This is a genomic window from Flavobacterium alvei (genome assembly GCF_002920895.1).
GTDB classification, from domain to species: Bacteria; Bacteroidota; Bacteroidia; order Flavobacteriales; family Flavobacteriaceae; genus Flavobacterium; species Flavobacterium alvei.
In genome coordinates, this window is record NZ_PQVG01000002.1 from 1 (window position 1) to 115,343 (window position 115,343).

The window sequence follows — 115,343 nt, forward strand, 5'->3', positions numbered from 1 at the left end:
TCTTGAACAATTTGTAATTTAAAAGACATTGTGTAGTCCTTTTGGGTGCGCTTTACATAGCGGCTTTCTTGGGCGTTTTCCATAACGATGAATTTTGTGTATCGTTATTTCAGGACAAGACATTCAAAAATCATAATCAAGCCTCGTTTTTAAACGAGGTTTGTTTTTGTTTCAAAGTGAATTCAATTCAAATTTTAGGACGAAATGACGTTCTCTAAACACAAAAAAAAACAAATTTGATTACAGAAAATATCCTTAGATGTTTCATTCTTAAAAATACGAATAATCCTGTTTTATAGTATTTTATTTGCTATATTTGTTTGAGTTTTTTTTACAGACATCAAGAACAACTCACTAATTCTAAATAAACTATGAAAAATTTAATTGCCGTTTTTACTTTACTCTTAATTTTTATAAGCTGCGAAAAAGTAGAGGACGATACCGATAATTTCTGCACCTCAAATTGCACCACTTTAAGAGGAAAGTTTGTTTCACTTAACAACCAACCCGTTCCAAACATTAAAGTCGCATTAAAATACAGAATCAGCGGTGGCGAGTTAGGCGGCGGTTATACCCGAAAAATTGTAAATACAAAATCGGATAAAAATGGAAATTTTAATAACTTCTTTTTCATAAAAGATAAAGAACTAGGACGTTATACTGGTGGGTATTTTGAAGTTGATATTGACGATTCTAGCCTTGATAATAATAAATATATTAGAACTAATAATTTAATTGGAAACACAACGTCTGACATTGGGTTTGCCATTTATTCAATAATTAATAGAGACACCATAATTGACGAAACCTATTATATACCCAAAAAAGCCTATATAAAAGTTAATCTTAATAATTATGCTGCTCAAAAAGAAGGGGATCATTTTGAAGTGCAAACATTCTATCCTTTTGGTCCAAAAATTGGACAGAATACCTATTTAAATTCTGAATACGCAACAGGTTTTAGTGGGTATGACAATTGGACGGCAAAAACATTGAATAACAGTTTTAAAGTCTTTGTTGCCGAAGGAGAAAAAAATATCATACACATAATTAAACTCAAAAACGGTGTCTTATTAAATCAAGATATTGAAGTTTTTGTTCCTGCTAATAATACGATTGAGTTAACCTATGATTATTAGGCGTTACTATATTTTGCAGTATTAAAAATAGTTTTTATATTAATTTATACTATTCACATACTAACATCTATCATTAAATACTATATTTTTATTGTTTATCGATAAATTTTTATTATTTTTACGGCATAATTTTAAATCTTAATAATTATGTCAAAAACAAACAACTTAGTATTTTGGGGGCTATATATTATAGCTTGGATTATTTTTGTCGGCTTGTGCATTGAAGCAGGAGGATTAATAGTCAATTTCATTTTCAGTCTCTACAGACCTGAATTTATACAAAATCTATATCAAAAGTTGGATTTAATTGAGATGTATAACGCCAGTAGATTATCTTTTTATGGAGTTTACAGTTTTATTCTAATCATTTCAATTTTAAAAGCCTGCCTGTTTTACTCCGTTATCCGACTCATGCACAAAATGGATTTATCAAAACCGTTCAACACTTTTGTTGCGAGACAAATTTCAGCAATGAGTTATTTTACCCTCTCCATTGGAGTATTAAGTCACATAGCCAGACAGTTTGTCAAAAATCTAATGCATCACGGCTTTGTTCCCGACAACTTAAACCAATTTTGGGCAGACAGTCAAGCCTTCATTTTGATGGGAGCGGTGATTTATATCATTGCAACTATTTTCAAAAAAGGAGTCGAATTGCAATCGGAAAACGAATTAACAATCTAAATTATGGCAATAATAGTAAACCTAGATGTGATGATGGCTAAACGAAAAATTTCGCTGAACGAGCTTTCAGCAAAGGTTGATTTGACATTATCTAATCTTTCCATTTTAAAAACAGGCAAAGCAAAAGCCATTCGATTTAGCACTTTAGAAGCCATTTGCAAAGCCTTGGATTGCCAACCCGGCGATATTTTAGAATATAATAATCTTGAAAAATAAAATATCTTTTCAACTTTTATCCATAATTTTAGCAAAAAAAAGATGGCAACATTTAGCAAACAACTTTCTTTTCGATGGTCGGATTTAGATCCTAATTTTCACTTACGCCACAGTGCATATTATGATTTTGGAGCGCAACACCGTATTGAAATACTGGAAGAATTAGGATTGACCTTGAGAGTAATGCAAAAAGAGCATATTGGTCCAGTATTGTTTCGAGAAGAATGTGTTTTTAGAAAAGAAATCAACCTTTCTGATGTGATTATAATGCAAACCAAAATGGCGAAAATGAATGCCGATGCTTCGCGCTGGTCCATCGTTCACGAATTTTATAGAGAAGAAGTTTTATGTGCCATTATCACTGTTGATGGGGCTTGGCTGGACACCAAACTTCGAAAATTAGCTTCTCCTACTCCACAAATCGTAAATGATGCATTGAGTGTTTTTCCAAAAACAACTACTTTTACCACTTTATAATTATTGAATTATGTTTACCATAGAACAAATAAAAGAAGCTCATTCCAAAGTAAAATCTGGTGCCGACTTTCCTGCTTACATTCAAGATTTAATTGATTTGGGCGTTTTAAGCTATGACACTTTTGTAAATGACGGCCACGTCGAATATTTGGGCAGCCATACTTTTAGAGTTGCACAAACTGATACTTACGATAGCATTGCCATTGCTCCTATAGCTAACAAAGAACGTTTTATAGAATTTCTGGTCATGCATCAAGATGGACAAACCGATTATCTCACATTTTGCCATCACGCAGCCCAATGTGGCATTGCAAAATGGAACGTCAATATTATCGAAATGACTTGCACTTATTTTGACTCAACCGATGCACCCATTTTAATTGAAAAAATTCCGAGTTAAAAAATTAGTATTTACTTTCTGTATTGCAAATCAATCGATTTATAATTATGCTGTTTACACAAAAATCTTACCTTTGGGTAACTTTTTTTGAGCTATGAAACGAGCAATAAAATACTATAGAATCATTTGGTTCAAACACGATTTACCAGCTGGACTTTCTGTATTTCTAGTGGCTTTACCACTGTGTTTAGGAATTGCTTTAGCATCGGGAGCGCCTCTATATTCTGGCATACTCTCTGGCATTATTGGTGGATTGGTGGTTTCAGTTGTTAGTGGTTCGCAACTAGCCGTTTCTGGCCCTGCAGCAGGATTGTCAACTATGGTTTCGGCTGCCATTCTTTCGCTTGGCGATTATCGACTCTTCTTGTTATCAGTAATAATTGCTGGTTTATTTCAAATTGTACTTGGTTTGCTAAAATTGGGCGCAATTGCTAATTATTTTCCTTCATCGGTTATCAAAGGAATGCTTGCTGCGATTGGAATAATTTTAGTTTCTAAACAAATTCCTTTGGCTTTAGGCTACGATAAACCCGATTTTTGGACCAGTGGTTTTATTCAATTGTTTTCGGCTAATAACTTTTTTGGAAATATAGAAAATTTCAATAATCATATTACCCGAGGAGCCATTCTGATTACCACTTTTTCTTTGGTTGTTTTACTTACTCTTCAGCAACCTTTTGCCAAAAAACTAAAGATTATTCCAGCCCCTTTATTAGTGGTAGTAATTGGAGTCATTACCAATATTGTTTTTACCCATTTGACTTCCGAATTTTCGCTAAAACCAACTCAATTGGTTTCCATACCTTCTAATTTTTTAGAAAGTATTGCATTTCCAAATTTTTCAAAGATATTTTCAACTATCGAAATTTGGAAAAACGGAATTCTTATCGGTTTGCTAGCTAGTTTAGAAACCCTACTTTGTATTGAAGCGGTAGATAAATTAGACAATCGCAACCGAATTACACCTGTGAATCGGGAACTTATTGCTCAAGGAATTGGCAATATGACTTGTGGACTTCTTGGAGCAATTCCGATAACTGCGGTTGTGGTAAGAGGTTCTGCCAATGTTGATGCTGGGGCTAGAACTAAATTATCGGCATTTACTCACGGATTATTTTTGTTATTTGCTGTTTTAATGATTCCTTTTTTAATCAATAAAATTCCTTATGCCTCATTGGCAGCCATACTTTTAGTCACAGGATTCAATTTGACAAAACCAAGTCTTTACAGCAATATGTGGCAGTTGGGACGCAAACAGTTTATTCCTTTTCTAATTACCATTGTGGTCATTTTATCTACAGATTTGCTGATTGGAGTAAGCATCGGACTTTTGATTTCTATCTATTATATCATTCAAAGTAATTTTAAAATAGAATACCATCTCAATCAAACTAAGTTTCAAGGAATCGAAACGCAATACATCAAACTCAATCATAATGTTACTTTTCTGAACAAAGTTAAATTGAGAAAAACATTAGACGAAGTTCCTGAATATTGCGTTCTAACCATTGATGGTAGTGAAAGTCGCCAAATAGATTATGATATTTTAGAAATCATAAGCGAATTTCAAAGAAAAGCACACGACCGACATATAGAATTACACTTGATTAATATTGAAAGTGTAAAAGTAATGGCAGTTCATTAGTCAAAGAAATTAATCTACTCTTTATTTGACTACTAGATTGAAACCAACATAAAACAACATTATAGCTATAGCATTTCTTAAATAAAAATCAGGTAATTTTCCACTCAATAAACTTCCTAAATATATTCCTGGCAATGAACCCATAAGTAAATGCCCTAATATATTAAAATCTAAATTTCCCATTGAAGCATGTCCCAATCCTGCAACTAGTGTTAGTGGTACTGCATGTGCAATCTCGGTTCCTACTAATTTTGGCGTTGGCAAAAGAGGATATAGAAAAAACAAAGTTACTGTTCCTAATGCTCCAGCTCCAATTGAAGTTAGAGTAACTGTTGCTCCTAACATTACTCCAATGGCAACAGTCAATAAATTTTGAGTTTTACTCTCAGAATGAAATTTATCTCCAGCGTGCTTTTGTGAAAAAACCAACAATTTCTTTTTAAAAACTATAGCTACTGATGTAAAAAGCAATGCCCATCCCAAACTATATTTTATAAGCTTATTCATAACTTCAAGATCTGCTTTCAAACTATGAAGTATCCACAAAGTCAACAAAGCTGCAGGAACACTACCCAAAGTCAACCAACCAGTTATAACCCAATTGATGTTTTTTTTCTTGTTATGAACATAAACACCACCCGACTTAGTGATAGCTGCATATAACAAATCAGTACCTACAGCAGTAGAAGGTGGTATTCCAAACCACAATAAAATTGGTGTCATCAATGATCCCCCACCAACGCCTGTCATCCCAACAATAAAACCAACAACTAATCCTGCAACTATTAATCCTACTAAATCCATAGATATTATATTATTTTTTGGCAAAAATAGTAAAAACACTATATAATCCAAATAGTTTGTAAATTCTTCATACTGTATATAATGATTTTAGACTCAAACAAAAAATAATTCATTTAATTTAAAATTGAATTTACCACTAATACTGCTTTAAAAATTGATAAAATCCGAAGAAAATTAATTTTTTTAGGTGTTTTAGTAGAAATTCATAAATAACCCTATAGAATATGTAGAATTAAAATAGTCCTTACTATTTGAAAAAAAATAACTTTAATTTTAAAAAGTAGCTTTTTTCACTCGAAAAAAAATTAAATTAATCTAATAAAAAGATAAAATTCAAGGAAATTCAAACACAATTGTTTCACAAATTATCAGTTTCCAACCAAGTCATAAAAAGTTTATAACCAATAGTAAGAATGATAGCTCCTAAGAACAAGCCTATAAATCCATTATAAAGAAATCCACCTATCGAACCTAGAAAAATCACTAGCATTGGAGCTGGAGCATTTCTCCCTAATAAAATAGGTTTTAAAATATTATCAATCAGTAGTGTAATTCCCAGCCAAATAGCTAAAATCACTGCTGTAGTAGTATCAGAAACAGAAAACATATAAATGATAACCGGAATAACAATTGGCCCCACTCCTATTTGCACAATTGCCAAAATAAGACACAAAATAGTCCACAAACCAGCAAAAGGAACTCCTGCAATGAAAAAACCAAGACTAGCCATAGTAGCTTGAATAAACGCAACTCCTAAAATACCTTTAACCACATTTCGAATGGTTACAACCGAAATTTCTGCAAAATGATCACTATTAGAACCCACTAATTTTCTAAAAATTTTTTGAGAAACATCTGCAGATGAATCGGAATAGACTAATAAGACTCCTGCAATAATTATTGAAATTATAAAAGATACAATTCCTTTGCTAACACTAGCAAAAGCTATCAAAATTATGGCACCATATTCTTTTATTTGATCAGAATATTTTACTACAACATCTTGCATATTATCTGAAGCCGCTTGCCAAACGTCTATAATAGGTTGAGCAATCTTAGGCCAATTTTCGGTAGTGCCGCCTGGTGGTGGAATTAAGGATTCACCCGCATTGAACAATTCACGAAAGTGGTTCACCCCTTCATAAAGCGAATAAACAACGAGTCCGCTTGGAACCATTATAACACTTAACATCAACAAAATCAAAACTAAAACTGCTAGAATTTTTTTTCCTCTAAAAATCTTTGACAAAAAACTATAAACAGGAAAAATGGCAATAGCAATAACTACAGCCCAAATCAGAATTAATACAAATGGTTTTAATATATCAAAACACCACATTAATAATACTGCTAATACTCCTAGACGTATGATTATATCAACAATTTTTTCGAAATTATAACTTGAAAAATTCGTTTTTATCGGTTCCATTTTATAAAATTTGATAAATTAATATTCTGTAAATATATAAAAGTACAGCAATAAAATAGAGCACAATCTTCTATATTTGTTCTACTAAATTTTCTCTTATGGAAGAATGCATTTCGGTTTTTGATATGCTCAAGATTGGTGTTGGACCATCTAGTTCTCACACACTTGGCCCTTGGCGAGCTGCCGAACGATTTTTGGGAGAACTTCGTGCCAACACAATTTTTGAAACTGTACATCACATCAAAGTAGATTTATTCGGCTCTCTTTCTTTAACTGGAAAAGGTCACGCAACTGATTTAGCCATTATGCTAGGACTTTCTGGTCAGGATCCTGAATATATTCCTGTTCAAAATATAGCCGAAATTATCACTGAAATTAAAGCTAAAAAAATACTCTATTTAGGAAATGAAAAAAACATCTCTTTTTCGTTAGAAGATGACATTATTTTCAATAAAAACTTCCTGCCTTTTCACGCCAATGGCATGAAATTTACAGCCTATTTAGTGGACAACACTGAATATTCATCGACTTATTATTCTATTGGAGGTGGATTTGTAGTTGTGGAAGAACGTGTCAATGCTAAAAAGAAACTAGAAATAAAATGCGCTTTTCCGTTTCCCATTCAAAATGCTGAAGAATTATTAAACTATACCGAAGTTCACAACAAAAGCATCTCAGACATTGTTTATGAAAACGAAAAATCAATGCGTCCCGAAGCTGAAATTCACTCTGAATTAATGCGAATTTGGAACACCATGCTCGAATGTATGTACATTGGTTGTCATTCCGAAGGCATTCTACCCGGAGGATTGCACGTGCGCCGAAGAGCTTTTGATATGCACCAACACCTCATTGGTTTAGCTCATTATAATTCACCTCAAACTTGGTTGGAAGAAATTCGCCTGACAGAAGTAAAATTCAGACAAATACTGAAATGGGTTTCGTGTTTTGCTTTGGCTGTAAACGAAGTCAACGCTGCTTTAGGTCGTGTTGTAACCGCTCCAACAAACGGAAGTGCTGGCGTAATTCCGGCAGTTTTAATGTATTATTTGGTTATCGAAAATCATAATGCTGGCGAAAAAGAAATCAAACAATTCTTGATGGTTGCTGGAGAAATTGGTAGCATTTTCAAAAAAGGTTCTACCATTTCGGCTGCTATGGGTGGCTGCCAGGCTGAAATTGGTGTTTCATCAGCAATGGCAGCAGCAGCTTTATGCGAATTGATGGGCGGAACTCCTGCACAAGTTTTAATGGCTGCCGAAATTGCCATGGAACATCATCTAGGATTGACTTGTGACCCTATTGGTGGTTTGGTCCAAATTCCTTGCATCGAAAGAAATACAATGGGCGCTTTAAAAGCCATTAATGCCGCCGAATTAGCTCTTGAAACCGACCCAAAAAACGCCAAAGTACCTTTGGATAAAGTAGTTGACACGATGTGGCAAACGGCCAAGGATATGAACAATAAATACAAAGAAACCTCAGAAGGCGGCTTAGCTGTTGCGGTAAATATGGCGGATTGCTAGAGCAATATTTGGCAAAAACAATTACAAATAGACTAATTTTTGTGAAATTCAATTTCATTTCTAAGCTATTTTTGCTGTCATTTGCACTCTTAAACCAAAATCAGAATGAAAAATGAAAATCAAACCAAAAAAAGCATCTTAGACAAAACCATCACCACGCGTGAGGTCATTTTTATGTTTTTTGTGGTTTTATGCTTATCTCCTTTAATTTCTCCACCAATCGCATTGCTAATGGGATTGATTATTGCTCAATTTATCGGGCATCCCTATTTGAATTTAAATCACAAAGCCACCCACATCTTATTACAAGTTTCAGTTGTTGGACTTGGTTTTGGAATGAATGTAAATAGTGCTTTAAAAGCAGGTAAAGAAGGAATTGTTTTGACAATCGCTTCAATTATTGGAACCATCTTAATTGGGATTTTCTTAGGTAAAATTCTAAAAATAGAAGAAAAAATATCCTACTTGATTGCCACAGGAACCGCCATTTGTGGCGGAAGCGCTATTGCTGCCATTTCGCCTGTAATCAAAGCCAATGAAAAACAAATTTCGGTAGCTTTGGGAACGATTTTCATACTTAATTCAATTGCGTTAGTCGCATTTCCGTATATCGGTCACTATTTGAATTTATCCGAAACCCAATTTGGAATGTGGTGCGCCATCGCCATTCACGACACGAGTTCGGTTGTAGGAGCTGCTGGAAAATATGGTTCTCAAGCACTTGAAGTAGCAACAACAGTCAAATTAGCTAGAGCATTGTGGATTATACCTATTGCCTTTTTATCAACTTTTGTATTCAAAAATAAAGATACCAAAATCAAAATTCCGTATTTCATTGGGTTATTTATTTTAGCAATGATGGCCAATACTTATCTTCCTTTTGTACAAAATTTTAGCCATTACATCACTGGATTTGCAAAAGCAACTTTAACCCTAACATTGTTCCTTATTGGCTGTGGTTTGTCGAGAAAAGTATTAGTTTCTGTGGGTTATAAACCTTTAATAGAAGGAATTGTTCTTTGGATTATTATTTCGTTTTCGACTTTATGGGCGGTTTTAACTTGGGTTTAAGATTTAAATTTCATCATGCTAAAAAACAATCAATTATACTATTTTACCTTAACTATAATTGTAATGATTATGGGTGTAATTTCAAGGAAAATTGATGGCGTTCCAACCTTTATTGGTGATGGTTTATATGCTTGCATGATTTACTTTGGGATGCGCATTCTTTTTGTCAATTCAAATACAAAAAAAGCTGCAATTCTTGCGTTATTATTTTGCTTTGTCATCGAGCTTCAACAACTTTATAGAGCCGATTGGATTTTAGCTATTCGAAATACAACCTTGGGACATTATGTTTTAGGGCAAGGTTTTCTTTGGAGCGATTTGTGCTTTTATACCTTTGGAATAGCAATTGCTTTTGCGATAGATTTAAGAAGCTTAAACAGAAATTAACAACAGTAAATTGCGATTAAACACTAATTGCAAAAGGGTATTATTTAGGATTTAATCATTTAAAAACTGTAATTCCAATAGATTTTAGATAAATTGACTAATTTTGCACCTCAAATCTATAATTCCTAAAAATAATGTCAACCGCTAAAAAAGATTACAAACGAATCACAACAAAGTCATTAATAGAAATGAAAGCCGATGGGCAAAAAATTTCTATGCTTACGGCTTATGATTTTACAATGGCAAAAATTGTTGATGCCGCAGGTGTTGACGTAATTTTGGTAGGAGATTCTGCGTCGAATGTAATGGCGGGGCACGAAACGACTTTACCCATCACTTTAGACCAAATGATTTATCACGCATCTAGTGTGGTTCGTGCTATTTATCGTGCCTTGGTAGTGGTTGATTTGCCTTTTGGAAGCTATCAATCCGATCCAAAAGAAGCTTTGCGCTCTTCCATCCGAATTATGAAAGAAAGTGGCGGACACGCGGTAAAACTAGAAGGTGGTAGCGAAATCAAAGAATCCATCAAAAGAATTTTAAACGCAGGAATTCCTGTTATGGGACATTTGGGTTTAACACCACAATCTATCTATAAATTTGGCACTTACACCGTTCGAGCTAAAGAAGAAGAAGAAGCAGAAAAATTAATTGAAGATGCAAAACTCTTAGAAAAACTTGGCTGTTTCGCTATAGTTATCGAAAAAGTACCTGCTGAATTAGCCCAGAAAGTGGCCAAAAGTATTTCGATTCCAGTTATAGGAATTGGTGCTGGTGGCGGTGTTGACGGACAAGTACTAGTCATTCACGATATGTTGGGAATGAACAATGAATTTAGTCCAAGATTTTTGCGTCGTTATATGAATTTATACGAAGGAATGACCTCGGCAATTGGACAATATGTAGCCGATGTGAAATCGCAAGATTTTCCAAATGAAAAAGAACAATACTAGATTAGAAAACAGAAAAGATTTGTAGAAAAAATATTTTTTATATGACAATTATACCCAATACAACCGTTGTTATTCCCTGTTATAATGAGGAAAAAGGAATTTCAAATGCCGAATATTCCAACTTTTTGAATAACAATCCAGAGGTATTAATTTGTTTTGTAAACGATGGGTCAAAAGACAATACTCTTGCTGTTTTGACTGTTTTGAAAGAAAAGCATCCTACTCAAATTCAAATCCTTTCACTCGAAAAAAACGCTGGAAAAGCCGAAGCTGTTCGAGCCGGAATTAATCATTGCAACCTTCATTTCCAACATCGCTATATTGGTTATCTCGATGCCGATTTAGCAACAACTCTCGAAGAATTTATTGAACTTAGAAATTATTTGCAAGGCGAAATTGTGTTTAGCTTTGGTTCTCGAATTCGAAAAATTGGCTCTATTATTGAACGCGAAAACAGTCGTTTTTTGATAGGAAGAGTTGTGGCAACATTTATCTCGAACATACTAGACATCAAGGTTTATGACACCCAATGTGGTTCGAAACTTTTTACAAGAGAAATTTCAGAAAAAGTATTCGAAAAAGAATTTATCTCGAGATGGCTGTTTGATGTAGAGATTTTTTACCGAATGATTCATCTATTCGGCAAAGAAAAAGCTATCAAAAAAATGATAGAAGTTCCTTTGAAATTATGGGTCGAAAAAGGCGATTCTAAAGTAAAATTCACTTACGGTTTCAAACTTTGGTTTGACTTATTTGAAATTCAAAGAAAATATAAAAAAATTGCAAAGAATTTATCCAATCCAAACGCATAGCAAATGATTTCAAAAAAATTAAAAGACACTAATTTTATACTTTGCTTCTCTGTTATAACCATTTTAATCTTCCGATTAATACTCACTTTTGCCATCCCACTTCTAGACAAAACCGAAGCGCGATATGCCGAAATAGCAAGGTTAATGTATGAAACCAAAGACTGGATTGTAGTTCAAATTGATTATGGTTTCCCGTTTTGGGCAAAACCACCTTTGTCAACTTGGCTTTCGGCAGGAAGTTTTGAAATTTTTGGTGCAAACGAATTTTCCGCAAGATTTCCATCGTATCTATTAAGTGTATTGCTTCTATTTATTGCTGGAAAATTAGCCAAAAAAGAAGGAAAATCTTTTTATCTTCCTGGTTTTATATTACTAACAATGCCAGAATTTTTAATTCACACTGGTGTTGTTTCTACCGATAGTGCCTTGTTTGTATGTATCACAATAATGATGCTTTCTTTCTGGAAAGTGGTAAACAATACCGAAAAAACCATTTGGAATTATCTATTTTTTATTGCTTTAGGCCTTGGTTTTTTAGCCAAAGGACCGCTGATAATGGTGCTTACCTTCCCTCCTCTTTTTGTTTGGTGCTTGCTAGATTTAAACCGTTTAAAAGCTGTTTTTTCTCGTTTGCCCATTATTTTAGGAATACTTATTGTTGTGGCAATTGCATTACCTTGGTATTATTTAATTGAGCAAAAATCACCTGGATTTACCAATTATTTCTTTGTTGGCGAACATTACAAACGCTTCTTAGTTCCAGGTTGGAATGGGGATTTATACGGCAATCCAAAATATGTTCCAATGGGAATTGTTTGGGTATATATGATAGCATTTGCTTTTCCTTGGTTTCCAATTGTTGTTTACAAATTATGGAAAAACAGAACTACTATTTTAAAAAATCCTTGGGTTTCATTTCTGGTTTTATGGCTTTTGTGGTTGCCTTTCTTTTTTACTTTTTCAAAAAATATTCTACACACCTACATTTTACCTACGACTTTCCCGATGATGCTATTGATGGTTCATTATTGGAATGAATTTGACAGTAAAAAAACACTCATTCGAATCGGATTGTTTTTCCCTACAGCAATTTTTGTTATTGCAAGCGTTGCCATACTATTGCCAAAAGATTTATTCACAAAACTGAGTGGATATCCCGATGTTTCTTATATCATGAATTCCGACAAATACCTCTTAGAAAAACTGAAAGTTAATACTGAAAACAAACAAATTCCTTTGTATTATTTCGTTAAAGTCGAAAACGATTCTGTTGTAAATAAACAAAAAAATTACTCAGGAGAATTTTATTCCAACGGAAAAGAACAAGTACTTATCAATCAAAAAGAAGTGGATTCGGTTTTGAGTTTGAACAAAAAATTATTTTTTGTAATCCCAACCCGAAAATTAGAACAAGTCTCAAAAGAAAGTCTTGAAAAAATGAACCTAATCGACCATAATAACAACACCTCTGTTTTCGAATCGAAATAAGGAATTCTTCCAAACCAATGAAAATACTTTCTGATAAAAACAACTTGCAAATTCTGCACGAAGACAATCATATTATTGTGGTTAACAAACGTGTAGGCGACATTGTGCAAGGAGATAAAACGGGCGATAAACCCTTATCCGAAGTCGTAAAAGAATACATCAAAGACAAATACAACAAACCCGGTGAAGTTTTTCTTGGAGTGGTTCATCGTTTGGACAGACCCACAACAGGAATCGTCGTTTTTGCGAGAACCAGCAAGGCTTTGTCTCGAATGAATGAATTGTTCAGCAATCGCGAAACCAAAAAAACCTATTGGGCTGTTGTAAAAAACAAACCTGAAAATACTCAAGACAAACTTGTTCATTATCTCAAAAGAAACGAAAAAAACAATACTTCAAAAGCACATTCTAGAGAAGTTCCCGATAGTAAATTGGCTAGTTTAGATTATACAATCATCAAGGAACTCAACAATTATTTTGCATTAGAAATCAATCTTCATACCGGAAGACATCATCAAATTCGAGCACAACTTTCGGCTATTGGATGTCCTATAAAAGGCGATTTGAAATACGGATTTGACCGTTCTAATCCCGATGGAGGAATTCATCTTCACGCTCGAAAATTGGTTTTTATTCATCCCGTTTCCAAAGAAAATTTAAGTATTGTTGCTCCTGTACCAAATGATGTGATTTGGAAAGCCATATAATTTGAAAAAAAATGTATCTTTAAAACTTCATTTAAGTTTTAAATTATGGAATCTAAAACCAACATTAATTTCAAAAAAGAAACTTTAACAAAGTTGCTCAATGCCATACTCATCCACGAAAATGAAATCATTGATGCCTTATACTTCGATTTTAAAAAACCTGCATTTGAAGCAGTTCTCACTGAAACAGGTTATGTAATCTCAGAACTAAAAGAGACTATAAAAAACATAAATAAATGGGCCAAACCCAGAAGAGTATTTCCTTCGCTTTTGAATTTCCCTTCCAAAGATTATATTTATAAAGAACCTTATGGCAAAGTTTTAATTATTTCGCCTTGGAATTATCCTTTTCAATTAGCGCTTTGTCCTTTAATTTCGGCCTTTGCAGCAGGAAATGAAGTCGTTCTAAAACCCTCAGAACTCACCCCCAAAACTTCTGAAATTATTACAAAAATAATCTCGAAAGTATTTGATAAGAAGGATGTTACTGTTATCCAAGGAGGAATTGAGGTGTCGCAACAATTACTTTCAGAACGATGGGATTACATCTTTTTTACAGGAAGTGTAGCCGTTGGGAAGATAGTTGCCAAAGCTGCAGCCGAAAATCTTACTCCTGTAACATTAGAATTGGGCGGAAAAAATCCTTGTATTATTGATGAAACTGCCAATTTGAAACTCGCTGCCAAAAGAATCGTTTGGGGAAAATTTATGAATGCTGGACAAACTTGCATAGCACCCGATTATATTTTGATTCAAAAAAACATGAAAAGCCATTTTGTTGACTATATGAAAGAGGAAATTATCAAAGCTTATGGCGATAATCCTAGTGATTCTCCTGATTTTGCAAGAATCATAAATACAAAAAACTGCCAACGATTAATTAATATGATAGACCAAAAAAAAGTGATTTTTGGAGGACAAAATGACATCAAAAACAACTATATCGCTCCTACACTAATTGACGAAAATTCAATTGACAGTGAACTAATGAAAGACGAAATATTTGGCCCCATTTTACCCATTATCACCTATGAAAAGGAAAAACAAATTGATGCCGTAATTTCAAAATATGAGAAACCTTTGGCTTTTTACCTTTTTTCTGAAAATAGAACTTTTACAAAACATTTGATACAAAAATATTCTTTTGGCGGCGGTTGTGTCAATGATACAATGGTTCACTTTTCGAATAAAAGATTACCATTTGGTGGTGTTGGCCACAGCGGAATTGGCGCTTATCACGGAATTTTAAGTTTTGACACATTTTCTCACAAAAAAAGTATTCTAATAAAATCTAATTTGTTAGATTTACCTTTTCGCTATGCTCCTTACAAAGGAAAATTAGCAACGATAAAAAAAATATTAGACTGGATTTAACCCAAAAAACAACTTTTTAAACCACAAAAAATGCAAAATACAAATACACAAAAAGATCAAATAGAAAATTTATGCGCTAATGGATACCAACTAGATTTTGGTATCGTTTTCGAAAGTGCTTTCGAGAATTATAAAAAAATTGCTTTGTATGCTGGATTAATGATTTTGATTTTTTGGATTTTAATTTCAATCGTTTTTGGGGTTAGTTTAGTTGCCTTTATTGGGGTTGAACATATGGAAGAATTTGGCAATAAAATGAAACAAATTTCAGAAAACAAGGTAATGCCTCTGGATATTGCTATCCCAATAAACATGGGCTTACTTTTATTTTCAGCACTCATAAATCCATTCATGGCAGGCTTTCTAAAAATGGCCGATTGCGGCGAAAAAGGCGAAGAATTTCATGTTTCGACCATGTTTTCTTATTACAAATACCCCTATTTTTATGCTATTTTCTTATCAACCCTTTTGGCTGGATTCATTAGTACTGGAGCAGCATTGCTTCTAGAATATGCAGGATTAAGTTTTGTTGGAACTGTAATTTCTTTGTTAGTATCGTTTCTTACCTTTTTGACAATTCCATTAATTGTTTTTGCAAAATTAAACGCAATCGATGCTATAAAATCAAGTATATTACTGATTTCTAAACAACCTTTAGTGCTTCTAGGATTAATAATTGTAGCAGGAATAGGAGTTGCGCTTGGAATTTTTGGTCTGTGCATCGGAATATTTTTCACTTGGCCATTTATATATTCGATGAATTATGCCATTTATAAAAACATCATAGGAATTGATGAAACCAGTGAAATTGATAAAATTACTGGAACCGAAAATTAAATAACAACTATTATTGTTGAACTAAAAACTCTTTATTTATGAAATGGATTGGAAGAAGACAAAGTGATAATGTTGACGACCGAAGAGGAATGTCAGGCGGTGGAAAAACTTTAATTGGCGGTGGAATTTTAGGAATTGTAATCTTGTTGTTAAATGCTTTTGGAGGCGAAAATGGTCAAATGATAGGCAATATTTTACAACAAACCCAAGGACAACAAGGCGCACCAACTGAGGAAAGAGCCTTAACTCCCGAAGAAGTCAAAGAAGGCGAATTTGTAAAAACGCTTTTGGCAGATAATGAAGATGTTTGGACAAAAATATTTGCAGAAAACAACCTGAAATTTGAAGCTCCTAAATTAGTTTTATTCAGCGGACAAGTGCAAACGGCTTGCGGTGGAGCTAGTTCAGCTTCTGGTCCGTTCTATTGTCCGGGAGATCGAATTATTTATATGGATATGACTTTCTTTGAAGAATTAAGAACAAAATTTGGAGCCGAAGGTGGCGATTTTGCTGTAGCCTATGTTTTGGCACACGAATACGGGCATCACATCCAGACCTTGTTGGGAACTTCTGCCAAAATGCGCCAAGCACAAGAAGGTAAAAGCGAAGCCGAAGCCAATAAATTATCAGTTGCTCTAGAATTGCAAGCCGATTTCTATGCCGGACTTTGGACACATTACAACGAAAAACAAAATGCCATGCTAGAACCTGGCGATATCGAAGAAGCGTTGAGTGCAGCAAATGCCGTTGGTGACGATGCCATCCAGAAAAAAATGCAAGGACAAGTAGTTCCCGATTCCTTTACTCACGGAACTTCTGAGCAAAGAATGTATTGGTTCAATAGAGGTTTTAAAACGGGTGATATTAGAAAAGGTGATACTTTTTCGGAGTTGGATTAGGAAAATTTAGATCTGCTTCAAAAATAATATTTAAAAAGTTATGCATTATCACTTTCGAAAAGCAGTTATCACAGATATTCCTGAAATTTGGGCTATTTTACAAGAAGCTATTATAAGAAGAAAAAATGACGGTAGCACGCAATGGCAAGACGGCTATCCCAATCTCGAAGTTATTAAAAATGATATTGGAAAAGGATTTGGCTATGTATTGACCGAAGGAGAAAACACCATTGGATATTGTGCCATCCTTATCAATGACGAACCAGAATACCAAAAAATTGAAGGGGAATGGTTAACAAATTCAGATTTTGTTGTTTTTCATCGTGTAGCCATTTCCGAAAACTATTTGGGTAAAAATCTATCAAAAAAAATCATTGAATTCATCGAAGATTTTGCTCGTAAAATGAATATTAAAAGTTTAAAAGCAGACACCAACCACGATAATTTTGCCATGATGAAAATCTTTGAGAAATCAGGTTTTACTTTTTGTGGTATAGTTTATTTTCGAGGAAGTCCAAGAAGAGCTTACGAAAAAGTGCTTGAATAACCACAACTTTTGAATCAAAATCAAGCAATCAAAAAAATTGCTGTACCTTTGCACCCAATTAAAGAAGCACTCAAAATAAATAGTGTTTGCTTACTAAACACCATTTATGTCATTCAACTCTTTAGGTTTATCTGATGCTTTATTAAAAGCCATCAGCAAAAAAGGATACACAACTCCATCTCCAATTCAACAAAAAGCAATTCCACCCATCTTGGAAGGCAAGGATGTTTTGGCATCTGCCCAAACAGGAACAGGAAAAACAGCAGGTTTCACTCTACCTATTTTGCAATTATTATCGCAAGGAAAACATCTAAGTCACCGACCTATTCGTGCCTTGATATTGACTCCAACACGAGAATTGGCAGCACAAATATTGGCCAACATAAAAGAATACAGTGAGTTTGTAAATTTACGCTCTGCCGTTATTTTTGGAGGCGTAAACCAAAACCCACAAGTAAGTCAATTGCGTCAAGGGATTGATATTTTAGTGGCAACACCTGGTCGATTAATCGATTTGCAAAATCAAGGTTTGATATCACTTTCCAAAGTGGAGATTTTGGTTTTGGATGAAGCCGATCGAATGCTGGATATGGGGTTTTTACGTGATATCGAACGCATCTTGAAAGTACTACCGCCAAAAAGACAAAACTTGCTGTTTTCGGCAACCTTTTCCAAAGACATCAAGAAATTGGCAATGGGCATTTTGCACCATCCCGTTCAGGTAGAAGCCACTCCCGAAAACACCACTGTTGACGCCATTATCCAAAAAATATATCCTTGTGCCAAAGAGAAAAAAACAGAATTAATCATAAAATTGATAACAGAAGGTAATTGGAAACAGATTTTGGTTTTTACCCGTACAAAACAAGGAGCCAATAAGTTAACTGAAAGTATGATTAGCTCTGGAATAAAAGCAGCAGCGATTCACGGAAACAAAGGTCAAGGTGCACGAACCAAAGCTTTGGCAGGTTTCAAAGACGGAAGCTTAACCGCTTTGGTCGCTACCGATATTGCAGCTCGAGGATTGGATATTCCGTTGTTACCGCACGTTGTTAATTTTGAATTGCCCAATATTCCCGAAGATTACGTTCACCGAATTGGTAGAACTGGTAGAGCTGGAGCCAGTGGAGAAGCCATCTCGCTTTTTAGCCCAGACGAAACCGTTTTTCTGCGCGATATTGAAAAATTGGTGGGTCTGAAATTACCTAAAGAAAACATCAAAGGTTTTGAGCCAGATCCAAACGCTTCAACGGAACCAATAAAACAAGGCCAAGGAAGACAACAACGCAACTCTACACCAAAAGCAAAATCGGCTAATTCAAGTTCAAGAAGCAGTAATAACAGTTTTGGCCCAAGACGTCCTAATCAGAATAATGATAGACGGTCTAATAGATAATTTTATGCTCCGCAAAGTCTCCGACTTTGTGGATATGATAAAAGGTCTCCGACCTTCGCTACCAATTATAAATAGTGCTAATAGATTGTGGTTTCAAAACATCTATTACCGGATTATCCACTTTTGTAATTGCCATAATTCCAGAATCTTCAACATAATTGGAAGCACTGGAATACACATAATGAGAAGCTTTTGCAACAATTCCTGCTCGAACAGGATTCAAATGAATATAATCCAATTTTGACCAAAAGAACTTTTCTGAAAAAATTTCTTCGGGATGATTTCCATATTGCCAAAACTGATATTTTTCATTTCGGCTATGACTTTTACAAGCAAATTCAAAACGTTTCAGCATCCAATCGGCTCTACTTTCAGGTTCTGTTTCAATTTTATTCAAAATAGTTGTTGCTGTAAATTTTTTAAAATCTCGAAGTAAATCCGATAGTTTACTGTTTTCTGACTGAATAATTAAATGAATGTGATTGGACATAATTACAAACCCATACAAAATCATTCCTTTGTTTTTTATACAAAAATCCAGACTTTCGATGACGCAATCTTTATAGGTTTTTCTAGAAAAAACATCAACCCAGTCCACAACCGTAGCGGTTATAAAATGCGCTTTGGATTGATCTCGAATTAGGAACCCTTCTTTCTCTTTCATTATGTTTTTTTTAAAGGTCAGTCAGAGACTGAAAATCACTACCTCAAAGCCGGAGACTTTGCGGAGCAATAAAAGATATTAATCATTTCATAAATTTTGATTTTAGCCAATAAAAAATTACAACACCAATAATTAATATAACCATAGCCCATACTTTAATATTGTCTTGTTCTTTTCGATACTCAGGTGTTCCATTTTCATAGTTTCTCAAAGCTTGTTCCCGAGCTTTTTTTCTGCCATATTTTGTATTTGGATTGTAGTTTCTATTCTCTAGAGCAGAAGTACTACTTAAATAAATTGGAATTTTATTTGTTTTAAACTCCTCTAATTCTGCTTCAATATCACTAGTATCAATTTCATCTTCTTCCAACGCATTAATAAAAATAACATATAGATTTATAAGATAATCGTAATAGAATTCATCTTTTCTTGTGTGTGTTTTATGCCAATTCATTAATGAATTAAATGCTGCTTTATAAAAATCAATTTTAATTTCTTCTGAATATCCATGTTCTTCAATCACTCTAACAAATTCTGTATGTAATTGATTTTTATCTCCTTTAAATTCTGTTAATAAAAGTTTATTGTATTTAGTCTCCGATAACTTCAAAATTATATGGTTTTAGTATTAATAATTCATTTTTATAATCCTTTCCTCTCCGCAAAGTCTCCGACTTTGTGGATGTGTTCGTCAGTCTCTGACTGACATAAAATTAAACAATCCAAAACAAAGTCGGTTGGAAACCGAAAATCACTACCTCAAAGTCGGAGACTTTGCGGAACATATAATCTGAAACTACCCCAACCATCCATCACGATCCAAACTTCGATACTGAATTGCTTCGGCAATGTGGGAAGAAATAACTTTTGGAGCGGCTTCTAAGTCGGCTATGGTTCGGGCAACTTTCAGGATTCTGTCATAAGCACGAGCTGAAAGATTTAGGCGTTCCATTGCGGTTTTTAATAATTGTTTAGAATCTTCGTCGAGAGCACAATATTCTCGAATGTGTTTCGTATTCATTTGGGCATTGTAATGAATATGTTCCATTTGAATAAAACGCTCCGATTGGATTTCTCTTGCCGAGGTTACTCGCTTTCGAATATCTACGCTACTTTCGGCTTTTTGATCATCTGATAATTTATCGAAAGGAACGGGTGTTACTTCAATATGAATGTCAATTCTATCCAATAATGGACCTGAAATCTTGCTTAAATAGCGTTGCATTTCGTGTGGTGAAGACGTTTGTGGCGAATCGGGATCATTAAAAAAACCACTCGGACTCGGATTCATACTCGCCACCAACATAAATGACGATGGATACGTCACAGTAAACTTAGCTCTTGAAATGGTCACTTCCCTATCTTCTAGCGGTTGACGCATTACTTCGAGAACTTCACGCTTGAATTCCGGCAATTCGTCCAAAAACAAAACGCCATTGTGCGCCATCGAAATTTCACCGGGTTGTGGGTAGCTTCCTCCTCCAACAAGTGCCACATTCGAAATAGTATGGTGCGGACTTCTGAAAGGTCTTTGGTTCATCAAACCCACTTCCTTCAACTTACCAGCCACACTATGGATCTTGGTAGTTTCGAGAGCTTCACGCAAAGTCATTGGAGGCAAAATACTAGGTAATCGTTTGGCAAGCATTGTTTTTCCTGCTCCAGGAGGACCAATTAAAATAATGTTATGACCACCTGCTGCGGCAATTTCCATACATCTTTTTATAGACTCCTGCCCTTTTACATCGCTAAAATCGAATTCGGGAAAGTCTAAGGTTTTATAAAACTCGGCTCTGGTATCGATTATGGTGGGTTCTAAACTGCCTTTTCCCTCGAAGAAATCAATAACTTCTTGCACATTTTCTACTCCATAAACATCTAATCCAGCAACAATTGCGGCTTCTTTTACATTTTGTTTGGGTAGAAAAAAACCTTTAAATCCTTCTTCTTTGGCTTTAATAGCAATGGGCAAAGCGCCACGAATGGGTTGCAAACTTCCGTCTAACGAAAGTTCTCCCATAATTATATATTGGTCAATTTCATCCCCTTTTATTTGTCCAGAAGCCACAAGTATTCCAATGGCAAGAGTCAAATCATAAGCCGATCCTTCTTTTCTCAAATCGGCAGGCGCCATATTGATGGTAATTTTCTTAACCGGTAGTGAATACCCATTATTTTTTAGCGCAGCAGCAATTCGGTAACTACTTTCTTTGATTGCATTGTCGGGCAAACCAACTAAATGATATCCAACTCCTTTGTCTATATTGACTTCAACGGTAATGGTTGTTGCTTCAACACCAAAAACGGCACTTCCAAAAACTTTGACTAACATAATTGTACAATTAAAAATCTAAATTTAATCTAAATTTCCTTTCAAAATGAAAAATATTTTCGAATTGTTACAATTTGTATTTTCCTTAATCAGGAAGGATATTCTAATCCGATTTGATTTTTGACCAGATCTACTATTTTTATAAGATCTAAACTATTTTGGTGTGACCAAAGTTCACTTTCAATTCTGTTTTCTTTAATACACTGATGACATTCTTCTATTTCGTATGTAAATCCCTTACCTTTGGTTGGCAATAGAAATTCTTCTTCATGATTTTCAATATTCAAAGTATAGGACTGTGCTTCATGCCACATTGTGTTCAAATTAATTCTCCCTTTGGTACCATTTATAGTTGCTTTTATATTGGAAGTCGATACAAAACTCGAATGCAAAATGGCTTGAGCATTTTCGTATTGCAAAATCATGGAAGTTTGCAAATCGGCTCCTGATGTATGAAAATTTGATTTTGCTACTATTTCGGTGGGAATTCCTAACAGAATATAACATAAAAACAAAGGATACACTCCAACATCTAAAAGTGCCCCTCCGCCTAGTTTCATATCGGTTTTTCTATCGCCAACCTCACCAAATTTTTCGACATAAAATGCAAAATCGGCATTAATGTATTTCACTTCGCCAATCTCGCCCCTTTTAATTCTTGAAAAAGCTTCTCGAAAAGAAGGATTAAATCGAGTCCAGAAAGCTTCCATAAAAAATTTAGTATTGGCTTTTGATGCTTGAATCATTTGCAAAGCATCTTCATAATTTAAGGCTATTGGTTTTTCGCAAAGAATATGCTTGTTATTTTGCAAACCTTTTATGGTCAAAGAAGCGTGCGAATTGTGAGGCGTTGCGATATATAGAATGTCAATATTATCGTCATTAATAATATCATCATAGGTAGAATAGGCTTTTTTGCACTGATATTTTTTGGCAAATTCTTTTGATTTTTCAGAATCTCTAGAAGCAACGGCTGCAAGCTCAGCATCTTCGACCAACAATAAATCTTTAGCAAATTGATGGGCAATATTTCCCAAACCAATAATTCCCCAACGAATCTTTCTATTCTCTTTCATCTTTTTTTGAATTTATACTCAACTGATTTAGATTCAAATATACATTATATGTTTCTTTTATTGGTAAAATGAGAATCTAAAAAAGATAAAAAAGCATTTAAAATAGAGCAATTTTTTCTATTTCATAAAATTGATTTCAAAATAAAATTTACTTGTATTTTTTGTTTGAAAACCGACATTTAATACTTTACTTTGTTATAAATTTAACATTTATTCAACTTTAAGTCCTAAAAATGAAATTAATACTTAGAACATTTAATCTTAAATTAAAACATCCTTTTACCATTTCAAGAGAATCTCATACGATACAACCTTCCTTAATAGTCGAATTACAAAGTGGTGGCTATTCTGGCTTTGGCGAAGCAACTTCAAATCCTTATTATAAAATTACGGTAGATTCGATGATGGCTAATTTAGAAAAAATAATTCCGTTTATCGAAAGTGTGACTGATGAAACTCCTGAAGTATTTTGGCAAAAAGCGCATCAATTATTAAAGCAAGATATGTTTGCTCTTTGTGCATTAGATATGGCTTATAATGATTTGTATGCTCGACAACAAGGCAAAAAACTCTACGAATTATGGGGATATTCAACAGATAAAAACCCAATGACCGATTATACTATTGGTATTGACAGTATCGAAAAAATGGTGTCAAAGATGAAGGAATTGCCATGGCCCATTTATAAAATCAAATTAGGAACCCAAGAAGATATTGCCATTGTAACCGAATTAAGAAAACATACCGATGCCATTTTTAGAATTGATGCCAATTGTGGATGGACTGTTGAAGAAACATTAAATAATGCTGTCGAACTCAAAAAACTAGGTGTAGAATTCTTAGAACAACCCCTAAAAGCTGATAATTGGGAAGGTCACAAAGTTGTATTCAGAAATTCTGTCTTGCCTGTTATTGCTGACGAAAGCTGTATTATTAAAGAAGATGTAGCCAAATGTTACAATCATTTTCACGGGGTGAATGTCAAATTAGTAAAATGTGGTGGGCTAACACCTGCAAGAAGAATGATTTCGCAAGCCAGAAAACTTGGAATGAAAACAATGGTAGGTTGTATGACCGAATCTACAGTAGGAATTTCGGCTATTGCTCATTTATTGCCCGAATTAGACTTTGTTGATATGGATGGCGGATTATTATTGGCCGAAGATATTGCAACAGGAATAACACTCCACGATGGAAAAATCCAATATTCTGAGCTAAACGGAACAGGAGTTACTTTAATATCCTAAATAATGATTGTAAATGAGTTTCCAGACCGATTAATAACCATTGATGGTGTCGAATATTTATACTTTGGTGGAACCAATTTTTTAGGAATCGCTACAAATCCTGATTTTCAGAACATTTTATTTGAAAGCATTAAAAAATGGGGATCCTCTTATGGAAGTTCTAGAAATTCGAATATAAAACTCTCTATTTACGAAACTGCCGAAAAATTATTGGCAAAAAAAACTAACTCTCAAGCCACATTAACCGTTTCGTCGGGAATGTTGGCGGGAAAATTAGTAGTGGACTATCTCTCGAAAACCACCGATGCGATGTTTCATTTTCCAGATGCACATCCAGCATTACAAAATCCTCCAAGCTTTCCAATTTTAATCAATGGGGAGCTAAACCCTAAAATATTTGATAAAAACACATCAAAAATTGCTGTTTTAACTGATGCAATTCCATCTCAATATGTAACACCCATTGATTTAAGCATTTTACTTAGCATTCCTAAAGAAAAAAGAATCGAATTAGTAATTGATGAATCAAATAGTTTCGGGATTCTTGGAAATGAATGGCTAAACGTTATCAAAAGAGAAAATATCAATTTCATTAAAGTGGCTTCTTTAGGAAAAGCAATGGGGATTTCGGGCGGATTTATTGCTGGAAATCAATCTTTTATTTCCGAAATGCGAAACCAAGCTAGTTTTATTGGGGCTTCTGGAATGAATCCTGCTTTTTTGGAAACTTATTGTAACGCACAAGAAATTTACCATTTGCAAAAACAAAAATTAGAACATAATCTACAGTATATAGATACCCATTTTAAAAATAGAACAAAATTCACTTTCCATCCCTCCTATCCAATTATCTATTTTGATGATGAATTGATTTCAAAAAATTTATTTGACAATAAAATCATCACTACTTCTTTCAAATATACAAATGCTTCGGGCAAACTGAATCGAATTGTTATTACATCCAATCATATAGTAACAGATTTAGACCAATTGATAGCTCAATTATATTAATTAAACCTTAAAATTTACTTCTAAGAGCATTAACAAATTGTAAATTTTGACAATAATTTATCTTTCACCCATAAAATTTAGGGGGGTAAAATACAAATTTGACAAAAATCATACTTAAAACAAGTTTTTTTATGGGGGTATGAAATGATTTTATACTTTTATCGAAATTTATAACTAAAAAAACTAAAATTATGCGAAAGATTATTTTAAGTGTGATATTAATCACAATTCTGGTTTTATCAGTGTTTTCGATTTATTTGTTTCCTGAATCTACTGTATTAGGAGCTCACGTAGTAGAACTAAAACTTGACACAGGAGATACTGCTTGGATGTTAACAGCTACAGGACTTGTACTATTAATGACTCCAGGTCTAGGATTCTTTTATGGTGGAATGGTAGGTAAAAAGAACGTAATTAGCACAGTACTTCAAAGCTTTATAGCTATGGTTATTGTAACTGTTCTTTGGGTAATCATTGCATTCGGATTGTGTTTTGGACCATCTATAGGTGGCTTTATTGGTGATCCATCCGCAAATTTACTTTTCAATGGAGTAAATTCAACCACAGCTTGGGAATTAGCACCAACAATTCCATTTATTCTTTTTGCATTATTTCAAGCGAAATTTGCTATCATCACTCCTGCGTTAATTACAGGAGCATTTGCAGAGCGTGTTCGTTTCTGGGCTTATATCTTGTTTATGGTATTGTTTATCTTATTTATCTACGCACCATTATGTCACATGACTTGGCATCCTGATGGATTATTCTTCGGATGGGGAGTATTAGATTTCGCTGGTGGAACTGTAGTACATATGAGTGCTGGTTGGGCTGCTCTTGCAGGAGCTATTTTCTTAGGAAAAAGAAAAACACAAAAAACAAACCCAGCACGTATTACTTATGTATTATTAGGAACCGGTTTATTATGGTTTGGTTGGTTTGGTTTCAATGCAGGTTCTGCTGTTGGATCTAACGGACTTGCTGCTCAAGCATTAGGAACTACTACAGTAGCTGCTGGTGCTGCTGCAATGGCTTGGGTTTTCTTAGACAAAATTTTGGGTCACAAATTATCTGCAATGGGAGCTTGTATCGGAGCTGTTGTTGGTTTAGTTGCCATTACACCTGCTGCTGGATTTGTTACAATTCCTTCTGCACTTGCCATCGGAATCATTGCTAGTATTGTGAGTAATCTTGTTTGCAGCAAATTCCCTAAAGGAAAAATCGATGATGCCCTAGATGTATTTGCTTGTCACGGTGTTGGTGGTATGGTTGGTATGCTATTAACTGGTGTATTTGCTTCAAAATCAGTAAACGCTATTGTAGGAGACAATCAAGGTTTAATCTACGGTGATGCTACTTTGTTCTTAATCCAATTAAAAGCATTAGTAATCGTTTCAATATTTGCTTTCTGTGCTTCTTATGCTTTATTCTTTATTGTGAATAAAATAACTCCTCTAAGAGTTTCTGAAGAGAAAGAAGAATTAGGATTAGACATCTCTCAACACGGAGAGTACCTATAAAATACCATTTATTTAATTTTTGAAACACTCTAGAAATTAGTTTTTAGAGTGTTTTTTTTTGCTTAAAAATCTTTCTAACAAAAAAAATCGCAATCCAAATAAATGAATTGCGATTCTCACAAATACTCTTAAAAGTTATTTCAAACTTTCCAAATACCCTAAAACATTTCTCTCTATACGTTCGTTAATATTGGAAATATCAGCTTTTACAAATTTTTCACCTAGAATGTTTTCGTATAACTCGATATATCTATCCGAAACAGTTTCAATATATTCATCGGTCATATTCGGAATTTGTTGTCCTTCTTGCCCTTGAAAACCATTTTCGATTAACCAACGACGCACAAATTCTTTCGATAATTGTTTTTGTTCTTCACCTCTATCTTGTCTTTCTTGATACCCTTCAGAATAGAAATAACGAGAAGAATCTGGAGTATGAATTTCGTCAATAAGAACAATTACTCCGTCTTTGGTTTTTCCAAATTCATATTTTGTATCTACTAAAATCAATCCACGACTGGCAGCAATTTCAGTTCCTCGTTGAAATAAAGCTCTGGTATATTTTTCTAAAACCAAATAATCTTCTTCGCTAACAATTCCTTTTAATAAAATATCTTCACGAGAAATATCTTCATCGTGAGAACCATTGTCGGCTTTAGTAGTTGGAGTTATAATCGGTTCTGGAAATTTATCGTTTTCTTTCAAACCTTCAGCCATTGTTACGCCACAAACTTGTCTTCTTCCTGCGGCATATTCGCGTGCAGCGTGACCCGAAACATAACCACGAATAACCATTTCTACTTTGAAAGGAGTACACAAATGGCCAACAGCTACACTTGGATCGGGAGTGGCAACTAACCAATTGGGAACAATATCTTGGGTTAATTCCATAAATTTGGTGGCAATTTGATTCAGAATTTGTCCCTTATAGGGAATTCCTTTTGGTAAAACCACGTCAAAAGCCGAAAGCCTATCGGTAGCAACCATAACCAAAAGTTCGTCATTGATATTGTAAACTTCTCTAACTTTTCCTCGGTAAACTGATTTCTGATTCGGAAAATTGAAATTGGTAGTGGTAATTGTATTACTCATTGGTTTTTGTGTTGTTATTTTTTATGAATGCAAATTTAAAACTAATTAATAGAGAACACAAAGAAAACCCAAAATTCTATTTCAAAGTCATTTGAGGTTTTAAAATAAACACTTCAATCAAATTAAGAAAACAAATTAGCTGACAAATATTTAGCAACACCTTCGTTATCATTAGAATTAATCACTTCTAAATGCTTTAATTTACTTTTTAAACTTTCGACTGCATTTTCCATAATCAAGGATTTCCCTGAAGAAATAAGCATTTTTTCGTCATTAAAACCATCTCCAAAAGCAATAGATTCTTCGAAAGTATAGTTTTCTATTGCTAAAATTTTAGAAATAGCGACACTTTTATCTACCGATTTATCCATAAATTCTAAACAAAACGGAAGACTAAAAGCATAATGAAATTCCTCTGAATGTACTTTCATAATTTTATCCTTTAACTCTACCAATTTATAATGATTGTCGTGAGTAAAAAATAATTTTATGGCACTCAAATCTTCCATAACACTGTAATCTACAATTTCAAACGGATAATTCATCACGGTTTGAAAACTGTTTAACTTTTTATTTTCCTTATTGGTTTGCCAAGCTTTTTCTTTAAACAAAACGGTAGTAAACTCTGGGTCGATATCCATATCCAAAATCGATTTTATGGCATCACTTTTAATGTCAAAAGAATAAATTAGTTCTTTTGTGGGCGAATGAATTCTCGCTCCATTGGAAGTCACTAAATAAGCGGGACAACCTAAATCTTCAACTATTGGCAACGCATCCAGATGATGACGCCCTGTAGCCACAATAATGAGATAGTTTTCGTTGTGAAGTTGCTGAAAAACAGCCTTTGTATATTCTGAAATTTGATGTTTATTGTTGAGTAATGTTCCGTCTAAATCGCTTACTATTACTTTTATTTTGGAAAAATCTGCAGTCATATCAAATAATTGTGTAGGGCAAATTTAAGGATTTATACTTGGAGGAAAAAAATTCATTTCTAAGATCCTCTTTAAAATCCCATAGAGATTCAGTATTTAACGAAAGAATTAATTGACCAAAAAATCCTAGCGGGATTTCATATTTATAAAAAAACAAAATCAATTATTGGATTCGACCCCAGCTGGGGTCGAATATCATTACAAATCAATTCAATTTCTATAAATATTTATCGTTCTATAAATATATAACGGCTCAGCCGTTATTTATAATTTTGAAAAAAAAAAAAAAAAAAAAACTAATTAAGATTTTTATTAATTTCAAGAAAATTACAATTGCCAATACAACCATAATTAGCAATACCGAAAGCCAAAAAACTACTTCCCAAAAAGGATATATTGTTGTATGCCATCCTGGTATTATAGAACTGTAAAAATCAATATTATAAAATATCGAAATCAATACTATAAAAAAGATCGCAACAAAAATATACCCTTTATACCTCATAAATTTAATCGTGATTCTCAATTTGCTTATACGCATCAATCACTTTTTTGACCAATCTATGTCGAACGATATCTTTGTCATCCAGATAAATAATCCCGATTCCTTCCACATCTTTCAAGACCAAAATAGCCTCTTTCAATCCTGAAATTGTGCGTCTTGGCAAATCGACTTGACCGGGATCGCCAGTAATCATAAACTTGGCATTTTTTCCCATACGAGTCAAGAACATTTTCATTTGCGAATGCGTGGTATTTTGGGCTTCGTCCAGAATTACAAAGGCATTATCCAACGTTCTACCACGCATAAAGGCTAATGGTGCAATCTGTATAATTCCTTTTGTGATATGTTCTTCTAGCTTTTCGTTGGGCAACATATCCCGCAAAGCATCGTATAAAGGCTGCATATACGGATCCAGTTTTTCCTTCATATCTCCTGGAAGAAAACCAAGATTCTCTCCTGCTTCAACCGCTGGACGAGTTAAAATAATTCGTTTGACTTGCTTTTCTTTCAACGCCTTTACGGCCATAGCAACTCCAGTGTAAGTCTTCCCTGTTCCTGCTGGGCCAACGGCAAAAACCATATCATTTTTGGCCATAGTATCCACCAATAATTGCTGATTGGGCGTCATCGCTTTGATGATTTTTCCGCCAACTCCGTGTACCAAAATTTTGTCGTGACCAAAGGCTTTTGCATCTTCCTGCACCGTACTTTGAAGCACACGTTCAATCACGTTATCATCGATGTTGTTGTAACGCGTAAAATGGAGCATCAAGCGGTTGAAGCGGTTTTCAAACTCATCCAAAACTTCTTTTTCGCCAAAAGCCTTCAAAGTCGTTCCTCGGGCTACAATTTTCAATTTGGGATAATACTTTTTAATCATTTCAAGATGAGTGTCTTGAGCGCCCCAAAAATCCTTTGGAGCGATGTCTATGAGCTCGATGATTCTTTCGTTCAAATGGTGTAGTTTTAGTTATTAATAAATCGCTTATAATTATTAGCTTTGCATTTCTCAAATTTAATGAGTTTAAGTTTGCATTTCGTTTTTATTTATAAACAATTTTATGTCAATAATTACCCTTACCACCGATTACGGCTTGAAAGACCACTTTGTTGGCGCTTTAAAAGGGAAAATTTTATCTGAGTATTCCGAGGCTTCAATTATTGATATTTCACATTACATTGACGCATTCAACACAGTAGAAGCGAGTTACATTATTGGGTCCGCTTATTCGAGTTTTCCGAAGGGTACTGTTCATCTCATTGGGGTTGATATGGAGCTGAACAAAGAAAACCAACATATTGCTATGCAATGGAATGATCATTTTTTTATTGCAGCCGATAATGGGATTTTGAGTATGTTAACTCAAAAAATTGTTCCTCAAAAAATAGTTGCCATAAACATTCATGACCGTTTGCCAAGTGATGCTACCGATTTGGATGTTTTTGTAAAAGTGGCTTGCCACATTGCCAGAGGAGGTTTGCTAAATGTGATTGGCAAAGAAATAAAAACAATAAAACAAGTATCCGATTTTCAGGCTGTTACCGCCAATGATGGAAGTTCTATAAAAGGATATGTGATTTACATTGATCATTTTGGAAATGCGGTAACGAATATTTCAAAAAAACAGTTCTTAGAAATCGCCAAAGGAAGACCCTATGAAATTGTTTTGAGAACCAAAAACATCAAAACGATTCTGCCCAATTATTCGGCAATTGCGAGTTCTGAAAAATATCCTCTCAAGAATTATGAAGGCGAAAAACTGGCTATTTTCAACGAAGCTGGTTTTCTGGAGATTGCTATTTTTAAGAGTAATCCATCAAAATTTGGCTCGGCAAATAGCTTGTTGGGATTGAATTATAGAGATGTTATCAATATAGTTTTTAGATAAAAACAACTTAATGTAAAAATGTATGACTACAACAGAAAAAATAGAGCAAGCAATAATAAATTTTGTGACAGGTGGCGACAACAGTGATACAGTTTTATTAGACAAAGTATTGCATAATGATTTTAGAGTAACAAATAATGGGTTTCTGGGAACTTCAGGCGTAACAATAATTGACAAAAAAAAATATTTATCAAACATCAAGAATGGTATTTTTGGGGGACTCCCAAGAATAATGAAAATTGAAAGCATTGACAACAGCGAAACTATTGCTATGGTCAAACTCCGTTTAGAGAGTCCTGAAAATCATTTCGTATCATACAACTCTTTAGTTTTAGACACTGACAATGAATGGAAACTTATAAATAATCTTGCTGTTGTTGAAGCAAAGAACTAATTATTAAATCAACAGTCAAATGTTCATACGAATTGTAAAAATGTCCTTTCACGAAGAAAACATTCCTGCTTTTTTGGAAAACTTCGAAATCATAAAAGACAAAATACGAAACGCGCAAGGAAATCGTTTATTGGAACTGTATCAAGACAAGACCAATAAATGTATTTTCTTTACGTACAGTTATTGGGAAACCGAAGAAGACTTAGAAAATTACAGACAATCGGAGCTTTTTAATGAAGTTTGGGCGTTTACCAAAAAGTTATTCAACGACAAACCTGAGGCTTGGAGCGTGAATAAATTGGTCAGTTTGCAGTAATTAGTGGTCAGTTTTTAACAATAAACAATGAACTATAAACAACAAACCGTTTAATGAAATCAATAGTAGTAAGAGAAATAAAATCCTTTTTTGGTTCGCCAATTGGTTATTTGGTGATTGCCGTTTTCCTGATTGGGAATGGGTTATTCCTTTGGGTTTTCGAAGGAGAATATAATATTTTGAACAGCGGTTTTGCCGATTTGAGTCCGTTTTTTACGTTGGCACCGTGGATTCTAATCTTCCTGATTCCAGCCGTAACAATGCGTAGTTTTTCGGATGAGAAAAAGCAGGGAACATTAGAATTGTTGTTGACCAAACCCTTAAGCATTTGGCAAATCGTAAACGGAAAATTTCTGGGTTCGATGCTGTTGATTGTTATGGCAATTATTCCAACATTCATTTATATCTGGGTTATTTCTGGTTTAGGTTCGCCCGAAGGCAACATTGATATGGGCAGTACAATGGGTTCTTATTTTGGATTATTATTCCTGATTGCTGGGTATTCTGCGATTGGAATCTTCACTTCTACCCTATCCGAAAATCAAATTGTGGCTTTTATTGTATCGGTATTTTTGTGTTTCTTCTTTTATTTTGGTTTCGAAAGTTTGGCAACAATTATTCCGAGTTTTCAAGGTCTAATTGCTCCATTCGGAATGCAAGATCATTTCAAATCTATGAGCCGTGGCGTGATTGATACTCGCGATGTTATTTATTTTGTGAGCGTCACCGTTTTGTTCCTCTCATTTACTGTTTATAATCTAAAATCTGTTAAATCGTAATGACAACTTCAAAGAAAAACAACCTAAAATCTTTACTGATTCTCATTGCTATTCTATTGTTTTTAAACGGAATGAGCAGTTATTTCTTCCATCGTTTTGATTTAACAAATGATAAAAGATACACGCTTTCAACCACTTCGTTAAATATTATCAAACAAGTAAAAGCTCCGTTGTATGTAAAAATCTATTTGCAAGGCGATTTACCTGCTGAATTCAAGCGTTTGCAAAGCGAAACTCGAGATTTATTCGAAGAATTTCAAGCCTATAACAAGAATATTATTTTCGAATTCGTAGATCCCTTAGAAAACGAAGACGAAAGTATGGACAACATTAAAGAATTGTATTCAAAAGGGTTAACCCCAATAAACATCACCGTTGACGACAAAGGAAAACAATCGCAAGAAATGGTTTTTCCTTGGGCAATCGCGGTTTACAACAACAAAGAAGTTAACATTCCTTTATTGAAAAATATTATGGGCGCTTCGACTACCCAAAAAGTCGTGGGTTCGGTGCAACATTTAGAATATTCTATTGCCGATGCCATCAACAAAATCACCGTAGAAAAACAGAAAAAAGTAGCCGTTATCAAAGGAAATGGAGAACTTCAAGATGTGCAAATTGCCAAATTCTTGATGCAGGTTCGAGAAAGCTACCACATTGGCCCATTTACTTTAGATTCAGTTGCAAAAAACCCTACAGGAAGCCTAGAAGCCTTGCAAAAATATGATTTGGCCATTATTGCAAAACCAACCGAAACGTTCACAGATGCCGAGAAACAAGTATTAGACCAATTCATCATCAATGGAGGAAAAACCTTGTGGTTGGTAGATCAAGTGAATATGGAAATGGACAGTTTGTATAACGATTCGGGAGCAACTTTGGCCTTTCCAAGAGATTTGAATTTGAACGATATGTTCTTTAAATACGGATTTCGAATTAATCCAGATTTGGTAAAAGACGAACACGGAAGCCCAATAAAACTGGCAACTGGCGAACAAGGAAGTGCTACTCAATATCAGGAATTCAATTGGAAATTTGCTCCACAAGTATATCCCATTAGCAAACATCCTATTGTAAAAAACTTGGGCGGAATCAAGTTCGATTTTGCCAGCGGTATCGATACTTTGAAAAACGGAATCAAAAAAACGGTTTTATTGCAATCTTCTCTATATTCGAAGAGAATTGGTTCGCCAGCAGAAATCAATTTGAATATTGTTGAAGAAGAAACTTCGCCCAATCATTACTTGAATACGGGTTATATTCCGCTTTCGGTTTTGCTCGAAGGATCTTTTCATTCGATGTTCGAAAATAGGGTTTTACCATTTCAACAAAAATCATTTCAAACCGCTGGAAAACCCAATAAAATAATTGTAATTTCGGACGGCGATTTGATTAAAAACCAATTGGATAAAAACTTTCAACCTGTGGAATTGGGTTATGACCAACGCTCAGGAAATTTGTATGACAACAAAGATTTCTTGATGAATTGTGTGAATTATTTACTCGACGACAACGGACTTATTAACATTCGAAGCAAAGATCTCGATTTGCCTTTGTTAGATAAAGAAAAAGTTTACGAAAGTTACACGACGACACAAATCCTAACCATCGGACTTCCAATCCTTATTTTAGCGCTTTTTGGCATTGTATTTACGTTCTTGAGGAAGAAAAAATATGCCAACTAATGTTAATAAAAAAAGTTTTTATTCTAAATTAGTTTACGATATATTTGTAGACTGTATCGTATTTTGAAATTCAGTAAAAAATATATACCAATAAAAGAAAACAGATGAAATTTATAGTATCGAGTTCGTACTTATTAAAACAATTACAGGTTTTAGGAAATGTTATCAATAGTAGCAATACTTTACCTATTTTAGACAATTTCCTTTTTGAATTGGATCATCAAACATTAACGGTTTCTGCTTCCGATTTAGAAACGACAATGTCAGCCACCTTAGACATCGATTCTACAAGCAAAGGAAGTGTTGCTGTTCCTGCAAAATTACTTTTAGAAATCCTCAAAACGTTTCCTGAACAACCTTTGACTTTCACTGTTGAAGAAAATAGCACGATTGAAATCAGCTCTAATTCAGGAAAATATGCTTTGGCATATGCTCCAGGAGAAGAATTTCCAAAATCTGTAAACTTAGACGAACCATCAGTAACTTTAGTTCCTGCCGATGTTTTGGCAACTGCCATCAGCAAAACTATTTTTGCGGCTGGAAACGATGATTTACGTCCAGTAATGTCTGGTGTTTTCTTCCAATTTTCACCTCAAGGTTTAATATTTGTAGCTACCGATGCACACAAATTAGTAAAATATGCTCGTACGGATGTAAGCGCTTCAGAAGTGGCTGATTTCATTATGCCAAAGAAACCTTTGACTATTTTGAAAAACATTTTGGGTTCTTCGGACGCAGAAGTAAAAATCGAATACAACGATTCGAATGCTACTTTTTCTTTCGACAATTATGTTTTAATGTGTCGTTTGATTGATGGTAAATATCCAAACTACGAAGCCGTTATCCCAAAAGAAAATCCAAACAAATTGATGATTGATCGTTCTCAATTCTTGAGTTCTGTTCGTCGTGTTGCGATTTTCTCTAACAAAACCACACACCAAATTCGATTGAAAATTGCTGGAGCCGAATTGAATATTTCTGCAGAAGATATTGATTATTCTAACAAAGCCGAAGAGCGTTTGACTTGTGATTATCAAGGAGACGATATGCAAATTGGGTATAACTCTCGTTTCTTGACTGAAATGTTGACCAACTTACAATCGGATATGATTATGCTTGAAATGTCGTTGCCAAACAGAGCTGGAATCTTAACTCCTGTTGATGGATTAGAAGAAGGCGAAACGGTAACAATGCTCGTTATGCCTGTAATGCTAAACAATTAAAGTTAACTACACTTTTTATACTAAAAACGTCCAAAACGAATTTGGACGTTTTTTTTTGTTCTATACTTTTATTCGTGCAAAGCCAAAACTGGAATACTCAATTTATTTGAAAATTTCTGGGTTAAACTGGGTTTGAATAATTCTACAAAAAAGTTTCTTTTGTATGTCAGCATAGCCAATATATCAATGTCTTTAAACAAAATAAAATCGGCAATAGTATCTTGTACCTCTTCACTTGGAATGATAGAAAACTGAACTGGTTGACCTTGAAAATCTTCCTCCCATTCTTTTATTGTTGATGTATCAACGTCTGAATTATTAGTTTGCACATACAAGCATTTTACTTTTGCATTTGTTTTTTTAGCTATTTTCAACACCTCTTTAAGCGCCTTTTTATCTTTAGTTCGATACCGTGTTGTAAAACCAATAGTTTCTATTTTTTTGAATTTCGCTTCTAAAGGAATACTTAAAACAGGTACATCTACAGCAGTGAGAACGTTGCCAGTATTAGTTCCTAAGAAAAAGGCTTCCCAACCCGTAGCTCCAGAAGTTCCCATCACAATAAAATCAATATTTTCTTCCTTGATAGCATTTTTTATATTGTACAATAAATTACCATCCATCAATCGATGGCTCATTTTAATATGATTCAGATTCCTTGCATCGGCAATAGCGTGAAGCTTTGGAATTTCGTCTTTAAACATATCAAATTGAGTCAATTGAAGGGAGTCATAAACAGTACCATAATTCTCAGGAAAAAATTGAGCGTCATAAACTGGAAGTTCAAACGAATGCAACAAAACAAGTTCGCCATTCACTATTTTTGCAAACTCCAAAGCGTGAACAAAAGCATTCTCAGCCGTTTCGGAAAAATCTGTGGGAAACAAAATCTTTTTCATTTTAATGACTTTTAGTATTAATTTACACTTTAAAGTTAAGCATAAATAATCAATCAACAAGGCTAATTATGAGATATTTATGATCAATAACATAAGCAAACAGACAAGCCATTAAATTAAAAAATTTGTTACTTATCAAGATTTAGTACCTTTGTCACTTAGACCCATTTATATGATACATCACGATTCAATAGTTGCTCTTGCCACACCTTCTGGAGCTGGAGCAATCGCCATCATCAGGATTTCTGGCGAAGAGGCCATTACTATTGGAAATACAGTTTTTCAATCCATCAAAGGAAAGGATTTGACCCAACAAAAATCTCATACCTTGCATTTGGGGCATATCGTTGATGGTAACAAAACACTAGATCAGGTTTTGATTTCCATTTTCAAAGGACCTAACTCCTATACAGGCGAAAATACAATCGAAATTTCCTGTCACGGATCAACTTATATCCAACAGCAAATTATTCAGTTATTGCTTCGCAAAGGCTGCCGAATGGCCAATCCTGGCGAATTTACTCTTCGTTCCTTTCTGAATGGAAAAATGGATTTATCACAAGCCGAAGCCATTGCCGATTTAATTTCGTCCGACAATGAAGCTTCACACCAAATTGCGATGCAGCAAATGCGTGGTGGATTCTCGAACGAAATTGCTAAACTTCGAGAAGAATTATTGAATTTTGCCTCATTAATCGAACTCGAATTGGACTTTGCCGAAGAAGATGTAGAATTTGCCGATAGAACCCAATTCTGGGAATTATTGAATCGAATAGAATTTGTTTTGAAACGTTTAATCGATTCGTTTGCTGTTGGAAATGTCATCAAAAACGGAATTCCCGTAGCGATTGTAGGCGAACCCAATGTAGGAAAATCGACTTTGTTGAACGCTTTGTTGAACGAAGAACGTGCTATTGTTTCGCACATTGCAGGAACAACTCGCGACACCATTGAAGACGAATTAGTCATTGGCGGTATTAGCTTTCGTTTTATCGACACGGCTGGAATTAGAGAAACTAAAGACTTGGTAGAAAGTATTGGTATCCAGAAAACCTTCGAAAAAATAGAACAAGCACAGGTGGTTTTGTATTTGTTTGAAAGTTTAAAGTTTAAAGTTCAAAGTTCAGAATATATCATAGAAATTGAGAAAATAAAAAATCAGTTTCCGCTTAAACCTTTGGTTGTTGTCATCAATAAAATAGATTTACTTACAACTAATGAAATTGTGACTATACGCCAACAACTTGAAACTTTAAACATTAAACTTGAAACCATATCCGCCAAAAACAACCTAGGAGTTGACGAACTCAAAAATCAACTCCTTTCGTTTGTCAACACTGGTGCATTGCGCAATAACGAAACCATCGTAACCAACACTCGTCATTATGATTCGCTGTTAAAAGCCTTGGACGAAATCCAAAAAGTAAAATTTGGTCTGGAAACGAATTTGTCTAGTGACTTGATTGCCTTGGATATTCGTGAAGCTTTGTATCAATTTGGGTTGATCACTGGGCAGGTTTCAAACGATGAATTGTTGGGTAATATTTTTGCTAATTTTTGTATCGGAAAGTAATAATCATTCTTTTATTTGTTAACTACCTATTTTTGTTGACTTTACAACAAATATTCTTCTTTTATTTGTTGCCCAATAACCTTTTATTCGTTATATTTGTTGTTCTATTGTTGCCCAATGATAGATTTTGTTGCCCAAATTCAAAGGCAACAAACTTGGCGAAATGATGCTACATATTGCTACACTTCGCTACATTATGCAACACAATGCAATATATTATGAGTAGCAATATGGCAATCCCGAAAACCTGTTCTTATTGTGGTAAGGCTTTTATAGCCAAAACCACTTTAACCAGATATTGTGGCCATACTTGCAATTCTAGACACTACAAACAAAAAGTCAAGGAAGACAAAATTCAAAACTCATTAGTTGAGCAACGGCAAACAATGCAAAGTTTGCCAACCTTGCAATCTGCAAACCTCAACTCTCTTACATCCAAAAACTTTTTATCGGTTCAAGATGCAGCAGAACTAATTGGCGTTAGTCGATGGACAATCAACAGAATGATAAAACGTGGAGAACTCCAAATTCACAAGTTTGGTAGAAAGAAAATAATTCAACGCACACAGATAGATAAACTTTTTAATTGATGGTATAATGAAAGTAACTTTAAGACAAAGACAGAAAGCAAATAAAATTAGCTTGTATCTTGATTACTATAAAAATGGTAAACGAGAATATGAATATCTAGGTTTATACCTCATCCCAGAACCCGAAAAAGGAAAGCTAACACAGGCGCAAAAAGACGAAAACAAAAAAATCCTTTCGTTAGCGGAAAGTGTACGTTCCAAAAGACATTTAGAAATTCAAAACGGAATGTATGGTTTCAATGACCAGGAGAAGTTAAAAGGCTTCTTCATTATCTATATGGAAACACTTGCTGAAATGAGAATGGAAAGCAAAGGTAATTATGATAACTGGGATAGCACCATCAAACATTTAAGAAAGTTTTGTCCAAAAGATATTTCATTTGCTCAATTAGATAGAAAGTTTGTTGAAGGTTTCAAAGACTACTTAACCAAAACAGCGAAGACACCAAGCAATAAAAACCTTTCTGATAATTCGGCACACTCCTATTTCAACAAATTTAGAGCAGCTTTAAAACAAGCCGTTAAAGATGGAATTATCCGTTCCAATCCTGCCGAGCAAGTAGACTGTTTACCACAAGGCGACAGCGAAAGAGAGTTTCTAACGTTAGAAGAATTACAAAGCATACTCAAACACGAATGTGAAATTCCAATCCTAAAAACAGCGTTTGTATTCAGTTGCCTAACAGGTTTGCGATGGTCAGATATAAATAAGCTAGTTTGGTCAGAAGTGCAGCACTCAAATGATTACGGTTGGTACATTCGTTTTAGACAAAAGAAAACTAAAGGAGCAGAAACATTGCCAATGTCAGACCAAGCTCGTGATTTATTAAAAGAAATCGGAGAACCTGAAGAAAGAGTTTTTAAAGGATTAAAATATAGTGCGTGGCACAATTTAAAATTACAACAATGGGTTATGAAAGCTGGAATAAGTAAAACAATAACGTTCCATTGTGCGCGTCATACTTATGCAACTTTGCAACTCACGTTAGGAACTGATATATTTACGGTATCTAAATTATTAGGTCATAAAGACATTAGAACTACTCAAGTATATGCCAAAATAATTGACGAAAAGAAAATGGAAGCAGCTAACAGAATAAAATTAGATTTTTAATTATGGAGAAAGATTTTCACTTTTTTAAATTTGAAGAAGGAGAAATAATGATGAACCCATACGAGGTTTATCCTTTGGATGGCTATGAAGAACCAGAAAACTTTCCAAATTGTTGTAACTGGCACAAATCAATTGTTGATTTATCGATTGAGTTTTATGATAAATTCCCTAACTGTTGCGAGAAACATAAAAAATTCGCAAAGAACTTTAACATTGATAAAACTCGCTACGAGAATATAAAAATTGACATCGTGCGTAAAATGTGTTATACAATGCACTTTCTGGAAGTCAAAATAAACAATGACAATTGGTACGAAGATACTATACACTGGTTTGAATATATAGAAAGAAGCTTTGGACAACCCGAAGTCGGTCTATCTCCTTACCTACAAAATCTATCCACATCAATTGAAAACAGTAAAAAAATCCCTGATGATAAAAAAGCAATCCTAAATAAATACTTTGAAGATTTGCATAAACCACCAGTTAAAGCTAATGATACGGATTTTAATATTCTTTTTGAAACATACTTTACTTGGCTAAAGCTTTTTCCATTCGAGTTATCAATATTCAAAAATTTAAAAGCTCATTTTGAAAAACAATTACCATTTGTAAAAGGTAAATCAGACTATAATCCATATACTGGCTTAACTGCCTTTAAAACTGTTAGTCAAACTGAATTAATTCAGAATTTAATAAACACAACTAATAGCATTTTATCAAAAGTTGACACATCAGTTATGGTTGAAAAAAACTTTAACGATCAAGCCAATATTCATAACCTAGAAATATTAAACAAACTTCATAGAACAAAGCAAGAAACACTTTTAAAAGAATTTTCAAAGTTTGAAACCAAATACATTAAAACGATAAAAAGATGGCTACAAAATGAGAAGGAATATTTCTCAAATGTAGTACCTATTATTAATCAAAAAGTTTTACCACAAACAATTAAAGTTGTGACAATAAAAGCATTTAAACTTAAAGGGGTTCAAGCTACAATAAAAGATAAAGCAATTGATTTGCATAATTCATTAGTAACAAAACAATATCTAAATGAAGAATGCAAAAAAGACTTTATTAAACTTTTCACAGGGGTACAGACAGAAAATAAGATTTCTTGGTTAGGGCAAAAAGGAGAATTAAAATCTTTTGTTGATTTTCTATTATCACTTGGTAAAATTGAAAATTGCCAATCCAACAAATGGACAATTACCGCAGCTAACTTTAAATTCTTAAATGATGACTTTAATGCTAACACAATTAAAGACACTAAAAAAGCTAAAAACGACATAAATATAAAGCAAATTGTTCAAAGGATTAACTAACAAACTCCGCACCGCCTATATTTATTTTAACTTTTTTCAAACTATCTTTCTTTTGTATGGTTTATAATTACTAATCCCAACAAAATCAAGGCTCCGCCTTCACTCCGCCTCTAAAAGGCGGAGTTCTTTTTACGCCATATTTCGAGATAACTTGCACCTGTGTTTGAGGATAAAACCTCTCGTTCTCAAACACGAGAGAGGAAATTTTAACAACAAAATTTCAAAGCAAGATGGAAGAAATAATCCTTCAAAAATTAAGTAACATCGAAACAATGTTACAAGAGCAAAACCTATTAAAAAAGGATGTGCTAAACTTTAACGAAACTTGTACTTATATAGACATAAGTGCATCACACTTGTACAAAATGACAAGCCAAAAGCTAATACCTCATTTTTGTCCACAAGGCAAAAAACTGTATTTCAAACGTGCTGAATTAGACGAATGGCTACTACGCAACCGTCAAGACAGTACCGACGAAATCGAGACAATGGCAGCCAACTATTTACTAACTCACAAAAGAAAATAAGCGATGCCATTCTACGAACCTTCAGAAAAAATGTTCCAAGAAATCCAAGAACATTTAAAAGAGATTACTGTTATTCTCAAAGAAAAACAGCAGATGAACCCAGACGACTTATTCTGCGACAATCAAGAGTTTATGAAAATTATGAACATAAGCAAGCGATTAGCCCAAAGTTGGAGAGACAGCGGATTTATCGGCTATTGTCAATTAGGTAATAAAATCTATTACCGACTAAAAGACATTCAAGAGTTATTAAATGAAAACTATAAACCGAAGAGAAAATGAGTGAAGTAGTAAACAAACAGATGATGGTAAGCGTTTATAAAGAATTTAAATACAACTTGGGAGAAAGAAACCTTATTGATGTTCTTCAAGAAATCAAATCCGATAAATACCAAAGTGAAGTAAATTCAATTCGCTACGCATTACACAAAGGAGACGAGAAAACAGCCGATGAAATTAAAAGTGGCTTAAATGGTTTTACAATGTCCGGCACGTATGGAACAAGCAGAACCAAAGCCAACCTCAATACCTATTCTCAAATAATCGGATTAGACTTCGACCACATTCCAGTTACAGAACTCTATACATTGGTAAAGCTAATAAACGACTGCAAATACACGTTCGCATCATTTATTAGTCCAAGTGGCGAAGGAATTAAGGTATTCATTAAAATCAACTCCAATGCAACACAACACGCTATCGCATACAATCAAGTGGCAACTTTTTATAAAAACCTATCGGGTTATGATTTTGATGCAAAATGCAAAGACATTACCAGATTGTGTTTTGTTTCTTATGATCCAGAGATTTATATAAAGGAAGATGCAACAATATTTGAAGTTCAAGAAGAAGCACTACCACTTCCAAAACCGCAAAAAGTGGAAACAACTTTTTTTGAAGCAACTGACACTTTATTGGACAAATGCCTAAAATTCACAGAGCAAAAAGAACAATACACTAACGGCAATCGAAATAACTTCATTCATCTATTTGCATCTAATGCCAATCGTTTCGGGATTTACGAAGCCGATACACTTGACTATTGTACTACTAATTTCGATTTAGACGAAAAAGAAATCAAAGCATCGGTTCAAAGTGCCTATAAAAATCAGTCGGCAGATTTTGCCAAGTTTGCCGACTTTGCCAACCGCAAACCTGTACAACAAAAAACAATTAGCAAAGCAAAAAATGACCCAATAGACGACGAAAACTATTTACTAAACACACCTATAATTCCGCAATCGGTTTACGACAACTTACCTCCTATCTTAAAACAAGGTGCAGAAGCATTCTCCGAACCAAGAGAAAGAGATACGTTTCTAACAGGTGCTTTAGCAATTCTATCAGGTTGCTTACCAAATGTTACTGGTGAGTATGGTGGCAGAACCGTATATCCTCATTTATTTTCTTTCATTCTTGCTCCTGCTGCATCAGGTAAAGGTGCGTTACAATCTTCTAAAGAATTAGCCGATAAATACCACGAAGAAGTTCTGAAAAATTCAAGAGAACAAAAAAAAGAATACGACCTAAAAATGGCAGCTTACAAAAAAGCGCAACGTTTCCAAAAGAAAGACGACAATACACAAGAAGAAATTCCAGAAGAACCGCCATTCAAAGTAGTATTCATTCCTGCCAATACTAGTAATGCAAAAATTATCCAACACTTACAACAAAATGACGGTACAGGTATTATATGCGAAACCGAAGCCGATACGCTAGGACAAGTATTCAAAAACGATTGGGGTTCTTATTCTGATTTGTTACGAAAAGCATTCCATAGCGAAAAAATATCCATTTCACGAAAAACAAATAACGAGTATTTCGAAATTAACAATCCACGTTTAGCTGTTGCACTTTCGGGAACACCTCAACAAGTGTATAACATTATTGCATCTGCCGAAGATGGTTTATTCAGTCGTTTTGTATTTTATGTTTTCAAAACCAACAGCAAATGGATTGACCCTTCTCCGTATGGCAATAGAGTAAATTTAACCGACCATTTTGCAAAGTTATCTATTGCAGTATATGAAATGGTTTTGTATCTCGACAGAGGTAAAACAACAATCCATTTAACCAGAGAACAATGGGACAAATTCAACCCAACATTCAGCGAGTACTTAAGTCAAATCAGTGCCTTTGTTTCAGAGGATGCGCAAAGTATTGTAAAACGTCTAGGATTAGTTTTATATAGAATGTGTATGATTTTTACAAGCATTCGCAAATTCCAAGCACAAGAACAAGCCACTGATATTCAATGTTTAGACGAAGATTTTGAAACAGCATCACAACTGATTGAAGTCTATTTAAAACACAACATTCTAATGTTCGAAAACCTACCAAAACAAGAGGACGAAGAAAATGGACCTTTCAAAAAAGGACAAAACAAAAAACTGTTCTTTGATGCTTTACCAAATAACTTCACACGAAAAGAAGCGGTGGAATTAGGTGCTACCTTCAATATAGCAGAAAGAACGGTGGGTTCGTTTCTAAAATCTTGTTTAGGCAATTACTTACAACAACCTGAATATGGGACATATACAAAAATCATCTAAAGTTAAACAAAAACAAAAAAAAGAAGTTAAATTTTACTATTTTTGGGGATTAGTCAAAACACACAAAATCCTATATATATTTTGAGTAACGAAAAACAAACACGGAAAGAAATCATTGACAACCGCTTAAAACAAGCAGGTTGGAATATCAATGACCGTACTCAAGTAATTGAAGAGTTTTTTATTACAAAAGAAAATAATGTGGTTAATGAGCCAATAAGTACTTACAATTCGGAGTTTAGTGATTATGTGTTATTAGGTAAAGACGGTAAAGCACTAGCTGTAGTTGAAGCCAAAAAATCTTCTGTTGATGCTAGAATTGGCGAAGAACAAGCCAAACAATATGCGATGAACATTCAAAAGCAATTCAATTGTGAATTACCTTTTTGTATGTACACCAATGGAAATGACATTTACTTTTGGGATATTAACAACTATGCACCAAGAAAAATATTTGCTTTTCCTACGCGTTCTGATTTGGAACGTATGGCATTTATTCGTAAAAATCAAAGGCCATTAGCGGATGAATTAATAAATACCAATATTGCAGGAAGACCTTATCAAATCCAAGCTATTCGTGCTGTATTTGAAGCTATGGAAGAAAGAAAGCGAAAGTTTCTTTTGATTATGGCTACTGGAACTGGAAAAACCAGAACTTGTATTGCAATGGTTGATGGCTTAATGCGTGCTGGTTGGATTTCGAGAGTATTGTTTTTAGTAGATAGAATTGCGTTAAGAGACCAAGCAATTGAAGCTTTCAAAGAAAATGCTCCTCAATATTCGGTTTGGCCACAAACTGGAGAAACTAAATTAGCGACAGATAGAAGAGTTTATGTTTCAACATATCCAACAATGCTAAACATAATCGAAAATGAAAAAGAGGGTTTATCTCCACACTTTTTCGATTTAATTGTGATTGACGAAAGCCACCGTTCTATTTATAACGTGTATCAAAATGTTTTAAATTATTTCAATACAATAATACTCGGATTAACAGCAACTCCAACAGATGCTATAGACCACAATACTTTTGAATTATTTGATTGCGAAGATGGTTTACCGACTTTTGCGTATACATTTGAAGAAGCCGTAAATAATATTCCTCCTTACTTATCCAATTTTGAGGTAATGAAATTGACCACTAAATTTCAACAAGAAGGAATTCATTTAAGTTCCATAAGCGAAGACGACCAAAAGAAATTATTAGCTGAAGGCAAAGATCCAATTGAAATAAACTTTGAAGGCACAGATATTGAAAAAGCAGTAACTAACAAAGGTACAAATGCATTAATTGTTCGTGAGTTTTGGGAAGAAAGTATAAAAGACCCAAATGGTGTATTGCCCGGGAAAACAATATTCTTTTGTATGACAATGAAACACGCACGAAGAATAAAAGAGGTTTTTGACCAATTTTATCCACAAGGTGCTGGCGAAATTGCAAAGGTAATTGTTTCAGACGACCCAAGAGTTTACGGAAAAGGTGGTTTGTTAGACCAATTCAAAAATAACGATTTCCCACGGATTGCCATTAGCGTTGATATGTTAGATACTGGTATTGATGTACCAGAATTAGTCAATTTAGTTTTTGCAAAACCTGTTTTCTCCTATACCAAATTTTGGCAAATGATTGGTAGAGGAACAAGAGTTTTAAATGCTAATCAACGTAAAAGTTGGTGTCACGAAAAAGATAAATTCCTTGTGATTGATTGTTGGGATAATTTCGAATATTTTAAGTTAAATCCAAAAGGAAAGGAAAACAAATCTCAAATAGCTTTGCCAGTGCGTCTGTTTAAAATGCGTTTGGAAAAACTAGTTTTAGCTATTGAAAAACATTCAGAAGTAGCAGAAATCGAAAAATTAGAGTTAGAAAAACTACTAAATGCTTTACCTAAAAACAATGTTGTTGTTCAAGATAATTTAACCGATTTAGAAAAAGTTTTAATACCTAATTTTTGGTATGACTTAAGCGAAGATAAATTAGAATTTCTTGACCAAACCATTGCACCGATTATGAGAGCTTTATCTTCAGTTGATTTTAAAGCGATGCGTTTTGAAAAAGACATCGTAGAATTTTCATTAGCGCAACTCAAAAACGAACCGCAAGACATTGAAAATTTAAAAGAACTAATTGTTTCTCAAATAACAGAATTACCTTTAAATATTGGAATAGTAGCCAAAGAAAAAACAACCATAAACAAAGCATTAAAGAACAGTTTTTGGATAAATACTACCGAAGCTGATTTACAAGTAGTCATTAATAAAATTGCTCCGTTAATGCGTTTTCGTCAACGCTTTGATGGTGGAGACGAACAAGAAAGTCTAAACCTTAAGGATGTGACTTACAAAAAAGAAATGGTAGAATTTGGACCCGAAAATGAGTTAGTAAGTGTAAGCCGATACAAAGAAATGGTTGAAGTTATGGTGCAAGAGCTTGCAGACCAAAATCCAATTTTACAAAAGATAAAACAAGGGCAGAATATTTCATCCGAGGAGTTAGAAACATTAGCTCAAATGATGAATGAAAAAGACCCATTTGTAACCGAAAAACTGCTGCAAAGAGTTTATGGCAACCAACACGCCAAGTTTTTACAATTCATTAAACACATACTACAGGTTGAAGTAATACATTCTTTTGAAGAAACCGTAACTTTGGCTTTTGATAGTTTTATAAAAGAACACAACAGGCTTTCAAACAATCAAATTGAGTTTATGAAAGTGCTCAAAAAATTTCTGATTGACAAAGGCAGAATAGAAAAAAAGGATTTAATCAATCCGCCATTTACACAATTACATCCGCAAGGTATAATGGGTGTTTTCTCTCCTAAAGAAATTGAAGAAATCATTACTATTATTCAAAAAGTTGCAGCTTAAGACCAAATATCCTAATTCATAATAAAACAAACAATGTTATCAAACGACTTAAAATCAAAAATCAATAAACTTTGGGACAAATTCTGGAGCAGAGGAATTTCAAATCCAATTGATGCTATTACTCAAATCTCGTATTTGCTATTTATGCGTAGATTAGATGATACCGATTTATTAAATAAAGCAAATGCAGATTTCACAGGATTAGAATACAATACAATCTTTAGAGCAGTTAAAAAAGATGTAAATAATGAAGATGTAAAAGACGATAATGGCAATTTAGTTTATGAGGTTATGGATGAATGTCGTTGGTCTCATTTTTCAAAACTAGATCCTGATACAATGTTAAAAACGGTTGCTGAAAAAGCATTCCCTTTTATCAAAACTATTAATGACCCATCGCAACCATATACCAGATATATGAAAGATGCAATCTTTATTATCAATAATTCTGCTTTATTAGATGAAGCAGTAAAAGCGATTGATGAAATTTATGAAGACATAAAAATCCAACAAGATGCTGGGCAACAGTTTCAAGATACACAAGGAGATGTTTATGAGTATTTAATTAATGAAATTGGTTCAGCAGGAAAGAACGGTCAATTTAGAACGCCAAGACACTTAATTCAGTTTATGTGTGAAATCATTGACCCAGACTGGACAGACAAAATTTGTGACCCAGCTTGTGGCACAGGTGGTTTCTTGGTTGGTGCATACCAACACATTTTAACTAAATACAGCAGTCCAGATGAAATCACCGAAGATGAAAACGGATTAAAACGTTTTAAAAAATATGGTGGCGATACCATTTCAAGACAAGAAGTTTGGGATGATTTAAACCAAAAAGTTTTTTATGGATATGATGTTGACCAAACTATGGTGCGTATTGGGTTAATGAACTTAATGCTTCACGGAATAAAAATACCTCAAATTGAAAATACCGATACTTTATCTAAAATTTACGACCAACGATATGCCGATGGCGAATACTCGATTATTATGGCAAATCCTCCATTTACTGGAAGAATTGACAAAGGAGGAATGAGTGACAAGCTTAAAATTACAGGAACACAAAGTGAATTGTTGTTTTTAGTGCGTATTTCTAAAATGTTACGTTCTGGGGGTAAAGCAGCTGTAATTATTCCCGAAGGTGTTCTATATGGTGGCAGTAAGGCTCAAAAACAAACCCGAGAAATATTACTTAAAGACAACCAACTCGAAGCAGTAATTTCTTTACCAAGCGGAGCTTTTAAACCCTATACAGGTGTAAAAACCGCTATATTAGTGTTTACCAAAGTAGAAGAAGATAGCCCAACGTGGCATACCGAAAAAGTATGGTTTTATGAATTGGCAAACGATGGTTATAGTTTAGATGATAATAGAAGAAAACTTAGCGAAAATCCTTTGCCTATTGCCGTTGATGCCTATCAAAACAGAGCTACCAACACACCCATAGAACGTAAAAACCATTTTTTTGTGGAAATAGACGAGATTAAAAATAACGATCTGGATTTAAGCTACAATCGCTACCGTGAGTTTGAATACGAAGAACAAACTTATGAAGCACCACAAGACATTTTAAAAGAATTATTTATCCTTGAAGAAGAAATCAGAATTGAAATGGAAGAACTTAAAAACTTGATTGAATAATGAAAAGTTTGTTGAAAGAATTTTCCAGTATACATTCTGGTAATTCAGCACCCGATAAGTCTTTATTTTCAAAAAAAGGAAAACCATTCATAAGAGCTAGAAGTTTAGAGTTTTTAGTAAGAGGGTTGCCTTTAGAAGATTGTGAAAGAATTGATGATTTAATTGCAAAAGAAAAAGGATTAAAATTATACCCTAAAAATTCAATAATTTTTGCAAAAAGTGGTATGTCCTCAAAAATGGGAAGAGTTTATATTTTACCATCAGAGGCATACATAGTAAGCCATTTAGCAATAATAATCGTTGATGAAAATATTGTTAATCCTTTATTTATCAAATATTATTTTTCATATAGACCACCTTTCCATTTAATAAAAGATGATGCTTATCCATCAATTAGTTTAAAAGACATTGGTAATATTGAGATTTCAATTCCTAAAGCAGAAATACAAGATAGAATTATAGCCATATTAGAAAAAGGTAAATATTTAAGAGAAAAAAGAGAAAAAAGTATTTTACTATTTGAAAAACTGTTACGTGCTACTTTTTTAAATATGTTTGGGGATCCAGTTCAAAATGAAAGAAAATGGAACAAAAAACAATTAAAAGAATTTGGAGAAATAATAACAGGAAATACACCTCCAAGAGCTAATAAAGAATTTTATAATGATAATTTTATTGAATGGATAAAAACAAATAACATTATCAGGGAAAGTTTGTTTTTATCAAAAGCTGAAGAATATTTATCTGAAAAAGGATTTAAAGTTTCTCGATATGTTAACGAAAATGCATTATTGGTAACCTGTATTGCAGGTAGTTTAAGTTCAATTGGTAGGTCAGCAATTTCAGATAGAAAAGTAGCATTTAATCAACAAATTAATGCAATTGTTCCAAATAAAGAAGTGTCTGTCTATTTTTTGTATTGGATGATAAAAATTTCAGATGAATATATTCATTCTTTTGCTACAAAAGGGATGAAAAGACTAATTACAAAAGGTGTATTTGAACAAATTGAGTTTATAAAACCTGATTATAATCTTCAAAAGGATTTTGAAAAAGTTGCAATAAATGCAAATAATTTATTGTCAAAATTAATGCAATCAAAAACCCAATTAGAAAACTTATTAAACGGTTTGTCTCAAAGTGCTTTTAATGGAGATTTAGAATTTAATACTGCGGTTGATTTAGAAGTTTTATTAGAAAATAATTATTCCTATTTTAAAGATAATGCCGATAAAAAAGCAATACAATTGTTACTGGATAGATTGGATAAAAACGAATTAAACGAAAATAAATTTTATGAAGAACACTTGTATGACAAAGCTAAAAGTTTTGTTTTTGAATTATTAAAAGACGAAAAAATAAAACAAGTGTATGAAAAAGAACAAGTAAAACTGGTAGTAATTTGAAACTCTTAAAACTAACCTTAAACGCACCATTCAACAGCTTACAAGCTGGCTTTGAAATAAACTTTCATCCTTTGAAAGACAGACAAGCTATGGAAGATTTTCGTCCGTTTTGCTTTGCTGGGCTTAATGGTAGCGGTAAGAGCAATGTTTTAGAAGCGTTATCCTCTATTTTTTATCATTTAGAATTTTGCGTCGCGCGTTACAAGCCTGCAAATTTTGAAAAACATTTCGATAGAAAAGTCAGCAAACCTGATGCTTTCAAGTTAGAATATCTAATTGGTCAACATAGTCGTAAAAGGTATACATATGAATATTTTGATAAAGTTACTATTATAAAAGAAATTGGGGAAGAACCAAGAATGTATATTGAACCCTATCCATTTCAAGATGAGCCTTCAGAGATTGAAGAAATTTCATTAGTACCATCTAAAAGTAATGACAATAATATTGCAGCCGAAGGAAAACGATATTTACCAGCCCACATTATAGCCTATTCATCTGGCGAAAATGAAATATTAAGCTTGCCTTTTATTAAAAGTCGATTAGTTCATTTAGACGAGTTCAAACAAGCTACTAAAGACAATTATAGCAAGTACGAAGAACCTGAAAATAGTTTGATTTATATTGATAATAATATGAGCCAAGCTGTGCTTTTAGCTTGTTTATTATTTGAAAAAGAAGACACATTAAAACCTTTAAGGGATGAAGTTGGCATTTTAGGGTTACGAAGTTTTAGAATGAATATCAATCTACACGATTTTGATTTTATAGACAATAAAGGAAAAGCATACAAAGAACCTATTATTAGTTTATTAGAACACGACCAAATCAATAGATTAAAACGTTGTGCTACTTCGTGGTACGGTAATGATAAAAAATTATGTTTGGATTTCTATGTAACTCCAGCTACTATAGACGCATTTCAAGACCAATTTAGAAATTCATTAGAATTATTTCAATTATTTCAATTATTGTATGAGCTAAATGCCCATTTTATCAATGAAAATATTGTAGAGGATGTTTATCAATCCAAAGGGTTTTATACAGATGGAAAATTGCCAGTAGGAAGTCCAGATGAAAATGTTTTTTACTTTTTAGATTATTATATAACCAAACAAAATAAAGAAACAGGAGAAATAAACGATTTATTATTACGTAATTTTTCTGATGGAGAACATCAATTTTTACATACAATGGGTATTTGTTTATTGCTTAAAGACAAACGAGCTTTATTACTATTAGATGAACCCGAAACACATTTCAACCCTAGTTGGAGAGCCAAATTTATTAAGGTTTTAAACGACAGTATTACTCTAGGAAACTATCAAGACCATCCTAATGGTTTTTTCAATTTGCATCCCTTAAAAGACGTTGTACTTACATCACATTCTCCTTTCATTATATCAGATTGTATGCCTGATAATGTTATAGTATTTTCAAAAAAAGACGGAAAAACTATAGCACAAAAAGTTTCAGAATTAGAAAGACCTTTCAACACGTATGGTACTTCTGTAGAAATAATACTAAACGAATTATTCGATTACGACCAATCTATTGGCGATTTATCAAATTCAGAATTAGAAGAGATTGACTTTACTAAAATAAAAACTCCTGGAGATGTTGAAAAAGCAAAATTCAAATTAAGAAGATTGGGTAGTTCAATTGAAAAAGATGAAGTTTTGGCAAGACTAAACAGAATATTAAAACCATTGCAATAATGTTAAGAGTTTATCAGCCAATAACTAGCCATCCAATTTATACATTACATTCTCAATTAGAACATTTAGTATGTGAGGTTTGGTGTAATGCTAATGCAACACCTTGTGAAAACTTATTACAACCAAGTTTTAGAATAATTTATAATGCTTATTCTTGGTTAAAAACTGACATTGATACCATTTATGCTAAATGTGTTCCTTTAACAGTTCCCGAACGAGAATTAATCAGAACAGCTTTTAATGTTAATAATAGAATTGAAGAATTATGTAATGGTACTATAACTCCAGTTTATTTGAATGCTTTACCAGATGTTGTAAAAAACGATATGAAACCTTTGTTAGTTAAATTTTATAATAACTTACTTGATTTAGCACAGGTTGCGGGCAACAAATTACAATATTACAATCAATTAGTAACAACTAGTAAATTTTCAACTTGTCCGTGTTGTGGTCTCTCACCAATAGAAAGCGCAGAAACACATTACAGAGAAGATAATGACCACTATTTGCCAAAAGCTGATTTTCCATTTGCTTCGGTTAATTTTAAAAACCTTGTACCGTTATGCGGTAAATGCAACAAAAAATGTAAAGGTTCTAAAAACCCAATTGAAGCAGGTAGAAGAGCATTTTTTCCTTACAACTTAACTCCTTATGCCATTGAAGTAAGAATGCAGCTTGTAAATAATTCTGATATAAATTTTGAAGCATTACGAAATCAAGATATAGCAATAAACTTTATAGGTGATGCTCCTAAAATTTCAACTTGGGATTGGGTTTTCGAAATAGAAGAAAGATATAATGAAGAGGTTCGTAAATTTTCAAAAACCGAGTTAAGAATTTTAGCAAATCGTAAAAGAATTAGAAACAGAGAGGTTACATATTCTGATATAATTGATGAAGAAATAATAAATTTTGAAATTGACAAATATGAAGATCGTAAATTTTTAAAAATTTCTTTTTATGAAGCCATAAAAAACAGACCCGACTGGATGGCTGTTTATGAATAGTAAATTATGAAAAACACCTATAACTTAACAGGAAACGCAGGAGAATATTTTGTTTGTTCAGAATTAAGCAAACTCAATATATTGCCATTATTAACCCCAAAAAACAATCCTTTGTTTGATATTATTGCAACAAATAATGAGGGCTCAAAACACGTTGCTATACAAGTTAAAACAATGGGGTTGAAAAACGAACAAGGTTGGAAGTTAAGCACGGGCATAACTACAAGAAAAAACAATCCTAATTTATTTCTAGCATTAGTAAACCTAAAAACAAATGCACCAAATGAATTTTACTTATATCAATACGATGATTTTGTAGATAGAGTAAATGAAACGTACATCAATTATATCGACAAACCACACTCAAGAACAGGAGAAGCAAAGAAAGATGTAAAGTTCAGATGGTTTAACTTTTCAGACTTCAACGAAGATGATAAATCAAGAAAAAATGATTGGACTTTGATAATAAATCAGTTATAAAGCACAAACAGTATTTAATAATATTGTAACTTATAATGATGTTTTACGTATAAGAATAGAAGCAAATAATAAAGAAACTATTATTTAAAATTATGCTAAATAATGTAATGATAGTTAATTAGTTGCTAATAGAGATACAACATATATATCAAATAATATATATTTGCATCATTAAATTAAATCAATTATGGCAATTGCAATCAAATCAATACCTGTTTTAAGAGATAGAGTGGCACAAGCTTTTACTGCAACAGTTACTGTAAATACTGCAAAAAAATCTACTGTAGATTTTTCCAAGCAAGCCAGTGTTGCATCTAAAATTTTAGCTAAAGCTAAACTATAACCTAGTTTGGGTTTCCTACTCAACAATTGTACTTTTAAAGTTTACGATAGTGAACTCATTAATTCCTGTGAACCTTTCGATTGTGGTAATACCGATTTAAATGATTTCTTTAGAAACGATTCTTTAAATTATCATTCTGTTTTATTGGGAAAATCATACTGTTTTACTTTAGACGAAAATCCTAAAATTATTGTTTGTGCTTTTACTATTTCCAATGATAGTATAAAAACATTTTTGTTGCCCAATGCGCGTAAGAAGAAGGTAGTTAAAGATATTCCACGAGAGAAAACAATGAAATCTTATCCAGCAGTATTAATTGGACGCTTAGGTGTAAATACTAATTATCGTTTCATTGAAGGAGAAACTGAAAGAACAGGCAAACAATTAATGGATTTTATAAAGTCTTGGTTTATTGATGGAGCAAACAAAACAGGTTGTCGTTTCATTGTAGTTGATTCATATAATGATGTAGCTCCATTAAGGTATTATACAGAAAATGGTTTTGTTCCTTTGTTTGGTTCTGAAGAACAAGAAAAAGAATATACAGGACTTAAAATCGACTTAACCAAGAGACAAATATTTTGGAATAAGGTTAGAAGATTTTTAAAATTACCTCAAATACAAACTGACAAATTACACACTCGATTAATGTATTTTGATTTAATTATTCTTAAAAATAAATAAAATTACCTCATTCACCTGCACAAAAATCGCTCCTAGTCCAAGTATTCCTAGCATCAATGCTGCCGTTTGCTTCATTTCATTAATTCAAAATAGATAAAATATACTTTGTGTGAATATTGGAATAAATAGAAACAACTGCTAGTAACGGTGGTTTTGCGCTATTGGGGCAGTTGTGGTAAATAGTCGTTTTATCTTGTTTTTAAACTAATCAACAAAGCAGAAAGTACGCTGCTCTTAAATCCCCAACAGACGCAAAGCCAGCCGTTACTAGCAATTGTAAACCTCCGCATCACGTTTACGTTAAATACAACATTTATCTTTCCGCATAACTTCTTCCGAAACCAAACAGACGCAGACAATAGAACCGCATAAAAAGAAATAGGAAGTATTTTCATATTGACATTGTAAGTATAAAAATTGCTTTTAGTGTTTATTGTTTTTTTGGTTAAAGCAATTTTCTATACCCACAATCCCAATAGTGCCAGTAAGAGTATTCTTTTTTATTTGCCACAAAGCCCCAAGTCATTGGCTTTCCGTCTGCTTGATACCTAGCGTTTTCAGTACAATAATTGTAGTAACATTCAAGTTTTATCTTTCTATTTAAGTGCAGGCATCAAGCAGCCAAGAAAACCAATCAGAACATCCCAATAAGCAAATAAAAAAGAATACCCTTACTTCGAGCTTCTGCCAACGCACTAGGAAAGAGTTTTCATTGTTTTTTGAAGATGCCATAACATTTCCGAATAACATTTTGATAAAATAGAAAAACCTCATTTCGCAAGAACAATAAGGCATCCTCAAAAATCAAATTTGCCCACAAGAGTATAGTTTTTCATTTGCCAGAACCACAAAATATAAATCAACAATCCGATAAGCAAATAAAAAACTACACACTTGTTTCGCTACTGCCAGCGCACTAGGTAAGTTCAGTTGGGGAAATCTTCCATTTCCCCAAACCCCATAGGATGCAATTTTTTTCAGAAAGAATGCCACAAAATCTAAACTCCGATTGACGATATGCGGTAAGCATTCTTTCTAAAAAAAACAGCTCAAGTTGAAGTCTTATCCGAATGTTAATTGATTAATGGAAAGTTAAGGGCATACTTGGATTTTTTCTTTGGATAAAAAAACGATTTATTCTTTTTCTCTCTATAGATAGATATTCCGCACTTGTTTGCACCATTAGTCCTATATAAGTCGCCATTATAGACAAATTGATGCAAAACAAAAAACCCTCTCTTTCGAAAGGGTAATTGGTTTTAAAGTAGTAAACTTTACAAACTGATGGTCTTTTTTAGAACACTTCTTGAATTTTCATAGCATTACCTGCATTGAATAAATAGTAGTTCACTCCTACTTGCTGATAAAATTCAATCCCAATACTTCCCAAAACAGCAACATTAGTTGTTATTGTTGGAGCATCTGGCAAAGTTGCAACAACATCAATTAAAGTTGTTACTGCATCTACAGGTGTGTAAGGCGAATATGAAATGTTTGATGTTTCATTTAACATTGGTTCTGCTGGCTCATAAGCTCCAGTTGCAGGATTAAAAACAAAATCCGAGATTACTGATAAAGCATTGATAATTCTGAAATGTGTTGCACCTGATGGAATATTCAAGAAGTTCAAAGGATTAAATGCCGGAACACTTAAAGTACTTTCGTTTCTGTCGACGTTAGCCGTTAAAGTAAACGGAGCAGAAAAAATACCATTAAAGGAAATATTTCTATTGAAATCTAAACCTTTCAAATATTGTGGTTGTTGCGAAACCAAAACAGCTCTTTGACCTCTTGCCTCTGAACCATCCTCAATATTTATTTTTTTCATAATAGCAGTTAGTCTTCCTGTAAATTGACTATCTGTCATTTGTTTCATTAAAGCAGACAAACCAATTCTCACTGATTTACCAGCATTAGCACAAGCTGCAAACTCGGACATATTTTCACGAGTACGAATAAAGCCTGGTGCAGTTTTTACTTGCTCGGCAGTTGGACCACCTTTTAAACCTGCAAAGTAACCTTCATTACCTTTAATTTTGAAGTGACGAACTTCTCCTAACGTCCCAACATATTTAATATGTCCTTTTTGTTTTGCCATTTGTTGTGTGTTTTAGCAATTATACAATAATTTTTATTAAATTTACATTGTAATTAACTGATAAACAACAACTTAAATAAAGCAATATAATGCAATTAAATGCTAAAGAAACCACCATTACAAAAAGTCTGCTCAAAATTGTAAAATTTGTTGATGGAGATGGAATAATTTTGGAAGATATTGTATCAAAAAAAGAATTTGAAGTTCGTTTATATGGTATTGATGCACCAGAAATAAACTACTGTAAGAAGATTAAAAAAGACGAAATTGAATTACAAGTTCCAGCTGCTTTACTAATCAAACTTGGTTATTTATCATTTAACTTTTTAAAAGATCAAGTTAATTTGGGTGATGTTTGCACACTAGTACAGGAACAAAATAATTTAGTTGATAAATATGGAAGGCTTTTAGGCTATTTAATTCTAAATGACGGCAGAATATTAAACGAAATAATGATAAAAGAAGGCTATGCAAAGCCGTATAATGAAGTATTTTGTGAAATGCTCCCAATGTATCAAGAATGGAATTTACAAGCTAAAAACAGCTCAAAAGGATTATATTCAATAGTAAACAAATTTTAAATATTTTGTCTATATTTGTCCTGTATTTATTGATGTTCAGCCCATTTTGATGGCTATTTGTTGCCCAATCTTCGGCAACTATTGTAAATACTAAAACCTTCAAATATTGTATTGGAAAATAAACCAGTCAACTATTTTACACCCTTTTTAGGCGGACTTTTTATTGCTACTGTGGGTTGACTCATAAAGTAGGATAAAAAAATAAAAAGCGAAAACTAAAAAAACGAAACTTAGGATAATTTAATCATATCATTAAACCATTTAGCTAATAAAATGTCAAATACGGAAATAATGAAACTATGAAGACAATAGCCCTACTTTCTTTATTACTGATATCAATTTCTAGTTGTAGTAAAGATGATAATACGATTCCACCTACTCCATCAGAAACGATGTATTTCCCTTCTAATACTAATTCGACTTGGGAAACCAAATCAATTTCAAGTTTGAATTGGAATCAAAATGCCATCCAACCTTTGAAAGATTATCTTGCTCAAAAAAACACAAAATCATTTATGATACTTGTGAATGGTAGAATAGTTATGGAAGAATATTTTAATGGTCACAGCGCTTCTGCAGATTGGGAATGGAATAGTGCTGGTAAAACTTTAGTCGGCACAACAATAGGAGTCGCTCAACAAAATAATCTAGTGAATATTAACAATAAAGCATCCGATTATTTAGGTTTAGAATGGACAAGTATGCCTTTGGCAAAAGAAAATTTGATAACAGTGCGAAATCTATTGACAATGACATCAGGCAATGATGATACGAAACAATATGTTATTAAATCAAATTTGACCTATGTTGCTGATGCTGGAACCAGATGGGCTTATAGTAACATTTTTCAAAAACTAACCGATGTAGTTGCAAGTGCTAGTAACAAAACATTTGAAACCTATTTCAACGAAAAAATAAAGAACAAAATTGGAATGGATGGTTTTTGGAATTTCGGAACAATTTATACCATATATCACAGCACCACTAAAAGTATGGCAAGATTTGGACTTTTGGCATTGAACAAAGGAAAATGGAACAATGAACAAATAATTAATGAATCCTTTTTTAAGGAAAGTATAGCTACTTCTCAAAACATCAATCCTTCTTATGGTTACTTTTGGTGGCTCAATGGAAAAACCAATTATATGATTCCGGGCGAACAAACTGTTTATCAAGGCTATTTAGTTCCTAATGCTCCTTCCGATATGTATGCAGCTATGGGCGCAAAAGACCAACGCATTTATGTAATTCCAAGTAAAAAAATGGTAATCATCAGAATGGGTGATGCTTCTGACCCAGCAAATCCAAATTTTGCAGTGTCAGGTTTTGATAACGAACTATGGGGTAAAATTAATGCTTTGATAAATTAAAACAAAAACGTCCAAACGTCTGTGTAATTACAAACTCAATCCCCCTACTCTTTTTTTACCGCTTCTAATTTATCAGGAAATGCAGATTGTCCTTCGAGATTATTGATGATTAAGGAATCCACATTTTTACTTTCGACAGCATATTTAAAATAATCGGGTTTGTTCTTTCCCCATTGTACAGAGCAGTTTTGCAATTTTATACTTTCGGCAGCATCAAAATAAAAGCCAGAAGTGCTCCCTTTTACAAAACCATCAATATTAGAGGGGCGTCTATCGTAAATTCCTCCTGGATTACTGGTTGTTTTATCAATAAAAACGCCAACATTATCAAAAACAATATTGCTGATTTTGTCATTGGATTCGGCACTTACATAAACGCCATTTTCACCCGTACATTGAATATTAGAGAATAGAATATTGCTGATTTTACCCACTTTGCCTTCAGTAGCTCCTTTGGGGAAACGCCAATTGGCATCTTTGTGATTGCCTTTTGCACGACGATAAGCGGTAATATAAATGGGTTCTGCTTTCCCCCACCAAGTATCGGTAGTCAATCGACCTTCCACAATTATATTGGAAAAAATAACGTCACTCACGGTTCCTTCGTCCCTATTTTGAATTCCAAGTCCACGATTGCTATTTTTAATTATGCAATTATTGAACACGACTTGCCTAATAGCATCCATGTTCTCGGAACCAATTTTTATAGCACAACTACTACTAGTCATCGTGCAATTAGTAACGGTTATGTTTTCGCAAGCACCAAATTCTTCAAATTCTCTTCGGTTTTTTAGACAAATGCAATCGTCTCCGCTTTCGATATAACAATCACTAATTCGAACATTCTTAGAATGATCTAAATCAATGCCATCGCTATTTCGAACTTTCAAACTATTAAGCAAAGTTATCCCGCTAATTACCACATCGTTACAACCTATTAAGTGAACCGTCCAATAAGCTGAGTTTCCAATATGAATGTCTCTAATTCGAATGTTTTTTCCGCCAACAATAGTCAATACATGCGGTCTTGGATCCAGACCTACAAAAGGTTTCAACACATAAGAATCCGCCAATTCTTCGCCCATAAAAGAAATACCGTTTCCATCAATTTTACCCGTTCCGCTGATGCTAAAATTTTCTATATTTTCGCCCCCAATCCAAATCGTTCCTTCACCAGGATTGGAACGAAAAGCACTTTTGGTATATAATTTTTCGTCAGGACTCGCCAGTAGCTTTGCTCCTGCTTCGATATGCAAATCAATACCCGATTTCACGTCAAAAGGACCAGTCAAAAAGGTGAAAGGAGCAGGAATCAATACCCGACCACCCGTTTTACTACAAGCGTCTATTGCTTTTTGAATGGCAATGGCATCATTGGTTTTGCCATCACCTTTGGCTCCGTATTTTTTGACATCATATACTTTTTGCGCCACGGCAGTCAATGAAAGACAAAAAACGATTAAGGTAATTACAGATTTTTTCATCATTGGTTTTTATTTAATGAATTCTCGAAACTAAAGTTCAAGAAATTCTTTTGTTTACATTTTTCACACCCCGCTATTCACAGAGAAACCTCCATCTACGGTGATTTTTGTTCCAGAAACAAATTTGGAAGCATCACTCAATAGCCAAACCAAAGCTCCTGTCAGTTCTTCTGGATTTCCAAAACGGCTGAAAGGAGTATTTTGAAGAATCAAATTGCCTCTTTCGGTCAAACTTCCATCTTCGTTGGTCAATAAGGCTCTATTTTGCTCGGCCAAGAAAAAACCAGGCGCAATAGAATTCATTCTTATGGCATCGCCAAATCTATTTCCCAATTCCACAGCAAACCATTTGGTATAAGAATCGATGGCTGATTTTGCCAAACTATATCCCAATACCCTTGTTAATGCGTGATCGGCGGCAACGGACGAAATATTGACAATGCTACCTGTTCCACCATTTTTTATGACTTCGCCAAAAACTTGGGTCGGTAAAATGGTTCCAAACAAATTCAAGTTCATTACTTCTTGCAAAGCCGACATATTCAATTTAAAAATATCTTGATCTGGTTCAATGACAGCATCGGGTATGTTTCCACCAGCACCGTTGACTAATCCATCAATTTTACCGTATTTGGATAGTATTTTTTCACAGGCATTCATCAAGTCTTGTTCATTGGTTACATCAGCAATCAATGCAATGGCTTCCCCGCCTTGACTCACGATTGAGGCTACTCTTTCGTTGGCTATTTTTTCATTTCTTCCCACTACACCCACAATTCCACCTGCATCGGCAATGGCATTGACAAATGCTTCTCCCAATATTCCAGTAGCTCCAGTTACTACAATTACTTTTCCTTTTAATGAAAAATCGTTTTTCACAGTTTTTTATATTTAAATTTTTTACTAATTCAGTTTTCAAATATAAACTACTTCACTTGCAATTCATAAGTATTTGTTTTGATTCGTTTTTTCATTTTAAACTGCATTCTCATTTTAGTATTAATCCAAAATTTACCAAAAAACAGTGTATAAAGCAACCAATACACCACTAATGATGAATGAACCGATAATAAACTCAGACGATACTTTAAACATAGATTTATCGACTTCTATAATATGTGTTGTATGTTGCTGTTCGGATTCTGGTTTTAGGAGGCTAATTCCCATCATTATGAATACAATGGCAAAGAAACAAATCGTCATTCGGTCTAAAAAAGGATAATCTGGAAAAGCGCCATTAGTCCAAACTGGAAGGAACTTTAATACTGCTGCAATTGGCACAGTCAACAATGCTCCTGCAAGACCTGCGGAAGCTGTTGTTTTTTTCCAAAACATTCCCAACAAGAAAATAGCTAGCACTCCCGGCGAAAAGAAGCCCACATATTCTTGAATAAACTGATAGGCTTGATCCAAGGATTTTAATGCAGGAGCCACAAGTGCGGCAATAAACATTGCAATGATTACTGCCCATCTTCCAGTAATTACCAATTTTCTGTCGGATGCATTTTTATTAAAATACTTTTTATAAATGTCCAATGAAAAAATAGTCGAAATACTATTGGCTTTCCCAGCCAATGAAGCTACAATGGCTGCTGTCAATGCTGCCAAGGCTACTCCTTTTAATCCCGCAGGCAATAAATTCATCAAGGTTGGATAGGCTTGATCTGGTTTTATTACCCCAGCGGCATCAACCATTTCTTGTTGAAACATACCGTTTTGATGCATGACATACATAGCAATTCCAGGTAAAACAGCAATAACTGGAACCATCAATTTTAAAAAAGCAGCAAACAAAATACCTTTACGAGCCGTTTTTAAATCCGCTCCCAAAGCCCTTTGAACAATGTATTGATTGCAACCCCAATAAGCCAAATTGTTAATCAACATTCCGCCAATAATTACAGACATTCCTGGTAATTCAGCATAATGTGGATTCGATTTATCAAAAATCATATGCAAATGTCCGGGTGCTTCGTCGGCAATAATGGAAAGCCCTTTTAGAATGTCTTTTCCAAATCCAAAATGCTCTGATAATAAAGTCAACGATAAATAAGTGGTCACTAATCCTCCAATAATCAACACTATAACTTGAAAAATATCGGTATATCCTATTACTTTCATTCCTCCCAAAGTCACTATAATGGAAAACAAACTCAATCCCATTACACAAAATTCAAAGCTAACTGGAGCTATAGATGAAATCGCCAAAGCCCCCAAATAGATAATGGAAGTAAGATTGACAAACACATAAATCAACAACCAAATGATGGCCATTATAGTACTCACAGTATCATTGTATCTTTTTGCCAAAAATTGTGGCATCGTAAATATTCGGTTTTTAAGATATACAGGCAAAATAAATACGGCTACCAAAATTAAAGTAGCAGCGGCCATCCATTCGTAAGAAGCAATGGCCAATCCAAGTGCAAAACCAGAACCGCTCATTCCTATAAAATGCTCTGCCGAAATATTAGAAGCAATCAAAGATGCTCCAATCGCCCACCACGTAAGAGATCCTTCTGCCAAAAAATATTCTTGAGAACTTGTAGCTGCCTTTTTTTTGTGCTGATAAATATATATTCCGTAAGCAGTTACAAGCACGAAATAAATGAGAAAAACAACATAATCTGCTGATTGTAATACATTCATAATGGGTTGGTTTAGTTAATAGATTCAATTTTTGGTTTAGTTTTTGGTTTTATGTTTTTGGTAAACTTCTTTTATATTTTCAAGAACCATTTTCTCTTGTATAGAAAATAAAGTAAAACAAGTTGAATAAAAGTTACCGATACTGCTGCAAACACAGGTTGCCAAATCAGTGGCAAGAATGAAATGGCTCCTCCAAACACAAAATCGGCAGTGTGTTTGAAATTGACCAAGCCTTCCGAGGCCATATAAATTAAAATAGAATTGGAGCCAATTAATAGTAAAGGAAATGCCCATTTACGGAAACCCAACACATCAATTATCAGATAAAAAAAAGTGAAAAACAAAATGCTAAATCCACCCACAAAACACACGAAAGAACTGGTCCATAAACGTTTATTGATGGGAAAATCATAATGCCAAAGCGCTCCAATACCAATTAAAATAAGAGCTGAAGCAAGCATTATCAATATTTTTTCATTGGCCGAAAAGATATTTTTCCCTTTCAAAAATGTTCCCAAAAACATTCCTAATAAAGCTGTAGCAATAGCTGGAATAGTTGAAAACAAACCTTCTGGATCATAGACTTTACTGTGCAATCGTCCGGGTAAAAATTGCTGGTCGATATAGCTTGAAAACGAACCATCGGGCGTTAAAATACCAGCCCCAAAATTTGGGACTGGTACTAACTTCAAAACTAAATAATAACCAAACAAAATGCCTATAAACCAATACAGTTGTTTTCTTAAATCAAAATTCAAATAGATCAAACCTGCAAAAAACCAAGCCAATCCAATGCGTCCCAACACACTAGCAAAACGAGTTTGATCATAGCCGTCAAACCGCAATACCCCATTGACAACGCATCCTAGAAACAATAAAATACAAGTCCTTTTCAACATCGAAAGATATATTTTTTGTTTTTCTTTCGATGGTAATTCCATTGGAGTCTTTACACCTGCACTATTCATTTTTTTCTCAAAAGAATAAGGCATAGAAACCCCTGCCACGAATAGAAAAATGGGGAATATCATATCGTAAAACGTAATGCCATTCCAATCAGTATGATGCAATTGTGATGACATCCAGACAAAAACAGGAATTGGAGCAGCCTTTGCCAAAGCGTGAAAGATGTGTTCGCCACTCATAATCCAAAACATAACGAAACCTCTCAGTACATCCAAAGAAATTAGTCTTTCATTCGTAACAGTATTACTCATATCATATTGTTTATCAGCAGTTTTCTACTCTTTTTTGCTTTATAAAACTCCTTTTTTAATGCTATTTTTTATTGAAACATCAATTAGCATTAGGCATAAGTTGAGCAAGGATGATTGCATCTGCCACAATCTCCAATTGATTTTAATCGATTTTTATATGGCTATTCTATTGGTTTTATGACAAATCCGTAACTGTATTCATTTTGCTTTAACAAATATTGCTCGTGCGGATATTGTCCCCAGCTATTGTCTCCTCCTAATCCTCGTTGAGCCAAATCAACACAAACCACAACTTCATTTCTTGGCGTAATGTCGCTCAAATGTTGGTTCTTTTTGGATAATCCCGGATCAAAATCAGATGGATAATTATTCAAAGTACTCATGCACAAAGACTGTAATCCTTTAATTTCAATACCTTTTCCATTACTGCCTGAAAGTGTAAACCAACGAACATCTGTTTTATATCCATTTTCTTGTGGACGAGTGTAAGGCACATATTGGTCGGCTACTTTGCTCTTATAAATTCCTTTAAAGGCTGCTGAATTTCGGTCAGAATAATTTTCTAAAGGGCCTCTTCCGTAATAATCCAGATTTTCCAGCGAATTTTTCAGAGAAAAAATCATTCCAAAACGAGGCATATCCGGCAATGGATTAGTTCCTTTTTTATAAGAAGGCTTCACCTCTAAAGCCCCGTCATTACTCATTGCATATTGTATTGAATAGTCTGAAGCAACATCGTTAAGCCTCATTTTAGCAACTACATAATTTTTCCCATTTTCCTCAACCACTTGAATCGATTGTAAAGTGTAATTTGTGCCTGCTGATCGCCAAACATTGTTTCTCACTGGCATTTTGTTCCCAAAATCATTGTCTGTAGGCGCTCTCCAAAAATTAGGTTCAGGATATTGTTTGAAATATTCTTCTCCTTTTAAACTGTAATATGAAATCAATCCTGTTTTTTTGCTAATCTTAACCGTAACATTGGCGGCACTCAAAACAAACTCAACTTTCTCTTCATTGATTTTTGAAGAATTCGTTTCTTGATTTTTGGCAAAATAATTTCCGCTTTCAATAACAAATTGTTCTCTGGCAATTTCAAAATTTTGAGGTAACAACTCTGACCCTGTTTTAGTATAAGCAAAAACATTCAATAAATATTCCGTTCCCACTTTTGACTCTAATTTAGGCAAATCGATTGTAAATTGTTTTTTTGATTTCGGATTCAAAGCCACTGCTATTGTACCTTCTTTTATAACTTTTCCGTTTTCTAAAACTTGGTATTTGAAATTGTATTTATCTAAGTTGGTAAATCCAAAATCATTCGTGATTTGAATGATTCCTTTTTTGACATCAACCGTATTGAATAAAATATCTTGATAGACTTTTTTCACTTCAAAAGCCCCCGGATGTGGCGTTCTGTCTGGCCAAACCAGTCCGTTATGACAAAAATTCTCGTCGTTGGTGTAATTTTGGCTTCCTAAATCGCCACCGTATGCCCAATATTTGCGTCCGGCTTCATCTTTCATTTCGAATCCTTGATCTACCCAATCCCAAATAAAACCACCTTGCATATTTTTGCTGCCGCGAATAATATCCCAATATTCTTGAAAATTACCGCTGCTGTTGCCCATAGCGTGCGAGTACTCACACATAATAAATGGGCGACTTACTTCCTTGCGAGCCGCATATTCCTTCATATATTCAATACTTGGATACATTGGGCAAACAATATCAGTATTGGCATTTTCTTTGGATTGTTCGAACTGAACCAATCGTGTTTTGTCTCTATTTTTTATCCATTTGTAAGCATCATAAAAAACGGAGCCATTGGCACTTTCGTTCCCTAATGACCACAGAATTACCGATGGTGCATTTTTATCTCTTTCGACTAGACTATATATTCTGTCCATATGAGCTGCATGCCATTCTGGAAGATGACCCGGATTTGTTTTTGGATTCATCCAAATTAGAGGTTGTCCCTCTACTCCCATTCCGTGACTTTCGATATTGGCTTCGTCAACCAAAAAAATACCGTATTTATTACACAATTTCACCCACAAAACAGGCTCTGGATAATGACTGCAACGCACTGCATTGATATTCAGTTGTTTCATCATTTTGATGTCTTTCATCATCGTTGCTTCATCTTGATAATGCCCTGTTACTGGATTATGTTCGTGAATATTTACACCGTGCACCATTATTCGAACGCCGTTTACCAATAACTGTCCGCCTTTCAACTCTACTGTTAGAAATCCTATTTGAGTAGAAACGGTTTCAATCGTACTGTCTTTTTCGTTTTTTAATGTCAGTAACAAAGTATATAAATAAGGCGATTCATTGCTCCATAATTTGGGACTGGAAACATTTTGAGTGAAATTGATGGTTTGGATCTTGCCTGCAGAAGCATTTACTTTCAAAGCTTTAACAAAAATAGTTGCACCCGAAGCATCTACTAATTTTGCTTCTACCACTTGATTATTAATGGCCACAGAAGTCAGGTTTTTCAAATTGACTTCTACATTCAAACTTCCGTTTTTGTAGTTCGCATCTAAATTAGGTTTGGCAAAAAAATCAGCAATTCGAATGTCGTTCGTACTATACAAATACACATTTCTATCAATGCCTGAGAGTCTCCAGAAATCCTGATCTTCGAGATAGGAACCATCACTCCAACGATAGACTTCAACAGCCAAATCGTTTTTTCCAGCTTTTAGATATTGTGTAATGTCAAATTCAGCAGGACTTTTGGTGTTTTCTGTATAACCTACTTTTTGTCCGTTAACCCAAATGTACATCGCCGAAGTTCCTGCTTCAAAGTGAAGAAAAACGTGGCGTTTATTCCAATTATCGGGCAAAACAAAACTTCTTTTATAAGAACCAACAGGATTGTCGGAATGATTGATAAAAGGCGGATTTTTGTCGAAAGGATAGGTAATATTAGTATATATTGGAATGCCGTAACCGTTCAACTCCCAGTTAGACGGTACCTGAAGTTCTTTCCAATTGGTAGTACTGTAATCGAGTTTATAGAAATCTTTTGGACGTTGATCTGGTGTTGGAGCCCAAGAAAATTTCCATTTGCCATTCAATGAAAAATACCAAGGCGAACTAGTATAATTATCACTTATTGCCGATGCTTCGTCTGCATAGGGAAGAAATGCAGCTCGAGCTGGCTCACGATTAATCTGAAAAACTTCTGGGTTTTCCCAATCATTTCGTCTGCTATTTTCTTGTCCTAAAACAGTTGTCCCGCACATTGCAAACAGACACAATACTACTATTCTAATGTTGATTTTCTTCATTTAATTTTATCCTTTTATCTTTCAATGTCAATTTAACACCAAGTTTTTCCCGTTCCTTTGATTTTGAATGACAATGCTGTTGCATTGATTAATACACTACCATTCTCATTTTATATTAAAAGCCACCCCGCCCGTTGGGCACCCCGCCAAAGAAGGGAAAATTATGCAACTTCCCCTCCTTTAGAGGGATGCCTGAAAGGCGGGCTGGATTAATAAATTGTTCTAAAAATTCAATTTTTCTGGCAAATATTTCGCCACTAATTCTTTATAATACGGAAGTAAAGCCTTTACATCTGGCCTAACTGGTGCTTTTGTATATAAATCATACGGATTGAATTTTTTGACCCATTCAAACATTTCTACATCTTTTTCAGTCATCAAATGAGCATAAGCATTTTCTCTGTGTTGTGAGTAAAACGAGTGGTATCGAATCATATACAAAGCAGGTTCCGGCAAATAATCTTTCATGATTTGATACAAATATTCGTCGTGTCCCCAACTCATTTTTACTTTGTCAAGCCCACAATTTTCCGAATAAACGCCATATTTTGTATTGAATCGTGAATCAGTAAAATCAGGGTTTTCCTTGAAAAATTCAGGATAAACAATTTTGTCAGAATACGAACAACCTACGGGGAAAGTATCTCCAACAACCGCCCATTGTGGTTCTCCAAACAAACACAACACTTTTCCTAAATCGTGCAAAAATCCAGTAAGCACAAACCAATCGGGATGTCCATCGGCTCTGATGGCTTCTGAAGTTTGCAGAAGATGTTGGGTTTGATCTAAATCGATATCAGGGTCGCTGTCATCAACCAGCGTGTTCAAAAACTCGACAGCTTCCCAAATAGACATTTGCTTTTTATTGAACTGTAGAAATTCCTCTTCTTTGCTACAAACAAAATCATAGGTTTGATAGGTGTGATTCATTCGGTAAAACTCTTTTACTGTTTCTACTCTTTCTGAATCGACATAATTTCTAAACTCTTCTTTTTCTTTTGTATTTTCTGTTGGGTCTGGATAACGAGTTAACAAATCATCTTCCCATTCGTCTAAATTTTTCAGCGGCTTATCCGTATCAATTATCTTTTTCATAACATTTGATTATAAATTACAAAAACAAAAATATAGTTTCAATTAGAAAATGAAATGGATTAATCCATCAAAAATATGGATAGATTTAATTAGAAGATAATTTCACATCAACATAAAACATTACACACTAACTAATTAGTTTGCTTGGCGGGAAACCAAACTGTTTTTTGAAACATCTACTGAAATATAAAGGATCATTAAAACCGACCAAATCGGTTACTTCTGACACATTGTATTTTTTTGTTTTCAGCAGTTGTGCAGCTTTCTTCAAGCGGATGGTTCTGATAAATTCATTGGGAGCCAAATCGGTCAATTCTTTGATTTTACGGTATAATTTTGAAGAACTAACTCCTAATTTATCACACAAAAATTCGGTTGACAAATCCAGTTCACTCAAATTGTCATTTATCAAACCTGTTACTTTTGCCAAAAATTCTTCGTCTATGGGAGAATGAGTTAGTAAGCCAATCTTACTTTCTACATCTCCTGAGAATTTCGCTTTTAAATCCATTCTAGATTTAATAATATTTTCTATGACGGTTTTCAGCAAGGACGGTTCGAATGGTTTGACCATATAGCTGTCTGCGCCAATGCCATATCCTTTTACTTTGTCTTCATTATCCGAAAGGGCAGTTAGTAAAACAACCGGAATGTGGCTGATAAATTCGTCATTTTTTAGTTCTTCACAAAACTCGAGTCCGTTCTTAACTGGCATCATAACATCGGCAACACAGAGAACAGGTTTGATTTGTCGGCAAATTTTCAGTCCTTCTTCACCATTTTCGGCTTCATAGACTTTGTAATAATCGGATAAATAATCCACCAGATATTTTCGGAGTTCCGTATTGTCTTCGACCACCAATATTTTTTGTTTCAAGTCCGTGTTTTGAAGTATTTTCTTCATAGCCTTTTCAGGAACAGGCAAACTGAGGTTGTCGTTTTTCAAAACATATTCAAATACTTCTTTGTCAGTATAAAAATTACGGTCAATTGGAATTTCAACTGTAAAAATACTTCCTTTACCAGGTGTACTTTCCACTCTTATTATACCCTTATGTAGCGCCACCAGTGATTTCACCAACGACAAACCAATTCCCGAACCAGTATTGTGGTCTTTGCTATTGGTTACTTGATAAAAGCGTTTAAATATTTTTTCTTGACTTTTTAATGGAATTCCAATCCCGTTGTCGCTAACTTCTATCACCATCAAACCGCTATCTTCTCCATCTTTTAATCGAATGAACAAATCGACATTACCATAGTTATTGGTAAATTTCAAAGCATTGGATAAAAGGTTGTACAGGATCTTATCGTATTTATCATTATCAATCCAGCCTGTTATGTTCTCGTTTTCGGTATTAAAATTCAAACGAATATTTTTGTTGTAAGCCAGTTCTTTGAAAGATTCAAAAATATTTCTGGAATAAGCTATAATGTCTGTTTCAGAAACTTTCAGTTTTAATTCGCCAGCTTGTGCTTTTCTAAAATCGAGTACTTGATTGACCAAATTCAGCATTCGACTTGCATTTTGATGAATTAAATTGAATCGGCTTTTTTGATATTCGCTTGCATTTCCTTCGTCCATTAATTGTTTGGCAGGACCTAAAATAAGCGTCAAAGGCGTTCTTAACTCGTGGGAAATATTCGTAAAAAATCGCAGTTTTTCATTGTTTAATTTAATGTCTTGTTCGCGTTTTACTTTTTCTGTCAGTAATTCTTGTTTCAATTGGATTCTGTTTCTAATCTCAATTCTAACAAAATAAAAAATAACCGACAATAGTATTAAAAAAAGTAACAAGGCTGTTGGCGTCAACCAAAATGGAGGTAATACCTTTATTTTATAAGAAGCAATTTTGCTCCACTTCCCATCACTATTGCTGGACATTATTTTAAATTCATAATCTCCCGGATAAAGATTGGTGTATTGAACAGTTCTGGAATTGCTGTTGGTTGTAATCCAATTTTTGTCAAAACCTTCTAACATGTATTGAAACTTGTTCAACTTTTCATTAGCAAAAGAAGGTACAGAAAACTGAAGTGAAAAGTTACGATTTTTATAATCCAACTCAATCTTTCTTTCATAATTCAACTCTTTGACCAATGGAACTTGTCCATTAATTTCCATCCCGGGTAATACTTCTTCATTCTGAATTTTGAATTCCGTTACAATAGGAATGGGTGACCATTTATTTTTTTTCATCAATTGGGGTGAAAAAGAAATAATGCCGTTTTTGCCTCCTAAATAAATTTTTGAATTATTAAAATTAAAAAAACCACTCGAACTAAAAACATCCAATCTGTTCCCGCTATTGACATAATAAATATTAATGTCTTTTAAATCGTTTTTTAGCCAGGCAACACTATTGTTGTTTATATTTAGCCATAAATCTCCTTTGGCATCCAATAACATATCAGTAATCCACTTTCCAGAGAGTTCCTTAAAATGTGTAATTACTTTAAATTTGTTTTTTGAAGGTTCGTAAACACACAAACCATAACGAGTTGATGCCCAAACAGTACCTTTTTTATCAATTAAAACATCGCTGACATTGTCGTCATAAGGTATTCCGTTTTCCCTTTTTGAAATCGATTTATAGGTTTCAATTTTGCCGGATGCATTGTTGTATCGTACCACACCGGTTTCTGTGGCAAACCAAATATTGTTTTTATTGTCTTTTTCTATGGCATTGATTTGGAATCCCGGCAATAACTTCCCTTTAGAAACTTGAACTTCTAAGGTTTGGGTATTTAACACAACTGCTCCTTCGCCAAAAGATCCTACCATCATAGCTTGTGGTCCTATCCTGCAAAAAGCAAATAAAGCAGCCGTTTCGAATCCCAATTTAATTTCTTTGGAAGAATTTGTAACATAATTATAAACCAACAAATTCCCGTTCCAAAGACCGCAATAAAAAATCTTCCCGTCATCCGAATAGATGCTGGCAATGTCCTTGTCGTTATTGTACAAAGGTTTAAAACCATTGGCATTCGATATAAAAACTCCATTATGACTGGTTACAACAATTACTTTATTGTCATAGGTTTTAGCAAAACCCCTAATTCGAGGGGCTTGATTGCCTATGTGTCGGGAAATGTCTTTATTGAGCGTAAACTGGTTTTCGTAAGGATCGTATTTGTCGAGTCCATCTTCGGTTCCTATCCATAATACTCCTGAAGCATCAAAATACAAGGCTGAAACCAAATTATCAACGATGGATGTTTCTTCTGACAATACTGAATAATACCATTTGTAATCCCCTTTCTGAATGTCTTCTAACTGATTACAAACTAACAATCCTCCCAAAGTACCCACCCAATATTTGCCATCGGGAGCTTGAGCAACCGACAAGAAATAAGGACCTAAACTCCCTCTAATTTCTTTGTTTTCAATGTATAAATTTACAAAACGGTTGTTTTTTTTATCAAATTTATAGAGTCCTTGGCGTGTTCCCACAAAAATATCCGCTTTGGCATCTTGATAAATAAAATTAACATAAGGATTTTTCTCATTAGAATTGGGTACAGAAAGTGTATAATCATTGGTTTTTACGATAGCCCCTTTTGTATCCAATGTAATTTTGGCCACAGAAGCTTTTTCATAACTACCAATCCAGATATTGCCACTTTTATCCTCAAAAATTTCTTTTACATAATCAAAATTCTTGATTGGAATCTTTTCAAATCGGTTTTCTTCCAGGAAAAAAAGATAAACCCCTTTGGTTTTTGTTCCTACCCAAACCCTTTTAAATTTATCGACATAAACCGACCTAATTTCTTCTTCGGGCAAACTATTGGGGTCGTCTTTCTTGGAAAAAAAAGTGGTAAAAACTTGGGTGTCTAACTTAAAAAGGGTCAAACCTTTTCGGGTTCCTATCCATAAATTGTTCGATTCTTCATCCAGTTCCAATGCGGTTATGTCATCATTGTACAATTTATTGGCACTGGCCGAAGAACTCATATAGTTTTTGAATTGATAACCGTCAAAACGATTCAATCCTGAGAAAGTACCTAACCACAAGAAGCCTTTTTTGTCTTGTACAATATGCCTAACTGAATTGTGTGACAAACCATTATTGTCATTATAATGCGTGAATTTTATATTCTGGGAATGAGAATATAAAAAGGTGAACAAGAAAAAAAATAATATATAAAAATGACGTTTCATATTTGTTAATTATAGATGCAATTTACAACTTAAACCGATAATTATTTTCCATTAAGGATTTATTCGTTCTATCTGATTCGCTTTCAAGTTGATTTTAAAATGATTGGAAGGCAAGCCATTCATTGTTTTTTGAACAATTTTTGCCCATAAAACAAATTGTTCGTTACCTGATTTTTCGAGTTGTTCACACACTATTTCGTATTGTTTCAACCTTTTACTTCCTATCTCGGGCATAGCCAATTCATCGGCGTTTTTCAATCTGTAAAAATCATAAATCATATTGAAACCCGTCCAAGTTTCAAAATCTTGGAGCGTTAAATTATTGGAGAATAATTGTTTATCGAAAGCTGAATTGTCTTTATTGATTTCCAATAAATCTTTGCCCGAAAGTTTTAGAATAGCATTCAAAAAATCTATTGGAAAATCCTCCGGCAAAAAACGAAGCCTTACCAATTCCTTTAAATGCCATTCCGTAAAGCCTTCATAATCTTTAGCTTTTAGAATTTCTTTATTCCAAATCGAAGAGCTTTTTATATTTTGCAAATGGGCATATTCTTCTTCATAAAAAGGAAACAAACTGTTGAACTTTGGAACCGAACTAACCACGACCGTTTCTACTTCCAGTTCTGAATTGGAATGAATGGTCAGAATTTTATAAGCCGGTTTATAGGCGGCCAACGAAGGAGTTTGAATGTTGAACAAGGTATTGCCTTTTGCCGTAGTTCGCACTCCCGTATCGTTGATATGCATATGTCCGCCAAAATGAATTTGGATGCCCGCATCGGCAAATGTTTGGGCAACATCTTCATTCGGCACTCTTTCAAGTTGCATTTTGTTGGCACCAAACAGCAATTTCATTTCTGGCGAGGCATCATCATTAAAATCGACCATTGGGTAATGACTGAAGGCAATCAATATTTTTCCTTTTTGTTTGGCTTCTGCCGAGACTTTTTCCACCCAATCTATCAAATGATTTTTATAAACAAACACGTTGTTGTACCCAATACTGGCTCCAGAAAAATCGTGTGGATTATCCATTAAACCCGACAATTTTTCATTGGGGACATAAGCATTGGCATCAATGGCCAAAAGCCAAATTCCCTTGATGGGTTCGACCAAATAACTCGCGTCTGGAAGAGATAAATTGGTGTTTTTAAGACTGTAAATTCTTTTTTGCAAGACGGATTCTTTTAAAGCCAGATCAAAATTATAACCTTCATACCCATAACTCGAAAAAGGAGTTTCCCAATACAAATAGCTTTTTTGGGGAAAGAAACCAAAATTGGCCATTTCATTCAAGGTTTCTTTATACCCCCAGTTTTTGATGTCGGAAGTAATGATGGGTTCCAATTCGTGATTGTCCAAGTTGGTTTTTGAACTGCTGATGATTTGTTCTTTTCCGTCCTTGCCCAAAAAATCGGTTTTGGCTGCTTCTTGCGAAAAAGGTCTTACCACGTCGTGATTTCCTGTTGTCACGAAAAAGGTCATACCGTATTTTTGGGTATATTTCTCCAATATTTTTTTCAATCCCCTGACGTGAACAGGTTGTCCGTCATCACTAAAATCGCCCGGAAGCACGACTTGTTTGATTCCTCTTTTCGAAATGTCGTTTAAAGCTTCTATAAAGGCAAAATAGTTCTCATTGTAAATTCGAGTGGAATGCAATTGCGAATTCATCGTTCGGATATTGGCATATTCTCCCGTTACAGGATTTTTTATTCCTTGGTAGTTATTGTCTTGAAATTTTCCGAAAATATCTTGCAAATGGACATCGGCTATAAAAGCAATTTGTACCTTTTTTTGGTCTGCTTGAGATAATGATTTACAAGCAGAGAAAGAAAGTAATAGCAGTACTAAAACCGAAACTCTTGACATAATTTTATTTTTCTAATTATCTTTTAGTATGAATATTATCGAAGGTAAACTCAACTGTTTTGTTAACCACAAATTACACAAATTAACACAAATTTCATCTGCATACAAATTTGCGTAATTGCTTCGCCAGTTCGCTTTCGCTCGGGTTGTGGCTGAAACTTTTAATAACCAATCCCCTATTTCTTGGCGAAACTTACTTGGTAACAACTTCAAATTCCGAGTATCCCGTGACAGCATCATCCTTGGTGTTTTTCAATGCCTGAAGTTTTACATATTGTGCTTGAGCCAACTTAAACGTTTTGTTTTGCCACAAAGGATTGTTGGTGATGTTCGAAAATTCGCCTTCATCAACCAATTCCCAATTGATGTTATCCTGCGAAATATAGAATTTATAATTCGTAATAATACCTTTGGACTTCAAATTTTGGTCTGGCAAATACCTGAAACCGATTAATTTTTCGGCTTTGCCCAAATCAATCACAAAATCAACCGGCATCGTTTTATTTTTATCCTGAACCCAAATCGTAGCGGGATTTCCGTCAATCATTTTATACGCTTCCGCATCATTTGTTTCCAAAATTTTCCAATCCGTTCTGGCAATATCAAATTTTTCTTCCACTGCGGCACTGCTTTTCCCAATGGCGGGATTGTAAGCGATGGCTTTGACCGCTATTTTTCCGTTTCCGGTTTTAATCTTGCCAACATATTTTTTTGATTTCGGTGTTGGATTACTGCCATCCAATGTGTAAAAAACTTGGGATTCCGCATCGGCTGGAATAATGCTTACGTCTCCTGATTGTTCCCTGATTATTGTTGGAGCAGTCAATATTTGCGGTGCATTGTAAATTTCGATATTGGAAATAAGCGGACAACTTTTTGAATCTGTAATCGAAAATCGAAGTTTTGAAGCCTCAACCGATGGAAAGCAAAGTATTCGTTTATAGCCAATGGTGGTTTCCTTTGCCAATTCTTTCCATTCTCCTTTTACATAGGCTTCTACAGTAAAAGATTTCACCCTTTGTCCCAATCGAATGTATTCCTGAACCAGAAAACGGTTGAAAGTGGTCGGCTTGTCAAAATGAATAGTCAATGAAGCGGTATTGATGTTGTCATCCGTTGCCCAATAAGTTTCTTTGTTGCCGTCTAATGCTTTGTCTGCTCCGAATTTTGCACTATTCCCTCTAGTGTTTGAAGCTTCCGCTTTGACTTTTTTGGCGAGATTCACTGCAAAAGCTTCCTTTATTGCTTTCGCCAATTCCAAAGCCGCTTTCTCGTCATTTTTATGGATTAAACCGTTCGGCATAATTGGAAAATTAAGCAAAAAAGTGCCGTTGCGACCAATAGAATTGTAGTAAGTGTCCATAAGTTCAGACAGTGTTTTTACCTTGCTGTCTTCCCTTAAATGATAAAACCACTCCGGTCTAATAGAAGTGTTGACTTCACCCGGAACCCAGGCATTGCCGTCTTCCACACCATAACGCAACATATTCACTTGCTCGTCTCCCGTGGCATATAGCAAACTCCAATTGGTTTTACCCACATAACCCGCTTCGGTCCCAACCCAACGAAGATCGGCTCTGTCGCCATTATCATTCCAAATCACGATATTGGGTTTCAATTTGCGAACAAGAGCGTAGGTGTTTTTCCAATCGTAATAGGTTTTACGGTCAATTTTTCGGATTTCGTTGGCTCCGCCATAATAGCCGTCACCTCCATTGGCTCCGTCAAACCACACTTCGAAAATTTCTCCATAATTGGTCAAAAGTTCCGTTAATTGGTTTCGGAAGTACGTAATGTATTCCGGTTTACCATAATCGGGATGGTTTCTATCCCAAGGAGAAAGGTACACTCCTAATTTCAATCCGTATTCCTTGCAAGCATCTGCCATTTCCCGCATAATATCACCTTTGCCGTTTTTCCAAGGGGAATTTTTCACCGAATAGTCGGTATATTTTGATGGCCAAAGACAAAAACCGCTATGATGTTTCGCCGTAATTATAATGCCTTTCATTCCGGCTTCCTTGCAAATTCGAGCCCATTGTCTGCAATCCAAATTCGTTGGATTAAAGATTTTTGGATCCTCGTCGCCTTTTCCCCAAGACATATCAGTATAGGTGTTTACAGACAAATGGACAAAAGCATAATATTCCATTTCCTGCCATCGCATTTGGTTTTCATTGGGAATGGGGCCATAAGCCTCTGGAGCTTTCACTTGACTGAAGGCCGAAAAAACAAAACTCAAACAAAAGAGGATTCTAAAAAAGTGGGTTCTGATATTCATTATATTATTTTTTTATTCGTTCAAAAGTATTGTTCTCAAAAGAAATCTTGAAATCCGATTTGAAAAGTTGGCTTGGCAGGTAATAATCCGTTGAAATGACTTGCGCCCCTGATGCTTTGGCTTTTTCAAACGAAGTATAATCATTTGTTCTGGCTTGCTTCGTATCCGAATCGGCTCTGGTGCGAACCATATAACCTTTAGCCACCAATTTTTTGATATAATCAAAATCCTTGACAGGGTCGTTCAGGATTTGGAATGCCGCTTCGGGATTTCCCTCTTGGCTATTGACGAATAAAACCCTGTCTTGTAACGAAAAATGGTGTTCCAGATACTTGTTGATTTTATCCTCTTTTTCGTCCAATACAAAAAGAAAACGCCCTTTCACGGTCTTCAATTCAGGCCAGCCTTTTTTGAGAATCGCTTCTTCCAATGTTTTATATTTTCCCCTGACCAAATCCGGTGTAATCAACTGTTTATCTGAAAAAACACTTTTTATTTCGATGTCAATGCTGTCCAAAGCCTTTGCGGTAAAGGGTAATGGCTTGCGCAAATTTTCAACAACTTGGTCTTTGGTGTTCATCAAAATAAAAATGGGTGTGTGATTCGGATGTTTATCCGACCATTTTTTTAAAGCCAATAAAGCGTCTTTAAACAACAAATAATGACTCCTAAAATCAATATCCTGAATATGGAACATTTTTAAGCCCGGTTTTTTAAGCTTTTCTTCTTTATCAAAAGCTTTAGGTTCTTGTCTCATCTTTTTTACTATTTCCAATCCTTTTGGGTTGGAAAAATAGCCGCCATTGGGGTCGTAAAAAACATCCAACTCTAAATTCCGCAAGCCTAAATCCAGTTGTTCTTCCAAGGGAATATGGCTGTATTGCAACGATTTTGCTCTTGAAGAATCCAGTTTAAACAAGTAATGGAACAAAGGTTCTTCGATAGCCATTTTATAAGAGTTGTGACTACCTATAACCTGAATATCATTAAGATGCACCTCATCACTTGTAAAACTGCAAATGATGATAACTAAAATTAAGAGAACAGGATTATATTTTCGAAAGTTTACAATCATTACTTATTCTTAATTTCAACTTTTTGTTCCAACAATTGATCTTCCAAGATTGACAAAATTACGTCCTTAAAGATAATTTGTTTTTGCCTATCTTTTGCAATATCAATCCTTTCCATTTTCAAATTTTGAACATCATCAAATACAAAAGCGGGTCTAAAATCGGTTTCATCCAATGTCAATTTGATGTTTTTCATACTTATTCCATCGGCGTGACGCACATAAAATGCCCAAGCGGGTAATTCTCCAAACATCGAAAATTCAGGATAATCTTTTACCGCTTCAGGCACTTGATTTAACCGACTCAACGGGACATACGCCATTGCTTTTGAAGCTCTTCCGGGAAAATTGATTTCAATATTTTCCAGAACTACATTTTCTATTTTGTAACCTGGAATGCCAACAATTGAGGATGGAAACGGGTTGTGAAAAAAGTCAACCTCTGGTCCTCTTACATCATAATTTAGATCTGGACGTCCAAAAGGCACTTGCACTTTTATATCTTTGATACTCACATTTTTGATACTTCCTGGTTTTTGACCATCTCTATGACCTAATCTCATAAAAATGGCATTTCCTGTATTTAAAGCAGTAATATTGGAAACAGCAATATTTTCTATGACCGCACCGTCAACGGATTCTATGGCAATTGCTGAACGAAATGTATCAAACACCTGAATGTCTTTGACAACCACATTTTTGAAACCACCGTAAGAAGCCGTTCCAAATTTTATCGCACTGGCACTGGATCTAATCGTACAATTGGCAATATAAATTCCATCATTAGAATATCCCGGATAATATGATTTTAAACAAATACCGTCATCGGCGGCATTGATGTTGCAATTGGTAACCTTGACATTTTTGCAATCCGTGATGTCTATTCCGTCATTGTTCCAATACGAGCGATTTACCACGGTAAGACTATCTAAAACTAGATTGGAACACAACTCAAAAGACAAACCCCAACAAGAAGCTTCGCCCAACTTCAAGCCTTCTACCGAAATAGTTTCGCATTGCGAAAACCGAAACAATTTGGGTCTCATCGTTTCGTTGGGTCTGTTTCTACGCAAACTATATTTTGGGTCAATGGCAACACCAGCGTGATGAAGACTGTCTATATGCAAAGCCAACTTTAAGCCTTGTCCATCAATAGTTCCTTTTCCTTTTAGCGCAATATTATTGGCTTTGTGTGCCAAAATTAAAGCCAGCTGGGAATTGTCATCTTTTTTTGGAGAATCAGGTCTTCCATCAAAAGCCATATTCAAATAATCTTTGGGATTGGTACTTCCTAATAATACCGCATTTTCTTCCAAGTAGATTTCTACGTTAGTCTTCATTACAATACTTCCAGACAAAAAGTTGCCTTTTGGAAAAACAACACGCCCTCCTTTATTTTTAAAAGCGGCATCAATGGCTTTTTGAATCGCTTGAGTATTCAAAGTTTTGCCATCTGGTACAGCTCCGTATTGGGTTACCAAAAAATCTTTGGAACTGTTTTTTACTTCCTCTTTATTTTGGGCAGAAAGCAAAAAAAGCATCAAAAAGGGAATGCAACATAAAATTATTCTTTTCATCATTGGAGTTTTATTTGTCCAAAACATTTTTTTTAAACTCTTTAACCAATGGTCATTGTGTGTCTAAACGGAGTGAATCCTGTAAGGTAAACGTGAATCCCATCGGTGCGTAAATTGCCTTGATGGTAGGTTATGTCCTCGCTGTCCAAATTATTTACATTTTGATGTTCGACTTTTCCAGGTCCAAATTCGATGGTATCTGCTCCCATCGACAATTTACCCAATCCCGAATTTAAGAAATAATTGTTCTTATCGTCCATAATGGCTCCCGTAATTTCGCTTCCTTCTTTAAAACACATTTCGATGGTCACTTCCACATTGGGTGGGCCATCAACTTTGAAATCCAAATTTAAAGTTCCATTGTTTTCGGCAATTTCGATGACGGTAACTTGTTTTTTTACATTGCTTTTGGTTCGCGAATCAAAATCCATTTTATTCCAAAACCGTCCATCTTGAGAGGGAGATAATTTGTAATCACCATCCGATTTTAGAAATTCTGGAGCCAATGGTTGGTAATAATCGGCTTCTTTGGTTTCGGTCAAAATGTATTTATTTCCTTGTTTGACAATGCCATCGCTGCTAAAATACCCCATTCTAAAAAAAGAAGTGGAAAGGCGCATATATTTTAAAATGGCATCTCCTTTTCTGTACATTAAAAAATTAGGATTAGACGATCTTCCCGAAACAATTAGTAATGGTTTGTCATTTCCTCCAAAAAGTGTTATCGCTGTTTTTCCACGTCTAATTCGAGCCAGGTTTGAAAGAGCAAAAAACTTCTCAAAATTATTTTCAAGTTGGCTTTCATTCGAAATTTGCTGCTGAAGTTCGCTATTTTCCATAAAAAACAACAACGAACCAGACAAGGTTTCACTAGTGAAATCAGGAAGGTTTTCAATCAGATTCACCATTTGGGCAAACATTGTGTTCTTGGTATGAATTGCCATAAAACGGTAGGGCAAATAAAACTTGGAAACCGTTAAATTCATAAATTGATCTTGCCGTTTGGAATCGACCGTGACCAAATTGCCATTGGGTTCGGTGTAATAATAGTAAGTCGTCAGGTTTTTTTGAACGATATCCAACAATTCTGGTTTATTCAACAATCTAGACATCGTAATCAAGGCTTTGTCGATAACCACCGAATAAACGCCACTTCGTTCGGAATACTGTCCGTCTTCGTTCAAATAAATTCCTTCGGCAAGCCATTGGTCAATTCGTCGAAGATACCTCGGATCAGGATAAAGCGAATGGATGTTTGCCAAAGCGGCACAAACAACCCATCGGTGATTGGGAGTATGAACGCCTCCTGTCGCCATTGCTTCTCCGGCATTGACGATAAAAGTTTTCATTTTGTTGCGCAAGCCTTCCAAATCCTTTTGTTTTGCCTCATTCAATACGGCTGCTGCTGGACAAATATATTCCAAAATAAAAGCGGTATCTGGTGGTGATTGTCGGTTGCCACCCGCATCTAAAGTGCCATCGGGATATTGCTCTTTTAGCAAAACATCCATAGCCTGATTCAGTTTATCAGCCAAGATTTTTGACTTGTAATAAGCAGATCCTGAATTGGATATAGAAGCCGTCATAGTTGAAATCAGACCTGCTATTGGACGAAAATTACTGATTCGATTATTAGCTACAATTGGATCTTTGTCAAGAAAGCTTTTCACTTTGGCATCATTATTCAAAATGAGTTTTTTCATTAATAGACTATCTATTTTTGGCTTGCTGTCCTTTATGAAATCATTGGCAAAAACAACGTCACTAATCAATGCTCCAGCCAATGTTAGACCTCCCAATCTAATAAATTTTCCACGACTCATTTGATGTTTCATATTGTTCGCTTTTAATATTTGTCACTAAAATTAATCCACTATTTTCACAAGCGTGAAATTGATTCCCAATGGGTTTTTGGTCATTTTACAGATTAAAGGAAAATCAGGATTTTTCACGATCCACATTTCGGTTTCGTCAATTTGCGCCAGGACGTGCAAAGCATCTATCGTTTTTCCGTCAATTGTGAAAGGTTTTTTATCTGCATTTTTATCTAAAACATAAGTCGTGTTGTTGCAAACAAACTTGTTGTTTTTCAACAAATCTTGGTAGGCTGATTGCGAAATCATAAAAAAAGTTTCTGTTGGTTTCAAGACAATAACATCCGAAGTTTCTCCTTGGTTAAAACTTAAAGCATTTCCGTTTTTTAATCCTTCCTGCGCAATTATGATGTTGCTTTTCACGCCTTTGGTATCTAAATCCAGTACAAGCTTGTCTGCCGTTATTTTGGCCGTCAACGTCAACGTTCTGGTTTGTCCGTGTAACTTGCAGACATAATGCAATGCCGTGTTATTTTTGATTGTGGGAACAAAACTTTGTCCTGCCACCATTTGAAATAGGAAACATAAAACGATGGTTAGAATACTATTTTTCATTTGTTGCTTATTTAGTTGGTGGTAAAATTGTTATTCCCCAAGCCGAAGGTTTTGCATCCATTTCCAATATCAATTCGCCTCCATTCACTATATCTTTATGTAAAATCCAAGCTTGGTTATAAGGCTTGCCGTTCAATGATGCCGATTTTATATATTTCTTTTTATCACTAAGATTTTTGGCAATAATCTTGAAATTTTTCCCTTCTTCCAATTGTAAAGTAGTTGCTGCAATCAAAGGCGTGTTCAATAAATAATAGGCTTGCCCAGCATTAGGATACAATCCCATCATTTGGAAGGCCAACCAAGACGACATCGCTCCCGAATCATCATTTCCTGGTAAACCTGCTCGGGAAGTGTTGAAATTCTCTTTAATGATTCCCCTGATTCTGTCACTGCTCAAATACGGTTTTCCTATCCAATGATACATCGTTGGTGCTAAAAAGGAAGGTTCATTCGAAACATCATACAATTTGGCATCAAAGAAAGTATCCAATCTTTTTTGGAAAGCCAAATCACTGCCTGTTCTGCGAACCACTTCGGGTAAATCGTGTGGAATACTCAAAGAATATTCCCAAGAAGTGCCTTCATAGAAAAACACGCACCAATGGCAAACATACCAAGGCGATTCGGTGATTGTTGGTGTGTATTTATAAGTCGGTTTTTGAATTTTTGACTCTCCAAAAACAACCTCATCCAACCAATTGCCAGCCGCATCTTTAGGCATAATAAAGCCTTTGGTACCGTTATTTTCATAATCCGCACGCCATAAATTTTTCCAATTATCGGCTTGTTTGATGTATCGGTCGTAGATATCCAAACGATTCAAACCTTTGGCAACGGTAGCTATATTGTAATCGTTGTAAGCATAATCAATGGTTCTATTTCCTGCTCGGTCTGTGCCAAACGGAACATAACCCAAACTCAAATAATCCAACAATCCGCCCCTGCCTTCTCGCTCTTCATTGCCTCCAGGTGGAACTTCTGCATCCTTGAGCATCGCTTTCAATGCCAGTTCATAATCAATTCCTTTCAAGTTTTTTACAAATGCATCAGCAATGACTGTCTCTGCATTCGAACCGCCTTGGGTTCGACCGTTGTCGTTGCCGCTTCTGCCTTCCGGCAAATAGCCTTCGCGTTTGTAAATGTTCAACATCGCGTTGACAATTTCTACTTGTCGCTTGGAATCAATCAGAGTAATCAAAGGACTTGACGTTCTGAAAGTATCCCAAATGCAATAAAAATCATCGTAATAAGGTTCATCATTGGTCCACAAAGGGTTTTCTCCAGTTCGGTTTACAGGCATTATCATCGTGTGATACAAACCGGTGTAAAACATTTTTTTATACTCAATTGAAGTGTCGGGTGCAAGTGTAATGCGACTTAGCAATTGCTCCCATTTGTTTTCTAAGGATGCCAAAACGGTATTAAAATTCCAATGCGGAATTTCTACCTGTATGTTGTTTTTCGCTTTCAATTCACTTAAAAACGAGATGCCAATTTTTACGTTCAGTTCCTGTTTTTCGCCTTTTCCAAAAGAAAGCAGTGCTGCCGTTTTTTTTCCGGAATCAAATTGTGCCTTTTCATTGGCATAGAATTTTCCGTCTTTATAAGTAACATATTGGGCAATGGGTTGGTCGAAAACTGCCCAAAAATAAACGGTATAAGCACGACCGTTATTCCATCCGCCTCGAATTCGGCTGTAGCCTCTTACTTCGGTGTCTGAAACAATTTCTATTTGGGAACCCACAAATTGTTGAGCTTCCCTTCCCTCTGGTTCGGGAGATTCACCCAAGAAAAATCCGGGATCAATCTTTAACTCTTTGCTTGCATTTTTAGGATAGCTAATGCGATAAAACGAAACTTTTTCGGCAGTCGTGATTTCAGTTTTAATCTGGCTTCCTTTGAAAATCGTTTCATAATAACCCAACTTCACCTTTTCTTCTTCTCTAAATGCGGCTTGCTCCAATTTGTCCAAAGCTCCCGAAAAAGGCATAATTTGAATGTTTCCGTATTTAGGACCGCCGCCCGTTCCGCTAACGTGAACTTGGCTGAATCCTGTTACTTCTGTTGGTAAGGGCAACCAGCCACTATTGGGTCTGACCGTACAATCTGGACTTGGTTTTACCATTCCGTAGGGACAAGAAGGGCCAATAAAAACTCTTCCATCACCTTCTGAACCAATCATTGGATCTACAAAATTGTGAAGCTGATTTTGGGCATTCGTCTTTACACAAAAGAATAACGACATTCCTAAAAAGAGCATAATTTTAGCAGTTGATTTCATAAGCACTTTTTTCTTTATTGTTTTGGCTTATCAGCCATTTCCAAAATTAATTCTCCGCCATTGGTAATTTCCTCTTGAGAAATACTAAACTTTAACACCGGTTTTTTGTTGAAATTAATGGTATCAATATAAACACTTTCAGGACTATTATTGTTGGCTTTGATAACAAAATTTTTACCTTGATAATACTTCTGATTTAACTGAATTGTCACTTTGTTAAATAGCGGACTTCCTATTTGGTATTGTGGATTTTCTTCTGTTCCACCATTCATTTGGAACAAACCAATTTTAAGCAAAACGTTCAAACTTCCCATTAAACCTTGATCTTCGTCACCGTTATAACCTGTGTTGGGAGCTAATCCGCTGAAGGTTTCTTTTACTACATTTCTGGTCCAGTATTGTGTCAAATCGGGTCTTCCTAATAAATTAAAAATAAAGGAGGTCTGAATCGAAGGTTGATTGCCAAAATTGATTGGAATGCGACTATATTCGGGATGCAATTCGGCATCATGTGAGATACCAGAAGTGAATTTTTGTTTTTTTGCAATTTCAAACTGAGTGTTTAATTTTGAAACCGCTTTTTCTTTTCCTCCCATTAATTCAGCCAAACCTTCAATATCTTGTGGCACAAACCAAGTAGATTGCGCTCCATTCGATTCTATAAAACCATTTTCGTATTGGTACGGATCGAAATTTTCGAACCATTTTCCTTCCACATTCTTGGGACGCATCCAGCCAATTGATTTATCAAAAACATTTTGATAATTTTTCGACCTCGCCATAAAATAATTGTAATCTTCCTGAAGATTTAATTTCCTGGCCAATTGTGCCAAAGTCCAGTCCTGATAAGCATATTCCAGCGTTTGGCTGGCTCCATCTTGATGACTTCCAAATTTATTTCCTTCGGGAATTGGATAAGGAACAAAGCCATTTTCCATATAATATTTCAATCCTCCGCCAAGATTTGTATTGTGTTCGTAACCTGCTTTTCCCATAATACCATTGAGCATATGGTTTTTTTTGAGTGCTATATAAATGGATTCTAAGTCTTCTTTGACCAATCCTTTTTGAATAGCCGAAACAATAAAAGGAGTGGATGAAGCACCGGTCATCACAAAAGTATAATTACCTCCCGCTGGTCCACGAGGAATCAGGCCGCCGTCTTTATAATATTGCATTAAGGAATGTGTAAATTCTTCCATCATTTCTGGATAAACCAATCCCCAAAGCGTGTTTATCGTCCATTGAGCACCCCAAAACGAATCGGAATTGTATTGATTGAATTTGGGTTTTCCTTTTTCATCCAATGGTATTTGTCCAATCCTGAATTTATCTCCTGTGTTGTCTGGATAAACACCATTGGCATCGCTGATTATTTTTCGTCCTTGCAAAGCGTGCCAAAGATCAGTGTAAAATCGTCTTTGATCGGTTTCAGTTCCGCCTTCTATTTGAATTCTACCCAACAAATTGTTCCATTCGGTTTTTGATTCTGCAACTACTTTGTCAAAATCCCAATGAGGCAATTCTTGTTGAATATTATTAATGGCATTTTCGAGCGAAGTATAAGAAATGCCCACTTTCATCAACACTTTTGCATCTGATTTGCCTAAATGGATTAAATAATTCCCCGTAACAACATCTTTCTCAATAGAAGTTATTGACGTATTGAGCTTAATTTTAAAATATACTTTTAGGGGTTTAGGACGCCTAAAATTCGGACTCATTTCGAATGTTCCAGAAAGCTCGTAATCGTTATTTTTTTCTAAAGTTCCATTAGTATTCTCACAAGGTCCCAAAATGGTATTGAGGTTGAAAAGAATGGCTTTTTGTGCTTTTTCTGGAAAGGAATATCTGTGGAAACCTATTCTTTTGGTACTCGTCAATTCCGTATTTATTTGATATCTGTCTAATAGTAGTGAATGATATCCAGGAGTTATTTTTTCGGTTTCGTGACTGAATTTGGAATAGAAATCCTTGAAAACAGTTGCCTTGTTTCCGTTAGAAATAGTTACAGGCATTACAGAAAGTCCAGACATTTGCCATTCGTGAATATGGCTAAACCCTTTTATTGTATCTATGTTATAGACATATCCACCGCCCCAATCACTTTTGATTCCCGTGTCGGGATTTAAATTTACCATCCCAAATGGACGACTAGCTGAAGAAAAGAAAAACCAGCGCGAGTTTTCGGTATCAAGTAACGGATACACCTTGTCTGCCAATTGGTTATTTGGCAGAAAAGCTGTTTTTTCTGTTTTACAGGCTACTAAAAAAATAAGGAAAAAACTAATTCCTAAGGTTCTGATTTTTAAAATTTTATTTAGTCTCATGGGTACTGTTTTTTTGACAGGGCTACCTATTGTTTATGCTGAATGGTATTTTAAGAACCAATTCGTTAATTCTAAAAAGGAGTGTTTGTGTCTTTATAAATTCTATTTAATTAAAAAAAGGAGAAGAAATTTTAATCTTCTTCTCCTTTTTGTGGAATTAAACTAACTCAAAATTTATTTTTATTGTGGATAACCTGGATTCTGAGTTAATGCAGGATTTAAAACTCTTGCATTGGTTGGAATCGGGAAAATTCGACGATAAGTGTCTGTATTGGTTTTGAATCCCCATTGACCTTCATATTTTCCAAAACGGATCATATCATTTCTATGCCAAGCTTCCCAAGTAAATTCGCGGCTTCTTTCTTTATAAAGATCCTCTAAGGTTACACTAGTCCAAGGGGCTGTAGTGGTACGATTATCACGCACCATATTTACCAATGAAAGAGCAGTATGTCCCAAAGTGGCATTTCCTCCGCGAAGTATAGCTTCAGCTTTCATCAAAAGAACATCTGAATAGCGTAAAAACGGCACATCATTATTTTGGTTACGGCTGGTTGAAGTAGCATCTGGATAAAACTTAACATTTCTATACCCCATATTCCAAGCAATTTCATCATTTCCGCAGTCAAACAAAGTCACGTTTTGGCGTAAAACAATATTTGGCGTTAAATCTACTTGATATGTATAAGCCGCACCACCATCAGATCCTGTATAAAACTGATCATATCCTTTTTTGGTTGTTGTAACCTTAACCGGAGTAACTCCATCATTCAAGAATTGCAAACCTGTTAACCATTGTTTGTTACGAATATCATTGGCATCGTTGAAATTAGCATAAAACTCAGGCAAAGTACTTCTTGGCGCACTAGGCGTAAACGGTAGTCCAAATTTGGCTCTTTCAGAACGAGGCACATCATAACGTGCATGATACATTTGACCGTTGAAACCTACTGTGGTTGCAGCTGGATCATAAGGAACCGCAAAAATAAACTCTTTCATTTGTGGTCCATTGTTTGGATAAAACATTTGAAGATAAGTGGTTCTAGGCTCAACAGCATACAAACCTGAACTTATTACTGCATCACAAGCAGCCACACAATCATTGTAGCGTTGTGTTCCGGTATAAACTTCTGCATTCAAATACATTTTGGCAAGCAAAGCATTGGCAGTTTGTTTGTTAGGTCTTCCATAAGTTGAGATTCCAGAAGCTGGATTCAAATTAGGTATAGCTTTCTTTAATTCTTTTTCGATAAATTCAAAAACTACTTTTCGGTCTGATTTAGCATGTGAACTAAAATCGCCATATAATGTATCTAAAGGTACATTTCCGTAGCTATCCATCATCATAAAATAAGAGATGGCTCGCATTGTTTTTAATTCAGAAATGGTAGTTGCTTTCTCAGCTCCTTCTGGCATAGATTCATTTAGTATTGAAATGGCTTGATTGCTTGTTCCAATAACTCTTGACGACCAATCCCAAAGGCTGGATACAATACCATTATCAGCAGTCCAATCGTGATAATGCATGGCGATGTAATTTCTATTGTCGAACCAGTTTCCTCCTCTTGCTGGCATAATAGCTTCATCGGTAGTTAGTGATTGAGTCCACCACCAAGAAAAGGCAAAATCTCCACGGAAAGCAGCATATACAGGTCCTGTTGTTTGAATATACTGTGTTGAATTCTGTGGGAATACATCGGGTGTAAGTTGGGTCGTAATGGGTACGTCTAGATTTTCGCACGACCATAATAAAACAACCATAAGTATTGGAAGTCCTAAATATTTTGATATTTTTTTCATAGTATTAACAATTTAATTTTTAGAATATCACATTCAAACCAAACAAAAAGGTTCTGGTTTTTGGATAAAAGTTATTTGAATCTACACCTGGAGCAGTTCCTCCTTGTTCTACTTCGGGATCAATTCCGGAATACTTAGTAATCACAAACAAATTATTTACGGTTTCGTAAATGCGTATTTTTTTGATGTATTTACCAACAGAACCAAAATCATATCCTAAAGTCAAGTTGTCTAATCGGATGTAGCTACCGTCTTCTATAAATCGTGTTGAATATTTATAGGCGTTTAGGTCGTTTGGCGATTCATTTGCCGCATCTACTAGAATATTGGTAGTCATTGCAGTACTTGGTCTAAATAAATCGGCTCGAGTAGCATTGAAAATTTTATTACCAAATACACCACGGAAAAAGATGTTCAAATCAAATTTTTTGTAGGTGAAATTATTATCCCATCCCAATAAAAATTTAGGTTGGGCACTACCTGCATAATGATAATCAACCCCTATGGCTGGAGTAGTTGTCAAACTACCATCTTTAGCAACATACTGAGAAACACCTGCTGAATTTTTGCCTGCATATTGAAGGGTGAAAAATTGTCCAAGAGGTTTTCCTTCTTTGAAAATTTGCAAAGTACTTCCGGTTTGTCCTCCTCCTTCTGGTGATACTCTTCTAATTGAATCTCCACCAATAAAATAAGGGTTTTTCAATTTAGTGATGATGTTTTCGTTGTGTGAATAATTAAAATTAGTTGACCAACTAAAATTCTTTGTTTTCACTGGAGTAGCATTCAAAGCAACTTCAATTCCTCGGTTTGACATATTACCTCCGTTGGCAACAATAGTTCCTACTGGCACAAGTACTGGATTTACAGCATAATTAAAAATCATATCGGTAGTTTGCTTGTCATACACATCAACGGAACCAGATAGTTTTCCTTTCAAAATAGTAAAATCAACACCAAGGTTTGTAGTAGCTGTTTTTTCCCAATTCAAATCAGGATTAGCGGCTTGATTAGGCCCATAAGCTCCAATTTGTTGTCCGTTGTAATAGAATGTTCCAAGGCTTCCAGAGATAAATTGAGCTGTATAAGCATTAAATCCAGAAGAGTTCCCTGTTTCTCCATAACTAGCACGAAATTTCAAATCGGTAAAAATCTTTTGGTTTTGCATAAAACCTTCTTTGTCAATTCTCCAAGCTCCACCTACCGATGGGAAATAACCCCATTGATTGTTGGTTCCAAATACTGAACCACCATCTCTTCTGATAGATCCTTGCAAAAGATACTTGTCGTTGTAATTGTAGTTAACACGGGCAAATTCAGAAATTAATCGTTTTTTCTGATAGGCTCTACTATCTCCAAAATCAACTCTATATCCTGAAACTGAACCATAGTTACCTAATGCTAGGTTATTATAACTTACATCATCTACAGGAAAATTAGTGTTTGTGGCTTGAAAACCATCACCCAAAACATCTTCTTGCCAAGAATATCCAACAACGGCTTTGATTTTATGATTGCCAAAAGTTTTGTCCCAGTTCAAGAAACTTTCAATAATGGTATTCGTATTTTGATAAGAATTTCTCAATGCTGAACCATTTACACCAAAATTCATCAAGCTGTGTACTTGTGGTGGATCGGGATTGTTGTAGAAATTGGCACTATTGTATTTTGCATAATAGCTATCATAAAACTCACCGTGCAATGAATTCAATTGTTGGTAAGAAAGATTCAAGTTATAAGAGAATCCAAAAGGAAGTTTTACTTCGGTGGTAAAACTACCTACAAAATTATTGGTTTTGGTATCATCATCTCCGTGATTAATCAAAGCTACAGGGTTGAAATAACCGGTTTGAATAAAGTTTTCAAAATAAGATCCATCAGCATTTCTTACTGGAGAAACAGGAAGGTGATTCACTGCTTGCAAAAGTGCTGTGTTACGTTGCGGAACATTGTTATAGATACTATTAGAATTGGTTACATTCAAACCAAATTTCACTTTATCATCAATAGCATATTGTTCTACAGCCAAATGCGCAATTACTCTTGAAAATTTACTACCCAAAAGAACCCCTTCTTTGCTAATAGAAGTTACACTGGCAAAATAATTACCATGTTCTCCTCCTCCACTCATCGAAAGGTTGTGGCTGCTAGAAAGAGCACCATTACCTCTAAGGATTTCTTTTTGCCAATTAGTATTTGCTCCTTTATCATTTTCAGGAGTAAAATTCAAATTGTTCTTGGTTGTGAAGGCTCTTAACTGATCTGAATTCATCATATCTAGTTGATTGGAAACATTTTCAACACCAAAATAGTTGCTGTAACTAATTTGAGTTTTGTCTTTGTTTCCTCTTTTTGTGGTTACCATAATAACCCCATTGGCAGCACGATTACCATAAATAGCTGTTGCAGCCGCATCTTTCAAAACATCAATAGTAACAATATCTTCTGGTGCAATAATAGAAATATCAACACCTGGAATACCATCTACTACATAAAAAGGGCCTTGCGAACTGTTTAAGGTAGAAGCACCACGCAAAACAACCGAAGAAGCTTTAGTCGGGTCGCCACTTGCCGATACATTTAAACCAGCCACTTTACCTTGAAGCAATTGTCCAACATCACTGATTACCCCATTATTCAATTGATCTGCTTTTACAGAAGAAACAGCGGTGGTCAAATTTTTACGAGAACCTTTTCCGTAACCTACAACCACAACTTGTTCTAAACCTGTTGCACTTGAAACCAATTTAATAGAATAATTAGATTTTGAACCATCTACTTTAACACGTTGTTCTACATATCCAACAAAAGAAACTATCAATACAGCGCTTTTATTAGAAATAGATATTTTGAATTTTCCTTCAGCATCAGTACCAACACCATTATTAGTACCGCTTTCTAATACATTGGCAGCGGGCAATGGCATATTTTGCTCATCTAAGACCACACCCGAAACTTGCGTTTTCTGTGCCCACGAGTTAATTGAGAAGCCTATAAAAAAGGCTAATAATAAAAGTTTAAGTTTTTCCATATTTTTTATTAGTTAATTGGTTAATTGTTTAGCTAAATTAATAGTAAAGAGTAATTAAGGAATGGACAGGTTATTCAGAAATATGGATATTTTAAATAAACCCAGTGATAACGGGATGTCTGAGACCTTGTTTTCTACAACGATATAGTAAATATTAATACATCCATCTCACAAAAGCTTCCATAGCGGCATAATGTGCCAATCCTAATTGAAGATATAAATCGGCAGTTTCGCTATTTCTATCTTCGGCACGCTGCCAAAATTCTCTGCTGTCTGCTCCTTGAAAAACCACTCCGTCTTTTTGTGATTGGTGTTTGAAAATGGCTTTTCGTTTTTGCAATACTTGATCGGGTCCCATCGGTACGGCCATTTCAATTTCATCTATTCCCCATTCTTGCCAAGCTCCTCGGTACAACCAAACCCAACAATCGTCCATATGCTTTTGAGGTTTCAATCTCTTTACAGCTTCAAAAACGATGTCTAAACAGGTTTTATGTGTTCCGTGTGGATCGGCTAAATCGCCTGCTGCATAAATTTGATGCGGTTGGATTTTGGCTATCAAATCCATTGTTCTTTGAATGTCTTCTTCTCCCATCGGATTTTTTTTGATGGCTCCTGTTTCATAAAATGGAAGTTCCATAAAATGAATTTGGCTTTCTGGCAATCCCACAAAATAGCAAGTCGATTCGGCTTCTCCTTTTCGAATCAAGCCTTTGATGTATCTTACTTCTGGAATATCGACTTCGCTATTTTTTTTGTTTTTAAGAAATTGAACCGCTTTCTGATAAATAGTGTCGGCTTCGATGCTTTCTATACCAAACTTGGTATTGTAATCGCAAACAAAACTGGCAAACCGCAAGGCTTCATCATCAGCAACGGCAATATTTCCTGAGGTTTGATAGCCAATATGTACTTCATGTCCTTGTTCTTGCAGGCGGATGAAAGTTCCTCCCATACTGATAATATCGTCATCGGGATGTGGACTAAAAATAAGTACTCGTTTTTTGGCTGGCTCTGCTCTTTCTGGTCTTTTACTGTCATCGGCATTGGGTTTTCCTCCTGGCCAACCTGTAATGGTGTTTTGCAGTTTATTGAAAATCTTGATGTTAATATCATAAGCAGGGCCTAAATCTGCCAATAAATCACTCATTCCGTTCTCGATATAATCGGCATCGGTCAACATTAATATTGGTTTTTTTAAATGCAAGGCCAATCCTAGAACTGCTTTTCGGATTAAAGTATCGGTCCAAATTACATTTTCGACCAACCAAGGTGTATTGATGCGAGTCAATTTTGAAGCTGCCAATTGATCTAAAACAAAAGTGGCATTGCTGTGTTCTTGCAAAAAAGAAGCTGGAACTTGATTGGTCACAGTTCCTTCTACAGAGGCTTTTATAATATTCGATTTCCCTTCACCCCAAGCCATTAGTATCACTCGTTTGGCTTCCATAATTTTTTTCACCCCTAAAGTAATGGCTGTTCTTGGTGTATTATTTAAACCCGAAAAGTCGCTACTTGCCGCTACACGAGTGATATGGTCTAAGGCTACCAAACGTGTTTTTGAATTTTGCAAAGAACCCGATTCGTTAAAACCAATATGACCATTACCCCCAATTCCTAATATTTGCAAGTCGATTCCTCCCGCTGCTTCAATCTTGGCTTCGTATTCACTGCAATAATCCCCAATGGCTTTTTTGGATAAAGTGCCATCTGGAATATGAATGTTTTCAGGTAAAATATCAATGTGATTAAACAATAATTCCTTCATGAAGCGCACATAACTATTGATAGAATCGGGTTCCATTGGGTAATACTCATCTAAATTGAAGGATACTACATTCTTAAAACTCAATCCATCTTCTTTGTGAAGACGAATCAATTCTGCATACAAGCTTTTGGGACTAGAACCCGTAGCCAAACCCAATATGCACGGCTCATTTTGCGCTTGTTTTTCTCTTATCAAGTTGGCGATTTCTTTGGCTACCGATTTAGAAGCGATCACTGAATTTTCATAAACCACGGTTCCAATATTCTCAAATCGCTTTTCAAAACTCGTTGCTTTATCAATACTGCTTTTTAACATTGCTTTTATTTTTTTGATTAAACTATTACTGTTCCTACTTCTAATGCATTTCTTGGCTTTCACACCATTTTGTTTCCCATTGTTTTATGGTTTCTCTTTCTTTCAATTCGTCGAATGGTTGATGGTTGACTGTTGCTTCTCTGACTGCCTGTAAAAACATTTTCCATCTTGGCCAATAAAAATCCTTATACATTCCGCTCCAAGCTCTAGAAGCATAATCATTCAAATGGCCTTCGCCACCCCAAAGCGTGATTAGTGTTTTGGCATTTTTTAAATACAATTTAGATTCATCGCTAGTACTTCCGAAATCCCAAGCCGATTGCAACCAATACTTCAAATTATTCGAAGGTTGTCCTGAAATGATTTTGTCTATCTGTAAAGCTTGTTGCTCTATTTTTTGGTACAATGCATCCGCTTTTGCTAGGTCATTCGATTGATAAGCCGCTACACATTCTTTCAAATCTTCGTCTAGACAAAGCGAGTAATACTGTCTTGAAGCTTCTCGCCAATCATAATCAAACAAACTGTTTTTGTCGAACTGATTGGCTTCATTTTTCAAAAGATCCAAAGCCTGTTTTAGTTTTTCTTTGTCACCTGGATTTCCTTTGAATTCTGTTATTTTTAAGGTTGGTCGCTTAAAAAAGAAATAAGCTCCTGCTCTACTGTCCCACCAGCGGGTTTCCCAATATTTGGTGCTGTAAACCGATTCAATCAACAATTGCCAAGCTTGAAAAACGGATGCAGTAACACTTTTACCATACCTAGCTTTCAAATACTTATCTAACCAATCTGGTACGGATTCTTTTCCTTGCGACCACGGAAGATCATAAATATATTCATAAACAATTGAGTTGTTGTTCAACCCTTCTGGCATTGTGCCATAGCCCACCACATTGCCTTTCATTGGATTTTTCAATAAGCTTGTCAATTCGTTTTTATAGAAATTCAAATCTCCATAAACGGGGTTCGATCCTCCGTAATTATGCACATAGCCATACGTCCATTGCTTGCCGTAAAAAGCTTCTTGGTTTTCCCAAACTTTATATCGGTCATTGGCATAATCCTGAATCATCAATCGGTCGTTTGGCACTTTGCTTAGGAAAGCTTTGGTAGCCTCTTTAGTCCAAAACTCTTTGTTATCACCAAAAAGCCAACCTTGCATCACCCAAGTTGCTCCTGGAGAAGCTTCATTAATGGTTTCGAAAATGGTTTTTCCATAATCTGCTAATTCTTCGTACTTGTGTTCTTTAGAAACGGGCGGAGTAATTTCGTTAAAAGAATCGGCCAAATAAAAATCGGATGGTCCGTAGATTTCGGTATAAATTTCAATAAAACGCTTCCCAACTTCTTTGAACAAAGGGTCTTTAGAATCTAATAAATAAGTGCTTTCAAAACCGCCTCCCGACCAGGACTTTAATTCCGAAATCTTGGAGTTTGGATGCTTTTCTGCAAATGCTTTGGGCACATACCCACTAAAAGCGGGCACAACTGGATGCATTCCTAACGACCTCATTCTCTGCAAAATTTTCTTTTGAATGCTTTCTTTTTTCTGAATCCAATTTTGTGGCAATGGGCCTTCGAGGCTATTAATATTCCCCATTCGTTGCCAAGGCAAAAAGGCTGGACCTGCAAAATGGGCTTGTAGTTGACTATCCGTTAGTCCGTATTCTTTCCATAATTGTTGCCAAACTGCTTCTTGACCTTCCATTGCAGTAGGCAGGTTGATGCCGTGAAAGGCCATCCAGTCTATTTCTTGTTCCCAACGTTGCCATTCCCACCAAGGTGTGGTATAACCAAAAGCACAAGCGTTTAGATACTCTCGGTATTGAAAAGGAGTCGTTTCTTTTTTGGAATATTTGGGCCATGAGGCAGGCAAATCGATTCGGTTTCCTTCCCAACTCACTACAACTGCTCCAATATCTCTAAGAAAATGATAGGCTGCATAACAAATGGCGGTGTTCGAACTTGCTTTTATTTGTACTCGCTTGGCAGTTGCTTTGACTTCAAACCATTCGGTTGGGGTTGGCGATTTCTTTTCGACAATAGTCAAATCAAACTCATTCGACCGTTTGCCAATAAGCCTTTCTAGTACTGCGGCTGCTTCTTTTGTTTTCCCTTCATTGCTGCCATAGACCGTTGGTACTGCCAATAATAGCATCACAAAAAAAGAAAAAACGCTTCTTATTTTAATTGCCCACCCATTCCTTCTCATATAGTTTCTTTATTTAATAAATTAGTATCCTAGCTTTTAGTCTAAAATTCATAAAAACAATAGACCTCAAATTAAGGATAAAAATAGAGCAATAATCTGCATTCGAAATGGACGCATCATTCAAAACTATAGACATTTTGACCTTTTGGACAAAGGCAAAACGCTGCTGTAAAAACCCATTTTATTGAAGTAACTGTTCTAAAAACAAATTCATTATAAATCTGTAGGGAGTCTTTTTAGGGGTGGTATTGTTCTAAGCAGGGGGGTGTTTGGATAAAGTGGGAAGCTGTTGCGTCTCAAATTTGCTTAGGGAAGATGAACAATTAAAAAAAAGAACAACGGTTAGTAGGAACTTCTATGTTCACTATAATTGAGATGCTATATGTAAATAGTAACAATGGAGATATTTACATAGTATTCAATACAGTATTAAGTACTGTCCTCTATTTTTTGTCTAAATCAGTCCACTTTTTGCTGACGATTTACAGGATAAGATAGAATTGGCAAAGAAAACACTTAGCGAATTAAAGTCACTTCCTATTTAAGATAAAATAGTTAAACACATATACCAATCGGTTTAGAGCTTTCTAAGCCGATTTTTTTTATTTAAAAATCAAAAGAATAACTGGTCTAAAAAAGGAAAGCAGCGATAATGAAGGAAGGTCTATCAAAAAATCTATAGCTCCTAAAAACAAAAAAATCTTCCGAGGGAAGATTAGTACATACAAAAGGATTCTTTTGAACTGGATAGTAATAAAAAATGGCAAGCGACCTACATCGCACCGCTCAACCGCGTACCCTTGCTATGTTCCCATCCTGGGGGAGTCTGCAGGAGCTGGTCGTGTAGGACTTGCCAGTGCAAATATACACTCTTTTTATATTTTTGCAAGTACTTTGTGCCTTTAAAATATCGTTGTATATTGCATCATTAAAAATTTGTTTTATGAAAAATTATAACTTCCTATTTATCATTTTATTAGGAATCACTTTATCGAATTGCGGTAGTAAAAAAAATGATGTAAATTCTACGTTTACTTTCGATGATTCGAAATTTAAAGCCAAATACCTTTCAGAAGAGTCTTTGGAATTGGGAGTTTTAAATACAAATGCAAAGGAAGTAGATAGCGTGGTGTACTTCAATAACGATATAAAATTAGGTTCAAAAAAAGGGCTTGACAAACTAGTTTTTAATCTAAAAGACCAAAAATTAGGCTATCAAAACCTGAAAGCTATAGTTTATTTTGAAGGCGAAAACTCTGAAGCGACAACAAGAATAGAGTTGGTTTCGAATGTAACCCCTAAATTATTAAAATATACCATCGTAAACACTTATCCACACGATACCGCTTCATTTACCGAAGGATTGGAGTTTTATAAAGATACTCTATATGAAAGTACTGGTTCAGGAAATAATTGCAAATCTTATTTAAGAAAATACGATTATAAAACGGGGAAAATTTACAACCAAACCAATCTTGATTCTATTTATTTTGGCGAAGGAATTACTTTTTTGAACAACAAAATTTTCCAATTGACTTGGCAAAACAAAACGGGTTTTGTTTATAATGCCACTACTTGGAAACTTGAAAAAACATTCACTTTTGACCAAGATATTGAAGGTTGGGGAATGACCAATGATGGAAAATACATTTACCAATCAGATGGAACCGAAAAAATATGGAAAATGAATCCCGAAAATCAAAAAATGATTGATTATATCAATGTTTATTCTTCGAGTTCTAAAATTCCAAAAATCAATGAACTAGAATGGATTAATGGAAAGATTTATGCCAATATATGGACAAAAGATGCTATTGCAGTTGTAAATCCAAAAAACGGTGCGGTAGAAGGAATTTTAGATCTTTCGAGTTTAAGAAAGCTAATTAAATTTCCAGAAGCCGAAGTACTGAACGGAATTGCCTACAACCCCAAAACCAAAACCATTTTTGTAACTGGAAAACAGTGGGACAAAATGTTCGAAATTACGGTTTCGGAATAATTTCCCTACATAATGAAAACGCTACTCATCAACATCAAGGAATTACTTCAAGTTCGAGACGCAAGCGTTTTGAAGGTTTCTGGTGATGCAATGGCGGTTCTTCCCTCTATAAAAAATGCTTATTTGTTAATCGAAAATGATTGGATTGCTGATTTTGGTTCAATGAATGATTTACCCAAAATCAATGCCGACAAAATTATGGATGCTACAGGCAAAATAGTTTTGCCTTCTTGGTGCGACAGCCACACTCATCTGGTTTATGCTGGCCATCGAGAACAAGAATTTGTAGATAGAATTAATGGGCTTTCTTATGAAGAAATTGCCCATCGTGGTGGAGGCATTTTAAATTCGGCTCAATTACTCAACGAAACTTCGGAGGATGAAATTTACGACCAATCGAAAGTTCGACTCGAAGAAATAATGCGATTGGGAACGGGTGCTGTAGAAATAAAATCGGGCTACGGACTGACAGTTGATGGCGAATTGAAAATGCTACTCATCATCAATCGCTTGTCGCAAAACTATCCGATAACTATAAAAGCTACTTTTCTTGGCGCTCACGCTTTTCCATTGGAATATGCCAATAACCGACAAGGTTATATTGATTTAATTATCAATACAATGATTCCTAAAATTACCCAAAACCAATTGGCTGATTTTATAGATGTTTTTTGCGAAAAGGGCTATTTTACTGTTGAAGAAACTGAGCAAATTATGGAAGCTGGAATTAAATTTGGTTTAAAACCAAAAATTCACGTGAATCAATTCAACTCTATTGGTGGCATTTCAGCAGGTATTAAACACAACGCTCTATCTGTTGACCATCTTGAAGTAATGACTGCCGAAGATATTGAAGCTTTGAAAAAGACTAACACAATGCCTGTGGCTTTGCCTTCTTGCTCCTATTTTTTGGGAATTCCCTATACTCCTGCTCGTGAAATGATTGCTGCAGGTTTGCCCTTAGCTCTTGCTTCTGATTTCAATCCAGGTTCAACACCTTCTGGCAATATGAATTTTGTTGTAGCAACAGCTTGCATCCAAATGAAAATGACTCCCGAAGAAGCCATCAATGCTGCCACAATAAACGGAGCATATGCTATGGGAATTTCGGATACCCACGGAAGCATTACTATTGGCAAAAAAGCCAATCTCATCATTACAAAACCTATTTCATCCTTTTACCAACTTCCCTACTCTTTTGGAAGCAATTTGATTGATTCTATAATCATTGAAGGTGAAGTTTTAGCATAAAAAAAAGAGGAACATCTGCTCCTCTTTCTTTTATAAATCTTGAAATTCTTATTTCAAAGTGAAACTGGTTTTAGAAACCAATTCGCTTTTGTCAAAAACATTTACAAAATAAGTTCCTTTTGCGAAATCTTTACCTGGTAAATCTTCGGTAACATTGACTGTTTTATTTTCATATTTTACTTTAGAAATAAAGCTATATGTTAATAATTTATCACCAAAATTCACGGTTTGTTTGTCTCCAAGAACATTACTTTTACTGTCAATCACCTGAACATAATACTCTTTATCACCCGATTTAGCGATTTGATTTTCGGCAATGGTAAAGCTAATTTTAAGAACATCGGCTCTTCCTGCTTTGTCAGTAGCTATTTGTTTTCCGGAGCTTCTGATTTTGTAGGCAGCAGTTTGCATATTCAACACTGTCAATTTTGACCCTTTTTCGACTGTTTTAGACAAATCTTCGTTTTGACCTACCAAGACCTCATTGTATTTCTTAGCTTCGCCTAAAACCACTACTGTACTATCGCGTTGTATGGTTAAGGTTTTGTTTTGTTTTTTCAAGACATCATTTTCAGCCATCAAAGCCTTCATATTGTTTTGCAATTTCGACACTTCGGATTTGTATTTTGATACATCACCTTTGGATTTATCGATATCATTCATCAATTTTACTACTTTGTCTCTTTCTTTGACTAATTCTTCAGACATCGAAGTGTTTTCAGCGATTGCAGCATCATACGTTGCTTTTAATTCTTGTAAATCCTTCATAACAGATTCTTTTTCAGATACTGTCGTTGTTAAAACGGTTTGCACCTGCTCTGCTTCTGTTGAAATCTTGTAAATATAATACAGACTTCCTACTAAAAGAAGTGCTAATACCCCAATGATTATCTTAAGGCTTGAATTTGAATTATTTTGTTGATCTTCCATTTTTTCTAATTTTTTTTTATGCACAAATTTAATAATATAATATGACTTAACAACGGATTCTAAACATTTATATTATATTTGGAGGATTATTTTTTTTTATGGAAAAACTGATACTTTTTACAATAAATGACCTTGCAAAAGTTACTAATCACCGAAGTGGTGAGATAAAATTTGGAGAAAAAATGTTGACAGTTCCAAAAGGAATTGACCCAGCCCAATTTATAAAAACTTGCGAAGCTAAATATATACTTTTAGGAATTCCAGAAGATATTGGAGTTAGAGCTAATTATGGCCGACCCGGAGCAGCATCGGCCTGGCAATGTGCTATTAGTAGTATAGCCAACATTCAACACAATCGTTTTTGCAAAGGCAGCCAAATCCTTGTTTTAGGACAATTGAATGTTTGCGAAGAAATGAAGGAAGTCAAAGATTTAGATTTTAATGATATTGATGACCGTTCGAAACTGAGTCAACTAGTAGAAAAAATAGATAAAGACGTTTCTCATATCATTTTTAATATCATAAAAGCAGGTAAAACACCAATCGTTATTGGTGGCGGTCACAACAATTCTTATGGCAATATAAAAGGAACTGCGCTAGCCAAAGGAAAACCTATTAATGCCGTCAATTTTGATGCTCATTCCGATTTTAGGATTCTGGAAGGACGCCATAGCGGAAATGGATTTTCCTATGCCTATGAAGAAGGTTTCTTGAAAAAGTATTTCATTTTTGGTTTACACGAAAATTATACCTCCAAAAGTGTCTTGGATATCATCAAAAAAATTGAAGACCGAGTGCGTTATACCACTTATGACAGCATCAATATTCGCAGAGAAAAAAATTTCAATCAAGAACTAATTCTAGCTTCACAATTTGTTCAAACTGATTTTTACGGAATTGAGGTTGACCTTGATGCTATTCCGAATGTAGCCAGTAGTGCAATGACTCTAAGTGGGTTCTCTATTGAAGAATTGAGGCAATTTATCACCTATTTTGGCAAACATAAAAATGCCGCTTATCTTCATATTTGCGAAGGTGCTCCTGAATTATGCTATGAAAAAAACAATCATTTAATTGGAAAACTTATTGGTTATTTGGTTACTGATTTTATAAAATCGAACAACAGTATTGAGCCGTAAGAAGTCTGTAATAGTGTGATAAATTGAGCTTAAAATCAGGACATTCACTTTTTTTACTTTTACCACAAATTTTCACAAATTCAAATAGCCAAATTTAGATTGTTTAGCAATTTTTGGGGTTTGAGATTGAAAAAAAATAATTTGCTGTTAAAATGTTAAAAGCAAATGCTCGGCCTAAAATTAGGAACGAATGACCACCAAAAATAATAATCCTATCTTTGCACGACTATCTATGTACCAATTACTAGATGTATAATACCAAAAATATGTTATTCGAAGATTTATCACTTTCAAAAAGTATTCAAAAGGCCGTATTTGAAGAAGGTTACACAAACCCCACTCCTATTCAAGAACAAGCTATTCCATTAGTTTTGGCGGGAAAAGACTTGATAGGTTGCGCACAAACTGGCACTGGAAAAACAGCCGCTTTTGCGATTCCAATTATCCATCAATTGCACCGAATTGTAGGTTCATCTAAAAAAGCCAAAGAAATTCGAGCCTTAATTGTTACTCCAACACGTGAATTAGCCGTTCAAATTGGACAAAGTTTTGACACTTATGGCAAATATACCAACTTGACCCAACTCACTATTTTTGGTGGTGTTTCACAAGTTCCTCAAGTAGATACGCTTCGCAAAGGAGTGGATATTCTGATTGCAACTCCAGGAAGATTGCTCGATTTGCACAAACAAGGTTTTCTTGATTTTGACAGTTTACACACTTTGGTCCTAGACGAAGCCGATCAAATGCTAGATATGGGATTCATAAACGATGTTAAAAAAATCGTGAAACTAACTCCCAAAAACAGACAAACGCTATTGTTTTCAGCAACAATGCCCATTGCCATTCGAGAATTGGCCGAAATGTTTTTGAAAGATCCCGAAAAAGTAGAAGTTTCTCCAGTTTCATCGACAGCCGAAAATGTAGAACAACACATTTATTTTGTCGAAAAAGGAGAAAAACGAAACTTGTTGTATCATTTGATCAAAAATCAAAACTTATCGGATGTATTGGTTTTTTCGAGAACCAAATACGGTGCTGATAATGTGGTTAAAGCCTTGAGAAAAAAAGATATTCCTGCCGAAGCCATTCACGGTGACAAATCGCAAAATGCACGTCAAAGAGTTTTAGACGCCTTCAAGAATAAAGAAGTTGGTGTTCTTGTAGCCACTGATATTGCAGCACGTGGAATTGATATTGATCAATTGCCTTATGTAATCAATTTTGATTTGCCTAATATTCCCGAAACCTATGTTCATAGAATTGGTCGAACAGGTCGTGCAGGAAATGAAGGAATCGCGATTTCTTTTTGTAGTAAAGACGAACAGCCCTACTGGAAAGACATTCAAAAATTGATAAAAGTAGAGGTAAAAACCATATCTGATCATCCCTATCCTTGGCATTCAGGAAGTCCAGAAACAGCTCCTGCAACGGCTCAAAAAAACTCTAACCGAAGCGGTGGAGCGCATAAATCTAGAAAGTCTAATGCTTCTAAACAAAACAAAAAACGCTGGTATTAATTCGTTAGAATTCTATATTTCAGTTTCAAAAACACCGCTTTTAGTTGATTCTAAAAAGCGGTGTTTTTTTATTTATAAATTAATAATAACTTTCTTATTTTCAGTATTTTAAATGTTAATTATGTGTTATCGTAAAGATAATTATTTCGAATAATTACTAACTTTATATAGTGATTTTTAAAACTTTTTAAATAATTAATATCATGAAAACTTTAGTTAAAAAAGACGGTATGTTTCCGTCATTAGAAAGCAAATCAATCCATAATTTTTTTGATGATTTTATTACAAAAGATTTATTTGATTGGACAGACCGAAATTTTGCAGCAATTGGTAGTAACCTGCCTTCTGTAAACTTAAAAGAAACGGATACTGAAATTGAAGTTGAACTAGCAGCTCCGGGAATGAAAAGAGAAGATTTCAAAGTTGAAGTAGATAATGATATGTTGATGATTTCCTCAGAAAAAGAAGAAAAAAAAGAAGAAGTAAGCAAAAAAGAAAACTTCATCCGAAGAGAGTTTAATTACCAATCTTTCAGCAGAACGTTTAGTTTACCCGAAACTATTGATGAAAACAAAATAGAAGCCAATTATAAAGACGGAATTCTTCATGTTGTGGTAGGAAAAAAAGAAGGTGCAAAAAAAAGAACCCTAAAATCTATTCCTATCCAATAGAAAGGAACCAATACAATTATATCATTAACCCAAAACCGCTGTCAATAAACAGCGGTTTTGGTTTTTTTTATTTGTTCATTCATCACCTGAAATAGCTTTAAGGACTCGAAAGGTTTTATCAAAATATCATTCATTCCGGCTTCTATAGCTTCTTCGGTAATTTCATCTTTGGCAAAAGCCGTCAAAGCAATTATGGGTGTATGAATGCCCTTGCTTCGAATTTTTCGGGTGGTTTCAAAACCGCTAATTAGTGGCATATTTATGTCCATCAAGATAATGTCAAAAACATCTTTTTCTAATACATCCAAAGCTTGCAATCCATCATCTACGATAAAACAACTGCAATTGTTTTTTTCGATAATTTTCTTGGTGATGGTTTGATTGATTTTATTGTCTTCTACTACCAAAACCTTAAATAATTGTCCAGAACTTAAATCGACTTTTATATTATTGATAATTTCGTTAGTCTTGTTTGAGTCATGTTCAAAGGCAATTGTAAATATAAAAGTGGTGCCAATTCCTACTTGACTTTCGAGGGTAATTTGACTATTAAACAATCCCAACAATCTTTTTACGATGGCTAAGCCCAATCCTGTTCCTTGATAGTCGTTGTCGTTTCGTCCTACTTGAACAAATTTCTCAAAAATCCGATCTTGGTCTGCTGCATCAATTCCTACTCCATTATCAGAAACTTGAAATTCTATATGATGTAAATTATCTTCTACTTTAACCAAATTTGCACTAAGAATTACTTCGCCATTATTGGTAAATTTTAGCGCATTGCTCACTAAATTCATCAATATTTGAGCCAATCGCAGCTTATCGCCAATTAGATATTCAGGAATAGCAGGGTCTATTTTTACTGATATTATATTCTTATGGCTTTGAGCAATAAAAGACAGTGCATTTTTTACTAAATGAATTTCATCCGAAACGTTAAACGCTAAACTTTCAAGGATAATTTTGTTTTCTTCGATTTTATTAATTTGCAAAATGTCGTTCACCAAGGATAATAAATAACGTGCCGAAAATTTAAGCGAACCCAAATGGGGACTTTTCGCCAGTTCTTTATGCTCGTCTAACAACAAATTAGTTATACCAATAACGCCGTAAAGAGGAGTTCGCAATTCATGACTTATTGTGGATAAAAATTGGGTTTTGGCTTGAGATGCTTCTATGGCTTTGTCTTTTGCAATAATTAATTGTTCGTTTGCCAATGTGAGGTCGTAATTAATCTTCTTCTTGAAATTGAAGTTTTTGTATAGCGAAACCAATAAAAGCAATAATACTAGGAATACAATGATAAATAAAATTACTATCACACGAGATTTATGGAGACTTTGGGATTGTAATTCTATTTCTGTTTCAACTTTGTCAATTTCTCTTTTGTATTCGTCTAATTCGAGATTTATTCCTGCTACATTGGCTTTTTTGAGAAGGTCATCGTTATAAATTTCATCAGAGATTTTATTATAAATTACTAAGTTTTCATAGGCCTTTTTGTACTCTCCTTTTTTAAATAAAAACTTGGAATATTCTTGGTGTGAAAAAGACAAATCTCCCTTATTTCCCAATTTATTTCCTAAATTTATGGCTGTCAAAAAATAGTTTTCGCCCTTAGCAAAATCGCCTTTGTGACCGGAATACATTCCGTTGAGCATATTGAGTATTATAATTAAGGATTTATCACTAAACTTAGCTTGATATTTGTTGATGTATTCTAGATATGGCAATCCATTTTCATATTGATCAATATCAAAATAGGCCCAAGCAATATTGAGTTTCGTAAATACAATTTGGCTTGTATCGGCAGCTTTTTGGCTGTATTCTAAAGATTTTTTATAAAATTCTATCCCTTTTTCATATTGTTTTTTTTCAAAACAATAGACGTTCCCCAAATTATTATTGATGAAATTTTTAATGGTATCGTTTTCGGAATTATTAGCAAAAGTCAACCCTTTTTCATACAATGAAATTGCTTTGTCAACCTCCGATAATTGTTCGAAATTGGCTGCAATCAAATTATAAGAAGTTGCAATAAGATAATCATCATTAATGACTGTTGCATAATGCAAACTCCATCTTGCGGTTTCTAACGATTTTTCGAATTTCTCTGAATTGAGGTATTGAACTGCCCGTTTTGTAGCTTTCCGTATTTCTTTTTTAGAAGGGTTTTGGGTTTGTGCAAATGATACATTGCCGAAAAAATTCAGCCAAAAAAGAAACGATAAAACGAAACGAATTTTATGCATATGTATCAAAATCATTTCAAATATACAGCATAAAAATGTATTAGAACTATTTAAATAGAGATATTTATAGGTTATTCCCTAATTATAATGATTAAAAATACCTTTCATTGGTTGAACGTAGAACGTAGAACAAAAAAGATTGCTCCTCATAAAACAATCTATTTCTTCTTGGTTGCAAAATTTTGCATTATTTATATTTTTCAAGAATACCATTCAATAAATAAGTAAAATTATGCATCGGGAATTTATCATTGACGACTTCTCCTTTTTTATCAACCACAATATATCTTGGTATGCCATTGAATTTGAATAGTTGGCGTAAACGATTGTAATCATCTGAAGATAATCGATAAATGTTTTCTAGCTCTTGTTCTTTGACAAATTTATCATAAGATTCAGCTGGAGATTGGCTTTCATCAGTAATGAATACAAACTCAAAATCGGTATTGTCTTTATATTTCTTTCTCGTTTCTTTCATTTGTTTTATAGTGGCAACACAAGGTCCACAAGTTGTTGCCCAAAAATCAATAAATAGTATTTTCCCCTTATGCTTGTTTATAATATTTTTGAAAATATCGGTGGCTTTACCTTCTGGTAATTTATTTGAAAAAGCTGTCGCATTAATTTTTACTTTATGATTCAAGTTACCCTCCAAAGGACTGTTTTCAAAGGAGTTAATTGGAAATTGTTGGTTCACAATTCTTTCTCCTTCTTGTTTTAAAAATGGATTAGTAATATCTTTTTGCAATTCGTTCCAATAGTTATGGGCATTTTCAGCATTGCTTCTTTTTATATCAAAATCAAGTGCTCTTATTTTTATTATTTCGTAAACTAGGTTTTTTTCTAAATGAAATACGTTTTTAACAATTGAATCCTTTAATTGCCACTTTTCCATAGAAACTTTTTCTGATTGTAACTTGTTAAATGGTTCAACATATTTTTTGTTATAGGCCTTTAATCCGTTTTTGTAGGACTCACTTAATAGCTTTTCAAACTCTTGATAAGCTTCGTATGAATTAAAGGTCTTATTTTTTTGACTTTCTATTAATACTTTATCATTTTCTGTAACAACAATTTTCTCGTCTTCTAAATATTTCTCAAGAGTTTTTTCTGGTTTAAAGCTATTTTCAATTGGCTTAGGTTTTGGATAAACTAAGATTGGTTTAGAAAACTCAAATCGATTGACAAAAGTTGAAAACTCTTTTATTGTCAAAAGACTTTGGTCGTTAAGATTTATTTCTTTTAAAAAATCAAAATAATCATTTTCTACTGGTATTTTTAAAATTGGATTGATAGAATCTTCTTTTGCATAATAATCTCTATTGCTCACAAAATCAAATAGATGATTGGCGTGTTCTAAGTCTATTTTGTTTTTTAGTAAAACAGATGCTTTATCAGATATTGAATTGTTTTTTAGATAACTTGCTAAATTGTCTTTGCTCTTTTTATAGTCAATAGCTTCCTGTTCTTTGAATGCTTGAGGCGAAATTGTTTTTATTTTGTTAGTAAATGATTTATAGTCAAATGGGGTAGAATTATATCCAAGTAAGTCTTCATTTATTTTTGCTACCGGTCCTTTAAATGTTATGTTTTTGAAATTATGGCGTGTTTTTCGCATTCTATCGGCATACAAAAACTCATCCCAATCTAAAATCATCGCAATAGTCTGCTCTGGTTCAATATAAAAATTAATGACCTGTTTGTTCATAACCAAATAAGAATAAGTAGCATTTGTCAACGGAATATCGCCTTCGAAACGACCATCAGGATGAATTTCAATAACTACTGGGTAATCTTCTCTTGTAATTTCATTTCCTGCATATAGAATCCCTGTTTTGAAACCCAACCGAACATCGTAGCCCTTGATATATCCAATCAATCTGCCAGTTGTTTTGTTAAAGAACTGTGGAGAATTAAAACTTGACAATGGTTTTTTGGTTACTTTTTTAAGTTCATTATCCATCCATTTCGAAACAGATTCAGGTATTTCTTTAAATTTGGTTGACTTTGCAGTTCCTTCTATCAATGAAACTCCAAAAATTTCATTATTATAATCAATCTTTTTTACAGCTTCATTTATCGGAGGAAATAGTAGTACAATTGTTTTTTCTCCTGATTCAGGCATTGTTATCTTATCACCCAATTTGGCACCTTCAATACCAACTATATTTATTTTAGCTCCATTATCACATTGAATAAAAACATCTTTTTCAAACTGTACCCACCAATTTGGCAAGAAAATAGTATGAATATGTATTCTTGTTTCATTATCATTCCATTCAATTTTTGAAATATGTGTTATTCCACTGCTAGAAACTTCAAATGCTGGGTTTTCAATCACTCGTTGCCCAAATGTGTTTGAACTTAATAATGCTAAAAAGATAATTAATAGGGTTGTTTTCATAGTTAGTCGGTTAATTAAGGTTATCATCTACAATGGATTACTTCTTTTTGGTTGCAAAATTTTGAAATTTATATAGTAAAGAGAACATTGCATAGCGTTTGAGCACCGTGTTTTCTGAATCGATAACTGCCGTTGGCGTGATGTATCTTGAAGCGCTTTGGTTTTGGTCGAGTACATCATACACTTTAACTTTTAAACTGATGTCTTTTGTAAATTCATAGGACAAACTGATGTTCCAGAGGTAAAAATCTTTTTTGTAGCCTGGCGAAATATTCGAATTATAAGAGTAGCCAAAATCATTTCCAAAAATCCATTTTTTTGGCCATTTGCTGGTGGTTTCAATTTTGGCATTGTGAAATCTATTCGCACTTGAGGCTATCGAGCTATTATCATAAGTGGTGCTGTTGTAATTAAAAGTATAAGAAGGTCTAATAGTCAACAATTCGCCATAATCGTAAGACAATCTGAAACTGGGCGACAATCCTAATGTTTTGGCTTCAAACAATTGAATGTTGGTATATCCTTTATCTAAATAGTAATTAGCATACAAGCCTAAATCTAGTCCAAAAGAATGCGCTTCCTTTTTAAAGGTTTTCTGCCAATTTGCCCCTAAATAACTGGTGAATGTTCCTGCGATATTGGTGTAAGTGGTTATTTGTCTTCCATTTTTGTCATAGATAGAAGTGTTAATAATTTTATTGTCATTGTAAGTTGTGCCTGTGTATATATAATAACCTGAACGGGACTTATAGTCATAATCAGAAAAATTTAGGTTCAAATAATGCGATTTACCTGCTTCTAAATTAGGGTTTCCTGTATAACTATTCAGCGGATTGTCTATGTCTTGCACTGGCAAAAGTTGGTAGGCTTTGGGAATCGAAAATCTACGATCATAAAACAGATACAGTCCTTTGGTTTTTGAAAAACGATAACTTCCGTTTATGGTTGCGTCTGGAATGATGTAATTTTTTCTCAAATCGGTTACTGTTCCTGTATATAACGAATGATTGTCTAAAGTAATCATATATGTTCCGGTCGAAAATCTAAAATTGAATTTCTTTTTATTGATGCTAAAACCTGCTTTTGGAGCTATTTGAAATTTGGTAGAAGTGGTAAAACTACTATATAAATCATTCAAATCATTGTAAGAATCGGTAGTAGAATCTAAGTCGAAAGTTTTTTTGTCGTCAGTAGTTTTTTCCCAATCCGAAAGCAATTGTACATTTATGGTCAACGAATCCGTTACAGGTTCAGAATATTGTAAGTTGCCCGAATACAATTGCTTTTGATTTACAGTTTTAACATTTTGGTCGCGAATCACGTTTTTATCAGGATCTAAAATAATCAAGGTTGTTTGGTTCACAAACGAATTTGAATCGGAATTGGTATTGTCAGTCTTTACATTAGCCGTAAAATACCTTCCTTTTCTTTTCATTGTTTTAAAAAGTGAAATGTCGTTTACAAAATTGGTTTTATCGGTTTCATCTGCATTTGTTCCATCGGATTGATTGATCAATTGGTTGTCTTCATTCCAAGTTTTACTATCGTATTCCGAATGCGATTGGCTCAAACCTTTCACTATTTTAGGTCTGAACAATAATTTGGTCTTTGGATTGATTTCGTATTCAAAATTGAAATCGAAGTTATGATCCGTAGTTTCTCTATTCGACTCCGAATTAGATTCGGTTCTATTGGTTGTATCTGGTAACAAATTCAAAGCTGATGATTTGTTTTTATTTTCAGAATCCATATTGGTAAAATAGTAATTCCCGTTGCTTTTGTTTCCTTTAAACCATTCGTCGGCATAATTCAAACCTATCAAATTTGACTTGATGATGCCACTTCCTCCTCCTACTCTTGGTGCTCTAGAACCATTATTTCGTCCGCCACCCATATTGTCGAAAACCTCGTCCATCGAAAAGCCTGTGGCATTGATATTGTTGGCCGAACTCAAAAAGCTAATGCGTCTTTTGTCCTTGAAAGAACTCATCAAAGCACTTCCTTCATAGCGTTCATTGGTTCCGTAACCCGCCAAGAGTTTTCCGAAAAAACCTTTGTTTTTGTCTTTTTCAATCGTCAAATTAATACTTGATTTATCCGAAGTCGATGTTTGTTTGGTAAACTTTTCTTCTTCGGTTTTGGTGTCTGAAACTTGTACTTTTTTGATTATTTCGGCTGGTAAATTCTGGAGTGCCACTTTTCCGTCTTCGCCAAAAAAAGATTTTCCGTTGACCAATATTTGGTTTACTTCCTTACCATTGACCATAATTTTCTTGTCTGCATCAATCGTTACTCCAGGCAATTGTCGCAATAAAGCTTCTACATTGGCATCGGGACGCAATTTGAACGAAGCCGCATTAAACTCTAATGTATCTTTTTTGACTTTTACAGGCGGAGCCATTCCTTTGATCACTACTTCGTTGAGTTCATTTATTTTTTCGGTCAAATACAGTGAACCAAAATCCTTGTTGGCATTTATTTTTTCGATCTTTTGGGAGAATTCCTGATAACCTTCGGCAGCAATTTTCAGAATAAGATTTTCAAGTATTTTCTTGGTTTCTAATTTAAAACTTCCTTTGACATCGGAAATCGTATAATCAACCACCGAAGAATCTTTGGCACGAATCAAGTAAATCGTGGCCGATTCTATGGGAATTTGGGTTTTGTCTTTTAGGATTTTGCCAGTTAAAGAAATGTTGCCCTGTGCGAATGAAGAAAAGAAACATAATAAGGTAAAAAAGAAGCTGAAAATTACTTTCATATAATTTGTATTGGCTGTTGATAAAGGAAATAGGAATTCTTTGTAAGTTTTTAACCACTTCAAAATTAATGTTTGATTCAGAAAAAAATTACAATTAAAAGTTAAAAATTAGGTTTTAAATCAATTTTTTAAATCAACCATTTGAAGATAGCTTGATTTATCCACATCAAGGTTCAACTTTCCATCCATAGAAAATTTTACATCCGAGTCATTTTTTACCGTTCCTGAGATACTGTTTATTTTATTTTTTGATTTTAATTCCAGTTGACTTTTATCGAGTTCAACGACCATCGCATTTAGTTTCTCGCAATCAAAATTGATACGAGAGTTTTTAGCTATCAATTTGATATAATTTGAATTGTTGTTTTGGCAAACCAACTCGGCATCATTCATCTTGACAAAAAGGGAATCTACCTGATAACCCGACAGAAATACAAGTGAATTTTCTTTGGCAACAAAATGTTTTACATTTTCACAAAAAACATTAGCCATAAATTTGGCTCGAGGTAATTTGTTACGGTCTCGTTTAACCCCAAAAACAAAAAGAGTGTCATTTCGAACCACAAAAGAAGAAAATCGAGGTTGTTTTGTTTTAAAAAAACTTTGAACAATTTTTCTTTCGGAACCATTTATCAAATGAATTTGTGCATCAGATTCCGCAACTACAACTGAAAAAGGAGGAAGTGGTTTTACTTGTTCTATAAAATTATGGGTATCATAATATTCGACATAGTATTTGGATCCGATATATAATGCGATAATTCCACTAAAAAGGAAAATCAAAAAAGCGATAAATATTTTGTTAGATGTTTTCATTGTCGTTGTTTTTTATTAGAGATACTAATTCGGCTAAATCTGTGCTGTTCAATTGGAGCAATTTTACTTTCAGCAGAAAATCGGGTAAATCTTGACTGAAAAAATTGGCTTTTTCATTGGCTTTGATGAGTTCAAAAGCTTTTTCAGAGACAAAAAAACCGATGCCCCGCTTGTTGTCAAAAATACCGGATTCCTGCAAATTGGTGTAAGCACGCATCACTGTGTTGTGATTCACTTCGAATTCGGCAGCCAAATCCCGCACCGATGCTACCCTGTCACCTGCTTGCAACTGTCCTTCCAAAATTTGCTGGCAGAGATTGTCCACAATTTGCAGATAAATCCCTTTGGTTGATTTAAAATCCATATTAAACCTCCTTTTCTTTTAATTTGAAATAGGCTATTGCCAAAAAAAATAGCCAAGAAAATAGTGATAGTGATACCATAAATAATTCAATACTAGTTAAATGGCCTGTGACAACAAACTCATTCAATTTAGAATTAAAACCTTCGGTTTCTTTTGGATAAAAAATATGAGACAATACAACTGAAAAAGTAATTGAAGTCAATAAAATAACCACCGAAGCAATTATGGTTTTTACTAATGCATAGCGTTTGAAATAAGTAGCACCAGCAAAAAGATAAATCCCGTAAGAAAACAATCCAAAAACCATGAATACGATTTGCCATGTTTCCCATATTTTACCTTTATAATTGGTTATCAGAATAACATAATCAAAATAAGGAATTACAGCAGGATCAATTAATTGTTCTACAGAGTTTACCATTACAATTCCAGGAATTAAAGACGCTTTTGCCAAACGGATAGCAATCCAGAATATCCCCAACGCAATAGGAACAAAAAAGACAATTCTTATCAGAAACTGAAGCAGTAGTTTTTCGAGTGTCGAACCTGGATTCAGCAGATAATTGCTCGTTTTAATTTTGTCGGACAAATCAGGAAATGCGGTACCCATAACAACTCCCACAGCCATCATATAAATGGCAAAACACATTCCATAATAACCATTAATTTGACTTTCATTTAAAATCATACTAATCTTTACCGAGTTAAAAAACAGATAGCATAACACGTAGGTTATAAGCCCTAATCCAAGAATACCAAGAAGATACCTTGTTTTATTGATTAACAAATCTTGCTTCAATAAAAGAGTAAATCGTTTCAAATTAAAATAGTTGTTAAACGGCATGACTTTCAGATTTTAGGGTTACTTTATGGATGATGGCATTAAAAAGCAATTCGATGTCTATTTCGGTTTCTCCCTCTAGATTTGACGACAATATTATTCGATGTCCACCTATACATTTTTCTTGGTAAATAAGATTTTCGATGCCTGATAAACTAGCAACAGTCTTAAATTGCCATTGTTGACTGATATCCAAAACTGTTTCGTTATAAACTATTTTTCCTTCATCAAGAACTACTATTTTGTCAATTATGGTTTCAATGTCTTTCACTTGATGAGTCGAAATGAGAACCAATTGCTCGTCGGAAACCGAACTGACTAAAATTTTTCGGAATAAACTTTTAGACGGAATATCCAAACCATTTGTTGGCTCGTCCAGAATTAGCAAACTACAATTGGTAGCTAATGCAAAAGCAATCAAAAATTTTTTACGTTGCCCGTGAGAAAGTTTGTTCAGATTTTTTTTGGCATCCAATTCAAATTCCTTTAGAATATTGTTCATTTTTCCGTAATCGAATTTGGGATACAAAGGCGCAGTTGCCTTGATATAAACTCCAATAGTAATCGAAGGAAACGAAAACTCTTCGGAAACCATATAAATGTCTGCTAAGAAATTGGGATTTCTATCAAAGGGTTTATAACCATTAATGGATAATTCGCCCTGTTGTGGTTTTAGCAAACCCGAAATCAATTGAAGCAAAGTAGATTTTCCTGCTCCATTTTTACCCAACAAACCCACAATATTTCCGTTTTGCTGCTCGAAAGACAAATCCGTAAACAAAGCGTCTTGCTTTTTGTACTTAAAAGTTAAATTTTGAATTGTTATCATAGCCTGTTTTATTAGTGTACTAGTTTTGTAGTACACAAAGGAAAGGATATTTTTTTAATAAACAAGCAGTTGGAATAAAAAAAAATGAAAAAACTAATTTAATTAGCGAAATGCAAGGGTTTAGAAGGGTTTAGAGGATAAAAATCAATAATACTTATTTTATTTATTCATGTTATTTGTCACACTGGAAGTGTCTCTATTAAGTTGCTCTCGAAAGTTGAGACGCTTCCAGAGTGACAATTGGAGTAGTGTTTTCGATTTGTATAATTAGATAGTTATAAAATAAATTATAGTCAAATCATACAAAAAAAAACAAGACTAATCTGCCTTGGGGCGTCTCTATTAAAAAACACACTTAATTTAGTCTGCTTAATTTCACTCTTTCTCTAAACCAAAGAACGATTCCAAGTAATGAAATAAGAATCAAAAGATTGGGTTCACTCATTCGTTGCACTTCTTCTCCAAGGTCTAATGCTTTGTTGTTTGCCAAAACTTGTTCTTGTTTCTTTTTTAAAATTGCTTTTTGAGCTTCGTTTTCGACCACCAAATAAGAAGTAACAGGCATCATTACTTTAGAAATAAAACTATATTTTACCAAATTTAGCCATTCGTCATCTGAAATTTCAGGATGTAAGGCTTGAGAATACCATTTTCCTTGCATCATCAATGCAGATTGCCAATTTTTGGGTTTGATTTCATTGGTATCCAATTTAAAAATATCCTTTTTTAAAACAATACTTGCCTGATTATTATTGGGCAAATAAAAAGTCTGGTTACCCGTTTCATATTCCAAAACACTTTGATTAAAAGCTAATTTAGCACTATCCTTTATTTGATTATCTGGATTTGACACCAAAGAATGGGGTTGAAGTTCTCCATTTTGGGTAAGATTAAAAAAGAAATCGCTCTCTGGAAACGTACATTTCAAGTCTGAAAAATCTTTGTCTAAAACAGCTTTTTGTAGGCTATCTGTAACCACAATCAAAACAGGATATGTCGCTTTTTGTGTTTTATAGGTTTTGAATAATGCCGTTCTTACTGCTCTGTCTAAGTAGAATCCTCCTTCAAAAGTTTGATTTTTATAGGTTTGCTTCCAATCCTTATTAAATGAAATCGTTTTTACATAGCTGTTGACAAAAGATATTTTTGCATTTTGAGCTAAATTCGGATTGCTTATTAAGGCTTTTTCAATTCTATTAATAAATTGTGGTAAATATGTTCTTTTAGCTTTAGAAACATCAACTAAAAAATGAAAATAAGGCTTACGTTGAACCTTTTTTAATGACTGTTTTTGTTTAGAAGACACATAAATCACAGCATGATTAGTTTTAACTTCAGGAATGAAAGTTTCTACATCGTTGCCGAGTTTTAGAGTCTTATTATCAATTGTAAAAGTTATCGGTTCTTTATGTAAAATTTCGATTCCAGTTTTTCTAACTTCATTTTTTGCAAACGGAAAAACTCTAAAGGCGACTTTATTAGCCGATTGGTAATATAAAATACCCGGATCTTTGTTTTCGTTTCTGATATTGGAGAAAACCCACATTGCCGATTTTTTCTCTGCCAAAATTCCCATTTCTTTTTTCTTTCCTACAAACAAATAGTAATCGCTTATCCAAGCGCCCTCAGGCAAATCAATGGTTGTGGCATATTCTGAAAACCAAGTGTTTTCGCTAGTATTGGTGATTTCTACATCAATCCAGCTTTTCCAAGCATTCTGTTTTTTGTCAAAAGTACTTTTCGTTGCAATATTTGTAATCTTTACGTTCTCATTTTGAATTCTGTCCCGATTTACTTGAAATGAAGTTGTTCCAAAAAACACGTTTTCAATAGTATTAATTTTTGCATCCGAAACCGTTAGATTATTTAAAACTAACCAATTGAAATAGGCCGACAAATAAGGAGTTTGAGTACCAAAAATAAAATCTCCGTTTCGGTCTTTTTGTTTCTTGATAGCATTGAGTGTTACTTTCAAAGAACCTTTATCAATAGCATACGATTTTGAAAAGTTTGGGCTATACAAATAATTTAGTGTTTGGTCTAAAACAATTTTGTCCTTGAGATAGGAGATGCTTATCAAAAGTGGAAGTGTCAAAAAACACAAAAAAGAAGTTGTCCAAATGGCTCTTTTAGAAAAATAACTTTTTAGAAAACTAAAATCTTTAGAGAGTTCATTAATATGCAACACAAAAATCAGCAGTGGAGTTAACATTAAAAAACCTGTGCCAATGGCAATTATTGCCACAACTGAAATAGGTAAAAACGGAAGAAAAACAAGAAAAAAATAGAAGGTATAGGCAAATGTTAGACTTCTTCCAAGGAAAAGAAATACTCTGTACATTTTATTTTCAAGGTTTGGCAAACAAAGAAAAACACCATTGAAAAAGGCTAAGACATAAAACCAATAATGAGTAAAGTTTCCAAAAATTC

At 34.4% G+C, this 115,343-nt stretch carries 88 protein-coding genes and 1 other RNA gene (1 of these 89 running past the window's edge); 49 read left to right on the forward strand and 40 right to left on the reverse strand.

Annotated features, from left to right (window positions below; translation table 11 throughout):
- The first annotated feature begins 371 nt into the window (after positions 1-371).
- From C3L50_RS03115 to C3L50_RS03140, 6 genes are all read left to right on the forward strand, one after another.
- Complete coding sequence (locus C3L50_RS03115; RefSeq protein WP_103804692.1) at positions 372-1,139, forward strand: hypothetical protein; 768 nt, start codon at positions 372-374, stop codon at positions 1,137-1,139.
- A 147-nt stretch (positions 1,140-1,286) separates the two neighbouring features.
- A complete protein-coding gene (locus tag C3L50_RS03120; protein ID WP_103804693.1) occupies positions 1,287-1,823 on the forward strand; it encodes a DUF2975 domain-containing protein in 537 nt (178 codons plus the stop codon).
- Positions 1,824-1,826: 3 nt separating this feature from the next.
- Complete coding sequence (locus C3L50_RS03125) at positions 1,827-2,039, forward strand: helix-turn-helix domain-containing protein (RefSeq protein ID WP_103804694.1); 213 nt, start codon at positions 1,827-1,829, stop codon at positions 2,037-2,039.
- A gap of 42 nt (positions 2,040-2,081) precedes the next feature.
- The gene (locus C3L50_RS03130) at positions 2,082-2,516 is read left to right on the forward strand and encodes an acyl-CoA thioesterase (RefSeq protein WP_103804695.1); all 435 of its coding nucleotides are present in this window, start codon (positions 2,082-2,084) and stop codon (positions 2,514-2,516) included.
- A 10-nt stretch (positions 2,517-2,526) separates the two neighbouring features.
- Positions 2,527-2,916, forward strand: a complete 390-nt coding sequence (locus C3L50_RS03135; protein WP_103804696.1) for a DUF1398 domain-containing protein — start codon at positions 2,527-2,529, stop codon at positions 2,914-2,916.
- 94 nt (positions 2,917-3,010) lie between these two features.
- On the forward strand, positions 3,011-4,561 hold the full coding sequence (locus C3L50_RS03140) for a SulP family inorganic anion transporter (protein WP_103804697.1): 1,551 nt from the start codon (positions 3,011-3,013) through the stop codon (positions 4,559-4,561).
- 21 nt (positions 4,562-4,582) lie between these two features.
- Here C3L50_RS03140 and C3L50_RS03145 read toward each other — a convergent pair whose 3' ends face one another.
- Complete coding sequence (locus C3L50_RS03145) at positions 4,583-5,365, reverse strand: sulfite exporter TauE/SafE family protein (RefSeq protein WP_103804698.1); 783 nt, start codon at positions 5,363-5,365, stop codon at positions 4,583-4,585.
- Between the two features lie 358 nt (positions 5,366-5,723).
- On the reverse strand, positions 5,724-6,794 hold the full coding sequence (locus C3L50_RS03150; RefSeq protein WP_103804699.1) for an AI-2E family transporter: 1,071 nt from the start codon (positions 6,792-6,794) through the stop codon (positions 5,724-5,726).
- A 98-nt stretch (positions 6,795-6,892) separates the two neighbouring features.
- On the opposite strand from C3L50_RS03150, the gene C3L50_RS03155 reads away from it, so the two are divergent.
- The 12 genes from C3L50_RS03155 (at position 6,893) to C3L50_RS03210 (ending at position 18,791) form a co-directional block, all read left to right on the forward strand.
- Positions 6,893-8,320 (forward strand): L-serine ammonia-lyase, encoded by a 1,428-nt coding sequence (locus C3L50_RS03155; protein ID WP_103804700.1) that lies wholly within the window; start codon positions 6,893-6,895, stop codon positions 8,318-8,320.
- Positions 8,321-8,425: 105 nt separating this feature from the next.
- Positions 8,426-9,391 (forward strand): YeiH family protein, encoded by a 966-nt coding sequence (locus C3L50_RS03160; protein WP_103804701.1) that lies wholly within the window; start codon positions 8,426-8,428, stop codon positions 9,389-9,391.
- A gap of 15 nt (positions 9,392-9,406) precedes the next feature.
- Positions 9,407-9,778 (forward strand): ribosomal maturation YjgA family protein, encoded by a 372-nt coding sequence (locus C3L50_RS03165; RefSeq protein ID WP_207764300.1) that lies wholly within the window; start codon positions 9,407-9,409, stop codon positions 9,776-9,778.
- A 134-nt stretch (positions 9,779-9,912) separates the two neighbouring features.
- A complete protein-coding gene (gene panB / locus C3L50_RS03170; protein ID WP_103804703.1) occupies positions 9,913-10,731 on the forward strand; it encodes a 3-methyl-2-oxobutanoate hydroxymethyltransferase in 819 nt (272 codons plus the stop codon).
- Positions 10,732-10,772: 41 nt separating this feature from the next.
- Entirely contained in the window at positions 10,773-11,543 is a 771-nt protein-coding gene (locus C3L50_RS03175) for a glycosyltransferase (RefSeq protein WP_103804704.1), read from the forward strand.
- Between the two features lie 3 nt (positions 11,544-11,546).
- On the forward strand, positions 11,547-13,031 hold the full coding sequence (locus C3L50_RS03180) for an ArnT family glycosyltransferase (RefSeq protein WP_103804705.1): 1,485 nt from the start codon (positions 11,547-11,549) through the stop codon (positions 13,029-13,031).
- 17 nt (positions 13,032-13,048) lie between these two features.
- Positions 13,049-13,738, forward strand: coding sequence for an RluA family pseudouridine synthase (locus C3L50_RS03185; protein WP_103804706.1), 690 nt, complete (start codon positions 13,049-13,051; stop codon positions 13,736-13,738).
- Between the two features lie 45 nt (positions 13,739-13,783).
- Positions 13,784-15,112: an aldehyde dehydrogenase gene (locus tag C3L50_RS03190; RefSeq protein ID WP_103804707.1), complete on the forward strand. Its 1,329-nt coding sequence runs from the start codon at positions 13,784-13,786 to the stop codon at positions 15,110-15,112.
- 30 nt (positions 15,113-15,142) lie between these two features.
- The gene (locus C3L50_RS03195; RefSeq protein WP_103804708.1) at positions 15,143-15,949 is read left to right on the forward strand and encodes a hypothetical protein; all 807 of its coding nucleotides are present in this window, start codon (positions 15,143-15,145) and stop codon (positions 15,947-15,949) included.
- A gap of 38 nt (positions 15,950-15,987) precedes the next feature.
- Entirely contained in the window at positions 15,988-16,848 is an 861-nt protein-coding gene (gene ypfJ, locus C3L50_RS03200) for a KPN_02809 family neutral zinc metallopeptidase (protein ID WP_103804709.1), read from the forward strand.
- Positions 16,849-16,888: 40 nt separating this feature from the next.
- Entirely contained in the window at positions 16,889-17,395 is a 507-nt protein-coding gene (locus tag C3L50_RS03205) for a GNAT family N-acetyltransferase (protein WP_103804710.1), read from the forward strand.
- Between the two features lie 106 nt (positions 17,396-17,501).
- On the forward strand, positions 17,502-18,791 hold the full coding sequence (locus C3L50_RS03210) for a DEAD/DEAH box helicase (protein ID WP_103804711.1): 1,290 nt from the start codon (positions 17,502-17,504) through the stop codon (positions 18,789-18,791).
- Between the two features lie 58 nt (positions 18,792-18,849).
- Here C3L50_RS03210 and C3L50_RS03215 read toward each other — a convergent pair whose 3' ends face one another.
- The 4 genes from C3L50_RS03215 to C3L50_RS03230 form a co-directional block, all read right to left on the reverse strand.
- Positions 18,850-19,455, reverse strand: coding sequence for an REP-associated tyrosine transposase (locus C3L50_RS03215; protein ID WP_103804712.1), 606 nt, complete (start codon positions 19,453-19,455; stop codon positions 18,850-18,852).
- Positions 19,456-19,537: 82 nt separating this feature from the next.
- Positions 19,538-20,065 (reverse strand): hypothetical protein, encoded by a 528-nt coding sequence (locus tag C3L50_RS03220; protein ID WP_103804713.1) that lies wholly within the window; start codon positions 20,063-20,065, stop codon positions 19,538-19,540.
- Positions 20,066-20,251: 186 nt separating this feature from the next.
- Positions 20,252-21,787, reverse strand: a complete 1,536-nt coding sequence (locus C3L50_RS03225) for a YifB family Mg chelatase-like AAA ATPase (RefSeq protein WP_103804714.1) — start codon at positions 21,785-21,787, stop codon at positions 20,252-20,254.
- A gap of 89 nt (positions 21,788-21,876) precedes the next feature.
- A complete protein-coding gene (locus C3L50_RS03230) occupies positions 21,877-22,863 on the reverse strand; it encodes a Gfo/Idh/MocA family protein (RefSeq protein ID WP_103804715.1) in 987 nt (328 codons plus the stop codon).
- Positions 22,864-23,096: 233 nt separating this feature from the next.
- Here C3L50_RS03230 and C3L50_RS03235 point away from each other — a divergent pair, with 233 nt between their 5' ends.
- The 3 genes from C3L50_RS03235 to C3L50_RS03245 all read left to right on the forward strand — a co-directional run bounded on the left by C3L50_RS03235 (position 23,097) and on the right by C3L50_RS03245 (position 26,638).
- Positions 23,097-24,110 (forward strand): dipeptide epimerase, encoded by a 1,014-nt coding sequence (locus C3L50_RS03235; protein WP_103804716.1) that lies wholly within the window; start codon positions 23,097-23,099, stop codon positions 24,108-24,110.
- 3 nt (positions 24,111-24,113) lie between these two features.
- Positions 24,114-25,121, forward strand: coding sequence for an aminotransferase class I/II-fold pyridoxal phosphate-dependent enzyme (locus tag C3L50_RS03240; protein WP_103804717.1), 1,008 nt, complete (start codon positions 24,114-24,116; stop codon positions 25,119-25,121).
- A gap of 191 nt (positions 25,122-25,312) precedes the next feature.
- Positions 25,313-26,638, forward strand: a complete 1,326-nt coding sequence (locus C3L50_RS03245) for an ammonium transporter (RefSeq protein ID WP_103804718.1) — start codon at positions 25,313-25,315, stop codon at positions 26,636-26,638.
- A gap of 135 nt (positions 26,639-26,773) precedes the next feature.
- Here C3L50_RS03245 and C3L50_RS03250 read toward each other — a convergent pair whose 3' ends face one another.
- From C3L50_RS03250 to C3L50_RS03265, 3 genes are all read right to left on the reverse strand, one after another.
- Positions 26,774-27,730, reverse strand: coding sequence for a phosphoribosylaminoimidazolesuccinocarboxamide synthase (locus C3L50_RS03250; protein ID WP_103804719.1), 957 nt, complete (start codon positions 27,728-27,730; stop codon positions 26,774-26,776).
- 122 nt (positions 27,731-27,852) lie between these two features.
- Entirely contained in the window at positions 27,853-28,668 is an 816-nt protein-coding gene (locus C3L50_RS03255) for a Cof-type HAD-IIB family hydrolase (RefSeq protein WP_103804720.1), read from the reverse strand.
- 509 nt (positions 28,669-29,177) lie between these two features.
- Positions 29,178-30,128 carry a PhoH family protein gene (locus C3L50_RS03265; RefSeq protein ID WP_103804722.1) on the reverse strand — a complete coding sequence of 317 codons (951 nt, stop codon included), beginning with the start codon at positions 30,126-30,128 and terminating at the stop codon, positions 29,178-29,180.
- 106 nt (positions 30,129-30,234) lie between these two features.
- Between C3L50_RS03265 and C3L50_RS03270 the strand changes: the two genes are divergently transcribed.
- The 6 genes from C3L50_RS03270 (at position 30,235) to dnaN (ending at position 35,459) form a co-directional block, all read left to right on the forward strand.
- Positions 30,235-31,062 (forward strand): SAM hydrolase/SAM-dependent halogenase family protein, encoded by an 828-nt coding sequence (locus tag C3L50_RS03270; RefSeq protein WP_103804723.1) that lies wholly within the window; start codon positions 30,235-30,237, stop codon positions 31,060-31,062.
- Between the two features lie 22 nt (positions 31,063-31,084).
- Entirely contained in the window at positions 31,085-31,456 is a 372-nt protein-coding gene (locus C3L50_RS03275; protein ID WP_103804724.1) for a nuclear transport factor 2 family protein, read from the forward strand.
- A gap of 19 nt (positions 31,457-31,475) precedes the next feature.
- Complete coding sequence (locus tag C3L50_RS03280; RefSeq protein ID WP_103804725.1) at positions 31,476-31,772, forward strand: putative quinol monooxygenase; 297 nt, start codon at positions 31,476-31,478, stop codon at positions 31,770-31,772.
- 53 nt (positions 31,773-31,825) lie between these two features.
- Positions 31,826-32,551 carry a gliding motility-associated ABC transporter permease subunit GldF gene (gene gldF / locus C3L50_RS03285; RefSeq protein ID WP_103804726.1) on the forward strand — a complete coding sequence of 242 codons (726 nt, stop codon included), beginning with the start codon at positions 31,826-31,828 and terminating at the stop codon, positions 32,549-32,551.
- Positions 32,551-34,236, forward strand: a complete 1,686-nt coding sequence (gene gldG, locus C3L50_RS03290) for a gliding motility-associated ABC transporter substrate-binding protein GldG (RefSeq protein WP_103804727.1) — start codon at positions 32,551-32,553, stop codon at positions 34,234-34,236. The genes gldF and gldG overlap by 1 nt, the downstream gene beginning before the upstream one ends.
- Positions 34,237-34,340: 104 nt before the next feature.
- Positions 34,341-35,459, forward strand: a complete 1,119-nt coding sequence (dnaN, locus tag C3L50_RS03295) for a DNA polymerase III subunit beta (protein ID WP_103804728.1) — start codon at positions 34,341-34,343, stop codon at positions 35,457-35,459.
- 68 nt (positions 35,460-35,527) lie between these two features.
- On the opposite strand, the gene C3L50_RS03300 is transcribed toward dnaN, so the two are convergent.
- A complete protein-coding gene (locus tag C3L50_RS03300) occupies positions 35,528-36,358 on the reverse strand; it encodes a universal stress protein (protein ID WP_103804729.1) in 831 nt (276 codons plus the stop codon).
- 172 nt (positions 36,359-36,530) lie between these two features.
- On the opposite strand from C3L50_RS03300, the gene mnmE reads away from it, so the two are divergent.
- The 15 genes from mnmE (at position 36,531) to C3L50_RS03370 (ending at position 54,198) form a co-directional block, all read left to right on the forward strand.
- On the forward strand, positions 36,531-37,931 hold the full coding sequence (gene mnmE / locus C3L50_RS03305) for a tRNA uridine-5-carboxymethylaminomethyl(34) synthesis GTPase MnmE (protein ID WP_103804730.1): 1,401 nt from the start codon (positions 36,531-36,533) through the stop codon (positions 37,929-37,931).
- A gap of 218 nt (positions 37,932-38,149) precedes the next feature.
- Entirely contained in the window at positions 38,150-38,521 is a 372-nt protein-coding gene (locus tag C3L50_RS03310) for a helix-turn-helix domain-containing protein (RefSeq protein ID WP_103805107.1), read from the forward strand.
- A 7-nt stretch (positions 38,522-38,528) separates the two neighbouring features.
- Positions 38,529-39,635 (forward strand): site-specific integrase, encoded by a 1,107-nt coding sequence (locus C3L50_RS03315; RefSeq protein WP_103804731.1) that lies wholly within the window; start codon positions 38,529-38,531, stop codon positions 39,633-39,635.
- Between the two features lie 2 nt (positions 39,636-39,637).
- Entirely contained in the window at positions 39,638-40,963 is a 1,326-nt protein-coding gene (locus C3L50_RS03320; protein ID WP_103804732.1) for a hypothetical protein, read from the forward strand.
- A 230-nt stretch (positions 40,964-41,193) separates the two neighbouring features.
- Positions 41,194-41,490 (forward strand): helix-turn-helix domain-containing protein, encoded by a 297-nt coding sequence (locus C3L50_RS03325; protein WP_103804733.1) that lies wholly within the window; start codon positions 41,194-41,196, stop codon positions 41,488-41,490.
- 3 nt (positions 41,491-41,493) lie between these two features.
- Positions 41,494-41,772 carry a helix-turn-helix domain-containing protein gene (locus C3L50_RS03330; protein WP_243400326.1) on the forward strand — a complete coding sequence of 93 codons (279 nt, stop codon included), beginning with the start codon at positions 41,494-41,496 and terminating at the stop codon, positions 41,770-41,772.
- The gene (locus tag C3L50_RS03335) at positions 41,769-44,042 is read left to right on the forward strand and encodes a DUF3987 domain-containing protein (protein ID WP_103804734.1); all 2,274 of its coding nucleotides are present in this window, start codon (positions 41,769-41,771) and stop codon (positions 44,040-44,042) included. Before C3L50_RS03330 ends, C3L50_RS03335 begins: the two co-directional genes overlap by 4 nt.
- A gap of 81 nt (positions 44,043-44,123) precedes the next feature.
- Positions 44,124-46,913, forward strand: a complete 2,790-nt coding sequence (locus C3L50_RS03340; RefSeq protein ID WP_103804735.1) for a type I restriction endonuclease subunit R — start codon at positions 44,124-44,126, stop codon at positions 46,911-46,913.
- A gap of 33 nt (positions 46,914-46,946) precedes the next feature.
- Positions 46,947-48,560: a type I restriction-modification system subunit M gene (locus C3L50_RS03345; RefSeq protein ID WP_103804736.1), complete on the forward strand. Its 1,614-nt coding sequence runs from the start codon at positions 46,947-46,949 to the stop codon at positions 48,558-48,560.
- A complete protein-coding gene (locus C3L50_RS03350; RefSeq protein ID WP_103804737.1) occupies positions 48,560-49,966 on the forward strand; it encodes a restriction endonuclease subunit S in 1,407 nt (468 codons plus the stop codon). The genes C3L50_RS03345 and C3L50_RS03350 overlap by 1 nt, the downstream gene beginning before the upstream one ends.
- Positions 49,963-51,684: a restriction system-associated AAA family ATPase gene (locus C3L50_RS03355; RefSeq protein ID WP_103804738.1), complete on the forward strand. Its 1,722-nt coding sequence runs from the start codon at positions 49,963-49,965 to the stop codon at positions 51,682-51,684. The genes C3L50_RS03350 and C3L50_RS03355 overlap by 4 nt, the downstream gene beginning before the upstream one ends.
- A complete protein-coding gene (locus C3L50_RS03360) occupies positions 51,684-52,691 on the forward strand; it encodes a hypothetical protein (protein ID WP_103804739.1) in 1,008 nt (335 codons plus the stop codon). The genes C3L50_RS03355 and C3L50_RS03360 overlap by 1 nt, the downstream gene beginning before the upstream one ends.
- Before the next feature lie 6 nt (positions 52,692-52,697).
- Positions 52,698-53,171, forward strand: coding sequence for an aspartate-ammonia lyase (locus C3L50_RS03365; RefSeq protein WP_103804740.1), 474 nt, complete (start codon positions 52,698-52,700; stop codon positions 53,169-53,171).
- Positions 53,172-53,358: 187 nt separating this feature from the next.
- The gene (locus tag C3L50_RS16265; protein ID WP_165783964.1) at positions 53,359-53,514 is read left to right on the forward strand and encodes a hypothetical protein; all 156 of its coding nucleotides are present in this window, start codon (positions 53,359-53,361) and stop codon (positions 53,512-53,514) included.
- A gap of 6 nt (positions 53,515-53,520) precedes the next feature.
- A complete protein-coding gene (locus C3L50_RS03370; RefSeq protein ID WP_103804741.1) occupies positions 53,521-54,198 on the forward strand; it encodes an N-acetyltransferase in 678 nt (225 codons plus the stop codon).
- Between the two features lie 1,294 nt (positions 54,199-55,492).
- Here the strand turns inward: C3L50_RS03370 and C3L50_RS03375 are convergent.
- Positions 55,493-56,296, reverse strand: coding sequence for a hypothetical protein (locus tag C3L50_RS03375; protein ID WP_103804742.1), 804 nt, complete (start codon positions 56,294-56,296; stop codon positions 55,493-55,495).
- Between the two features lie 89 nt (positions 56,297-56,385).
- Between C3L50_RS03375 and C3L50_RS03380 the strand changes: the two genes are divergently transcribed.
- Together C3L50_RS03380 and C3L50_RS03385 are read left to right on the forward strand one after the other, a co-directional pair.
- Positions 56,386-56,877 carry a thermonuclease family protein gene (locus C3L50_RS03380; protein WP_103804743.1) on the forward strand — a complete coding sequence of 164 codons (492 nt, stop codon included), beginning with the start codon at positions 56,386-56,388 and terminating at the stop codon, positions 56,875-56,877.
- Between the two features lie 299 nt (positions 56,878-57,176).
- Entirely contained in the window at positions 57,177-58,247 is a 1,071-nt protein-coding gene (locus tag C3L50_RS03385; RefSeq protein WP_103804744.1) for a serine hydrolase domain-containing protein, read from the forward strand.
- Positions 58,248-58,291: 44 nt separating this feature from the next.
- Here the strand turns inward: C3L50_RS03385 and C3L50_RS03390 are convergent, their stop codons facing one another.
- The 20 genes from C3L50_RS03390 to ffs all read right to left on the reverse strand — a co-directional run bounded on the left by C3L50_RS03390 (position 58,292) and on the right by ffs (position 95,992).
- Positions 58,292-59,734 carry a glycoside hydrolase family 28 protein gene (locus C3L50_RS03390; RefSeq protein WP_103804745.1) on the reverse strand — a complete coding sequence of 481 codons (1,443 nt, stop codon included), beginning with the start codon at positions 59,732-59,734 and terminating at the stop codon, positions 58,292-58,294.
- Between the two features lie 60 nt (positions 59,735-59,794).
- Complete coding sequence (locus C3L50_RS03395; protein WP_103804746.1) at positions 59,795-60,610, reverse strand: SDR family oxidoreductase; 816 nt, start codon at positions 60,608-60,610, stop codon at positions 59,795-59,797.
- A 132-nt stretch (positions 60,611-60,742) separates the two neighbouring features.
- A complete protein-coding gene (locus tag C3L50_RS03400) occupies positions 60,743-62,380 on the reverse strand; it encodes a sodium/sugar symporter (RefSeq protein ID WP_103804747.1) in 1,638 nt (545 codons plus the stop codon).
- Positions 62,381-62,451: 71 nt separating this feature from the next.
- A complete protein-coding gene (locus C3L50_RS03405; protein ID WP_103804748.1) occupies positions 62,452-63,597 on the reverse strand; it encodes an acyltransferase family protein in 1,146 nt (381 codons plus the stop codon).
- A 161-nt stretch (positions 63,598-63,758) separates the two neighbouring features.
- Positions 63,759-66,902 carry a glycoside hydrolase family 2 TIM barrel-domain containing protein gene (locus C3L50_RS03410; protein ID WP_103804749.1) on the reverse strand — a complete coding sequence of 1,048 codons (3,144 nt, stop codon included), beginning with the start codon at positions 66,900-66,902 and terminating at the stop codon, positions 63,759-63,761.
- A 222-nt stretch (positions 66,903-67,124) separates the two neighbouring features.
- Positions 67,125-67,997, reverse strand: a complete 873-nt coding sequence (locus tag C3L50_RS03415) for an inositol oxygenase family protein (RefSeq protein ID WP_103804750.1) — start codon at positions 67,995-67,997, stop codon at positions 67,125-67,127.
- 127 nt (positions 67,998-68,124) lie between these two features.
- Positions 68,125-72,162: a hybrid sensor histidine kinase/response regulator gene (locus C3L50_RS03420; RefSeq protein WP_103804751.1), complete on the reverse strand. Its 4,038-nt coding sequence runs from the start codon at positions 72,160-72,162 to the stop codon at positions 68,125-68,127.
- A gap of 51 nt (positions 72,163-72,213) precedes the next feature.
- Positions 72,214-74,037, reverse strand: coding sequence for a metallophosphoesterase family protein (locus C3L50_RS03425; protein ID WP_103804752.1), 1,824 nt, complete (start codon positions 74,035-74,037; stop codon positions 72,214-72,216).
- Between the two features lie 193 nt (positions 74,038-74,230).
- Positions 74,231-76,318 (reverse strand): alpha-L-fucosidase, encoded by a 2,088-nt coding sequence (locus C3L50_RS03430; RefSeq protein WP_207764301.1) that lies wholly within the window; start codon positions 76,316-76,318, stop codon positions 74,231-74,233.
- Between the two features lie 4 nt (positions 76,319-76,322).
- Positions 76,323-77,393, reverse strand: coding sequence for a phosphatidylinositol-specific phospholipase C1-like protein (locus C3L50_RS03435; protein WP_103804753.1), 1,071 nt, complete (start codon positions 77,391-77,393; stop codon positions 76,323-76,325).
- Entirely contained in the window at positions 77,393-78,970 is a 1,578-nt protein-coding gene (locus tag C3L50_RS03440) for a glycoside hydrolase family 28 protein (protein ID WP_243400327.1), read from the reverse strand. The genes C3L50_RS03435 and C3L50_RS03440 overlap by 1 nt, the downstream gene beginning before the upstream one ends.
- A 38-nt stretch (positions 78,971-79,008) precedes the next feature.
- The gene (locus C3L50_RS03445; protein ID WP_103804754.1) at positions 79,009-80,802 is read right to left on the reverse strand and encodes a hypothetical protein; all 1,794 of its coding nucleotides are present in this window, start codon (positions 80,800-80,802) and stop codon (positions 79,009-79,011) included.
- 30 nt (positions 80,803-80,832) lie between these two features.
- Positions 80,833-81,396 (reverse strand): hypothetical protein, encoded by a 564-nt coding sequence (locus tag C3L50_RS03450; protein WP_103804755.1) that lies wholly within the window; start codon positions 81,394-81,396, stop codon positions 80,833-80,835.
- A gap of 7 nt (positions 81,397-81,403) precedes the next feature.
- Positions 81,404-83,680, reverse strand: coding sequence for a GH92 family glycosyl hydrolase (locus C3L50_RS03455; RefSeq protein WP_103805111.1), 2,277 nt, complete (start codon positions 83,678-83,680; stop codon positions 81,404-81,406).
- Positions 83,681-83,694: 14 nt separating this feature from the next.
- Positions 83,695-86,010 (reverse strand): GH92 family glycosyl hydrolase, encoded by a 2,316-nt coding sequence (locus C3L50_RS03460; protein ID WP_103804756.1) that lies wholly within the window; start codon positions 86,008-86,010, stop codon positions 83,695-83,697.
- Positions 86,011-86,190: 180 nt separating this feature from the next.
- Positions 86,191-87,810, reverse strand: coding sequence for a RagB/SusD family nutrient uptake outer membrane protein (locus C3L50_RS03465; RefSeq protein WP_103804757.1), 1,620 nt, complete (start codon positions 87,808-87,810; stop codon positions 86,191-86,193).
- A 19-nt stretch (positions 87,811-87,829) separates the two neighbouring features.
- Positions 87,830-90,841, reverse strand: coding sequence for a SusC/RagA family TonB-linked outer membrane protein (locus tag C3L50_RS03470; RefSeq protein WP_103804758.1), 3,012 nt, complete (start codon positions 90,839-90,841; stop codon positions 87,830-87,832).
- A 154-nt stretch (positions 90,842-90,995) separates the two neighbouring features.
- Positions 90,996-92,924: a glucosamine-6-phosphate deaminase gene (gene nagB, locus C3L50_RS03475; RefSeq protein ID WP_103804759.1), complete on the reverse strand. Its 1,929-nt coding sequence runs from the start codon at positions 92,922-92,924 to the stop codon at positions 90,996-90,998.
- 40 nt (positions 92,925-92,964) lie between these two features.
- Positions 92,965-95,136 carry an alpha-N-acetylglucosaminidase gene (locus C3L50_RS03480; RefSeq protein ID WP_103804760.1) on the reverse strand — a complete coding sequence of 724 codons (2,172 nt, stop codon included), beginning with the start codon at positions 95,134-95,136 and terminating at the stop codon, positions 92,965-92,967.
- 758 nt (positions 95,137-95,894) lie between these two features.
- Positions 95,895-95,992, reverse strand: an RNA gene (gene ffs / locus C3L50_RS03485) — signal recognition particle sRNA small type.
- Positions 95,993-96,079: 87 nt separating this feature from the next.
- Between ffs and C3L50_RS03490 the strand changes: the two genes are divergently transcribed.
- A complete protein-coding gene (locus C3L50_RS03490; RefSeq protein ID WP_103804761.1) occupies positions 96,080-97,135 on the forward strand; it encodes a glutaminyl-peptide cyclotransferase in 1,056 nt (351 codons plus the stop codon).
- Positions 97,136-97,147: 12 nt separating this feature from the next.
- Positions 97,148-98,386: an imidazolonepropionase gene (gene hutI, locus C3L50_RS03495; RefSeq protein ID WP_103804762.1), complete on the forward strand. Its 1,239-nt coding sequence runs from the start codon at positions 97,148-97,150 to the stop codon at positions 98,384-98,386.
- A 48-nt stretch (positions 98,387-98,434) separates the two neighbouring features.
- On the opposite strand, the gene C3L50_RS03500 is transcribed toward hutI, so the two are convergent.
- Positions 98,435-99,316, reverse strand: a complete 882-nt coding sequence (locus C3L50_RS03500; protein WP_103804763.1) for a hypothetical protein — start codon at positions 99,314-99,316, stop codon at positions 98,435-98,437.
- 98 nt (positions 99,317-99,414) lie between these two features.
- Here C3L50_RS03500 and C3L50_RS03505 point away from each other — a divergent pair, with 98 nt between their 5' ends.
- From C3L50_RS03505 to C3L50_RS03515, 3 genes are all read left to right on the forward strand, one after another.
- Positions 99,415-100,455, forward strand: a complete 1,041-nt coding sequence (locus C3L50_RS03505) for a formimidoylglutamase (RefSeq protein WP_103804764.1) — start codon at positions 99,415-99,417, stop codon at positions 100,453-100,455.
- Between the two features lie 266 nt (positions 100,456-100,721).
- The gene (locus C3L50_RS03510; protein ID WP_103805112.1) at positions 100,722-101,975 is read left to right on the forward strand and encodes a DEAD/DEAH box helicase; all 1,254 of its coding nucleotides are present in this window, start codon (positions 100,722-100,724) and stop codon (positions 101,973-101,975) included.
- 203 nt (positions 101,976-102,178) lie between these two features.
- Positions 102,179-102,646 (forward strand): Hsp20/alpha crystallin family protein, encoded by a 468-nt coding sequence (locus C3L50_RS03515; protein ID WP_243400328.1) that lies wholly within the window; start codon positions 102,179-102,181, stop codon positions 102,644-102,646.
- 41 nt (positions 102,647-102,687) lie between these two features.
- Here C3L50_RS03515 and C3L50_RS03520 read toward each other — a convergent pair whose 3' ends face one another.
- The 8 genes from C3L50_RS03520 to C3L50_RS03555 all read right to left on the reverse strand — a co-directional run.
- A complete protein-coding gene (locus tag C3L50_RS03520; protein WP_243400329.1) occupies positions 102,688-104,913 on the reverse strand; it encodes an ATP-binding response regulator in 2,226 nt (741 codons plus the stop codon).
- Between the two features lie 172 nt (positions 104,914-105,085).
- The gene (locus C3L50_RS03525; protein WP_165783965.1) at positions 105,086-107,302 is read right to left on the reverse strand and encodes a TlpA family protein disulfide reductase; all 2,217 of its coding nucleotides are present in this window, start codon (positions 107,300-107,302) and stop codon (positions 105,086-105,088) included.
- Between the two features lie 37 nt (positions 107,303-107,339).
- Entirely contained in the window at positions 107,340-110,126 is a 2,787-nt protein-coding gene (locus C3L50_RS03530; RefSeq protein ID WP_243400330.1) for a TonB-dependent receptor, read from the reverse strand.
- A gap of 57 nt (positions 110,127-110,183) precedes the next feature.
- The gene (locus C3L50_RS03535) at positions 110,184-110,879 is read right to left on the reverse strand and encodes a hypothetical protein (protein ID WP_103804767.1); all 696 of its coding nucleotides are present in this window, start codon (positions 110,877-110,879) and stop codon (positions 110,184-110,186) included.
- A complete protein-coding gene (locus tag C3L50_RS03540; protein WP_103804768.1) occupies positions 110,866-111,243 on the reverse strand; it encodes a GntR family transcriptional regulator in 378 nt (125 codons plus the stop codon). Before C3L50_RS03540 ends, C3L50_RS03535 begins: the two co-directional genes overlap by 14 nt.
- A 1-nt stretch (position 111,244) precedes the next feature.
- On the reverse strand, positions 111,245-112,087 hold the full coding sequence (locus C3L50_RS03545; protein WP_133158842.1) for a hypothetical protein: 843 nt from the start codon (positions 112,085-112,087) through the stop codon (positions 111,245-111,247).
- Entirely contained in the window at positions 112,077-112,913 is an 837-nt protein-coding gene (locus C3L50_RS03550) for an ABC transporter ATP-binding protein (protein ID WP_103804770.1), read from the reverse strand. The genes C3L50_RS03545 and C3L50_RS03550 overlap by 11 nt, the downstream gene beginning before the upstream one ends.
- 355 nt (positions 112,914-113,268) lie before the next feature.
- Positions 113,269-115,343, reverse strand: the 3' portion of a protein-coding gene (locus C3L50_RS03555; RefSeq protein ID WP_103804771.1) for an MSEP-CTERM sorting domain-containing protein. It continues 742 nt past the right edge of the window; only the last 2,075 of its 2,817 coding nucleotides appear in the window; the start codon falls outside the window, past its right edge — the gene reads right to left on this strand; its stop codon occupies positions 113,269-113,271.

Excerpts from the sequence above, each read along its gene's own strand:
- C3L50_RS03535 (WP_103804767.1), bottom strand. The coding sequence starts at position 110,879 with ATGAAAACATCTAACAAAATATTTATCGCTTTTTTGATTTTCCTTTTT.
- mnmE (WP_103804730.1), top strand. The coding sequence starts at position 36,531 with ATGATACATCACGATTCAATAGTTGCTCTTGCCACACCTTCTGGAGCT.
- C3L50_RS03510 (WP_103805112.1), top strand. The coding sequence starts at position 100,722 with ATGTTATTCGAAGATTTATCACTTTCAAAAAGTATTCAAAAGGCCGTA.
- C3L50_RS03205 (WP_103804710.1), top strand. The coding sequence starts at position 16,889 with ATGCATTATCACTTTCGAAAAGCAGTTATCACAGATATTCCTGAAATT.
- C3L50_RS03185 (WP_103804706.1), top strand. The coding sequence starts at position 13,049 with ATGAAAATACTTTCTGATAAAAACAACTTGCAAATTCTGCACGAAGAC.
- C3L50_RS03445 (WP_103804754.1), bottom strand. The coding sequence starts at position 80,802 with ATGAAACATCAAATGAGTCGTGGAAAATTTATTAGATTGGGAGGTCTA.
- C3L50_RS03465 (WP_103804757.1), bottom strand. The coding sequence starts at position 87,810 with ATGAAAAAAATATCAAAATATTTAGGACTTCCAATACTTATGGTTGTT.
- C3L50_RS03300 (WP_103804729.1), bottom strand. The coding sequence starts at position 36,358 with ATGAAAAAGATTTTGTTTCCCACAGATTTTTCCGAAACGGCTGAGAAT.
- C3L50_RS03345 (WP_103804736.1), top strand. The coding sequence starts at position 46,947 with ATGTTATCAAACGACTTAAAATCAAAAATCAATAAACTTTGGGACAAA.
- C3L50_RS03310 (WP_103805107.1), top strand. The coding sequence starts at position 38,150 with ATGAGTAGCAATATGGCAATCCCGAAAACCTGTTCTTATTGTGGTAAG.
- C3L50_RS03155 (WP_103804700.1), top strand. The coding sequence starts at position 6,893 with ATGGAAGAATGCATTTCGGTTTTTGATATGCTCAAGATTGGTGTTGGA.
- C3L50_RS03250 (WP_103804719.1), bottom strand. The coding sequence starts at position 27,730 with ATGAGTAATACAATTACCACTACCAATTTCAATTTTCCGAATCAGAAA.
- C3L50_RS03230 (WP_103804715.1), bottom strand. The coding sequence starts at position 22,863 with ATGAAAGAGAATAGAAAGATTCGTTGGGGAATTATTGGTTTGGGAAAT.
- ypfJ (WP_103804709.1), top strand. The coding sequence starts at position 15,988 with ATGAAATGGATTGGAAGAAGACAAAGTGATAATGTTGACGACCGAAGA.
- C3L50_RS03275 (WP_103804724.1), top strand. The coding sequence starts at position 31,085 with ATGACTACAACAGAAAAAATAGAGCAAGCAATAATAAATTTTGTGACA.
- C3L50_RS03280 (WP_103804725.1), top strand. The coding sequence starts at position 31,476 with ATGTTCATACGAATTGTAAAAATGTCCTTTCACGAAGAAAACATTCCT.
- C3L50_RS03380 (WP_103804743.1), top strand. The coding sequence starts at position 56,386 with ATGCAATTAAATGCTAAAGAAACCACCATTACAAAAAGTCTGCTCAAA.
- C3L50_RS03425 (WP_103804752.1), bottom strand. The coding sequence starts at position 74,037 with ATGTCAAGAGTTTCGGTTTTAGTACTGCTATTACTTTCTTTCTCTGCT.
- C3L50_RS03140 (WP_103804697.1), top strand. The coding sequence starts at position 3,011 with ATGAAACGAGCAATAAAATACTATAGAATCATTTGGTTCAAACACGAT.
- C3L50_RS03405 (WP_103804748.1), bottom strand. The coding sequence starts at position 63,597 with ATGAGTAATACTGTTACGAATGAAAGACTAATTTCTTTGGATGTACTG.
- C3L50_RS03400 (WP_103804747.1), bottom strand. The coding sequence starts at position 62,380 with ATGAATGTATTACAATCAGCAGATTATGTTGTTTTTCTCATTTATTTC.
- C3L50_RS03120 (WP_103804693.1), top strand. The coding sequence starts at position 1,287 with ATGTCAAAAACAAACAACTTAGTATTTTGGGGGCTATATATTATAGCT.
- C3L50_RS03545 (WP_133158842.1), bottom strand. The coding sequence starts at position 112,087 with ATGCCGTTTAACAACTATTTTAATTTGAAACGATTTACTCTTTTATTG.
- C3L50_RS03515 (WP_243400328.1), top strand. The coding sequence starts at position 102,179 with ATGAAAACTTTAGTTAAAAAAGACGGTATGTTTCCGTCATTAGAAAGC.
- C3L50_RS03440 (WP_243400327.1), bottom strand. The coding sequence starts at position 78,970 with ATGATGAAAAGAATAATTTTATGTTGCATTCCCTTTTTGATGCTTTTT.
- C3L50_RS03135 (WP_103804696.1), top strand. The coding sequence starts at position 2,527 with ATGTTTACCATAGAACAAATAAAAGAAGCTCATTCCAAAGTAAAATCT.
- C3L50_RS03410 (WP_103804749.1), bottom strand. The coding sequence starts at position 66,902 with ATGAAGAAAATCAACATTAGAATAGTAGTATTGTGTCTGTTTGCAATG.
- C3L50_RS03490 (WP_103804761.1), top strand. The coding sequence starts at position 96,080 with ATGAAAAATTATAACTTCCTATTTATCATTTTATTAGGAATCACTTTA.
- dnaN (WP_103804728.1), top strand. The coding sequence starts at position 34,341 with ATGAAATTTATAGTATCGAGTTCGTACTTATTAAAACAATTACAGGTT.
- C3L50_RS03240 (WP_103804717.1), top strand. The coding sequence starts at position 24,114 with ATGATTGTAAATGAGTTTCCAGACCGATTAATAACCATTGATGGTGTC.
- C3L50_RS03415 (WP_103804750.1), bottom strand. The coding sequence starts at position 67,997 with ATGAAAAAGATAATTGATACGGATAAGCCGCTGAAAAATTTAGACGAA.
- gldG (WP_103804727.1), top strand. The coding sequence starts at position 32,551 with ATGACAACTTCAAAGAAAAACAACCTAAAATCTTTACTGATTCTCATT.
- panB (WP_103804703.1), top strand. The coding sequence starts at position 9,913 with ATGTCAACCGCTAAAAAAGATTACAAACGAATCACAACAAAGTCATTA.
- C3L50_RS03350 (WP_103804737.1), top strand. The coding sequence starts at position 48,560 with ATGAAAAGTTTGTTGAAAGAATTTTCCAGTATACATTCTGGTAATTCA.
- C3L50_RS03385 (WP_103804744.1), top strand. The coding sequence starts at position 57,177 with ATGAAGACAATAGCCCTACTTTCTTTATTACTGATATCAATTTCTAGT.
- C3L50_RS03430 (WP_207764301.1), bottom strand. The coding sequence starts at position 76,318 with ATGAATATCAGAACCCACTTTTTTAGAATCCTCTTTTGTTTGAGTTTT.
- C3L50_RS03525 (WP_165783965.1), bottom strand. The coding sequence starts at position 107,302 with ATGAAAACAACCCTATTAATTATCTTTTTAGCATTATTAAGTTCAAAC.
- C3L50_RS03540 (WP_103804768.1), bottom strand. The coding sequence starts at position 111,243 with ATGGATTTTAAATCAACCAAAGGGATTTATCTGCAAATTGTGGACAAT.
- C3L50_RS03125 (WP_103804694.1), top strand. The coding sequence starts at position 1,827 with ATGGCAATAATAGTAAACCTAGATGTGATGATGGCTAAACGAAAAATT.
- C3L50_RS03165 (WP_207764300.1), top strand. The coding sequence starts at position 9,407 with ATGCTAAAAAACAATCAATTATACTATTTTACCTTAACTATAATTGTA.
- nagB (WP_103804759.1), bottom strand. The coding sequence starts at position 92,924 with ATGTTAAAAAGCAGTATTGATAAAGCAACGAGTTTTGAAAAGCGATTT.
- C3L50_RS16265 (WP_165783964.1), top strand. The coding sequence starts at position 53,359 with ATGGCAATTGCAATCAAATCAATACCTGTTTTAAGAGATAGAGTGGCA.
- C3L50_RS03480 (WP_103804760.1), bottom strand. The coding sequence starts at position 95,136 with ATGAGAAGGAATGGGTGGGCAATTAAAATAAGAAGCGTTTTTTCTTTT.
- C3L50_RS03435 (WP_103804753.1), bottom strand. The coding sequence starts at position 77,393 with ATGATTGTAAACTTTCGAAAATATAATCCTGTTCTCTTAATTTTAGTT.
- C3L50_RS03195 (WP_103804708.1), top strand. The coding sequence starts at position 15,143 with ATGCAAAATACAAATACACAAAAAGATCAAATAGAAAATTTATGCGCT.
- C3L50_RS03190 (WP_103804707.1), top strand. The coding sequence starts at position 13,784 with ATGGAATCTAAAACCAACATTAATTTCAAAAAAGAAACTTTAACAAAG.
- C3L50_RS03325 (WP_103804733.1), top strand. The coding sequence starts at position 41,194 with ATGGAAGAAATAATCCTTCAAAAATTAAGTAACATCGAAACAATGTTA.
- C3L50_RS03360 (WP_103804739.1), top strand. The coding sequence starts at position 51,684 with ATGTTAAGAGTTTATCAGCCAATAACTAGCCATCCAATTTATACATTA.
- C3L50_RS03180 (WP_103804705.1), top strand. The coding sequence starts at position 11,547 with ATGATTTCAAAAAAATTAAAAGACACTAATTTTATACTTTGCTTCTCT.
- C3L50_RS03175 (WP_103804704.1), top strand. The coding sequence starts at position 10,773 with ATGACAATTATACCCAATACAACCGTTGTTATTCCCTGTTATAATGAG.
- C3L50_RS03375 (WP_103804742.1), bottom strand. The coding sequence starts at position 56,296 with ATGGCAAAACAAAAAGGACATATTAAATATGTTGGGACGTTAGGAGAA.
- C3L50_RS03225 (WP_103804714.1), bottom strand. The coding sequence starts at position 21,787 with ATGTTAGTCAAAGTTTTTGGAAGTGCCGTTTTTGGTGTTGAAGCAACA.
- C3L50_RS03550 (WP_103804770.1), bottom strand. The coding sequence starts at position 112,913 with ATGATAACAATTCAAAATTTAACTTTTAAGTACAAAAAGCAAGACGCT.
- C3L50_RS03215 (WP_103804712.1), bottom strand. The coding sequence starts at position 19,455 with ATGAAAGAGAAAGAAGGGTTCCTAATTCGAGATCAATCCAAAGCGCAT.
- C3L50_RS03255 (WP_103804720.1), bottom strand. The coding sequence starts at position 28,668 with ATGACTGCAGATTTTTCCAAAATAAAAGTAATAGTAAGCGATTTAGAC.
- C3L50_RS03365 (WP_103804740.1), top strand. The coding sequence starts at position 52,698 with ATGAAAAACACCTATAACTTAACAGGAAACGCAGGAGAATATTTTGTT.
- C3L50_RS03245 (WP_103804718.1), top strand. The coding sequence starts at position 25,313 with ATGCGAAAGATTATTTTAAGTGTGATATTAATCACAATTCTGGTTTTA.
- C3L50_RS03235 (WP_103804716.1), top strand. The coding sequence starts at position 23,097 with ATGAAATTAATACTTAGAACATTTAATCTTAAATTAAAACATCCTTTT.
- C3L50_RS03500 (WP_103804763.1), bottom strand. The coding sequence starts at position 99,316 with ATGGAAGATCAACAAAATAATTCAAATTCAAGCCTTAAGATAATCATT.
- C3L50_RS03420 (WP_103804751.1), bottom strand. The coding sequence starts at position 72,162 with ATGAAACGTCATTTTTATATATTATTTTTTTTCTTGTTCACCTTTTTA.
- C3L50_RS03505 (WP_103804764.1), top strand. The coding sequence starts at position 99,415 with ATGGAAAAACTGATACTTTTTACAATAAATGACCTTGCAAAAGTTACT.
- C3L50_RS03315 (WP_103804731.1), top strand. The coding sequence starts at position 38,529 with ATGAAAGTAACTTTAAGACAAAGACAGAAAGCAAATAAAATTAGCTTG.
- C3L50_RS03460 (WP_103804756.1), bottom strand. The coding sequence starts at position 86,010 with ATGAGACTAAATAAAATTTTAAAAATCAGAACCTTAGGAATTAGTTTT.
- C3L50_RS03335 (WP_103804734.1), top strand. The coding sequence starts at position 41,769 with ATGAGTGAAGTAGTAAACAAACAGATGATGGTAAGCGTTTATAAAGAA.
- C3L50_RS03210 (WP_103804711.1), top strand. The coding sequence starts at position 17,502 with ATGTCATTCAACTCTTTAGGTTTATCTGATGCTTTATTAAAAGCCATC.
- C3L50_RS03270 (WP_103804723.1), top strand. The coding sequence starts at position 30,235 with ATGTCAATAATTACCCTTACCACCGATTACGGCTTGAAAGACCACTTT.
- C3L50_RS03390 (WP_103804745.1), bottom strand. The coding sequence starts at position 59,734 with ATGATGAAAAAATCTGTAATTACCTTAATCGTTTTTTGTCTTTCATTG.
- C3L50_RS03160 (WP_103804701.1), top strand. The coding sequence starts at position 8,426 with ATGAAAAATGAAAATCAAACCAAAAAAAGCATCTTAGACAAAACCATC.
- C3L50_RS03455 (WP_103805111.1), bottom strand. The coding sequence starts at position 83,680 with ATGAAATCAACTGCTAAAATTATGCTCTTTTTAGGAATGTCGTTATTC.
- hutI (WP_103804762.1), top strand. The coding sequence starts at position 97,148 with ATGAAAACGCTACTCATCAACATCAAGGAATTACTTCAAGTTCGAGAC.
- C3L50_RS03115 (WP_103804692.1), top strand. The coding sequence starts at position 372 with ATGAAAAATTTAATTGCCGTTTTTACTTTACTCTTAATTTTTATAAGC.
- C3L50_RS03150 (WP_103804699.1), bottom strand. The coding sequence starts at position 6,794 with ATGGAACCGATAAAAACGAATTTTTCAAGTTATAATTTCGAAAAAATT.
- C3L50_RS03450 (WP_103804755.1), bottom strand. The coding sequence starts at position 81,396 with ATGAAAAATAGTATTCTAACCATCGTTTTATGTTTCCTATTTCAAATG.
- C3L50_RS03470 (WP_103804758.1), bottom strand. The coding sequence starts at position 90,841 with ATGGAAAAACTTAAACTTTTATTATTAGCCTTTTTTATAGGCTTCTCA.
- C3L50_RS03145 (WP_103804698.1), bottom strand. The coding sequence starts at position 5,365 with ATGGATTTAGTAGGATTAATAGTTGCAGGATTAGTTGTTGGTTTTATT.
- C3L50_RS03520 (WP_243400329.1), bottom strand. The coding sequence starts at position 104,913 with ATGATTTTGATACATATGCATAAAATTCGTTTCGTTTTATCGTTTCTT.
- C3L50_RS03130 (WP_103804695.1), top strand. The coding sequence starts at position 2,082 with ATGGCAACATTTAGCAAACAACTTTCTTTTCGATGGTCGGATTTAGAT.
- C3L50_RS03320 (WP_103804732.1), top strand. The coding sequence starts at position 39,638 with ATGGAGAAAGATTTTCACTTTTTTAAATTTGAAGAAGGAGAAATAATG.
- C3L50_RS03330 (WP_243400326.1), top strand. The coding sequence starts at position 41,494 with ATGCCATTCTACGAACCTTCAGAAAAAATGTTCCAAGAAATCCAAGAA.
- gldF (WP_103804726.1), top strand. The coding sequence starts at position 31,826 with ATGAAATCAATAGTAGTAAGAGAAATAAAATCCTTTTTTGGTTCGCCA.